This window comes from Veillonella parvula, assembly GCF_032472435.1.
GTDB lineage: Bacteria > Bacillota > Negativicutes > Veillonellales > Veillonellaceae > Veillonella > Veillonella parvula_N.
In genome coordinates, this window is sequence record NZ_JAWEGM010000006.1 from 1 (window position 1) to 115,343 (window position 115,343).

109 protein-coding genes and 11 tRNA genes are annotated in these 115,343 nt (G+C 39.8%); 7 read left to right on the forward strand and 113 right to left on the reverse strand.

All coding sequences use genetic code 11. The annotated features are described in order from the left end of the window. Nucleotides 1–355 precede the first annotated feature (355 nt). From E7A03_RS08085 to E7A03_RS08160, 16 genes are all read right to left on the reverse strand, one after another. Nucleotides 356–431: transfer RNA gene (locus E7A03_RS08085), tRNA-Lys, on the reverse strand. A 4-nt stretch (nucleotides 432–435) separates the two neighbouring features. Next, nucleotides 436–510 (reverse strand) — tRNA-Gln (locus E7A03_RS08090). A gap of 24 nt (nucleotides 511–534) precedes the next feature. Further along, nucleotides 535–610 (reverse strand) — tRNA-His (locus tag E7A03_RS08095). 218 nt (nucleotides 611–828) lie between these two features. Beyond that, nucleotides 829–1,668 carry a polyamine aminopropyltransferase gene (gene speE / locus E7A03_RS08100; RefSeq protein ID WP_004695340.1) on the reverse strand — a complete coding sequence of 280 codons (840 nt, stop codon included), beginning with the start codon at nucleotides 1,666–1,668 and terminating at the stop codon, nucleotides 829–831. Between the two features lie 83 nt (nucleotides 1,669–1,751). Next, entirely contained in the window at nucleotides 1,752–2,381 is a 630-nt protein-coding gene (locus E7A03_RS08105; protein ID WP_004695338.1) for a hypothetical protein, read from the reverse strand. 4 nt (nucleotides 2,382–2,385) lie between these two features. Beyond that, nucleotides 2,386–2,820, reverse strand: coding sequence for a peptidylprolyl isomerase (locus E7A03_RS08110; protein ID WP_004695336.1), 435 nt, complete (start codon nucleotides 2,818–2,820; stop codon nucleotides 2,386–2,388). After that, nucleotides 2,817–3,524, reverse strand: a complete 708-nt coding sequence (locus tag E7A03_RS08115; RefSeq protein ID WP_060919884.1) for a tRNA threonylcarbamoyladenosine dehydratase — start codon at nucleotides 3,522–3,524, stop codon at nucleotides 2,817–2,819. Before E7A03_RS08115 ends, E7A03_RS08110 begins: the two co-directional genes overlap by 4 nt. Then, the gene (locus tag E7A03_RS08120) at nucleotides 3,524–3,898 is read right to left on the reverse strand and encodes a VOC family protein (RefSeq protein WP_004696890.1); all 375 of its coding nucleotides are present in this window, start codon (nucleotides 3,896–3,898) and stop codon (nucleotides 3,524–3,526) included. Before E7A03_RS08120 ends, E7A03_RS08115 begins: the two co-directional genes overlap by 1 nt. A 92-nt stretch (nucleotides 3,899–3,990) precedes the next feature. Next, nucleotides 3,991–7,074 (reverse strand): AAA family ATPase, encoded by a 3,084-nt coding sequence (locus tag E7A03_RS09975; protein WP_156696940.1) that lies wholly within the window; start codon nucleotides 7,072–7,074, stop codon nucleotides 3,991–3,993. Further along, complete coding sequence (locus E7A03_RS08130) at nucleotides 7,075–8,307, reverse strand: exonuclease SbcCD subunit D (RefSeq protein WP_156696939.1); 1,233 nt, start codon at nucleotides 8,305–8,307, stop codon at nucleotides 7,075–7,077. A gap of 265 nt (nucleotides 8,308–8,572) precedes the next feature. Then, a complete protein-coding gene (locus tag E7A03_RS08135; RefSeq protein WP_024061601.1) occupies nucleotides 8,573–9,409 on the reverse strand; it encodes a deoxyribonuclease IV in 837 nt (278 codons plus the stop codon). A 193-nt stretch (nucleotides 9,410–9,602) separates the two neighbouring features. Continuing rightward, on the reverse strand, nucleotides 9,603–10,022 hold the full coding sequence (locus E7A03_RS08140; RefSeq protein WP_004695325.1) for a Fur family transcriptional regulator: 420 nt from the start codon (nucleotides 10,020–10,022) through the stop codon (nucleotides 9,603–9,605). 171 nt (nucleotides 10,023–10,193) lie between these two features. Then, nucleotides 10,194–11,741 carry a DEAD/DEAH box helicase gene (locus E7A03_RS08145; protein ID WP_024061602.1) on the reverse strand — a complete coding sequence of 516 codons (1,548 nt, stop codon included), beginning with the start codon at nucleotides 11,739–11,741 and terminating at the stop codon, nucleotides 10,194–10,196. 97 nt (nucleotides 11,742–11,838) lie between these two features. Then, nucleotides 11,839–12,267, reverse strand: a complete 429-nt coding sequence (locus E7A03_RS08150; protein WP_156696938.1) for a phosphatase — start codon at nucleotides 12,265–12,267, stop codon at nucleotides 11,839–11,841. A gap of 104 nt (nucleotides 12,268–12,371) precedes the next feature. Further along, complete coding sequence (locus tag E7A03_RS08155; protein WP_008715059.1) at nucleotides 12,372–12,764, reverse strand: hypothetical protein; 393 nt, start codon at nucleotides 12,762–12,764, stop codon at nucleotides 12,372–12,374. A gap of 21 nt (nucleotides 12,765–12,785) precedes the next feature. Further along, nucleotides 12,786–13,736, reverse strand: coding sequence for a hypothetical protein (locus tag E7A03_RS08160; protein ID WP_316074002.1), 951 nt, complete (start codon nucleotides 13,734–13,736; stop codon nucleotides 12,786–12,788). 305 nt (nucleotides 13,737–14,041) lie between these two features. On the opposite strand from E7A03_RS08160, the gene E7A03_RS08165 reads away from it, so the two are divergent. After that, nucleotides 14,042–14,617, forward strand: coding sequence for a hypothetical protein (locus tag E7A03_RS08165; RefSeq protein WP_174892355.1), 576 nt, complete (start codon nucleotides 14,042–14,044; stop codon nucleotides 14,615–14,617). Between the two features lie 82 nt (nucleotides 14,618–14,699). On the opposite strand, the gene E7A03_RS08170 is transcribed toward E7A03_RS08165, so the two are convergent. From E7A03_RS08170 to recQ, 7 genes are all read right to left on the reverse strand, one after another. Then, nucleotides 14,700–14,978, reverse strand: coding sequence for a hypothetical protein (locus E7A03_RS08170; RefSeq protein WP_229039600.1), 279 nt, complete (start codon nucleotides 14,976–14,978; stop codon nucleotides 14,700–14,702). Continuing rightward, nucleotides 14,971–15,771 carry a hypothetical protein gene (locus E7A03_RS08175; protein WP_229039601.1) on the reverse strand — a complete coding sequence of 267 codons (801 nt, stop codon included), beginning with the start codon at nucleotides 15,769–15,771 and terminating at the stop codon, nucleotides 14,971–14,973. Before E7A03_RS08175 ends, E7A03_RS08170 begins: the two co-directional genes overlap by 8 nt. A gap of 171 nt (nucleotides 15,772–15,942) precedes the next feature. Further along, nucleotides 15,943–17,427 carry an aldehyde dehydrogenase family protein gene (locus E7A03_RS08180; RefSeq protein WP_004696787.1) on the reverse strand — a complete coding sequence of 495 codons (1,485 nt, stop codon included), beginning with the start codon at nucleotides 17,425–17,427 and terminating at the stop codon, nucleotides 15,943–15,945. A gap of 261 nt (nucleotides 17,428–17,688) precedes the next feature. Further along, nucleotides 17,689–20,001, reverse strand: a complete 2,313-nt coding sequence (locus tag E7A03_RS08185; RefSeq protein ID WP_316074004.1) for a Tex family protein — start codon at nucleotides 19,999–20,001, stop codon at nucleotides 17,689–17,691. Next, nucleotides 19,998–20,492, reverse strand: coding sequence for a dihydrofolate reductase (locus E7A03_RS08190; protein WP_008715045.1), 495 nt, complete (start codon nucleotides 20,490–20,492; stop codon nucleotides 19,998–20,000). Before E7A03_RS08190 ends, E7A03_RS08185 begins: the two co-directional genes overlap by 4 nt. A gap of 131 nt (nucleotides 20,493–20,623) precedes the next feature. Beyond that, complete coding sequence (locus tag E7A03_RS08195) at nucleotides 20,624–21,415, reverse strand: thymidylate synthase (protein ID WP_316074005.1); 792 nt, start codon at nucleotides 21,413–21,415, stop codon at nucleotides 20,624–20,626. A gap of 125 nt (nucleotides 21,416–21,540) precedes the next feature. Next, nucleotides 21,541–23,409, reverse strand: a complete 1,869-nt coding sequence (gene recQ, locus E7A03_RS08200; protein WP_278470433.1) for a DNA helicase RecQ — start codon at nucleotides 23,407–23,409, stop codon at nucleotides 21,541–21,543. Between the two features lie 317 nt (nucleotides 23,410–23,726). On the opposite strand from recQ, the gene putP reads away from it, so the two are divergent. Further along, a complete protein-coding gene (gene putP, locus E7A03_RS08205) occupies nucleotides 23,727–25,214 on the forward strand; it encodes a sodium/proline symporter PutP (RefSeq protein WP_024061612.1) in 1,488 nt (495 codons plus the stop codon). A gap of 46 nt (nucleotides 25,215–25,260) precedes the next feature. Here putP and E7A03_RS08210 read toward each other — a convergent pair whose 3' ends face one another. The 3 genes from E7A03_RS08210 to nifJ all read right to left on the reverse strand — a co-directional run bounded on the left by E7A03_RS08210 (nucleotide 25,261) and on the right by nifJ (nucleotide 31,999). Further along, the gene (locus E7A03_RS08210; RefSeq protein WP_278617816.1) at nucleotides 25,261–26,289 is read right to left on the reverse strand and encodes a helix-turn-helix transcriptional regulator; all 1,029 of its coding nucleotides are present in this window, start codon (nucleotides 26,287–26,289) and stop codon (nucleotides 25,261–25,263) included. 360 nt (nucleotides 26,290–26,649) lie between these two features. Next, on the reverse strand, nucleotides 26,650–28,266 hold the full coding sequence (locus tag E7A03_RS08215) for a class I SAM-dependent methyltransferase (protein ID WP_316074006.1): 1,617 nt from the start codon (nucleotides 28,264–28,266) through the stop codon (nucleotides 26,650–26,652). A gap of 196 nt (nucleotides 28,267–28,462) precedes the next feature. After that, on the reverse strand, nucleotides 28,463–31,999 hold the full coding sequence (gene nifJ, locus E7A03_RS08220; RefSeq protein WP_004696929.1) for a pyruvate:ferredoxin (flavodoxin) oxidoreductase: 3,537 nt from the start codon (nucleotides 31,997–31,999) through the stop codon (nucleotides 28,463–28,465). A gap of 386 nt (nucleotides 32,000–32,385) precedes the next feature. Here nifJ and E7A03_RS08225 point away from each other — a divergent pair, with 386 nt between their 5' ends. Then, nucleotides 32,386–33,309: a LysR family transcriptional regulator gene (locus E7A03_RS08225; RefSeq protein ID WP_008602616.1), complete on the forward strand. Its 924-nt coding sequence runs from the start codon at nucleotides 32,386–32,388 to the stop codon at nucleotides 33,307–33,309. Continuing rightward, nucleotides 33,309–33,728, forward strand: coding sequence for a hypothetical protein (locus E7A03_RS08230; protein ID WP_012864710.1), 420 nt, complete (start codon nucleotides 33,309–33,311; stop codon nucleotides 33,726–33,728). Before E7A03_RS08225 ends, E7A03_RS08230 begins: the two co-directional genes overlap by 1 nt. Nucleotides 33,729–33,886: 158 nt before the next feature. Here E7A03_RS08230 and E7A03_RS08235 read toward each other — a convergent pair whose 3' ends face one another. From E7A03_RS08235 to E7A03_RS08495, 53 genes are all read right to left on the reverse strand, one after another. Next, on the reverse strand, nucleotides 33,887–34,504 hold the full coding sequence (locus E7A03_RS08235; protein WP_012864711.1) for an SAP domain-containing protein: 618 nt from the start codon (nucleotides 34,502–34,504) through the stop codon (nucleotides 33,887–33,889). A gap of 131 nt (nucleotides 34,505–34,635) precedes the next feature. Beyond that, entirely contained in the window at nucleotides 34,636–35,949 is a 1,314-nt protein-coding gene (locus E7A03_RS08240) for an MFS transporter (protein WP_012864712.1), read from the reverse strand. 242 nt (nucleotides 35,950–36,191) lie between these two features. Beyond that, entirely contained in the window at nucleotides 36,192–36,548 is a 357-nt protein-coding gene (locus tag E7A03_RS08245; RefSeq protein WP_012864713.1) for a cupin domain-containing protein, read from the reverse strand. 28 nt (nucleotides 36,549–36,576) lie between these two features. Continuing rightward, nucleotides 36,577–37,452: a DUF4261 domain-containing protein gene (locus E7A03_RS08250; RefSeq protein ID WP_024061617.1), complete on the reverse strand. Its 876-nt coding sequence runs from the start codon at nucleotides 37,450–37,452 to the stop codon at nucleotides 36,577–36,579. A 24-nt stretch (nucleotides 37,453–37,476) separates the two neighbouring features. Beyond that, nucleotides 37,477–38,475, reverse strand: coding sequence for a hypothetical protein (locus tag E7A03_RS08255; RefSeq protein WP_012864715.1), 999 nt, complete (start codon nucleotides 38,473–38,475; stop codon nucleotides 37,477–37,479). A 32-nt stretch (nucleotides 38,476–38,507) separates the two neighbouring features. Continuing rightward, complete coding sequence (locus E7A03_RS08260) at nucleotides 38,508–39,008, reverse strand: hypothetical protein (RefSeq protein ID WP_008602610.1); 501 nt, start codon at nucleotides 39,006–39,008, stop codon at nucleotides 38,508–38,510. A 225-nt stretch (nucleotides 39,009–39,233) separates the two neighbouring features. Beyond that, nucleotides 39,234–40,781, reverse strand: a complete 1,548-nt coding sequence (gene citF / locus E7A03_RS08265) for a citrate lyase subunit alpha (RefSeq protein WP_024061618.1) — start codon at nucleotides 40,779–40,781, stop codon at nucleotides 39,234–39,236. After that, the gene (locus E7A03_RS08270) at nucleotides 40,771–41,736 is read right to left on the reverse strand and encodes an HpcH/HpaI aldolase/citrate lyase family protein (protein WP_024061619.1); all 966 of its coding nucleotides are present in this window, start codon (nucleotides 41,734–41,736) and stop codon (nucleotides 40,771–40,773) included. Before E7A03_RS08270 ends, citF begins: the two co-directional genes overlap by 11 nt. Next, nucleotides 41,736–42,005 carry a citrate lyase acyl carrier protein gene (gene citD, locus E7A03_RS08275; protein WP_024061620.1) on the reverse strand — a complete coding sequence of 90 codons (270 nt, stop codon included), beginning with the start codon at nucleotides 42,003–42,005 and terminating at the stop codon, nucleotides 41,736–41,738. The genes E7A03_RS08270 and citD overlap by 1 nt, the downstream gene beginning before the upstream one ends. A gap of 122 nt (nucleotides 42,006–42,127) precedes the next feature. Beyond that, entirely contained in the window at nucleotides 42,128–43,531 is a 1,404-nt protein-coding gene (locus E7A03_RS08280; RefSeq protein ID WP_024061621.1) for an anion permease, read from the reverse strand. Between the two features lie 393 nt (nucleotides 43,532–43,924). Further along, nucleotides 43,925–44,836, reverse strand: coding sequence for a LysR family transcriptional regulator (locus E7A03_RS08285; RefSeq protein WP_278457999.1), 912 nt, complete (start codon nucleotides 44,834–44,836; stop codon nucleotides 43,925–43,927). Between the two features lie 13 nt (nucleotides 44,837–44,849). After that, nucleotides 44,850–45,593, reverse strand: coding sequence for a Bax inhibitor-1/YccA family protein (locus E7A03_RS08290; protein WP_316074008.1), 744 nt, complete (start codon nucleotides 45,591–45,593; stop codon nucleotides 44,850–44,852). Between the two features lie 35 nt (nucleotides 45,594–45,628). Further along, a complete protein-coding gene (pyk, locus tag E7A03_RS08295) occupies nucleotides 45,629–47,377 on the reverse strand; it encodes a pyruvate kinase (RefSeq protein WP_278458001.1) in 1,749 nt (582 codons plus the stop codon). Between the two features lie 93 nt (nucleotides 47,378–47,470). After that, nucleotides 47,471–50,878: a DNA polymerase III subunit alpha gene (locus tag E7A03_RS08300; protein ID WP_316074009.1), complete on the reverse strand. Its 3,408-nt coding sequence runs from the start codon at nucleotides 50,876–50,878 to the stop codon at nucleotides 47,471–47,473. Nucleotides 50,879–50,890: 12 nt separating this feature from the next. Beyond that, nucleotides 50,891–51,658 (reverse strand): M48 family metallopeptidase, encoded by a 768-nt coding sequence (locus E7A03_RS08305; protein ID WP_316074010.1) that lies wholly within the window; start codon nucleotides 51,656–51,658, stop codon nucleotides 50,891–50,893. A 245-nt stretch (nucleotides 51,659–51,903) separates the two neighbouring features. Then, complete coding sequence (locus E7A03_RS08310; RefSeq protein ID WP_039965274.1) at nucleotides 51,904–52,668, reverse strand: DUF3969 family protein; 765 nt, start codon at nucleotides 52,666–52,668, stop codon at nucleotides 51,904–51,906. A gap of 22 nt (nucleotides 52,669–52,690) precedes the next feature. Next, entirely contained in the window at nucleotides 52,691–58,402 is a 5,712-nt protein-coding gene (locus E7A03_RS08315) for a hemagglutinin repeat-containing protein (RefSeq protein ID WP_316074012.1), read from the reverse strand. A 77-nt stretch (nucleotides 58,403–58,479) separates the two neighbouring features. Beyond that, nucleotides 58,480–59,166 carry a filamentous hemagglutinin N-terminal domain-containing protein gene (locus tag E7A03_RS08320; RefSeq protein ID WP_316074013.1) on the reverse strand — a complete coding sequence of 229 codons (687 nt, stop codon included), beginning with the start codon at nucleotides 59,164–59,166 and terminating at the stop codon, nucleotides 58,480–58,482. Nucleotides 59,167–59,210: 44 nt separating this feature from the next. Then, nucleotides 59,211–60,908 (reverse strand): ShlB/FhaC/HecB family hemolysin secretion/activation protein, encoded by a 1,698-nt coding sequence (locus E7A03_RS08325; protein WP_316074015.1) that lies wholly within the window; start codon nucleotides 60,906–60,908, stop codon nucleotides 59,211–59,213. Nucleotides 60,909–61,110: 202 nt separating this feature from the next. Beyond that, on the reverse strand, nucleotides 61,111–61,500 hold the full coding sequence (locus tag E7A03_RS08330) for a hypothetical protein (RefSeq protein WP_278622303.1): 390 nt from the start codon (nucleotides 61,498–61,500) through the stop codon (nucleotides 61,111–61,113). Between the two features lie 23 nt (nucleotides 61,501–61,523). Then, complete coding sequence (locus E7A03_RS08335; protein ID WP_123138534.1) at nucleotides 61,524–61,955, reverse strand: hypothetical protein; 432 nt, start codon at nucleotides 61,953–61,955, stop codon at nucleotides 61,524–61,526. Between the two features lie 156 nt (nucleotides 61,956–62,111). Then, nucleotides 62,112–63,002 carry an immunity protein YezG family protein gene (locus E7A03_RS08340; protein WP_316074016.1) on the reverse strand — a complete coding sequence of 297 codons (891 nt, stop codon included), beginning with the start codon at nucleotides 63,000–63,002 and terminating at the stop codon, nucleotides 62,112–62,114. A 45-nt stretch (nucleotides 63,003–63,047) separates the two neighbouring features. Then, nucleotides 63,048–63,428, reverse strand: a complete 381-nt coding sequence (locus E7A03_RS08345; RefSeq protein WP_316074018.1) for a hypothetical protein — start codon at nucleotides 63,426–63,428, stop codon at nucleotides 63,048–63,050. A gap of 223 nt (nucleotides 63,429–63,651) precedes the next feature. Continuing rightward, nucleotides 63,652–64,113 carry a helix-turn-helix domain-containing protein gene (locus E7A03_RS08350; protein WP_316074020.1) on the reverse strand — a complete coding sequence of 154 codons (462 nt, stop codon included), beginning with the start codon at nucleotides 64,111–64,113 and terminating at the stop codon, nucleotides 63,652–63,654. 46 nt (nucleotides 64,114–64,159) lie between these two features. Next, nucleotides 64,160–65,464, reverse strand: coding sequence for a glutamate-1-semialdehyde 2,1-aminomutase (hemL, locus tag E7A03_RS08355; RefSeq protein WP_060919681.1), 1,305 nt, complete (start codon nucleotides 65,462–65,464; stop codon nucleotides 64,160–64,162). 9 nt (nucleotides 65,465–65,473) lie between these two features. Then, a complete protein-coding gene (hemB, locus tag E7A03_RS08360) occupies nucleotides 65,474–66,448 on the reverse strand; it encodes a porphobilinogen synthase (protein WP_008602583.1) in 975 nt (324 codons plus the stop codon). Between the two features lie 9 nt (nucleotides 66,449–66,457). After that, complete coding sequence (gene cobA, locus E7A03_RS08365; protein WP_004696820.1) at nucleotides 66,458–67,966, reverse strand: uroporphyrinogen-III C-methyltransferase; 1,509 nt, start codon at nucleotides 67,964–67,966, stop codon at nucleotides 66,458–66,460. After that, the gene (gene hemC, locus E7A03_RS08370) at nucleotides 67,963–68,901 is read right to left on the reverse strand and encodes a hydroxymethylbilane synthase (RefSeq protein ID WP_039965270.1); all 939 of its coding nucleotides are present in this window, start codon (nucleotides 68,899–68,901) and stop codon (nucleotides 67,963–67,965) included. The genes cobA and hemC overlap by 4 nt, the downstream gene beginning before the upstream one ends. Before the next feature lie 4 nt (nucleotides 68,902–68,905). After that, a complete protein-coding gene (gene hemA / locus E7A03_RS08375; RefSeq protein WP_004696829.1) occupies nucleotides 68,906–70,177 on the reverse strand; it encodes a glutamyl-tRNA reductase in 1,272 nt (423 codons plus the stop codon). Next, nucleotides 70,146–70,793: a precorrin-2 dehydrogenase/sirohydrochlorin ferrochelatase family protein gene (locus E7A03_RS08380; protein WP_008602580.1), complete on the reverse strand. Its 648-nt coding sequence runs from the start codon at nucleotides 70,791–70,793 to the stop codon at nucleotides 70,146–70,148. The genes hemA and E7A03_RS08380 overlap by 32 nt, the downstream gene beginning before the upstream one ends. Nucleotides 70,794–70,850: 57 nt before the next feature. Beyond that, entirely contained in the window at nucleotides 70,851–71,636 is a 786-nt protein-coding gene (locus E7A03_RS08385) for a YlmH family RNA-binding protein (RefSeq protein ID WP_316074021.1), read from the reverse strand. Between the two features lie 2 nt (nucleotides 71,637–71,638). Beyond that, the gene (gene proC, locus E7A03_RS08390) at nucleotides 71,639–72,433 is read right to left on the reverse strand and encodes a pyrroline-5-carboxylate reductase (RefSeq protein WP_004696927.1); all 795 of its coding nucleotides are present in this window, start codon (nucleotides 72,431–72,433) and stop codon (nucleotides 71,639–71,641) included. Nucleotides 72,434–72,459: 26 nt separating this feature from the next. Continuing rightward, nucleotides 72,460–72,957 carry a cell division protein SepF gene (locus E7A03_RS08395; protein WP_004695224.1) on the reverse strand — a complete coding sequence of 166 codons (498 nt, stop codon included), beginning with the start codon at nucleotides 72,955–72,957 and terminating at the stop codon, nucleotides 72,460–72,462. Nucleotides 72,958–73,010: 53 nt separating this feature from the next. Then, the gene (locus E7A03_RS08400; RefSeq protein ID WP_004695221.1) at nucleotides 73,011–73,697 is read right to left on the reverse strand and encodes a YggS family pyridoxal phosphate-dependent enzyme; all 687 of its coding nucleotides are present in this window, start codon (nucleotides 73,695–73,697) and stop codon (nucleotides 73,011–73,013) included. 175 nt (nucleotides 73,698–73,872) lie between these two features. After that, complete coding sequence (locus tag E7A03_RS08405) at nucleotides 73,873–74,727, reverse strand: purine nucleoside phosphorylase YfiH/LACC1 family protein (protein ID WP_316074022.1); 855 nt, start codon at nucleotides 74,725–74,727, stop codon at nucleotides 73,873–73,875. A 9-nt stretch (nucleotides 74,728–74,736) separates the two neighbouring features. Further along, nucleotides 74,737–76,464, reverse strand: a complete 1,728-nt coding sequence (locus E7A03_RS08410; RefSeq protein WP_278458029.1) for a TIGR03960 family B12-binding radical SAM protein — start codon at nucleotides 76,462–76,464, stop codon at nucleotides 74,737–74,739. Nucleotides 76,465–76,584: 120 nt separating this feature from the next. Beyond that, the gene (locus E7A03_RS08415) at nucleotides 76,585–77,304 is read right to left on the reverse strand and encodes a DUF421 domain-containing protein (RefSeq protein WP_038125705.1); all 720 of its coding nucleotides are present in this window, start codon (nucleotides 77,302–77,304) and stop codon (nucleotides 76,585–76,587) included. Nucleotides 77,305–77,316: 12 nt separating this feature from the next. Continuing rightward, on the reverse strand, nucleotides 77,317–77,778 hold the full coding sequence (locus E7A03_RS08420; RefSeq protein ID WP_316074023.1) for a DUF3290 family protein: 462 nt from the start codon (nucleotides 77,776–77,778) through the stop codon (nucleotides 77,317–77,319). 173 nt (nucleotides 77,779–77,951) lie between these two features. Continuing rightward, the gene (gene ilvC, locus E7A03_RS08425; protein WP_004695212.1) at nucleotides 77,952–78,959 is read right to left on the reverse strand and encodes a ketol-acid reductoisomerase; all 1,008 of its coding nucleotides are present in this window, start codon (nucleotides 78,957–78,959) and stop codon (nucleotides 77,952–77,954) included. Between the two features lie 141 nt (nucleotides 78,960–79,100). Next, nucleotides 79,101–79,886, reverse strand: a complete 786-nt coding sequence (locus E7A03_RS08430; protein WP_316069347.1) for an ABC transporter ATP-binding protein — start codon at nucleotides 79,884–79,886, stop codon at nucleotides 79,101–79,103. A gap of 11 nt (nucleotides 79,887–79,897) precedes the next feature. Further along, nucleotides 79,898–80,386 (reverse strand): acetolactate synthase small subunit, encoded by a 489-nt coding sequence (ilvN, locus tag E7A03_RS08435; RefSeq protein WP_004695208.1) that lies wholly within the window; start codon nucleotides 80,384–80,386, stop codon nucleotides 79,898–79,900. Beyond that, entirely contained in the window at nucleotides 80,386–82,095 is a 1,710-nt protein-coding gene (gene ilvB, locus E7A03_RS08440) for a biosynthetic-type acetolactate synthase large subunit (RefSeq protein WP_012864743.1), read from the reverse strand. The genes ilvN and ilvB overlap by 1 nt, the downstream gene beginning before the upstream one ends. 18 nt (nucleotides 82,096–82,113) lie before the next feature. Further along, nucleotides 82,114–83,337 (reverse strand): threonine ammonia-lyase, encoded by a 1,224-nt coding sequence (gene ilvA / locus E7A03_RS08445; protein WP_227037385.1) that lies wholly within the window; start codon nucleotides 83,335–83,337, stop codon nucleotides 82,114–82,116. 42 nt (nucleotides 83,338–83,379) lie between these two features. Then, on the reverse strand, nucleotides 83,380–85,050 hold the full coding sequence (ilvD, locus tag E7A03_RS08450) for a dihydroxy-acid dehydratase (RefSeq protein ID WP_316074024.1): 1,671 nt from the start codon (nucleotides 85,048–85,050) through the stop codon (nucleotides 83,380–83,382). A gap of 535 nt (nucleotides 85,051–85,585) precedes the next feature. Then, nucleotides 85,586–86,989, reverse strand: coding sequence for a DASS family sodium-coupled anion symporter (locus E7A03_RS08455; RefSeq protein ID WP_058948072.1), 1,404 nt, complete (start codon nucleotides 86,987–86,989; stop codon nucleotides 85,586–85,588). Nucleotides 86,990–87,005: 16 nt separating this feature from the next. Next, nucleotides 87,006–87,449 (reverse strand): cupin domain-containing protein, encoded by a 444-nt coding sequence (locus tag E7A03_RS08460; protein WP_004696849.1) that lies wholly within the window; start codon nucleotides 87,447–87,449, stop codon nucleotides 87,006–87,008. Nucleotides 87,450–87,517: 68 nt separating this feature from the next. Further along, nucleotides 87,518–87,826, reverse strand: a complete 309-nt coding sequence (locus E7A03_RS08465) for a heavy-metal-associated domain-containing protein (protein WP_021148497.1) — start codon at nucleotides 87,824–87,826, stop codon at nucleotides 87,518–87,520. 14 nt (nucleotides 87,827–87,840) lie between these two features. Beyond that, the gene (locus tag E7A03_RS08470) at nucleotides 87,841–88,083 is read right to left on the reverse strand and encodes a Sec-independent protein translocase subunit TatA/TatB (protein WP_316074025.1); all 243 of its coding nucleotides are present in this window, start codon (nucleotides 88,081–88,083) and stop codon (nucleotides 87,841–87,843) included. Between the two features lie 36 nt (nucleotides 88,084–88,119). Beyond that, nucleotides 88,120–88,875, reverse strand: a complete 756-nt coding sequence (gene pgl / locus E7A03_RS08475; RefSeq protein ID WP_195394863.1) for a 6-phosphogluconolactonase — start codon at nucleotides 88,873–88,875, stop codon at nucleotides 88,120–88,122. 170 nt (nucleotides 88,876–89,045) lie between these two features. Beyond that, nucleotides 89,046–89,837 (reverse strand): trans-2-decenoyl-ACP isomerase, encoded by a 792-nt coding sequence (gene fabM / locus E7A03_RS08480; RefSeq protein ID WP_004695189.1) that lies wholly within the window; start codon nucleotides 89,835–89,837, stop codon nucleotides 89,046–89,048. Nucleotides 89,838–90,024: 187 nt separating this feature from the next. Beyond that, nucleotides 90,025–90,417 (reverse strand): 30S ribosomal protein S9, encoded by a 393-nt coding sequence (gene rpsI, locus E7A03_RS08485; protein ID WP_004695188.1) that lies wholly within the window; start codon nucleotides 90,415–90,417, stop codon nucleotides 90,025–90,027. Between the two features lie 20 nt (nucleotides 90,418–90,437). After that, nucleotides 90,438–90,878 carry a 50S ribosomal protein L13 gene (gene rplM, locus E7A03_RS08490; RefSeq protein ID WP_004695186.1) on the reverse strand — a complete coding sequence of 147 codons (441 nt, stop codon included), beginning with the start codon at nucleotides 90,876–90,878 and terminating at the stop codon, nucleotides 90,438–90,440. 157 nt (nucleotides 90,879–91,035) lie between these two features. After that, nucleotides 91,036–91,413: a WapI family immunity protein gene (locus E7A03_RS08495; RefSeq protein ID WP_195394864.1), complete on the reverse strand. Its 378-nt coding sequence runs from the start codon at nucleotides 91,411–91,413 to the stop codon at nucleotides 91,036–91,038. Between the two features lie 216 nt (nucleotides 91,414–91,629). On the opposite strand from E7A03_RS08495, the gene E7A03_RS08500 reads away from it, so the two are divergent. Next, nucleotides 91,630–92,862, forward strand: a complete 1,233-nt coding sequence (locus E7A03_RS08500) for an MFS transporter (RefSeq protein ID WP_195394865.1) — start codon at nucleotides 91,630–91,632, stop codon at nucleotides 92,860–92,862. A 59-nt stretch (nucleotides 92,863–92,921) separates the two neighbouring features. Here E7A03_RS08500 and rpsD read toward each other — a convergent pair whose 3' ends face one another. Beyond that, entirely contained in the window at nucleotides 92,922–93,509 is a 588-nt protein-coding gene (gene rpsD, locus E7A03_RS08505) for a 30S ribosomal protein S4 (protein ID WP_004695181.1), read from the reverse strand. A gap of 297 nt (nucleotides 93,510–93,806) precedes the next feature. Here rpsD and E7A03_RS08510 point away from each other — a divergent pair, with 297 nt between their 5' ends. Further along, entirely contained in the window at nucleotides 93,807–94,706 is a 900-nt protein-coding gene (locus tag E7A03_RS08510) for a LysR family transcriptional regulator (RefSeq protein WP_012864752.1), read from the forward strand. A gap of 153 nt (nucleotides 94,707–94,859) precedes the next feature. After that, nucleotides 94,860–95,183: a YnfA family protein gene (locus E7A03_RS08515; RefSeq protein WP_316074027.1), complete on the forward strand. Its 324-nt coding sequence runs from the start codon at nucleotides 94,860–94,862 to the stop codon at nucleotides 95,181–95,183. Nucleotides 95,184–95,436: 253 nt separating this feature from the next. Here E7A03_RS08515 and E7A03_RS08520 read toward each other — a convergent pair. From E7A03_RS08520 to rpsH, 33 genes are all read right to left on the reverse strand, one after another. Then, nucleotides 95,437–95,512 (reverse strand) — tRNA-Val (locus E7A03_RS08520). A gap of 3 nt (nucleotides 95,513–95,515) precedes the next feature. After that, nucleotides 95,516–95,590 (reverse strand) — tRNA-Glu (locus E7A03_RS08525). Between the two features lie 16 nt (nucleotides 95,591–95,606). Then, a tRNA-Gly gene (locus E7A03_RS08530) sits at nucleotides 95,607–95,676 on the reverse strand. Nucleotides 95,677–95,681: 5 nt separating this feature from the next. Next, nucleotides 95,682–95,757: transfer RNA gene (locus E7A03_RS08535), tRNA-Val, on the reverse strand. A 5-nt stretch (nucleotides 95,758–95,762) separates the two neighbouring features. Then, nucleotides 95,763–95,837, reverse strand: a tRNA-Glu gene (locus E7A03_RS08540). Between the two features lie 5 nt (nucleotides 95,838–95,842). After that, nucleotides 95,843–95,918, reverse strand: a tRNA-Lys gene (locus tag E7A03_RS08545). 3 nt (nucleotides 95,919–95,921) lie between these two features. After that, nucleotides 95,922–95,997: transfer RNA gene (locus tag E7A03_RS08550), tRNA-Asn, on the reverse strand. Nucleotides 95,998–96,002: 5 nt separating this feature from the next. Further along, nucleotides 96,003–96,077: transfer RNA gene (locus E7A03_RS08555), tRNA-Gly, on the reverse strand. A gap of 200 nt (nucleotides 96,078–96,277) precedes the next feature. Further along, nucleotides 96,278–97,396: a nicotinate-nucleotide--dimethylbenzimidazole phosphoribosyltransferase gene (locus E7A03_RS08560; protein ID WP_215676340.1), complete on the reverse strand. Its 1,119-nt coding sequence runs from the start codon at nucleotides 97,394–97,396 to the stop codon at nucleotides 96,278–96,280. Beyond that, the gene (gene cobT, locus E7A03_RS08565; RefSeq protein ID WP_316074029.1) at nucleotides 97,393–98,430 is read right to left on the reverse strand and encodes a nicotinate-nucleotide--dimethylbenzimidazole phosphoribosyltransferase; all 1,038 of its coding nucleotides are present in this window, start codon (nucleotides 98,428–98,430) and stop codon (nucleotides 97,393–97,395) included. The genes E7A03_RS08560 and cobT overlap by 4 nt, the downstream gene beginning before the upstream one ends. Before the next feature lie 50 nt (nucleotides 98,431–98,480). Further along, nucleotides 98,481–99,368: a prephenate dehydrogenase gene (locus tag E7A03_RS08570; RefSeq protein WP_316074030.1), complete on the reverse strand. Its 888-nt coding sequence runs from the start codon at nucleotides 99,366–99,368 to the stop codon at nucleotides 98,481–98,483. Between the two features lie 107 nt (nucleotides 99,369–99,475). Next, nucleotides 99,476–100,822 (reverse strand): MATE family efflux transporter, encoded by a 1,347-nt coding sequence (locus E7A03_RS08575; protein WP_227037364.1) that lies wholly within the window; start codon nucleotides 100,820–100,822, stop codon nucleotides 99,476–99,478. Nucleotides 100,823–101,027: 205 nt separating this feature from the next. Beyond that, nucleotides 101,028–101,900, reverse strand: a complete 873-nt coding sequence (locus E7A03_RS08580) for a 2-oxoacid:ferredoxin oxidoreductase subunit beta (RefSeq protein ID WP_008602530.1) — start codon at nucleotides 101,898–101,900, stop codon at nucleotides 101,028–101,030. A gap of 1 nt (nucleotide 101,901) precedes the next feature. Next, nucleotides 101,902–103,653 (reverse strand): 2-oxoacid:acceptor oxidoreductase subunit alpha, encoded by a 1,752-nt coding sequence (locus E7A03_RS08585; protein ID WP_004698101.1) that lies wholly within the window; start codon nucleotides 103,651–103,653, stop codon nucleotides 101,902–101,904. Between the two features lie 296 nt (nucleotides 103,654–103,949). Next, the gene (gene truA / locus E7A03_RS08590) at nucleotides 103,950–104,735 is read right to left on the reverse strand and encodes a tRNA pseudouridine(38-40) synthase TruA (RefSeq protein ID WP_227037362.1); all 786 of its coding nucleotides are present in this window, start codon (nucleotides 104,733–104,735) and stop codon (nucleotides 103,950–103,952) included. Continuing rightward, nucleotides 104,732–105,535 (reverse strand): energy-coupling factor transporter transmembrane component T family protein, encoded by an 804-nt coding sequence (locus tag E7A03_RS08595; RefSeq protein WP_227037360.1) that lies wholly within the window; start codon nucleotides 105,533–105,535, stop codon nucleotides 104,732–104,734. The genes truA and E7A03_RS08595 overlap by 4 nt, the downstream gene beginning before the upstream one ends. Beyond that, complete coding sequence (locus E7A03_RS08600) at nucleotides 105,525–106,385, reverse strand: energy-coupling factor transporter ATPase (RefSeq protein WP_058948083.1); 861 nt, start codon at nucleotides 106,383–106,385, stop codon at nucleotides 105,525–105,527. Before E7A03_RS08600 ends, E7A03_RS08595 begins: the two co-directional genes overlap by 11 nt. Then, entirely contained in the window at nucleotides 106,385–107,293 is a 909-nt protein-coding gene (locus E7A03_RS08605; RefSeq protein ID WP_118091679.1) for an energy-coupling factor transporter ATPase, read from the reverse strand. The genes E7A03_RS08600 and E7A03_RS08605 overlap by 1 nt, the downstream gene beginning before the upstream one ends. Before the next feature lie 284 nt (nucleotides 107,294–107,577). Beyond that, the gene (rplQ, locus tag E7A03_RS08610; RefSeq protein ID WP_004695155.1) at nucleotides 107,578–107,913 is read right to left on the reverse strand and encodes a 50S ribosomal protein L17; all 336 of its coding nucleotides are present in this window, start codon (nucleotides 107,911–107,913) and stop codon (nucleotides 107,578–107,580) included. 12 nt (nucleotides 107,914–107,925) lie between these two features. Continuing rightward, nucleotides 107,926–108,930: a DNA-directed RNA polymerase subunit alpha gene (locus tag E7A03_RS08615; protein ID WP_004695153.1), complete on the reverse strand. Its 1,005-nt coding sequence runs from the start codon at nucleotides 108,928–108,930 to the stop codon at nucleotides 107,926–107,928. Nucleotides 108,931–109,000: 70 nt separating this feature from the next. Beyond that, nucleotides 109,001–109,390, reverse strand: coding sequence for a 30S ribosomal protein S11 (gene rpsK / locus E7A03_RS08620; protein WP_004695151.1), 390 nt, complete (start codon nucleotides 109,388–109,390; stop codon nucleotides 109,001–109,003). A 19-nt stretch (nucleotides 109,391–109,409) separates the two neighbouring features. Next, complete coding sequence (gene rpsM / locus E7A03_RS08625) at nucleotides 109,410–109,778, reverse strand: 30S ribosomal protein S13 (protein ID WP_004695149.1); 369 nt, start codon at nucleotides 109,776–109,778, stop codon at nucleotides 109,410–109,412. A gap of 23 nt (nucleotides 109,779–109,801) precedes the next feature. Beyond that, a complete protein-coding gene (gene rpmJ / locus E7A03_RS08630; protein ID WP_004695148.1) occupies nucleotides 109,802–109,915 on the reverse strand; it encodes a 50S ribosomal protein L36 in 114 nt (37 codons plus the stop codon). 26 nt (nucleotides 109,916–109,941) lie between these two features. Further along, entirely contained in the window at nucleotides 109,942–110,160 is a 219-nt protein-coding gene (infA, locus tag E7A03_RS08635; RefSeq protein ID WP_004695147.1) for a translation initiation factor IF-1, read from the reverse strand. Between the two features lie 22 nt (nucleotides 110,161–110,182). Beyond that, entirely contained in the window at nucleotides 110,183–110,953 is a 771-nt protein-coding gene (map, locus tag E7A03_RS08640; protein ID WP_156697250.1) for a type I methionyl aminopeptidase, read from the reverse strand. Between the two features lie 3 nt (nucleotides 110,954–110,956). After that, nucleotides 110,957–111,520, reverse strand: a complete 564-nt coding sequence (locus tag E7A03_RS08645) for an adenylate kinase (protein WP_004695145.1) — start codon at nucleotides 111,518–111,520, stop codon at nucleotides 110,957–110,959. Nucleotides 111,521–111,532: 12 nt separating this feature from the next. Then, complete coding sequence (secY, locus tag E7A03_RS08650; protein ID WP_012864761.1) at nucleotides 111,533–112,795, reverse strand: preprotein translocase subunit SecY; 1,263 nt, start codon at nucleotides 112,793–112,795, stop codon at nucleotides 111,533–111,535. 1 nt (nucleotide 112,796) lies between these two features. After that, nucleotides 112,797–113,243, reverse strand: coding sequence for a 50S ribosomal protein L15 (gene rplO, locus E7A03_RS08655; RefSeq protein WP_004695141.1), 447 nt, complete (start codon nucleotides 113,241–113,243; stop codon nucleotides 112,797–112,799). A gap of 22 nt (nucleotides 113,244–113,265) precedes the next feature. Then, entirely contained in the window at nucleotides 113,266–113,445 is a 180-nt protein-coding gene (rpmD, locus tag E7A03_RS08660) for a 50S ribosomal protein L30 (RefSeq protein WP_004695138.1), read from the reverse strand. Between the two features lie 14 nt (nucleotides 113,446–113,459). Continuing rightward, nucleotides 113,460–113,963 carry a 30S ribosomal protein S5 gene (gene rpsE, locus E7A03_RS08665; RefSeq protein ID WP_004695136.1) on the reverse strand — a complete coding sequence of 168 codons (504 nt, stop codon included), beginning with the start codon at nucleotides 113,961–113,963 and terminating at the stop codon, nucleotides 113,460–113,462. 18 nt (nucleotides 113,964–113,981) lie between these two features. Continuing rightward, nucleotides 113,982–114,362: a 50S ribosomal protein L18 gene (gene rplR / locus E7A03_RS08670; RefSeq protein ID WP_005385510.1), complete on the reverse strand. Its 381-nt coding sequence runs from the start codon at nucleotides 114,360–114,362 to the stop codon at nucleotides 113,982–113,984. Between the two features lie 17 nt (nucleotides 114,363–114,379). Beyond that, nucleotides 114,380–114,925, reverse strand: a complete 546-nt coding sequence (gene rplF / locus E7A03_RS08675; protein ID WP_004695131.1) for a 50S ribosomal protein L6 — start codon at nucleotides 114,923–114,925, stop codon at nucleotides 114,380–114,382. Between the two features lie 24 nt (nucleotides 114,926–114,949). After that, nucleotides 114,950–115,336 (reverse strand): 30S ribosomal protein S8, encoded by a 387-nt coding sequence (gene rpsH / locus E7A03_RS08680; protein ID WP_004695128.1) that lies wholly within the window; start codon nucleotides 115,334–115,336, stop codon nucleotides 114,950–114,952. Nucleotides 115,337–115,343 lie beyond the last annotated feature (7 nt).

The following is a 115,343-nucleotide window of genomic DNA, read 5'->3' on the forward strand; positions in this document are numbered from 1 at the left end:
CCAGGATCAAACTCTCCAAGATATCTTGAAGCTATTTGAATAGCTCATTATTTGTTGTCGTTACATTGAAGTAACTTTGAATTATGGTTGGTTTTGACTTTGTCAAAACCCGCACTCTGGCATATGTTCAATCGTTTTGATTGATTACCTATCATTGTTCAGTTTTCAAAGATCTGTTACGTTAGTTCTGCGCCCTAACGACTTGTATAGTATATCAATCTAACCTTAAATCGTCAACCTCTTTTCCAAAGATTTTTTCAACCGATTTTTGATTAAATTTATACTCACAATCATAACCAAAATCTCTAAAAATAGAGATAGAAAACTCACAAACCGAAGTTTGTGAGTTTTAATTTGGTGACTCACCCGCGACTCGAACGCGGGACACCCTGATTAAAAGTCAGGTGCTCTGCCAACTGAGCTAGTGAGTCATGTTGGCAGGGGTGGCTGGGATCGAACCAGCGCATAACGGAGTCAAAGTCCGTTGCCTTACCACTTGGCGACACCCCTACAGTGATTACGATGTGTAGGTTATGGGGTGAGTAGTGGGGATCGAACCCACGCGTAACGGAGCCACAATCCGCCGTGTTAACCGCTTCACCATACCCACCACCTTGTAGGTATCGAAGACATTGTCTTCGTAACAAAGAGAATTATATCTTTTCTAGAGATTTGTGTCAACACCTTTTTCTCAATTTCATTAATTTTTACAAACGAAACTTTTAATTGTGTTATCTCTAATATAAGCCCTTTAATCCCCATATAAATAAGGAAGCACTATCGGAAACTTTCGTTTCACAAATGGTGCTTCCCCATTATACATATTATTTACTTAGTTGGCAAATAATTTTTTACAAAATTTGGCAATGCAAATGCAGCTTTTTGAATATCTGCATTATAATACTTAGTTTCAAAGTTTTGTTCACGGTTTGGAGTCCATGTTAGAGGATCAAATGTTTTGGAACCCAATGTAAAACAATGCATTCCTGCAGGATAGATTGGAATAAAAGCTGTATATAAGCGAGCAATTGGGAAATGGCTATTAACGTAACCAAAAACTTTTTCCACTAATGGTTGATGTAACATCGGAGATTCTGTTTGTTGTACAAACAAGCCATCAGCTTTCAAAGCTTTTAATGTATTCTTATAGAATTCTTCTGTAAATAAGCCTTCACCAGGACCGATTGGATCGGAACAATCCACGATAATTACATCATAGTAATCTTCTGCTTCTGCCATGAAACCAATACCATCACCAATTTTTACAGTCAATTTAGGGTGGTTTTCAATCATAGCTTTAGCAATAGTTGGTAGATATTGTTTTGCCAACTCTACAACCTTACCATCGATTTCAACCATTGTTACTTCTTTTACACAATCATGACGTACACATTCTCTAGCTACGCCACCATCACCACCACCGATAATCAAAACGCGCTCAGGATTAGGATGTAAGAACAAAGGGATATGGCTCATCATTTCATGATAGATAAACTCTTCACGCTCAGATGTTTGGAACACGCCATCTAAAGCGAGCATCATACCATACTCTTTTGATTTAAAAACCTCAATTTTCTGGAACTCAGATTCCCCAGAGTAAAGCACTTCTTCCGCTTCAGCGCTTAGACGTAAGTGAGGTGTTTGTTCCTCAGTAATCCATTGACTCATGTAGTACCTCCTACTATTTATACTACAATACGCATCGCAAATCACTGCGATGCGTATGTATATTACTTTAATTGCTCTATTACTTACTCTTTGCGACTAATGTAACAGAATCCACCACCTAAAATAGTGTCTTTCATCCAATTCGCCAAAGAGAAATCACGAATTTCACCTTCATCAAAGATGCCACAGCGGATATCATCGCCGTCCATAAACATCTTGTGAATCGGAACCCAATGCCAGGTATAGAGAGCCTTCTCTTTTCCTTTATGACGATTTAAAAATGCTACAGGCACATCCTGTGCCAATGCATCATGTATAAACTGAGCTGCAGCCTCCACCTCTACGCGTGATGCACAGAACGGAGATACATTCAACATATGTACATCATAAGATAGGCTTTTATCCTCGAGTAAGCGAGTAAGACCACGTTCCATCCATTGAGTTTTATAAACACCACCACCAAAACGTGGCTTTACATATTTCCAAACTAAGTTCATCCGTTCTAAAGCAAGCGTTTGGTCGGATGTGGTTTCTAGATCTAATAAGCCATCCCTAAATAGCGAATAGCCCAATACTTGTGATGCCGATGTAGGCCCACAACCAGACAAGCGTTGCCACTCATCAGTGAACCACTCTTGGTCATACCCATATGATGTTTTACCATTTACATCGATATATAGCCATTCTGGATGTTTAATAGATACTTCATTCATGAGATTAACCTTCGATTACTTCTACAGTTTCCATGATAGCACCTTGTTGGATACCATCAACTACATCCATACCTTCAATGACTTTACCAAATACAGTATGTACACCATCTAAATGAGGTTGTGGCTCATATACAATAAAGAACTGACTACCACCAGTATTAGGGCCACGGTGAGCCATAGATAAAGCACCGCGCTCATGTTTATGCGGATTGCCAACTAATTCATCTTTAATTGTATAGCCAGGACCACCTGTACCGTTGCCATTAGGACAACCACCTTGTGCTACGAAACCAGGAATTACACGGTGAAAACGAAGGCCATTGTAGAAGCCTTTGTTAATCAAGTCGATAAAGTTTTGTACTGTGCCAGGCGCTTCTTTTTCAAATAATTCAATTACGATATCGCCGCCGTCAGCCATATGGATTTTCGCTTTTTTCATTGTTCAGGTACCTCCAAAATTGTACGCAACACATGTGCTGCTAATATAAAACCTGCCACTGGTGGCACAAAACTACATGTCCCAGGACTTGTGGCATCACCACGGAACTGTGGTTTTGTCGGTTTTTCAGTAGAAAATAAAACTAATTGTTTTTTTATACCCCGTTTTTTGAGTTCCCGACGCATAACGCGTGCCAAAGGACATGTATGAGACTTATTGATATCTGCAATCATAAGTTTTTCTGGGTAAAAGCGATTACCTCCGCCCATACAAGAAATAACAGGGATGCTTTCACGTTGACAAACCTCAATGATATTAAGTTTCGCCGTTACCATATCGATGGCGTCAATAACATAATCAACGTTCAAGCTTTGAATAAATCCAGGATAGATTTCCTCAGTATACATAATATCATGGGTTTCTATCACCACATCAGGATTAATGGAAAGAGCTCGCGCCTTTGCCACCTCTACCTTACGTGCCCCAATCGTATCATGAGTCGTAATCATTTGGCGGTTCAAATTGCTAGGCGCTACGGAGTCACCATCAATAATGACGATGCGCCCCACACCAGCTCGCACTAACGCCTCAAGGGCACCACCACCTACGCCACCGACACCAAAGAGTGCAATAGACGTGTCCTTTAATGTTTGGATTTTATTGGGACCAACCAACCACTCTAAACGAGTTAACATATATTCCATTAATATTTCCCCGTCGGAATGATTTCGGTCCAATATCCATCTGGATCCGCTATGAAATAAATGCCCATATCAGCATTTTCATAAGCAACAACGCCCATTTCTTTATGCTTTTTAAGAGCCGCTTCATAGTCATCTACATAGAATGCTAAGTGGAATTCATTATCCCCTAAATTATAAGGGCGATCCCAGTCACGCAACCATGTAAGTTCTAATTCATGTGCTGTATAAGGACTTTTTAAATACACGAGAGTGAAAGCACCGCTTGGGTCTTCCAAACGACGAGACTCCTCGAGCAATAACGCCTCTTTATAGAATGCTAGACTTTTATCAAGGTCTTTAACATTTATATTATTATGAGCAAACGAAAACTTCATAGAACCCCCTTCGTAAATACAGGATGTTTTTGTAGGAATTCTCCTCTTTTTATAGTAACACATTTGGCAAATCTATATCTAGTTAATGATATCTAGTTAATAACAAATTTTGCCGTACTACCATCGTCACCGCGAATAACTTCTAAATGAGCAGGTATGCGCGATTTTAACTCAGGTACATGGGAAATCATACCGATAAGGCGCCCAGAAGATTGCAATTGTACCAATGTTTCCATAGCTAGTTCCAATGTATCTGGGTCAAGCGTGCCAAAGCCTTCATCGATGAACATCGTATCCATATGGATACCACCAGCATAGCTTTGAATAACATCCGCTAATCCCAAGGCAAGCGCCATAGAGGCCAAGAATGTTTCGCCACCCGACAAGGTATTTGCCGGTCTAGATTGCCCCGTGAAAGCATCCATAACTGCCAAATCAAGGCCTTGCTTGCCACGACCACCACCTGTATAGTCAGATCTTTCCAAGGAATATCTGTTGCGACTCATCTTCTGAAGTCGTAAATTGGCTGCATATACGACCTCATCTAAGATAGCCCCCAATACATAACGCTCAAAGGTAACATTTTTAAAGCCTTGCTCCCCACCATTAGCGAGATCATTTAATCGGCTTAAGAACTTCACCTTTTCCCGAGCCTCGCCCATAGCAGTTTCAAGTGTTTCTAATGAGGTGAGCGTAGTTTCGATATGCTTTGTTTCTTTATCCCATGCCGCAAGATTACCTACTAGTGTATCTCGATGCGCTACTGCTGTAGCATAGATTTCATCGGAAACAGTCTCACTTGGCTTAACCACAGTTTCTGCTACCTTTAACGCTGCATCATATACAGCTTGTGCTTTATTAAAGGCTTCATCCAAAGCATGCAGCTGTGTTCTATAGGTCTCTATCTCTTTAATATCACGTAAAGCCTCTACAAAATCATCCTCTCCTAAAGAAATGGCTTGTAATGACTTTGTATAGTTCTCATACATCAAATTAAGATTTTTTGTTTCTTCTTTTACTTGAGAGGACAAAGTTTCTAAGCGTCCGCGTTTGGCATTCAACTGTTCTCGAGCAGCATCTAAATTAGTTTTACCAACTTTCACCTGCTCATCGTAAACCGTAATCTCACTATCTAACGACTCTAGCTGTTTTTGCCACGCAGCTATATCCGTGGTTGGTAAAGTTTTAGATAGAGCATCAATGTTAGCCTGTACTGAGCTAATCCGAATCTCTAGATCGTGTAGATTTTTAAGTAATTCATTATGGGCAAGCTCTAAAGTTGCTAACTTATCTCTAGCTACTTTTAACTTATGCTCCTTGTCAGCTATAGTTTTACTTAACAATTCAGTCTCACCACGTAAAGCTGTGAGTTGATCCATTTTAGCCAACAAATCCTGTTGAACAGATGCAAAGTTTTTCTCAGAAAAACCGTCCATAGATAACTTTAGCGTAGAAACTTGTGCCTCTACTTGCTTAGTTAACTCATCAAGACGAGTAACTAAGGTTTTCTGTTGTCCCACTTCGCTAGCTTGCTTTTGTAGTGCTACGTCACGGGCTTTACGAGCCTCTTCAATTTCATCCTTAGTCGGATAAATCTCTGGCTTCGCCGCTAACTGTGGATGATCTGTAGAGCCACAGACCGGACAAGGCTCATTAGCTACAACTAGATGAACTAGCTCAAAGGCACGCCCTTCTTGCATTAGATGCTCTAATCGTTCAAGATGTACCTTTACAACCTGCACTGTTTCACCTAAAGACGCTAACGTTTGACCTTTATCATCGATTTCTTTTTGTACCTTACTAATTTCCTCTATTAATTCAGAATATCTATGTAAATCATTTAGTTGCCCTTGAATAACAGTAATATTCTCTAAGGATTTGTTATTATCTTGTAACTGTTTACGCAAACTTCCTAAGTCGTTTTCTAAAGTTTTTACAAGCTCCCGTTGTTTAGCTAAGGCATCTTCGCTTTTTTTACTATCTAATTCTTCTAAACTACTATGCAGTGTAGAGAATTTCTTTTTCAATACATCTAACTCGTCAAACTTCTCTGCTTGTTGTTGAAATTGAGCTAAGGTAGTTCTCTTAGCTTGTATACTTTCAGATTGACCTTCTAAGCCACTGTAAACCTCTAAACATTTAGCCTCATGTTGAGTTGCTAGTTCCACATGTTTTTTCGCATCTGAAAGGGCCTGTTCTAAAGTTTTTAATATAGCTTGTTTCTCAATATATTGTTTATATAATTCATGAGTTGGTGCCAAAGAGTTAAGGAACTGAACCTTTTCGCTTAGATTTACACGCTCAGTTTCCCTTGCTTTCATGAGTTCAAGTTTCGAAGTAGCCTCAGCAAGAGATTGTTGAGCCTGATTATATAACGACCATTGATTTCGGAGCACATTAAACTGTTCTACCACGGTTACTGCCTCATCTCGATCTATAGCAAGAGCTTCTCGATGTGGGCCCCGATTTGCTAGTAACTCACGCACATGCTCAATGGTTACCATTGGAGTTGCTCCATCATGAGGGATGGACTGTATGAAGGCAGTTTGCTTTGTTAGATTTTCTTCAATACCTGCCTTTGCTTCATCATAGGCAGTCTTGAGTGCTTCTTGTAATTTCCTATATAGTTCCGTTCTAAAGAGTGTATGTAGTAATTCCTCACGTTCACTCGTAGAGGCCACTAGTAACTTTCGGAATTCCCCTTGAGGTAATAGCACAACTTGTAAGAACTGATCCTTGCGAAAGCCTATAATTTGCTGAATGGTATCGCGAATGGCGGCAGCCGAGGTGGCAATAACCTTCCACTCACCATCTTTCTTTTCATATACAGTAGCGCTAGCATTCTGCTCACGCATCCCTGTACCACGTTTCTTTGCTACCATCTGTTTCGGTAACCGTTCAACACGATATTGTGCATCGCCAATAGCAAAGGAGAAATCAACACGAGTCATTCGATGAGGTTCTGCAAAGTCACTGCGAATAGCATCTATTTTACGTACTTCCCCACTCGGCTCACCATACAAGGCATACACCATGGCATCTAAGATTGATGTTTTCCCTGCCCCTGTAGGGCCAGCGATGAGAAACATGGAATGGTCTTGGAGCTCGTTAAAGTCCAATGTGACCGAATCACGATACGGACCAAAGGCTTCTATAGTTAATGATATAGGCTTCATTTAGTCCTCCTTAAGAATTCGGTCCCATACAGAGTTGATATATTGCTGTTCTTGCTCTGTTAAAGGTTCCTTCCACACAGTTTCTGCAAATTGATTAAATAGATCCCGTTCATTTAATTCTTTGAAAATTGCCTCACCCATATCTGCTATAGGCCCTGCCATGCGACCAACTAGATCAATGGTCATACAACGATGATATACCTGGCGCAGTTTAGCCATTCCATCCATAATCGGCATCGTATCAAGTAAACGAGCTTGCACATAATCATCCCTATGTTTAGCCTGTAATACTTTATCATTTAACAGGTCTTCAAAATATCCTTCCAAAATGACTACATCTCGCTTCACCTCTACAGGAATTGTACTAATATCTACGGTCCCCTTTGTATCCATATCAATGATGGTGAAAGACTTCTTTTGCATATGTTCATCAAAGGAATACTTTAATGGAGAGCCACTATAGCGAATACAATCTGCACCCATTCGTTGAGACCCATGCAAATGTCCCAAGGCAGTATAGTGAAAATCTTTAAAGGCTTGAGGATTTACCTGTTCACTGCCACCTACAGACAAGGTACGCTCTGAGCCCCCTACTTCACCGCCCATAACAAAGGCATGGCTAATGGCGATACTGCGCATCCCCTTAGGCACTTGTTTATACAAGTAATTACTCCAAGCCTGATACATTTGGTCATAATTGTGCAGATTCAAAGCGCTTTCGCAATTTTGTTCATAACACGGTGTTACTATGTCAGCAATTTCAATATTGGCAGTTTCTGTATTAGTAGACTCTACATCAGCAAATAAAGCCTCCCCTATGCGCCGGGGTTCACTAAAAGGCATAGGACAAATTGCCACCTTGCCATCTGTCCCTTCAAATTCAAAAGGCTTCAACGCGTGATGAGGAGAGCCCCAAATATGGATACCCGATTGGCCCAACATAGAGCGCCCCACTTCAAGACGTTCTGCCCCATCGTGATTACCGCTCACCACAAAGAGAGGCACCTTGTAGTCCATAGCTAGACGAGTGATGATGGAGTCCCACAATTCGATAGCTTCAATGGGTGGCACCGCTCTATCAAAAATATCCCCTGCAAGCAATATGCCATCGATGTTTTCATCTTTCAAAATATTAAAAAACTGATGTTCCAACACATGAGCTTGGTCCCCTGTTAAGTACTGGCCATAAAAAATACGCCCTAAATGCCAATCGGCAGTATGTAAAAAACGCATTTTGTCCCCCTTTCCAGTTCTCCCTATACCTTACACAATGTATGTATTCAAATGCCAAAACGATCTCTTAGTCCCATAAGTTTATGGAAATTCAATAACTTTATATAACTTTATATAGCTTTATATAACTTTATATAGCTTTATATAGCTTTAATAGCTTTAACAGCTTTAATAGTTTTAATAACTTTATGAGTTTGCAATAACTAGTATAGCATCAGGTATTCTACATATTTATTATATAACTAAATTAACATCTGTATTTTAATTATTTATTTTCTACGATAGAGCGTAGCATAGCAATTTCCTTTGCGTAACCGTCCAATTCATTTGGTGTTTCCAAGTAGAATGGCAAGTTCGTCAATTTAGGATGTGTTACAACGCGAGCAATAGCATCGATACCAATATGTCCTTCCCCAATTTTTTCATGACGATCTTTATGGGCCCCCATAGGATTTTTAGAGTCATTCAAATGAATGGCTTTCAAACGATCAAGACCTACAATTCGATCGAACTCGTCAATAACGCCATCGAGATTATTTACGATATCATAACCCCCTTCGTGAATATGGCAAGTATCAACGCACACACCCATGTACTCTTTTAGTTTTACGCCATCGATGATGCGTGCAATTTCTTCAAAACGAGAGCCAATTTCTGTACCCTTACCAGCCATTACTTCCAAGAGGACTGTTGTCTTCATACCTGGAAATAAGATTTCATTCAAACACTCTACAATGTATTCAATACCTTGATCTACGCCTTGCTTCACATGGCTACCAGGGTGAAAGTTATACATTTGACCTGGCAAATATTCCATACGCTCTAAATCTTCCATCATAGATTGCTTCGCAAAAGCGCGTAAATCCTCTTTGGCGGCACATGGGTTATAAGTATACGGTGCATGGGCCAACAAGGTACCAAAGTTGTGTTCTTTCATATATACACTAAGGTTATTCATATCCTCAACATCGAGAGCTCGCATGCTACCACCGCGAGGGTTGCGCGTAAAGTATTGGAACGTATTTCCCCCAATTTTAGTCGCTTCCTTGCCCATATGTAAATAACCTTTGCTAATTGATAAGTGACTGCCTATTACAAACATAATACTCCTCTATATATGACTATACGATTTCTACAATTTTATAATTATAAAACGCCTAACTCTAATATCTATTGTATTATGCTTATAGCTATTTTTGTTACTATAGCTATTCTATAACACTAATAGATAAAGATATATGATAACTAATATAACCCCTGCCGTGAAGGAGCCCTTCAACAACAGGGGTTATCTATTAATGACTTTCTTTTTTTGCACACTCAGGGCAAACACCTTCAAAGGTAATATGTTGACCTGTGATTTGATATTCACTACCTTGATCAGCAATCGTTTTGATAGCTTTCAAATCAATGCCCATCATATCCTCTACCTTATTACAACGAATGCAACGGATATGGGAATGAGCTTGTGTGTCCCAGTCGTAATGAGCGCGCTCATCACCAACTTCTAGAATTTTAACAAGACCGATTTTTTCAAAAATCTCCATCGTCTTGTACACTGTAGCCAAGCTCATGCTTGGATGTTCTGGGCGCAACGTATGATACAACATCTCTGCTGTTGGATGATCATGATGACCACGCAAAGCATCATAAATCGCAATACGTTGTGGGGTTACTTTAAACCCCTGACTACGCAAAATTTGTGCGATATCCATAATAATCTACCTTTCTCCACTTGGAAATCTATAAGGCATAGGCCATTATCGACCGTTTACAAGAAATAATTATTATTTATTATATCAAAATTCTCAACACTTATCAAGATAAATAGTATTAACTATTAAGTAATAAAAAATGTGGATTGCCCAGAAGCAATCCACATCCTATTAGTCTTTAAAGTAAGGCTTAAAACCTTCACTTTGATGGCGAGTTTTTTTCTCTCCACGCGGACGATCAGATTTACGATCATCTCTGCGACGGTCACCTTTACGGTCATTGCGACGATCACTTCTACGATCATCGCGACTGCGACGTGGGCGGTCATCTCGACGACGATCACCATCACGACGGCGACGATCACTACGACCACTTTCACGACGACGGCGTACACGCAATGGTTTTTCTTCTGTAATATTTACAGGAGTAGTATCTGGTTCTTTTGTTAACAATTTAAGAGCTGCCGCCAAAAGTGTTACGGAATCTGTATCATTCAACAATTCCTCAGCACTAGATTTGAAAGGCGCCAAGGCTTCTAGATTATCTGTCATTTCAACGAGGCTTTCAATTGCCAAACGTTGTTGACCTTCAAGAACTTCACCTAATGAAGGTGCACGACGACGTGCAATTTTACGTTTTGTTAAACGCTCGATAGCATGTAAATGCTCCATTTCACGAGGGATAACGAACGTGAAAGCTTGACCTGCTTTACCGGCACGACCTGTACGACCTACGCGGTGTGTGTAGCTTTCAGGATCTTGAGGCATATCATAATTATATACGTGAGATACGCCAGAAATATCAAGACCACGAGCTGCCACATCTGTAGCCACGAGAATATCAATGGTACCTTCGCGGAATTGGCGAATTACGCTGTCCCGTTTTTGTTGAGACAAATCGCCATGGATGCCTTCCGCCATGTAACCACGTTTCTTAAGACCTTCTGTCACTTCATCAACACGACGTTTCGTACGCGTGAAAATAATAGCAAGTTCAGGTGTTTGGATATCAAACAAACGACAAAGAACATCGAATTTTTGACGGTCTTGCACTTCGATATAGTATTGTTCGATCAAGTCCATCGTAACTTGAGTCGGTTTCATGCGAATCAATGTTGGCTCTGTCAAATATGTTTCAGCTAATTGTTGGATAGCTTTAGGCATCGTAGCAGAGAACAACAATGTTTGATGGTCTTCTGGGATAGCACCCAAGATTTTATTGATATCATCAACAAAGCCCATATTTAACATTTCGTCGGCTTCGTCCAATACCACAACTTTCACATGGTCAAATTTAATAGAACCACGATCCATATGATCCATCAATCGGCCAGGAGTGGCAACGATGATTTGAGGGTTCTTTTTCAAGGCACGGAACTGACGATTAATATCTTGACCACCGTAGATTGGTAGTGCTGTGATATTCGTGTACTGAGCCATTTTGTTAAGCTCTTCAGCTACTTGAATAGCTAATTCTCGTGTAGGGGATAAAATAACTACTTGAACGTGACGCTCATTCCCGTCTACGCGTTCCAATACAGGCAAGCCAAATGCTGCTGTCTTACCAGTACCTGTTTGAGCTTGACCGATCATGTCCTTACCGCTCATGGCAACTGGGATAGCTTCCTGTTGAATTGGCGTAGGCTCTTCAAAGCCCATATCGTTTAACGCTCTTAGAACAGGTTCGCTAATCATTAATTGTTCAAATTTTTCTAACATCTAAATGTGTTTCCTCCTATCGCGCACGAACTATGCGCATTTAAGTAGTATATCATATTTCGAGGGCGAGCGCTATAAAAGTAATTCTGAATCTAAGCTAAATAGGATTTCTTTTCCCCTTAAAATGTTCAATCAACACAATTCCACCTGATACACATAACAAAACAAGATATGACAAATAAATAGGCATATACAAGCATTCAACAAGAACAACCCATATAATTAATAATAATTTAGAAATCCATTTTGTTGTTATTCTATCCGCTATCATAAATATAGATAAATTGATAATTACTTTAATAATTATCGCAGAGATAATAACTACTGACGTAAATTCTTCTCTATAATCTGTCAGTTCATATAAGGGATATAATAAATAACTTAATAAAACGCTAAGTATTATTAAAAACCAAATATTGAGTCCCTTTAAAAGTTTAGATTTACTATAGTAAAATACGCCAACCAAAAGAAAAAGCAAAACACTAAGCAATATTCCTATAATTAATAGATAATCTAATTGAATCATGAATTATACTGTCCTTTAATCATTTTTTATTTCTAAAAATCATTCCATAAGTGCCCATACAAAACAATACTATATTGATAAAATCTGAATTGATATATTTACTACTAAAAGAACATATTCTTTAATGCATAACCTAAACCAGCAATACCAAATAATATAGAAAAAATAGCAAAAAGACCACGTTTATAATACAAACTATTCCGCTTTTGATAAAAACCTGTGCATATAATAAAAAGTACGTAAACTCCCCAAACAACACCATATTGGGCAATAAATAAATAATCTTTATCAATTAAAAATTTACAATTTAATAGGACTACACTTACAATTGCAATTATTGTTAAATACTTGGTTAAATTACCAAAAGCTCTATGCTTTTTAATATATTCATATTCTTCATCAATGACACGTTTACTAAGCTCAAGTTTATATAACCCTATAGATAATGACATAGATATAAAAATCCAAAAATATCCTAATATTTCAAATTTGTTCATTTTACACCATCCACTATATGGTTACTTACTCAAATACTGCTGCAGGGTTTGATTTTCTAACGGCCCTAATTGTAAAGCCTTCCGATTTTTAATTGCATCAATGGTTAATGCTTCAAAGGTAACTTTATCAAAATCAGAAAACTCGTTAAAGGAATTAAACACTATGAATCGTTGATTTAGTAAATTAGGTAATACCTCTATGTCTTTCGTTCTTACTTTATTTAACTCATTTCGTGCATAAGATTCATATCTCTCATCACCTGCATTATTCTTGCTAAACCGACCTATATCAAGATTATTAGAATAATAGCTATATATAGCTTTCTGAGAGAAATCAAGCTTAGTCAATTTTCCAAATTTAAAGTTATAATAAGCATTATTTCTTAAAATATGCTCACTTCCATACTCACCAATAATAGTCCCTGTAGAAAGATCTACTATATCATTATGCTTAATCGAGTCTTCCTTTCTATACGATACATAGAAAGGTAACTTTATAGTATATCCAGCGTTTGGACCTGTATATCGTTTCTCACTATCATAAAAGATCTCATGCCATATATCTCTATCACTTTCATCAAGACTAGAAATATTAGGGTATAACTCATCAAGACTTACATTAAATTGTGTTTCTTTAGAATCTATCCGAGGAATGAAAGTATTATATTTATTAAGATTTTTATTCCAAGCATCTAGTAAACTTACATTTTCATCAAAAATACCAATACCGTCTAACGTTATGTAATAAAGTTTATTATCCACCTCATGAACAGCAACTACATTATCAGCAATCTTACGGTTTTCATTGCCATAATATAATCCACTCTCTTTAAGATCACTTAAATAAATCAAACTATTTTTAAAGTCACCACTTGCCAAGAAATATATCAATACTCCCAATATGAGTATATAAAGCACTACTATTATGCCAACAATATATCCAATCCATTTAATTACTCTCTTCAAATTCATAATAGCCCTCTATAAATAACACGATTTTATATGGCTACAATTATAACATACCCTATACTTTTACATATAATAGACTATTGTTAAGTACAAAAAAGACACCTCTTTCGGGCTACTTCTTTATTATGATTTATTGAGAGGTGTGTGGTATTAAATCAGCTATATGAGTAAACATTTAATTAAGATATAATATAATTAAAATAATGTACTCCAAAATGTACTCCAAAATTCCGCCAATAAATTAAACAATACCTGTTAAGCAATTACGATTTACTAAACTTCCTAAAGTAGTATAAAAGGAATATACAATGAAACCTTTTACCCTAAAACGATTTATATTATTACCACTGATTATACTATCCCTCATACTAACAACGGGTTGTCATCTTCTCTCACATTATAGTGAAGATGAGGTACAACAATATATAAATGAGGATTATCCTAATCTAACATATCACTTAGAGTCTCATAGGAACAATAGATGGCAAGTCACCTTTGACAAATATCCACAAATGCCCATTGAAATATCTGAAGTCTTGCACACCTCTGCACCTGTTGTACCACAAGTTGATCGAATGTTGATAACCAACATTCCGCTGATAACTGCATTCCCATTAATGAAAAACTATCTAACATCAGAGGAGTTATCCTATGGAACATATGATACATCTTCTTTGTATATTGAAATGCCTATCCCCTATTCGGCTATACAAAATCAAGATGTAATAAACTTTTACAATCGTATGGATCAATTCTGCAAAGAATATGCTGCAACATATCCAGATTTCAAAGAAAAAATATATATTAGAGTCATCATAAAACCTTCTGATGGTTCTGATGCACCGCAAGAGTATAGAAAAATATTCCGTTTATCCCAATATTAATAAAAGAGGTACCATCTAGGGTACCTCTTTTACGTATGAGACGACGTTATCATTTGAAATGTTAGAATTATTATATGTAACATCATTTCATATTGTCATTAATTCTTATAACGCGTCTAAAGAAATCATATCCTCCATTTATATTATTGCCAATTACCATTTCACTATCTTGAAAGTATGGTGAAACAGGTAAATAGCCCCAAATAACGCCTAAGCCGCCACATATATTGCGGCCACCGTCTCCACCTTTATAGGAAAATTCACCTTCGTCATAGACGATTTCTCTACAATACGGATCATCACCTATAATCAAGCCAAAAAAGTTTTCCTTTTCTAATGTATACTCTCCATCATTATCCATCCATCCATTCCATATGTTTTAAGTTCATAGAAAAATCTATATTGTTCCCCCATGGAAAAATGGTCCTACACCCCTTGCCAGATAAATACTCCCACTCTCTTCGTGTCGGTAAAGAGTACCCATGATTTTTTATGTTCTGTAACAATTTCTTAAATGTAGTTTCTTCATAAAGTTTACCATACCAATGGTTATCGTCTGTTTGATATAAACAAATGATATTATGAATCATTATTTCAGAAAGCCCCTTGCTTTCGGCTTTTTCTATCATCTGTTGCCACTCTTTATTTTGTCTGAGTTCCTCATCTGAAATAGGTGTCCAACAAGTTTCACTATACTCTTTTTGTACCAATAATGGATGGATTACAAACTCATCTTCTTGAGTAAAATTATGTTTAAAATACGTTTCTATGTTGGATAGTACCTCTTCATCTTCTAGTGTTTCGCGAATCTTAGTTTGAACATCGTCTTCACTAAAGATTTCATCTTCATAGCCCTCCACAAATGGATAGGCAAGCTCCGCCAAATTTTCATCATTAAAAATATCCTGCAATGGTTTATTTTTAAAATCAAACCCTAACGTAACAGTATCGCCAGGAACAAATACAAAGTCTATACCATCATGTGAACGATATACTGCTGTATATGTGGATTGTCTAAATGCAGCAAAGTCTTTAAAGGATATTAATTCTAGATTATATATTTCTCCAATTTGATATAACAATTCCTCCTTATCACTAATAGATAAGAGATCATATTGGGGATTATATAATTTTTTGATGGGAATAGACCTCATTATTTCACCTCTCCTTATTTTTACACATATACGTACACAACAATTATTCGAATCCTCTTTATCGTAAAAGTGTATTTTATTTATAATAATATTATAATGAATAACACAAAAGGCACCAATAATTAAATTGGTGCCTCTTTTATGTAATTATAGGTAGAGTCTATTCAATTATTAATCTAAATCGTAGAAACCAGATGGTTTATCGCTCAAGTTTACGATGATGTTTTTCATTTGAGTGTAGTGCTCAAGGATAACTTTATGAGTTTCACGACCGATACCGGATTGTTTATAGCCGCCAAATGGAGCGCCTGCAGGGATTGAGTTGTATGTATTTACCCACATACGCCCTGTTTCGATACCGCGAGCTACGCGGATAGCACGGTTGATGTTTTGAGTAAATACGCCACCGCCAAGGCCGTATAAGCTGTCATTTGCTTGTTCAATAACTTCTTCTTCGCTGTGGAATTTGATGACAACAGCTACAGGGCCGAAGATTTCTTCGCGAGCTACACGCATATCATTTGTAGCATCTACAATAAGTGTAGGTCTTACAAAGCAACCTTTACCAAGTTCGCCATCAGTAACACGTACACCACCGGCTACAATGCGAGCTCCTTCTTCTTTTGCAAGGTCTACATAACTCAATACTTTATTAACTTGGTCTTCGTAAATCAAGGAGCCAAGTTGAGTAGATGAATCCCAAGGCAAACCAACTTTCACCTTATCGAATAGTGCAGCAAGTTCAGCTACGAATTTATCGTAAATTGTATCTTGTACGAAGATACGGGAACCAGCGCAGCATACTTGACCTTGGTTAAAAAGAATACCGAGCATTGCCCCGTCAAGAGCTTGTTTCCAGTTCGCATCTTCAAAGAAGATATTCGCAGATTTACCACCTAATTCCAATGTGGCAGGAATCAAGCGTTCAGATGCTGCTTTATATACATCTAGACCTACCTCTGTAGAGCCTGTGAAAGCAAGTTTGCTAAAACCAGGATGATCAAGGATATATTGACCGGATTTAGAACCTTTACCAGTTACGATGTTTACAACACCTGGTGGCAAGATTTCTTTCAAAATATCGCCAAGTTCTAATAAGCTAAGAGATGTGTGGCTAGAAGGTTTGATAACAACTGTACAGCCTGCTGCAAGAGCTGGAGCCAATTTCCAAGCGGCCATTAGGAATGGGAAGTTCCAAGGCACAACTTGACCTACAACGCCAATCGGTTCACGAACGATGAGACTCAATGTATTTTCGTCAAATACTTGTGCAGAGCCTTCTTCGGAACGAAGCACGCCTGCAAAGTAACGGAAATGGTCCGCCCCAAGTGGAATATCCACGTTCAATGTTTCACGGATTGGCTTACCATTGTCGTATGTTTCAACTTGTGCCAAATGTTCTTTGTGAGTATCGATAGCATCCGCAATTTTCAATAAATAATCAGCACGTTCTACTTGAGAAACGTTTTTCCACGTTTTGAAAGCTTCTGTTGCAGCCTCTACAGCTTTATCAACATCGCCATATGTAGCCTCTGCACAGATAGCGAGTTGTTCGCCATTAGCAGGGTTATATACTTTAAATTCAGCACCGTCAGATGCCTTTACCCATTCATTATTAATTAAAAGTCCATATCTTTCTTTAAGGTTCAAGCTCATTGCATTACCTCCTCTTTAGGAATATGATTTAGGAATTTCCCCTCTATGGTTTCATCATACTCCCTATATCTAATTTTTTCAATTAGATATATCATTTTCGATATATCTGTTCTGCATTAATATACATAGTTTTTAGCTATATAGAAAAACCACACCCTCTAAAACCATAGAGGGTGCGGTTTTTGGTATAATGACTTTTAGTCAAGAATGCCTATCATTTAAAATCTATTAATGTAGATTAACTAGTCTTCTAAGAAATTATCAGTTTCGACGATCCCCATTATTAAGAGAACCATTATGGCGATTATCATTTTGACGTCCGCCATTATTACGGTTGTTGTTTCGGTTATCATTATTTCTACGTTGGCCATTATTATTTCTATTATGGTTATTATCGTTATTCTTTGGTTTTTCTGGTTGTAATGCTTTTACAGACAGACCGATGCGATTGCGCTTTACGTCAACAGAAATGATTTGAGCTTCGATAATATCACCTACAGCAAGCACATCAGATGGATGTTGACGGCTATTGCAAAGCTCGCTGCGATGTAATAGACCATTCGTTTTAAGCCCAAAGTCTACAAAAGCTCCGAAATCAACTACGTTATGAACAGTACCTTTTACAACGGTACCGACCTTGATATCTTCAAGGCTCACTACGTGTTTTCTGGTCAATGGAGCCGGTAAATCTTCCCGAGGGTCGCGACCTGGTTTAGCAAGAGCCGCCAAGATATCCCGAACAGTCGGCACGCCCGCATCAAGCTTGGCAGCCATTTTATCGGCATCCACAAGAGGTAATTTTACTTGCAATGCTTCTAATTGAGATTTATCTTGTAAGTCTTTTAAGGTAAAGCCTAATTCACCAATGATGCGCTCTGCCAATTCATAAGACTCTGGATGAACGGATGTATTATCCAGTGGATTTTTACCGTGTTGTAAGCGCAAGAAACCAGCACATTGTGTAAAGGCTGCAGGGCCTAAACGAGGTACTTTTAGCAATTCCTTACGGCTTTTAAACACACCATTCTCTTGACGGTATGCAACAATATTTTTAGCCACCGCACTAGAAATGCCTGCAACATGTTGCAAGATAGCTGGAGATGCAGTATTTAGCTCTACCCCAACGTGGTTTACTACAGTTTCAACTACTTGGTCTAAGGTATGTGTCAATTGTTTTTGATTTACATCATGTTGATATTGACCTACGCCGATAGATTTAGGATCGATTTTAACAGATTCAGCCAATGGATCTTGTACACGGCGTGCAATCGATACAGCACCGCGAATGGTAACGTCTAAATCTGGTAACTCATCGATAGCCAATTTAGATGCTGAGTACACAGATGCGCCCGCTTCATTAGTAATGATATAGTGGCAATCTAATTTTTCCTCTTCAATCATAGTAGATGCAAATTGCTCTGTTTCGTAAGATGCAGTACCATTACCAATGGACAAGAGCGTCACCTTAAATCTACGAATCTTATCAGCCAATACCTTTTGAGCTTCCTTGCGAAGCTTTTCACTATTTGTTAAGTAGTAAGCACCGTAATCGAGCACATTGCCTTGTTGATCAATGATAGCCATCTTACAGCCGGTGCGGTAACCAGGGTCGAGACCCATGATGACGTGCCCTGCTAGTGGCGGTTGTAACAATAGATTTTTAAGATTCACACCGAATACCTTGATAGCTTGCTCGTCCGCATTTTCCGTCAATTCATTGCGGATTTCACGCTCTAAAGCTGGGAAAATAAGGCGTTTGTACGCATCGGCTACGGCGGCTGCTTTATAGTCTGCAAAGATCAACTTCGGATTTTTCTCTAACTTTTGAACCATATAAGCGACATAGGTGTCACCTGGTACAGTTAGAGCTAGTTTTAAAGCACCTAATTTTTCACCGCGATTTACCGCCAAAATACGGTGCGACGGCATTTGACGAACTGGCTCAGCATATTCAGCGTATTGCAAGAATTGTTGTTGTTCTTCCTCTTCACCGCTCAATTCAGCTTGAATAAAGCCTTCATTCCACATCTTCTTACGCAAGTACGCCCGGAAGTCTGCACTATCGCTGACGATTTCCGCTACGATATCAGAAGCACCTTGTATGGCATCCTCTGGTGTAGGAACCTCTTCTGTTATGTATTCTTTTGCGATCTCTAGCGGATCACCAGAGATAACTGTATCGTTAAGGATCATTTCCGCTAACGGCTCCAAGCCACGTTCACGGGCAATCATGGCGCGCGTACGTTTCTTAGGACGGTACGGTAAATATAAATCCTCTAACTCTTGAAGCTTTGTTGCTGCCTCTAAGGATTTCATCAACTCGTCTGTCATCTTTTCTTGCTCTGTAATAGAAGCAATGATTTCTTGGCGACGTGTTTCTAAATTGCGCAAGTATTTAATGCGTTCTTCAATGGTGCGCAATTGCTCATCTTGCAATTCGCCCGTTACCTCTTTACGATACCGCGCAATAAACGGCACCGTATTGCCTTCGTCCAGCAATTCTACTGCAGCTTGCACCTGCTTTGGCTTAACATTTAATTCACTGCCGATAAGGGCAAACATTCTTTCACTCATTTAGCTGCCTTTCTGCGATAGGTTACAAAACGATGAGGATATTGATTCTTTTCATCCACAATGCCGTCTACAACGGATTCGATAGTGAAAGCATCCTCTGAGAATTCAGGGAAAAATGCATCCCCATCAAATTCGTGGTCCACTTCAGTGATATACATAGTATCTACATAAGGTAGAAAAGCTTCGTATACTTGAGCGCCACCAATAACGTAGGCCGCATCAAGAGCACGTGCTGCTTCAGCAGCCGCCTCAGGGTTATGGAAAATCTTAACACCTTCTGGTGCATCAAAGCCTTTATCACGAGTAATTACCCAATGCTCACGATTTGGCAACAAGAACGGTAAGCTTTCAAAGGTCTTACGGCCCATGATAATAACATGTCCTGTTGTTTTTTCCTTAAAGAATTTCAAATCATTTGGCAAATGCCAAATCAAAGTATTATCTTTACCGATTACACGATTATGTGCTACGGCTACGATTAATGCTAACATACTGCCCTCTTTCAGTTAATACTATATGGCAACAGTCATAAATTATACTATTTAGCAATGGCTATAAACATAATACTATATAGCAATAGCCATACATATTATGCTATTTAACAATTGTCATGAATACAATGCTATACAGCAACAGTCATGGATAATTTACCTAAATGTTCATATCCATCTAAGGTAATGTCCTCTGGTGTGAAGTCATAGAAGTCTTTTACCTCAGGATTCACGATAATTTTTGGAGCAGGCAACGCTTGATTGCGACGTGCTAATTGCTCACGCAATGCATCTACGTGATTTTCATAGATATGGGCATTGTTGATAACATGTGTAAATTTACCTGGTTTTAAACCTGTTACTTGACCGATCATACATTGTAATGCCGCATATTGAGCCGTGTTAAACGGAACGCCAAGCCCCATGTCGCCACTGCGTTGGATGAGCATGCAGTTCAAGTAACCATCCCCTACATCCCATAAGGTTTCATACGCACATGGTTGCAACGCCATATCATCTAAATCTTCAATATTCCAAAGGGTTACAATCATTCGGCGGCTATCAGGATCTTCTTTAATCGTTTTGATAAGCTTATCTAGTTGTTTGTACTTCGCAATTTGGTAGCCGTATGCTTTACCAATAGTACCATCTTCACGCATCCATTCATCCCATACGTGCACATTCATTTCTTGCAATTTGCGCACGTCATTGGACTGCATTTGCCAAATCCACAATAATTCTTTCACAGCTGTTTTAAAAGCTACAAATTTAGTGGTTAAAATTGGAAATTCCTCTTGCAAGTCAAATTGCATGATTTGTTGAGGCAATTTGTACGTTGCAATGCCTGTGCGATTTTGACCATAAATGCCATGATCTAAAATATTTTCAATAATACCGAGGTATTGTGTATCTGCTAAGCTCATTTATCCCCCTAGATCTATATATAATAAGCAAAAAATACTAACGTATATCTTGCTAGTCTTACTAAAATATATAGTACTATCATACTAAAAAATATACAGTACTACCATATATACAGTAAAATTTATTATCCCTTATATTCTGCAATGGCCTGTAAAAAGGTAAGTCCATATTTTTTTAATTTTGCTTCCCCTACGCCTTTAACATTGCCAAACTCACCTAATGTTGTAGGTCGTAAATTTGCCAAATCTATGAGTACTGTGTCAGGAAAGATAAGATACGGTCTAAGACCCGCTTTTTCTGCCAAGTATTTGCGATGTTGACGTAAATGTTCAAATAAGCCGCCCGATGTAGAGCTGGACTTTCCTCGCACCACTGAGGCAGCAGACTTACTAGTGCGAGAAGGCACAGACACATGTTGTCTAATTTCCTCTACCTCTTTACGACCTGCTAATACTTCCTCTGCACCAGCCGTTAAGGATAATATAGGGTATTTTCCAGTCGAACTGCGCAAGTAGCCAGATGCTACAAACTGTTGGATAAGTCCTTTAATAGATTTTTCATCTACATTGCTCAGTAAGCCAAAGACAGGCAATGCATCATGTCCAGCACGCATAATACGATCCGTTCGCTCCCCGCGGACGATAGAGGTTATCATTGATGCCCCATATCGCTCATCGGTGCCCATGATGGCACGAAAAATAGCTTTTGCTTCCTTCGTAACATTGACCTTATCAGCAGAACCCTTACAAGAGCTACAATTATCACAAGTAGTCCAAACGGTGCTTTCACCAAAGTAATTAAGCATATATTTACGCAAGCAATTACTACAGAAACAGTAATCAATCATGGACTGCAATTTGCGTAACTCCACATCTTGTCGTTCCGGCGTTTCGATAGATTGTTCAATTAAATACTTATGAACCTGTACATCCTGCCCACTATAAAGCAAGATACATTCAGCAGGTGCCCCATCACGGCCAGCTCGTCCTGCCTCCTGATAATAGGACTCCATATTACGCGGCATTTGATAATGTAGCACATAGCGTACATTGCTTTTATCAATGCCCATACCAAAGGCATTCGTCGCCACCATAACCTGTAATTTATCGTCTGCATAGGCATTCTGCATTTCATGGCGCACCTCGTCGTTGAGTCCTCCGTGGTAATGGCCAGCTTTGATGCCCGCACGGGTTAAATTTTCATAAACCCGATCTACATCCTTGCGCGTTGCACAATAGATAATACCATTTTCATTGGCGTGCTCTCGCACATAATGGACAACGTAATCCATCCGCTTCGGTGTGCGGATAACAGAGAACGATAAATTAGGCCGATCAAAACCCGTCACGTATACATTAGCCGTATCTAGACCTAATAATTTTTTTATATCATTTTCTACATATTTCGTCGCCGTCGCCGTAAAAGCCCCCACGATAGGTCTCTTTGGCAATGAATTGAGCCACTCTCCGATAAGTCGATAAGACGGTCTAAAATCATGGCCCCACTCAGAGATACAGTGAGCCTCATCCACGATAACTTGAGCAATCGGTAACGCTCGCAGTACATTACAGAAAAAATTAGAGCTCAACCGCTCTGGCGCAATATATAAGAGTTTAATTTTGCCACTGCGTACTTCGTACATGGTTTTATTAAACTCTGCTTGGGTAAGCGTACTATTGATAAGTGACGCTGGTATATTCTGTACTAAAAGACCATCCACTTGGTCTTTCATAAGAGAAATAAGCGGAGAAAACACAATAGTCAAGCCCGGCTTACAAAGCGCAGGAATCTGGAAACAGATAGACTTCCCTGCCCCTGTCGGCATGATTCCAATTACATCTTCATTCCGCAACAAGGATGCAATAGGAGCCTCTTGAGCCGGTCTAAAGGAGGTATACCCAAAGTAGGTCTCTAACATACGCAACGCTTGTTGTTTCGTCACAACTTGATACGGTTTAGGTACTTCATGCTTAGTGCCTACTTGTTGTTCCATAAGGTCCTCCTTTCACGTTCCAGAAATGTAAATATTAATCTCGATGACTACTGACCAATATTTCGTATACCCAATACGAAATATCGTTTTTACATTCTTTTATTTTATCATATTTCGTTCGGTATGGGACTCATTAGTATATGATTTCATAAGCAACAATCTAATGCGTATCTCTAAAGTATATGGGCTAAATTGGTATAGGAATCTTATTAATATCACCAATTTTTTTACCCTCTAAAGTACTAATATGTGGTACAATAAAAATTATTTACTATACTATAGAATATAACTAGAACCTAAGGAGGTCTTATATAGGCATGACACAAGACAACTTAATGATTATTATCGCCTTTGCCTTATACCTAGGACTCATGATGTATATCGGGGTCTACTACTATCGCAAATCAAACAGCATTGGTGATTACATCCTCGGTGGCCGACAACTAGGACCATGGATCACAGCACTCAGTGCAGAGGCATCAGATATGAGTGGTTGGATGCTCATGGGTGTGCCTGGTCTAGCGTATACTACGGGGATTTCTGGTGTATGGATTGCCGTAGGCCTCACATTAGGTACATGGGCGAACTGGAAATTCGTTTCTAGACGCTTACGTAACCATACTGAGGTAGCCAGTGATAGCTTAACATTACCGGATTATTTGAAGAATCGTTTTCATGATCAATCCCATTCGGTAGCTGTCATTTCCGCCTTATTTATCTTGATTTTCTTCTTGATTTATACATCATCAGGATTCGTGGCAGGGGGCAAATTGTTCAATACCATCTTTGGTCTTGATTACACCGTATCCCTCTTTATCACCGCTGGCATCGTCGTATTTTATACCTTCCTTGGCGGATTCCTTGCCGTATCTTGGACAGACTGTATTCAAGGCGCATTAATGTTCTTTGCCATCTTGGCAGTACCAATTACAGCAGCCATGTACATGGGTGGCCCTATTGAAACATTCCAACTCATCCAACATGAGTTTCCACAAGGACTTAGCTTGTTTGGTAATCCATCTGATTGGTTTACTTGGGCTATCGGCCTAATTTCTTCTCTTGGTTGGGGTCTTGGCTACTTCGGTCAACCTCACATCCTAGTGCGCTTTATGGCTATCTCTGATGCGAAAGAGCTTAAGAAATCTACGAATATCGCCATGGTATGGGTTATCTTATCCCTTATGGCAGCTATTGCAGTAGGTCTCATCGGTCATGTTTACATGCTGCCAGATAAATTAGTAGGCACTGATGCGGAAACAATATTCCTCATCATGACTGAACGGCTCTTTACTCCATTTGTAGCAGGCCTTATCTGGTCCGCTGTATTGGCCGCTATTATGAGTACCGCATCTGCTCAATTATTAGTAACAGCCTCTGCTATTTCTAATGACTTCTATGCTAATATCATCCATCCAAAAGCAAGCGATAAAGAGCTTGTATTAGTAAGCCGTATCGTAGTACTTCTAGTGGCATTGATTGCCATCTATATGGCTATGGATCCAGACAGCTATATCTTGACGATGGTAGCCTATGCATGGGCAGGCTTCGGTGCAGCCTTCGGTCCAGCAATCTTGTTCTCCTTGTTCTGGAAGCGCATGACGCGTCACGGCTGTATCGCTGGTATTGTTGTAGGTGGTTTAACAGTACTCATTTGGAAACAATTTGGATTCTTTGGCCTATATGAAATTGTGCCAGGCTTCATCTTCTCTTCTATCGCAATCTATATTGTAAGCCTCATGGGTAAATTGCCTCCACGTCCGGTTCTAAAAGACTATAGAGAAGCAGAAAAAATGCACGTTCTATAAGAAAACATAAAAAAGCTAGTTGATTCACCGATCAACTAGCTTTTATTTATGAGTATTGGTGTAAACCTTCCTCAATTGCGGCTTTTACCTCTGTCACTAAAGAAGCTGGAGTAAGCACTTTTACACTTTGCATATATTGGAGCGCCCAATATTTAAAGGCGTCATGATTAACACGTACACGACATACAACATTATCAGCTGTTATATTTGTAAACTCTACATTGCCATCGAACCAATCTAAAATTTGATTTACGATGGAACGTCTAGCTTTAAACGTAACAGTAATAGATTCACCACCGAACATATAAATATGTTCCTTTACGTATTGTGACACATTAAAGGTGCGTTGTTGTTGATATCCCTTTATCTCCCGCAAAGGTTTTCTACGTTCATTTAGCACCGTAATATGTGCAATTCGATCAACGCGTAATGTAGACATGTCATCATAATTTTCGTGATTTCCTACCATGTAATAATGTCCTCGATTCATTACTAGTTGGAATGGATTAAATACATACTTCCGTTCCTTATGATCTGGGCCAAGATTAATATGTAATCGCTTATCCACATCTGGTTGGCAATAGGCCAATGAAATTTTTCTACCCTTTTGTATTGCTTCTTCTATGAGATCAATATTAAGAAATAAATCTTGGCTTCTATGAAGGTACCCCGTATTACTTTCAATATCAATACCATGAGGCTTAAAATAGGAGCTACCCAATTTTGCAACACGCCCGATTAAATCTTTACGTTGAGATGCAGTAATATGGCGAGATGCCAATATACCATCAATCAATAATCGCAATTCAGAATCTTCAAAGGTATGAATCATATAGAAATCAGTACGTCGAATTGTGCCATCTGCTCCCACAGCAGACTCTTCACATTGAATACTAAAATCTCCAGATTCATATAAATCATTTAAATGACGGCCTAAGGTTTTCCGATCGACGGATACCTCGTACCGTTCGGCTAATATACTGCGAATCTCCTCTTGAGATAACGTATGATTAGCATCTGTTTCGTCTTTCAGGATTTCTAGTATATATACTAGAACTGCCTTCTTAGATGCCATAAAAGACTCCTTTTACAAATAATACAATTAATACAACTTTATCAACTAATACAATTTATAGAATCATCCACAACACATCGGATGATATTTACAAAATACCCATACACATTATACCATATTTTCATGAACGGCTCATTTTTTCCTCATTAAAATTATCGATTTACTATACTTTTTCAGCAATATAAAATAACTAAAAGTAATAAATATAAAATAAAAGTAAATTTAATTATATAAAACAAAACCCGTTAACACTTAGTACATAAATATGTTATAAGTGTAACGGGTTTATATTTTAGCTATAAAATCAGCAGAATATAATACAGACTCATAGCAACAGGATCAAATAAAGGGAGCTATCACTTAGGAAATACTACCTGTTTTCTTACTTCTAACAAAGCCCAAATGTTCCATACGCGTTGTTAATTCATTATAAAAAGCTTCAGCCATGGCATTTTGATGCTTTGTAGTTTGAGACTGATCTGCACTAAAGAGAGCCTCTTTAATCTTTTTAATTACCGTAGATTTCGCTTTTGGTTTGTTCAACAACTCCATAAATAATAAATCCTCTTCAGAAATATCACCAATAGCATCATTGAACATATCTGCTCCATACATATATTCACTGCCACCATGAACAATAGCTTTTACAAAGTTTGTAAAACGGGCAGGAATATAAGATAAGCCCTCCATATACTCTTCTTTTACAGGGAATGTTTTATAGAAGCGAATACCACCACGTACCATATGCTCTACTACAGCACGATACAAGCTACATACAGCAGGTTCTAATTCATCATCAGATGCATGAGCTGCCTCATGGGCTGCTTTCAAAATAGCTAGGGCCTCAATCATATTGAACGTACCACCATCTTTAATAAGCGCTTGGAAGGTATCTCTTACGAGTACATTTTCAAACATTTCCAGTGCTTCCTCATCAAAGAGAATTTGGAAAACAAAGCTATTTACAATAGTGCGAACAGGAATTGTATTCACTTCAGCCGGATTTGCAACAGCAAAATTGATATCTTTTGCAACGCTAGCTTTACAAATAATCGACTTGCGGAATGTCGTATCTAGTATAAAATCTAAATATTGTTCTTGATCCGCTTGGCTATTAGGCGCCAGTTGCTCAAGTTTAGCTGCTATACTTTCATCATAGGTACGAACCATAGATAGTGTAAGGTCTGCATCGCATACATAAGCAAGATTATGCGCTTTCAAATGATCATTGAATTGATAGAAATAGCACGGATCATTATGCGGCTCTAGATGGTCATGACCTACATAATAGTCATCCTTTTGCATTACAGAGCGCAATGCACCAAGGAATTTACTATTTCGTTCTTTAAGGTTATCATAGTTAAGAATCTGAGCACCCACAAGACTGCCTACGGTCTTACCGCGCAACACCTTTTCCTTATGGGTCAACTTATCTTGGCCACGATTAGCAAACAGCATGAGCTGACGTACTTCTTCCATGGTATGCCAACCTGGATACGTATTGTAAGACACATAGGCAATACCATTATCCGCCAAATGATTAGAAATAATATTGAGCAGCTTATCCTTCATTTCATCATTGATCCAAGAGTAGAATCCATGTGCAATAATATAATCGAAAGTCCCCATAGATTCGTCAAAATTCAAAATATCTCCTTGCACCAAGGATACATTCTCTAATTTTGCATCACAAATAATTTGATTGCCCTTCTCTACTTGGTCTTGTGAAAGTTCAATGCCTACAAAGGTCGCCTCTGGGTTAAATACAGCTTGAGAAATAATATTACCGCCATAAGTAGCGCCTAGTTCAAGAACACGAGCTGTCTTCGCAGGTGGAGTATTTAGCCCTACAAGAGCACCATATGCTTCTAAATAGGCCGGCGTTATAAAAGGAAATGGATAGGATTTATAGCCTAACTCTTTATATATCGTTTGTTGCATGTCTTCCATTGCTATTTGTGAATTATCCTTAGCCATATGTACCTCTATGTTTAACTTTATGAAATATACATTGTTATTTATCATTATACCAAATTACTAGTATATTACCTACGTTTAAAGCAGTTATTACCTAAATAATATGATATTAACACATTTAGCTATATAGTATTACATACAAAAGAGGCACCCTTGAAAGGGTGCCTCATATAGTTCTCAGTCGTTAAATAACGAATTATTTTACGTCTTCAAAACCTTTTTGCAAGCGAACATAGCTTAAGCGACGTTCTTTAGCGTCTTTTTCAGTTTTAGCGAATAATTCTTCTGCAACGTCTGGAGCTGCTTTAGCCAAGGAAGCGTAACGTACTTCACCTTTAAGGAAGTCTTGGAAGCTTTCAGTTGGTTCTTTGGAATCCAAGGAGAATGGATTTTTACCTTCTTCTTTAAGTTGAGGGTTGTATCTGTAAAGATCCCAGTAACCAGCTGCAACTGCTTTACGTTGTTCTTCTTGAGCTTTACCCATACCAGCTTTGATACCATGGTTGATACATGGGCTGTAAGCGATGATCAAGGATGGACCTGGATATGCTTCAGCTTCTGTAACAGCTTTCATCAATTGGTTTTTGTCTGCACCCATAGCTACTTGTGCTACGTATACATAACCATAAGACATAGCCATCATGCCAAGGTCTTTCTTCTTAGTACGTTTACCAGAAGCTGCGAATTGAGCAACTGCTGCTACGTTAGTGGATTTAGATGCTTGACCACCAGTGTTGGAGTATACTTCAGTATCGAATACGAAGATGTTTACGTCTTCGCCAGAAGCTAATACATGGTCAACACCGCCGAAGCCGATGTCGTATGCCCAGCCGTCACCACCGAAGATCCAGTGAGAACGTTTGATCAAGAATTGTTTTTTCTCAAGAATTTCTTTCAATTCAGGAGTTGTAGCGCCTTCAGCTTCGATAGCTGCTACTAAACGTTCGGAACGTTGACGAGTAGCTGCACCAAGGTTAGCAAATTCAATCCATTGTTCTAAAGCGTCTTTCAATTCGCCAGTAGCAGTTTCAACTGCTTTAGCAGCCAATTCTACTAATTGTTGGCGGATTTTCTTAACGCCGATGTACATACCATAACCATACTCAGCATTATCTTCGAACAAGGAGTTTGCCCAAGAAGGACCATGACCTTGTTGGTTAGTTGTGTATGGAGATGCAGGCATGGAAGCACCCCAGATGGAGGAACAACCAGTTGCATTGGCAATCATCATACGGTCACCGAACAATTGAGTTAACAATTTAGCATAAGGAGTTTCACCACAACCTGCGCAAGCACCGGAGAATTCGAACAATGGTTGTTCAAATTGGGAACCTTTAACAGTTTCCTTCTTCATAGGATTTTCTTTTACAGGAAGGTTAACACCATAGTTCCAAGCTTCAGCTTGTTCGATTTCAGTATCGATGGATGTCATCACGATAGCTTTGCCCTTAGGAGCTGGACAGATATCAACACAGTTACCGCAACCCAAGCAATCTAATGGGGATACAGCGATACGGAATTGAAGATCTTTAGCACCCAATGCAGGGATTGTATCGAAATGTTCTGGAGCTGCAGCCACTTCTGCTTCAGTTGCCAAAATTGGACGAATTGTAGCATGTGGACATACGAAGGAACATTGGTTACATTGAATACAGTTTTCAGGCAACCATTTTGGAACGAACAATGCAGGACCGCGTTTTTCGAATTTAGCAGTACCAGCAGGTAATGTACCATCTTCATAGCCAGAGAATTTGGATACAGGAAGATCATAACCAGCTTGTGCATTGATTGGTTGTGCAATATTTTGAACGAAGGATGGGCAAGATTCGCAACCAGGTTTAACTGCATGATTGCCATCATCTACTGCGTCTTTCCAGCTAGCAGGAACATCTACTTTTACCAAAGCGTTAACACCTTGATCGATAGCAGCATTGTTCATGTCAACGATATTTTGACCTTTTTTACCGTAAGAAGTTACTACGGATTCTTTAAGGTATTTAACAGCATCATCTACAGGGATGATTTCAGTCAATTTGAAGAATGCAGCTTGCGTTACCATGTTGATACGACCGCCCAAACCGATTTCGGAAGCGATTTTCGCAGCATTGATGATGTAGAAGTTCAATTCTTTTTCTGCGATTTGACGACGTAATTTAGCAGGTAAATGTTCATCCAATTCTTCAGGAGACCAAGTACAGTTCAATAAGAATGTACCGCCTTTTTTGATGCCGCGAATCAAGTCGTATTCATGTACATAAGATTGACGGTGACATGCTACGAATTGAGGTTCAGTAATCAAGTAAGGCAAGTTGATTGGATTTTTACCAAAACGAAGGTGAGACATTGTTACGCCACCAGATTTTTTGGAGTCGTAGTCAAAGTATGCTTGAGCATACATATCAGTGTGGTCACCGATGATTTTGATAGCGGATTTATTCGCACCTACAGTACCGTCAGAACCGAAGCCCCAGAATTTACATTCAGTCAAACCAGGAGTTTCAACTTCTACGCCTTCAGCACGATCTAAGGACAAGAATGTAACATCATCATTGATACCCAATGTGAAGAATTTCTTACCATTTTCAGCAGCTAAATTATCGAATACAGCAACGATGTCTGCAGGGATAACGTCTTTGGAGCTCAAACCATAACGACCAGCGATAACTTTTACATTACGGCCACCGTCAACTACAGCTGCTTGTACGTCTAAGAACAATGGTTCAGCCAAAGCACCTGGTTCTTTAGTACGGTCAAGAACTGCAATGCGTTCTACAGTTTTAGGAAGAGCTTTCAACAAACGATCTGTTGCGAATGGGCGGAACAAATGAACGTTGATAAAACCAACTTTGCGGCCCAATTTGTTGAGGTAATCCACGGTGGATTCTACAACTTGAGCGGAAGAACCCATAGTTACAACAACGTCAGTAGCATCAGGAGCACCATGATAGTTAAACAATTGGTAGTTAGTACCTGCCAATTTGTTAACTTCGTTCATGTAGTGTTCTACAACGTCAGGAACGTTCAAGTAGAATTTGTTGGATGCTTCACGATGTTGGAAGTAAACGTCAGGGTTTTCTGCAGTACCACGAGTTACAGGAGCATCTGGATTTAAAGCATTTTTACGGAACGCTTTAACAGCATCCATGTCAACCAATGGTTTTAAATCTTCATAGTCCCAGATTTGAATTTTTTGAATTTCGTGGGATGTACGGAAACCGTCAAAGAAGTTGATGAAAGGTACGCGAGTTTTAATAGCTGTCAAGTGAGCTACAGCGGACAAGTCCATTACTTCTTGTACAGAGGATTCAGCTAACATAGCACAGCCAGCTGCACGAGCAGCCATTACGTCTTGGTGGTCACCAAAGATAGCCAAAGCATGTGCAGCCAATGCACGAGCAGCTACTTGGAATACACCTGGAAGTAATTCACCTGCTACTTTATATAAGTTAGGAAGCATCAATAACAAACCTTGGGAAGATGTGAAAGTTGTTGTTAATGCACCAGCTTGTAAAGAACCGTGGGTTGCAGCAGCAGCACCTGCTTCAGATTGCATTTCTACAACTTGAACAGTGTTGCCGAAGATGTTTTTTCGACCAGATGCAGCCCATTCATCAATGTGTTCTGGCATTGGAGAAGATGGAGTGATTGGATAAATCGCAGCAACTTCTGTAAAACCATAAGAAACGTGAGCAGCCGCTTGGTTGCCGTCCATAGTTTTAAATTTACGACTCATGTGATTATTGCCTCCTTAAGCATTTAGCAAAAATAGAACACTTGCTTAATCTATCATTATGTTTAGGAATAACAACCATTACAAACTTGCGCACATGAAAAAATAATGCAATAATATATATGTTATATATAATATGGCATTATGTGTGAGCATACTTTTTTGTGATGGGCACAACCATAATTCCTAATATCATAACTTGATATAGCCCTATATGCTAATTATAACGTGCTGGGCCCTATCAACGCAACACATACAGTGACTGTCGCTTTGCCAATATTGCTATCCATGCTTTACATAAAGTAATAGCTAATTGCATTACAGTAATAACTATTCTCATTTAGTTAGGTCACGTCCTATAACCAAGTTTTATTTTTAGGGGGTTAATTATGGATTTTCATCATTTGAAATACTTCGTTGAAGTAGCTGATCAAAAAAGCTTTAGTAAGGCTGCAAGGAATTTACACATCTCCCAATCTGCAATCAGCCGTACAATTAAAGCTTTAGAAGACGAACTTGGTGTTGTTCTCTTCATGCGTAATGCTAAATCTGTAGAACTTACTGATGGGGGTACCATCTTCTTAACCCACGCTAAACGCGTTGTGTTTATGTTTGAACATCTAAAAACTGATTTTGAAAACGAGTTTCGTTTGGAGCAAGGTTCCATCAGAATTGGTATTCCACCAATTACTGATGCTCCCATTTTTGCCCAGTTATTAGGTGAATTTAAAAAAGTATATCCACAAATCGAATTGGAACTCTACGAACAAGGTTCTAAAAAGGTTGAGATCAGCGTTCAGGAAGGTTTAATTGATATTGGCATCATCTGTACTAAACCAAACCCTAAAGAATTTGAATCTTTCTACCTTACGAGTGACCCACTGTCCGTTATCATTCCAAAATCTAGCCCTTTAGCAAAAGAAAAAGAAATTCGCCTAGAAATGCTAGCTGATGAATCCTTTGTATTGCATAAAGACGATTTCAACTTACATGATGAAATCATCAAAGCTTGTAAACACACCGGCTTCCAACCGCATATCGTGTTTGAAACGAGCCAACGTGATCTCATGTTACAAACAGTTAGTGCAAACCTTGCTATTGCATTATTACCATCTCGCCTCTGCCCTGAGGTAGGTGAAAATACGGAGGTTGGTTCTAAGGTTGTCGTAAGACCTCTCGTACCTGAAATTATTCATACCCTTTATGTAATTTGGAAAAAGGGTCATTACCTCTCCCACGCTTCTCGCTTGTGGTTAGACTTCGTAAACTCCAAATTACCATTACCTGGATTACAACTCGAGGATCGTCAATAATGAACAAACCATCTGGGCTCGCATGTAAATTGCGAGCCCTTTTGAAAGCTAAAGAAGCGCCCATGTGGGGCGTTATCATTGTGCTGGTTATCGTTATCATATTCCAGCAAATACAAATCTCTGAATTACAATGGCGTGTCGATGAAGACCACGATGGCTCTACCATCGACAGTGTAGCAGGTCGTCTTTACATTCTTGAAGGGATGGCTAATAAACATAGCGACCAACTAGACGAAATCCTAAAAGATATTCGTCAGCTACAAAATGACGGTGCCAAGTACGACTGGGAACTAAAACAATTACAATGGTTGCATCCAGAACTCAAAGTACAACCACCAGAGGCAAACCCACACCCATTCAAATCCACAGATCTAAACCTCGATATGAATCCTGGGAAAGTGCCTGATGTAACAAAATAAAATCAATAAAGAAATCAGGAATAAATAAAAGCACCTTATATACCTACAAAAGTCATCACAAATGACTCTTCTCATAGGATATAAGGTGCTTTTATCATTATTCTATTATAAATTTAATTGCTAGTTTTCCCATACGTCTCTGCAATGACAAGTTACTTCTACTTGCGATACGCTTCTAATTTATATGCATATTCACTTAAAAGATCCTTTGAATAGATTTTTTCATTTTTTGAATCTCTAACTTCTTTCCAAATAATAGATGCTACTTTTAATTTATTCGAATAATTGCCACTACATTCGTCTGCACAAAAATCCTTAAAAAATTGATTCCATTGACAAGCCGAATTGTCATACTTTGCATAATCTGATTCACCATAATATACTTTCAGCAAATCTCCAATGGTAAAGCTAATATTTTTTTCACTTTTTACTTTTCTCCAAGCAGTAGCCATATCAGCATTAAATTTAAATCGTGAAACACCTATTAAATCAGAAAAATATTCTCTAAACTTCGTATTAAAAGAAAAATTACATTCAAGTAATGGTGTATCTAAAGTAATATTTTCCACTTGTTTTTTTCTATTTTTTATTGATGATTTTTTAATTAAATTGCCTTTAAAGTACTGCTCAATAATATGATTGAGTTCTTGTTTTATTCCCCTATATTCTAATCCTAATGATTTACATATTTGTGAAAGTTCATCACGATACCAATAATATTTTTTAAATTCATCAAATGATGTAATTTCATCAAACTTAGGTCTACACTCTTTCAATATTCTGTCTCCTCAAGTTTAAATAATACTATTTTGTAAATTGTAACATAAAATTGAATAGTACCCAAAATCACACCATTGAAGCATTCGTTAAATATTTTCCTATGAAGTTATCTATAATATAACTCTACTTAATCCTCTTTATGCTCCATAGATTTTGGAAGTGTCAAAATTAATAGACCAGCAAGGAACATACAAGCCCCCATTACATAGTAGCCATAAGCAAAGCTACCTGTGTGACCATTGATGAATCCAAGCATATAAGGACCTACCCAGCCCCCCATGTTACCTGAAGAGTTAATGAGTCCCATCGCCCCCGCTGCAGCAGCGCCAGATAAGAAGGTTGTTGGCATGGTCCACCATACACCCATACCACCGTAAACACCTACTGCAGTTAAGCATATAAAGAATAAGCTAACTTCTGGAGACAGACTGTGTGGTGTTGCTAAGAAACCAATAGTACCAATGAACAATGTAGTAGCAACGTGCCAACGTTTTTCATTGCGCTTTTCAGAAGAGTAACCACAGTATATTTGTACAAGTAAGGCTGCTGTCATTGGAATAGCAATAGACCACGCTACCACACTTGGTGGCCATCCAGATAAGCTTTTAAGAACTTGAGGCATCCAAAAACTAAAGCCCCAGAAACCAATAACCCACAAGAAATAGATTAACGCTAGGCGCAATACTTTTGGGTCTTTCAACGCTTGCCAAGTAGTATATTTCTTTACCGCTTGCTTTTGTTGCTCTTCTTTTTCAAGCTCGGCTTTAATATATACCTTTTCTACATCAGTTACCCAAGATGCATGTTCAGGACGCTCTTTCATCCAGAATGCGAAAATGAACGCAAAGATCACAGCAGGAATAGCTTCAACGATAAAGAGTGTACGCCAACCATGTAGACCAAAGAACGTTGTATCCAATAAAATACCTGCCAATGGCCCACCAATGATGTTAGAGAACAATAAAGACGTCAACATCAAAGAGATCGCCTTCGCACGCTCCTTTGGCAAGAACCAATTTGGAATAAGTAATGAATAAATTACAGGATATAAAGAAGCCTCACATAGACCAAGTAAAAATCGATAAACATAAAATTCCAACTCAGTGGTCATCGTCGTCATAAGAATACATACGAGACCCCAACTAAACATGATACGCGCCACCCAATGCATAGCATTACAACGAGCTGCAATTAAAGATGCAGGCACTTCAAACAAAACATAACCAATAAAGAAAATGCCTGCCCCCATACCAAATACTTCTGGCGTCAACCACGGTAAATTCTCCTTCATAGTCAAGCCTGCATAAGCAATATTAACACGATCTAAGAAGGCAATAATAGAAACAATAAACAATGGTAAGACTACGTGAAGCATACGACGTTTCGTAAAATCTTTGAAATTGATGTCCCCACTTTGAGGCTCTAGTGTAGATGAGTTCATATAATTCCTTTCTGCTTATTAAAATATTACATACTTTACCATCTTAAAAGAACAAACGTCCTCTGTCAATGGAACTATATAAAATATAGAAATATCAAATAGGAATAGTGAAATCAAAATAATAGCATATAAAAATAGAAAAGGTATATTCGCTAGAAATGACTATATAAAATAAAAAAGCACTTTATAGTATAAATCTGTCTCTATTATAAGATAACAAAATACTATAAAGTGCTTTCATATTAATTAGTACTAACAGGATCATAATCAGCAGGCACAGGAGCGACGATACTCACAAAGATGACATCTTCTGTTCCAGTATTTTTTGCACCATGACATTCACCCTTTTTAGATACTATAACTTGCCCCTTTGTAAAAGGCACCTCCGTATCCGGCGTTGGATAAAATACCCCCTTGCCTTGCAATATAACCCATATATCATCAGAGTTATGATGGTAATGCTTTGGTAAGGTTTGACCAGCTTTAATAACCCATATTGAGCCACCTGTGGAATCAGTTTGATAAAATGGTGTCTTAACAGCTTTCTCCAAACTTTCAACTTTCACGAGTTCCATATCAAAAACACGTTGATCACTCATAATGCTCACACCTTTCATTGATTAACAACTAGCGAGTGCCCGATGCATATTCTCGCATATTAATATCTAGAACCTCTCGAACCGGGTGACTTAGAGAATCCTCATATTGTACTTTCCACTGAATATCCTGATTCATCTCGCCATTTTGTAACCCCGCAATGGTTCCCCCATCACCTATTAGATTATCATGTTCGAAAATATAATTCAACACATTATAAGCATGAAATACTACATGATTAGGATCTACACCGTGAAAGTGATACTGTAAATCAGGTAAAAATAATGTACTCATACCCACAGAATCTACCATCATATCATTGGTACCTTGAATACTAAAATAACGTACATTTACAGCATAATAAATAAAACGAGTTACCGCTTTATCTGAATGATTTTCAATCGATTCACGACTTAAGAACTTACGAGATGGACCAAATACAACAGCTTTACAAGATGGATATAGCTCCAACAGTGCATCTACATATTTCACTAGCATATCGGCCCGTTCTTTAGCCTCTAAACCAGAGGCTAACATATCCGTAGCAAACACCCTGTATTGACACTCTGTCAACAACTCATCCACATTGGGACAATCCCACACCTGACTACGTTCAAAATCATCTAATACAGGCTTATCGATTTTCTCACAATCCGTCACCATTAACGTCGGTGAAATATCTGCATCAGTATCCTCGTAATGCACCTTATAATTCTGAGGAGCAAAACCAGCAGACTCACGACGGTGATCAAAACAATCAACAGGTCCTAGATGCTTCGTAAATATCTCTATCATTGTATCCCGATCAGGCATATCACACTGCTTCGGCATTAATAACTCAACGAAAAAAATACCACCTGGTCGGACTGAAGTATCTGTTAAATCTTGTTTAAAAACTTGGCTCATATGCGCTCTCCTAATTTTTAACTATTATTCTGATGAGTGTATTAATTTATACCATTTTACAATACCTTCAGGAATTAAATAATTTTCACTTTCCATCTTAGCCTTTACCCATCGGTATAAGTCATTTGGAGTAATAATATGAATCAAATCACTTTGAACGTTTGATTTATTTACTATACCTTCTGATGTAAATAGATATACTTCTTTTTTTCGCTTTTGGTCATCTACCAAATCAACATAATTATTAAAATCTAAGGGAACACTCCCTTTTTTTACCTGAGGATATGCAAGCATCCCATTTTCTGGATTTACTAATACACATTCATATAGCTCAGTTGCAATTTTATTCGTAGATGGGATTGTCACATAACCTTTACGATCATATAAATATAGACAAACTAAATCTTCACAATCATTTGGTGATAAACAATCATAAAACAATTGTTGTAAAAATTCTTCATTTGACTTCTCTAATACCAAAGGTTTTCCCCAAAATGCATATTCAGCATATTCAAACATATAGTCTTTATTTATGCGTTGTATAGTTCGACCGCGAATAAAAGCTGTTGCTACTGCTCCTGGCACCTGACTTTCATCACCAATCCGTTCCCACTTAATTCCTGTAATTTGATTAGCTGCATCAAAATCTAATGCATCCTTGTCACAATTATAAGTAAAATTAGAATCTTCGTTCACACGTCCTAGATAATAAATACCATTATCGCGCATCCAAATATAGTCACCCTTTTCGACTTCACTCAACATATCAACAGCGACTAAACGTTTTTTTTGATTCATCCCATATAAACCATACGTTCTAATAACATCATAATACTGATCTATATTTTCTATTTGATTACGTTTTTCTTGTATTTCAATTATAGCCTCAGGATTATAGTGCTTTATATGGTCATCCTTAATACTCCATCCTAAAGCGGCAACATCATTATCTAAACAATACTTTGAAATTTTTTCTCCACTACTACTATCTGTTCTTGTTTGTAATCTCCATACAGACCCCATTGTGTCAACCTCCAAATTAAATAATACAAACTTCATACAATAAATACATTACCTTTTAATTTATAGTATACAGGATGATATTCAGTACTACAAATCGCCATCCATCGTTCTACAAACTTCTCAAAATCAATGTTAAAATTACAATTTAATAGAATTTGCATAGAGTTTTGCAATAGATATACTCGTTCAATTTCTAATCTATCTATTAAAGAATTTCTTATAAGTTCACCCTTAACAACTTGTTTAAATCTTGCATATAAATAATCAATACACTGATTTTTATATCCAAGTTTATAATTGCTAGCCACAAATAAACTACGATATGATAATTCACTCGGGAGAAAAGATTCCCATTCTAGTATTTCATGTCCATCTTCAACCATTCTAATATACATATCATTAATATCAATATAATCTCGAATCCAACATTCAACCATTAAGTAAATATTTAATTCTTGCTCCATTAAGTCATCTATATAAAAGTCCTTTAATCCATCTATATCAAATTCTACATTAGCTCTATATTGATACATAGATATCCCCCTAATATATAATCACATTCTTTTATATAGATATTATAACTTTATGAATGCCCAAATTTTCACCCATAGCATCATATTTAATATATAAAAATCTCACATTATCCCCTCCCTACGGCCCTACAATTCATAAAAATACAAAAAGGCCCTCTCCGTGGTCCGTAGACGAACTTCAGTCATGTGTGAGTTCGAGGACCATAGAGAGGGTCTTTGTTTTAATTATAGAGGTTTACGAACCACGTCAAGGATAGAACCATCGCGGTATTCTACGATTGCCACGATGTCTTCATCTTTGTCGGATACAGGGATATCTTGTGGTTTACCTACTAAGTCAAATGCTAATTGTTGTAATTCTTCAATTGTGTAGATAGGCAAGTTGCTATCTTTGAAGCGTTCAATCAAATCAGTACGAGCTGGGTTGATGGCGATACCATATTCAGTAACGAGAACGTCAACGGAGGAGCCTGGTGTAATTACAGTTGCTACCTTGTCACGAATCATTGGCAAACGGCCACGGATCAATGGGCAAGTAATAACTGTGCATTTAGCACCTGCTGCTGTGTCGGAGTGACCGCCGGAAGCGCCCATCAATACACCGTTGGAGTCAGTCATTACGTTTACATTGAAATCAAGGTCGATTTCAGTAGCACCAAGGAATACTACGTCTAAGTAGTTTGTAGTGCAGTCTGTCCATGGGTTAGCGTACATGGAAGCGGACATTTCAATGTGAGCAGGGTTTTTATCCAAGGATGCAGCTGCAGTAGTATCGAATGTTTGAGTATCATAAATAGCACGAATCAAGCCTTCTTCAAGCATACCAGTCAAGATACCAGTAGCGCCACCGATAGCGAAGCCACCTACTTCACCGCGTTTACGAAGTTTTTCAGCAATGAATTTTGCTACAGTCAATGGAGCACCACCAGCGCCCAATTGGAATACGAAACCGTCTTTGATAATGCCAGCTTGGTCAAGGAATTCACCAGCTAGTTCAGCAATTTTGATTTGAATAGGGTTTTTAGTGAAACCTACTGCACCAGAAGCGATACCTTCTGGATCACCAATGCTTTCAACCTCAACAACATAATCAACATCAGTTTGAGGGATTGCATAGTTGTGTACATAATCAACCAAATTATCTGTGATAATAACAGTTGTATCTGCATAGTGGGAGTCAACTTTAGCATAGCCAAGAGCACCACATGCGGATTTGCCCATGCGACCAGTAGCATTACCGCGTGGGTCAGCTGTAGGAGCACCCATGAAAGCTACATCGATATGAACTTCGCCAGATTCGATAGCACGAGCACGACCACCGTGAGAACGAATCACTACAGGGCGTTTCAATACGCCAGGGTTTTGTGTTAAGAATTTACCAAGACGATCGCGCAAGCCAGATGTTTCAATAGCTGTTACAGTGCCGTCTTGAATCATTTCTACCAAGAATTCATGGCATGGGGACAAGGAAGAAGACGCGATAGTAATATCTTTAATACCTTTTGCTTGTACGCGTTCCATAACCATTTTCATTACATAGTCACCGTTGCGCAAGTGATGATGGAAGGACAAAGTCATGCCATCTTTTACGCCAGCCTTTTCGATTGCTTCATCGATGGAAGCAAGTACTTTATTAGTGCCAACACGGCTCATGTGTACAGGTTTACCTGCACGATGAACTTTAGGTTCAATGGCGAATTCACCTTGATATACTTCACGGCCTTCTAGTGCTGGGATATTTGTTGGGATATCGCGACCTACTTTATTTAACATCGTATTCTGCTCCTTCCTCTAATTCAACTTTAATGCCTGCTGCACGTGCTTTATCAACTACGCGTTGTGCACGAACTACGATAGGACCATCGATCATTTTACCATCTACGGAGATTACGCCTTTATTGTTGCGCAATGCATCTGCATAGCTGTTCAATACCTTAACGGAATGAGCGATTTCTTTTTCGTCAGGAGTGAATACTTCGTGGATAATTTTGATTTGGCTTGGGTGGATACAAGATTTGCCATCATAACCCAAAGCTTTAATGAATTCAACTTCTTCGCGGAAACCTTGAGGATCTTTCACATCGGAGAATACAGTATCGATTACTCGGATACCTGCTTCGCGTGCTGCATGAAGGATTGTTTGACGAGCGAACAACAATTCAACAGCTGGTTTATGTTTACCTGTGCGAAGGTCTGCACGATAGTCTTCAGCGCCAAGAGCGATAGCAACTACGCGAGGGCCGTGGCAGATTTCACGAACATTGTATAAGCCACGAACGGATTCGATAGCTACGATAATATTGATTGTACCTTCTGGCCAGCCGTTAGCTTTTTCTACTTCTTCGATTTTCTTCGCTACGATTTCAACTTCAGAAACATCTTCAGTTTTAGGTAAACGAATCATATCAGGTTTAGCTGGAACGATAACATCAAGATCGTCATAGCCATAAGGAGTTTGTGTAGGATGGTTGATACGAACAACTGTTTCTGCACGGAATTTACGGGATTTCAATGCTTCTGCAGTTAAAAGACGAGCTATGTCTTTTTCTGTAATTGGCACGGAATCTTCGATATCGATCATGATGGAGTCAGCACCGTGAATATCTGCACTGTTAATCATTTTAGGTGTATTACCTGGTACGAACATCATGGAACGAGACAAACGTTTTTTAGCAGCCTCTGTTAATGGGTTTGTTTTAACTTCTGGGAATGTTTTATCGTTAGCCATTATGCTTTGCTCCCCCTTTCCAATGCACCTAATACGCGAGCTTTAATTGTGTAATCCCAAGCATTTTTATCTTGTACGATTACTTTTACGCCATCATAACCAGCTTCTTTCACTGTGTTCAAGATAACGGATTTAATTTGATCGCCATATTGACGCATAACTTTGGATGTTAATTCGATTTCGATACCGCTAGCAATCGGTTCAACCGTTACTAATGCATCATTTTTTTCGTCGAAGCCAGCTTGTGCAGCTTTTACTAATTGTGCCATGTTGCATCCTTTCCTTGTGAAACATTTATAAAACCCAAATTTGTACAGACTCGTCGCGAGAGCCTATACAGATATTGAATACTAACAATTAAAATCTAACACTCCATAGTGAAAGTTTCTGATTACATGAAACCAGCGATTTTCCACCAAGGGATACCGATTACGTAGTTCAAAACTAAACATACAACGGCGGAGATAAGACCAACTGTCCACCAGTCTTTTACATTGTTGTAACCAGCGGAGAAGATGATTGGACCAGGAGCCGCACCGTAGTGAGTTACGGAACCACCATAGGAGTTTGTCCCAATTAAGATGAAAGCTAGTAATGTAGGATCGATACCTGCGTTGATACCTACAATCAAGAATACTGGTAACATTGCAGAAATATATGCAGTACCAGATGCAAAGAAGTAACGAACAGCAACAGAGATTACAGAAATAAGGATAAGCATCATGAATGGATCTAAGCCAAAGTTCATATGAGCCTCTAAGTATTTAGCCAACCATTCGAAGAATTTACCTTTAGTCAATGCAGAGGATAAGCCCAAGATACCACCGAACCAAATCAATGTGTTCCAAGCTGCTTTAGTTTTGAGCAAGTCATCCCAATTAATAATGCCACATACAAATGTAGCAAGCATAGCTACGATAGCCACTGCAGTAGCATTAATATTAATATCAAAAGTAGGAAGAACCCAGCCTACGATTGCAAGAAGTGCAATGGCAATAAGGCCTTTTTCAGACGCTTTCATAGGTCCTAATTCTGCTAACCCATCCTCAGCAATTTTCTTATTGTCGATTTCTTTTACAGAAGGACGTTCATACATATAACCGATGAATGGGATACACATTAACATAATGAAACCAGGTACGAACATAGCCAACGCCCATTGCGCCCAGTTCAAGGATACCCCTGTCAATTTAGTGATGAAATCTAATGCTAATAAGTTTGGCGCCATTGCAGTAGCAAAGAAGAAGGATGTGACCTTTGTTGCGAAGTAACCATTTTGCAAGAGGTAAGCACCGGCTTTTTTAGCAGTTTCACCAGGATAGGAACCAACAGCTTCAGCGATGGACAAATTGATAGGATATACGATACCTGCCGCGCGAGCTGTGTTGGATGGAGTTGCTGGAGATAAGATCATATCAAGGAATGCAGTTACATAGCCAAGACGAAGCGTAGTGCTACCAAAGGCGCGAACCAAGTGGTACGCAATGCGGTGGCCAAGACCAGTTTTACCAAACGCAACGGATAATGCGAAGGCTGCGAAGATTAACCATAATGCTGTGTTACTGTAGCCAGTTAATACATCTTTTGTGTTATTCAATAAAATAGAAGATGTAGCAACACCTAATAATACTGTAATAGGAACAGGGAATGGTTTTAATACCAAGCCCACGATAGTTGCTAAATAAATACCAAATAATTGCCATACTTGTGGTTTGAGCCCTTCTGGGGTGCCACCAAACCATGCGATTGCGACGATGGCAGCCATAACGGCAACGCGCCATAATTTGTCTTTCATGTGTGTCTTTCCCTTTCTGAATTAACTTAGGCATACATAAAATCATCTAGTCTTCAACAACATAACCGTTCGCGACGTCGATTACATTGATTAAGTCTATACTCATTATAAATGTTTAAAAGAAATATGAATAATAGATTACCTTTATAGGGGTTATAAAAACTTTTATATCTGTCAATCATACTTTTTATGCATTTTAAGCATAGTTTTACAGTCCCAAATGAAAAAAATGCATGTATACGTCCCCAAAGGGGTGTATACATGCACTTACATGGTACTGCCTTTCTCTTTCGAGACACTTTTATTATTATCTATTATATCGAAAAAGTCCAATACTGAAACAGCATGGATAAACAGTTAGAAAACCTCATAGATATGCTCTATTGATAATTCCTAAGACTTATATTCTCTAAATATACTATTATCTACAACGGTGTGTTCCTTGTAATAGTTACGGACATATTCAATAAAGGTATTAACAACGATTAAATTTTCCGAATCTTTTGTGTACACCATATTGGTATCACGGGTGATATATTCACCATTTTTACTGCGTAATGGACTCACATAAATATCTTTATCCTTACAGGATCCAAGTCCCATATAGGTCAAGATAGACCAACCAAGACCAGCACGAACAAAGTGACGACACGTACTCATAGAATTTACGTCCATCGCCACACTTGGGGGCTCGTCAAAATGTTCTGCACACCAAGTTTCGATAATATTTGCTACCGATGCATCTGTTTGGTATTTAATGAACGGTACCTTTACTAAGGATTCAGGCGGCACTAATTCTTTATATACAAGACAATAGGGCTCTGCTAGTAACAGTTCAGACTTACCAGACACGTCATAGCCACCACGAGCAAAGGCGACCATACAGTCACCAGTATTAAACATTTTTACCACTTGATGGCTGAAAGCAGTCTTCACTTGAATATGAACATCAGGATATTGTTCGCGGAAAGCTCTCAATAAAGCAGGTAGTTCATAATCTGCAAAGTTGATAGATGATGCGATTTTCAAGGTCCCTTGAATCTTGCCAGAAGCGGAGTTCATAGCGTGCTCCAAAGCCTCTTCTTCTTGCATCATTCGCTTACAGTAATCATAGAAAATTTCGCCTTGTGCCGTGAGGGCAATCCCCTCAGCAGTCCGCAACAACAGAGAATGGCCCAAGGCTTTTTCCATATGGCGCAACCGATAACTCAACGCTGGTTGCGATAAAAATAATTTTTCTGCAGCCCTTGTAATATTGCCTTCATCGACAACAGTAACAAAGGTTTGCCATTCTCTATCGTCCATACAAACTCCTTTATTATCGCTTATTACCAAAGATGCGTAATAAGGATAAGAATAAGTTAATGAAATCTAGGTATAGGCTCAAAGCGCCTGTGATTTCAATGCGGTCTAAAATTATTTCATCCTCCATGAGCGCCACTTGTGTCACATTATTCTTAATGCGGTTCACATCGATAGCTGTAAAGATAGAGAATACTACAACACCTACATAACCTAGAACTAAACTAACAGTATCACTAAAGCCACTGAGTACAGTCCAGTTAAAGAAGCGGGCCCCCATCATCACCAAGGATACGATGATCATGCCGAACAATGCCGCCATCACATATGGTGTAAGGGATGATAAATTACGTTTAGTTGTAGCCCCTACCACTGCAAAGCCAATGAAGAAAGCAAGCGTACCTATTAACGCCGGAATAACAACATCAAACACATTGTATCGCAATGATACCAAAGTCAATGTGAGACCATTCAAAGCACTATAGAGGAAGAACATACCTCGTAACGTCATTACATTAGCAGAATATGCACGAGCACTAAAAAGGAATACCACACCTAGCTCTACTAATAAGATAATATTAAAATTTTGGTACGCAAAGCGTAACCAATTTGGATTCACTAATGCAGCAAAGCCAACACCAATAGTTGTAAGTAAGCCTACAACCATCCATAAAAAAGAGCCTTTTAATCGTTGGGATACGATACTTTCAACCTGTGCAACCTCAGCTGCAGTAGGTCCTGTTACATTATATGGATTCATACTATCCCTCCTTATTTAATTATCACTTATAGAGATTATCGAGCATTGGCAATGCCCGCAAACACCTTACCACGTTCGCCATCGATAGTCACTTCTTGACCTTCGAGGAGCACTTCATGAGCATTTTTAGCGCCTAAGATAACAGGAATACCATAGGTAATGCCCGCAATAGCGCTGTCCGATGTATAACCATCTTCTACGGCAATAATGCCACCTGCTCGTTTTGCAATAGCCATCAATTCAGGCTCAATTGTGCCTACCACAAGGATATCACCATCTTTGAAACTTTCATAATTACCCTTATGATTAGCCGCAATGTATACATTACCTGTAACGGATTTACGTAAAATACCATTGCCAGACAAGAGTACTCGACCTGCAATGTGAACGCGAATCATGTTTGTAGTACCGGTTGCACCGGATGGCACACCAGCGGTAACAACTACAAGGTCACCAGACTCGATAGCCCCAGTACCAAGCGCACCAGTAATGGCTTGTTTTACCATTTCATCGGAGTTGATAATTTCATGTCCCTTAATAGCCTCTACGCCCCAGCATAATTGCATGCGACGAATAGTTTCCTCATGAGGTGTGACAGCGATGATTTTACAATCTGGACGATGACGCGCCACGCTAAGTGCGGTGTGGCCAGATTCAGTACATGTCAAAATAGCAGCGGCCCCGAGATTTTGAGCTACGCGCACACTAGCCAAGCATACGGCGCTTGTAGTAGTCATTTCTTCATCCTCACGAGCGCGGCTATAGCTATCGTAAATAGCAGCCTTTTCCGTTACCTCTGCAATGCGAGTCATGGTCGCAACAGCTTCTACAGGATAGGAACCATTGGCTGTTTCACCAGATAACATAATCGCATCGGTACCATCCAAAATGGCGTTAGCTACGTCACTTGCTTCCGCACGTGTTGGACGTGGATTTTGAATCATAGACTCAAGCATTTGTGTCGCCGTAATAACGGGTTTACCCAAGTTATTGCATTTTTCAATCATCATCTTTTGAAGTACTGGCACTTCTTCTGCAGGGATTTCTACACCGAGATCGCCACGCGCAACCATGAGGCCATCAGCTACTTCCAAGATTTCATCGATATTTTTAACGCCTTCTGCATTTTCGATTTTCGCGATAATCTTGATATCTTTTTTCTCAGACTCAAGAATGCGGCGAATAGCCACAATGTCTTTACCCCGTTGCATGAAGGATGCGGCCACAAAGTCTACCCCTTGTTGACAGCCAAAGCGCAAGTCCGCTTCATCCTGTTCAGATACAGGTGGCAAGCTTAGTGCTACACCTGGTACGGCTACACGCTTGCGGTTGCCGATTTCCCCGCTATTTTGAACAGTTGTAATGATATTATTGCCTTCGATAGCATCGATGGTAAGTGTTACAAGCCCATCAGCCAATAGAATTTTATCCCCTACGGACACATCACCTGTAAGACCTTTGTGGTTCACGGAGCTAAGCTCTTTTGTGCCTTCCACATCATCTGTAGTCAACGTAAATGGTTGACCAGCTTCGAGGAATACCTTGCCCTCTTTAAATAGACCGAGACGCACCTCAGGGCCTTTTGTGTCGAGCAATAATGCGATTGGTTTATTCACAATCATCGCTGCATCGCGCACCATTTGCATGCGTTCTGCCTGCTCTTCATGGGATCCGTGAGAGAAGTTAAAACGAGCTACGTTCATGCCCGCCCGCATCATATCTTCTAAGATACCAAATTTATCCGTTCCCGGACCTACAGTACATACGATCTTTGTACGTTTCATCTTTCCTCCTATGAAAGCACCTCCAAGATTGGATCTTTCATTTCTTATTATATCAATGTTGGTGAAAGCTATCTGTGCTCCACGCAACATATGTTATTGCACCTCTACGGAGCCCTCGCCTAGAATAGATTCAATAGCGCTAATGGATTCATCACTAGGGTCAAAGCACATATTTGGTGGCAGATTAATCCGTTTTCGTTGACGGTGTAAATATAATGACGTTGGCACGGAGCCAGCAGTGCTAGTCAACACGCGTTTTAAGGCTTCGCTATTTTCTGGTGTATCATATTGGCTATAAATGTGGATTGCCACCTGTTTTGCCTGCCCATAGTTTACCTTTAATGGCGTAATACGGTCTGCAATGATTTGCACACCTTTTTCATCCGCATCAACCCGGCCTTTTACCTTAACAATCATATCGACCGCAAGGAATTGCTGACTTTGACTAAAGACCTTAGGGAATGCAACTACATTAGCCGCACCAGAATAATCTTCGATGCGAAGAATGGACATAACCTCATTGCGCTTTGTCATGCGATCCGATTTATTTTCGATGAGGCCACCAAAGGTAATGGTTTGACCATCGTATTGCTCTGGATTTTCTACGAGAGCGCCCAGTTCAAAGAGCCCTTCCAGCTCCTTCGCATATCCTTGCAATGGATGCCCCGTAATATAAAAGCCGGTATATTCCTTTTCATCCTTTAATTTATCGTCCTCCGATAAATCCTCCACATTGGGAACAGGAATGAAATCGACAGCTTCTTCCATATCGCCAAAGAGATTCATGGTACCCATAGCGGCATCTTTTTGCTCTTTAGCACCAACGGCTTGTGCGCTTTCATACATATGCAACAATTGGTTACGATTTTCCTTGAAACCATCCATGGCGCCGCAGCGAATGAGACTTTCAAGAAGTCGTTTATTAACGACCTTGTTGTCCACCCGTTTGCAAAAGTCCACGATATCCGTATAAAGACCATGCTCATTGCGCTCAGTAATCAAGCGATCAATGGCATTGTCCCCTACGTTCTTGATACCGCCAAGGCCGAAACGAATAGCATCGTCTTGTACGGCGAAGCTGCGCTCAGAATAGTTAATATCTGGGCCTAGTACCTTAACATTGTGCTTCTTGCAGGCATTAATGTAGTAAGTCAATTTCTGCATGTTCTGCATGAAGCTCGTCATGGTTGCAGCCATAAATTCTGGGAAGTAGTGGGCTTTCAAATACGCCGTTTGGTACGCAATATACGCATACGCCGCACTATGTGATTTATTAAAGCCATAGCCCGCAAAGTATACAAGCAAGTCAAATACTTCGTTCGCCACGGATTCATCGATACCGTTTTTAACAGAGCCCTGAATAAAGGACTCGCGCTGTGCTTTTAGAACAGATTCCTTTTTCTTGCCCATGGCACGGCGCATCAAATCCGCTTGACCAAGGGAGAATCCCCCCATGGCGGAGGCAATCTGCATAACCTGTTCTTGGTATAGGATTACACCAAAGGTATCTTTTAAAATCGGTTCTAAAATTGGATGTAAATAGGTAACCTCTTTTTTACCGTGACGGCGGTCAATAAAGTCCGCCACCATCCCAGAGCCTAGTGGCCCTGGACGGTACAAGGCTACCAACGGAATCAAGTCCTCAAAATGCTCAGGCTTAAGGTCCATAACGAGCTTAGTAATACCTTCCGACTCGAGTTGGAATACACCAGATGTGTCACCCTTGGTGAGAATGTCACAGGCCGCCGCATCATCGAGCGGAATGGCATCTAAGTCTAGGTCAATACCACGGTTCGCCTTGATGAGCTTTAAGGCATCCCCCATAACTGTCAAGGTACGGAGGCCCAAGAAGTCCATCTTTAAGAGGCCTAACTCCTCGATATTGTCCTTATCGTACTGCGTTACAAAGCCTTCATCGTTGGCATTTTGTACCGGTACATGGTCATCTAAAGGATCTGCAGAAATTACAACGCCCGCCGCATGAGTGGACGAATTTCGCGCTATGCCTTCTAGCTTTTTACCAAAATCAAATAACTCTTTAACATTTGGATCGGCTTCGTATAAAGCTTTTAACTCTTTGCCTTGTAACGCCTTATCTAAGGTAATACCCAATTCGTTAGGAATCATCTTAGCAATACGGTTTACCTCCGCCAGAGGTAAGTCGAGCACACGACCTACGTCACGGATAACGGCACGAGCCGCCTCAGTACCAAAGGTAATAATCTGAGACACACGAGCTTGACCGTATTTTCTTGTCACATATTCGATGGCTTGACCACGCTTTTCATAGCAAAAGTCAATATCAATATCGGGCATGCTTACCCGCTCTGGATTTAAGAACCGTTCAAAGAGCAAGTCGTATTTCAATGGATCAAGGCCTGTAATACCTAATAGATAGGCTACTACAGAACCGGCCGCAGAACCACGTCCAGGACCTACTAAGATATCGTGCTCACGAGCATAGCGCACATAATCCCATACGATGAGGAAGTAGTCCTCAAAGCCCATGGTTCCAATAACATCTAACTCGTAGTCGAGACGTTTTTGTAACTCTTCAGAGGTCTCTCCATATAGGCGAGGAATTTCTCGTTCACAAACCTTACGTAAATAGGTCTTAGACGTTTCCCCTTCTGGCACATCAAAGTGTGGCAAATGATGTTCGTCGAAATTAAACTCTACATTGCAACGGTCTGCAATTTTTAAGGTGTTTTCGATAGCCCCTGGGATATGTCCAAATAACTCCGCCATCTCATCCCCAGACTTGAGATAAAACTCATCATTCGGGAATTTTAAGCGGTCTACCTCAGCACGGCGACGACCTGTAGATATACAAACCTTAATATCCTGCGCGTCTGCATCCTCTTTTAAAACATAGTGGAAATCATTAGACGCTACAATGCCAAGACCATATTCCTTGCTGAGCTTAATGAGTTCCTCTTGAGCCTTTGCCTCCTCTGGCAAACCATGATTTTGAATTTCTAAGAAAAAATTATCCTTGCCGTACGTCTCGATATGCCATTCGATGGAACGCTTGGCGCCTTCCATATTGTCTTGCAAAATATACTGAGGAATTTCTCCTTGAATACACGCACTAAGGGCAATAATCCCTTTGCTGTATTGGCGCAATAAATCTCGGTCTGCACGAGGACGATATAACATACCTTCCGTAGATGCTTTAGACACGATTTTAACAAGATTACGATACCCTTCCATAGTCTCCGCCAATAGGATGAGATGTTTTAATCTTTCACGGCTGCGACCTTCGGGACGATCAAATCGGTTGTTTTCCGTTACATATACTTCACAACCGATGATAGGCTTAACGCCTTGGGCTATACACTCTTTATAGAAATAAATGGCTGCGTACATATTGCCATGGTCCGTGATGGCAAGGGCGGGCTGATTTAACTCCTTCGCACGACGTACCATGTCAGGCAAACGACTTATGCCGTCTAGCAAACTAAACTCTGTATGACTATGTAAATGTACAAATGGCTGCATGGTACACCTCCTTTAAGGGCGATGAGCAAAATACACGTTCAATGACTTCTTACGAGCCTTCCAATCTGGCAAAAACTGTGCCACGAGATTGTGAAAGTTCTTGGAATGGTCTAAATATTTAAAATGAGCAAACTCATGAACCATAACGTACTCAATATACGCCTGTGGTCCCTCTAACAAACGGGTGTTCATCTTGACGAGCTGCTTTGCAGGCGTACAAGAACCCCAACGACTCTTCATTCGCTGCTGTTTTATGATTGGCATAGGCACATCAATACCTTGCTTGTGAAAGCGCTGATACACGACCTTTGCCCAGTGGACAAAGACCTTCTCCCCTAAATTACGCCAGTAACTCTGCATTAATTTATGCTTTGCTTCAAAGGTCGTACCCTGAGGTACAACCATGGTAAGAATGGCTTTCCCGTCAAAGCCTATGTGAGGCTTTCCATCCTGCTCAACTAAGCGCAACGTAACTGGAATGCCGAGGATGGATAAACTTTCACCATTCACATACTGCAACGCATCGACGCGCTTGGCATTCAATGCATCAATCTTGTAACGAGCCCGCTCAATGAAGGACATATTCTCGATGACAAACTTGTCCACCCTATAATCCGGCACATACCCATTCGCCGACACATGGATCACACCATCCTTTGTAATGCGCATGTTCATGTTCTTCACACGCTTGATGGTTAACTCATATTCAATTATGTTGCCATTATAGGTAATAGGCCTAGTTGTTGAAGTATTCATACCTTTTATTTTATCATAAAACACTCATAAAATCGTAAAAATCTGGTAATTTTAATAGAACTACTTAGATTTTAATCAATACTGATTTTTATTAGTTTTCAATATAAAAATGACACCTATACCAGTCCCTTATGAAAGGTATAGATGTCATTAAAATAAGCTTATAACATTTAACACTAAATATTATTTAAGGATAGAAGTTAATAAAGGTTAATCCCAAAATTAAAAGTAATCATAAGTATAGAACCAACTTAATAATCTTTTAGAATCTATAATCCCAAGTCTATAAACTTCCCTAAAACTTTAATTTGCCAGAACATCCCTCTAGTAGCTTTTAAATCAATGTCTGTTTTTAACTTATCAAAACTCACATCATAAAATGGTAATAATACCTGTAATGATGCTAATTTTGCTTTCATAGTAATTAATTCTTTACTTAATTGCCCGGATATATTAGTATCAACTATCTCCTGTAAATTAGAAATACATGCTTGAAAATCTTCATTCTGAATACGTTCACACGTATATATTTCAGACAAATAGGTCTGTTTAATACAACTTAAGATTGATTCAGAAATGAATTCAGGTTTTTGTAAGACTTCATACAATCCTAACAAAAACAACGCCCAAAATATCTCCTCTACATAATCGGTAAAGAAATAGATACCGAACTTCTTTTCATCATGTGTAGAAATCTTTAACGCTTCAGATAAAGTATTACCCTCTAACTCCCGTTCTATTAAAGCAATCCAACTACTGCATTCAATATCATCTAACATATCATTTAATGGTGGTATAGGAATCCTACGAGCCATCCACTCATCAACATCCTCTAAACTCATCCCATCTCCAATAATATTTAACAATTTATCGGACAGATGTGCTTTTCTACACATTAATCGAATTAACATACTAAATATGTAATATTCTAGAATGGTCAAATCAATATAATTTCGTCTATATGCCTTAACAGCGCCCAATATAAAGACCATTAAAAATGTATCTAAACTTTTTTTATTTTTAAAATAGATCATATTTATACCTCTGTCCACTAATTTATTTTAGCTTTCGATTTACCGGTTCATCATTAATTCTTTTTATCTTTGGATTAAATATTTGTCCATTTCTATTTTGGAAATAATGGATTTCTATATCATTTCCATTAATATCTTTCCCATGGTCATATATTTTTTTCCAATCGCCCCCTACATCTTCTTTTAATTGTTTACCGAGACCATCCTCATTTTTTATATTTAATTTATCTTTTTGGTAACTCTTAAACCCTTTAGGTAATGACTTTAACTCCTTCAAGGAGTTATAAACCTTCTTAATTCGATCATTTACAGAATATAATCCACTAGATAAATTAGTATTAGACTTATTATCATTCTTATTTTTATTATTAGAGTTTCTATTAAGATTATCTAAATTTTTCTTAGAATTTTCTTCCGATATAGATTTAGCCTTACTCTTATCCGGATATTTATTTGCAAAATGAATCCCATCAGGTAATGGACTCCCTGCTCTAATTTCATCTATTGTAAATGACGATTCCGGACTCAATCGTTCGTCTGCATAGTGTAGTGCAACTGTTGTAGAAATCGTTTTCCCAGTTAACGTTGATTGAAAAGAATTAGTATGAGTATTAAATACCAAATTATCATTTGGATTATCTACAAATATTGCATCACCTTCAGTATGTGTTGAATGTACAACCTGGCCTGTTGATATGTTTTGCAATCTAGAAAATGGAGAATTGCCATCAGAACCAATATCTACCCAATTATCTGTACCATCAGGACCAATAACACGTCCTGTGAATATAGTTGCCCCCGATGTGCTTATGCCTCTAAAATATCGGCGACCAAGACTATCATATTCACCGGTGTCTTTATATGTATTTCCATCTGCTGCATGATATACATTAATAGGCTGAAACCCAGTATCTAAATTATAATTTTCTTGAACCCGTAATGAAGTGCCAGGATAAGATACGGTTATAGCCCATGGACCACTATAAACTGGAGCCGCTCCAGTTTCAATAGAGCTATCATCAACACGCTCCATCAATGTTCCACCTGATTCAACACCAGAAGTTATTTTGCCTCTATAAAATGCACTGCCAGGAATATTAGCCATTGTACTTTCATCAAAAGTAGTAGGCTCGCCCGAACCAGTTACGAGTGGAGTACTTACTAAATTCCCAGCAATTAAAGCTGGTGATGCATTCTTTGCTAGGCCATAAACACCTTTACCAACTGAAGCTAAAGAGGCTATAGTATTTGAGACTCCTGGATTCCAAACAAGATCCTCATTCCATTTTGTAGCATAAGATGCTGATGCCGCACCACTATTACTTGATTCACCACTTACTTTATTAACAACCCCGCCTACGGCAGCACTCAACCATTGTGCTACAGCTGGATCATGTTTAGCTACTTTCTTTATTTCACCAATTAGCAACTCATTAGTCATAGTAGCTTTAAACCCGCTACCCGGTGCATTACCAGCCATACGTGCTGCTACTTCACCTATGATGCCATGTGCAATAGATTTAGCGATTTTGCCATCTTTCGTTGTTGGTTGCCAGTTATGTAGTTGTTCAAATGCATTTTTAGAGAATAGACGTGCTAATTCTTGACGCTCTTCAATTTTCTTTTTATCAAAAATCTTATCTAATTGATGTAATGTATTTTCTGTGTTTGTGTTAATGGTTTTAGTATCAATTTCTTTACCATCTACAGTTAGTATACCATCAGAGATTGCAGATTGAGTAGTAGATCTTGCTTTACCTTTAGATCCTACGCCTAAGTTTGGAACTAGACCGATATTGTTATAAATCTTATCATAGCCTTTTTTATCGTTAGTCTTCATCTCTTCGAGTTTCTTTTTACTGCCATAGTAGTTATAGCCAATACCGTTGTTGCTATATGTATATTCGGCTTCGTTCTTGATATCTTTCATCTCTAGAGATTTTGTAGTCAGTTTATTCTTAGTTTTTGGAGCGTTACTTTTAATTAGAGCACCTTCTAATGTAGTACTGTTACCTACATTAATGTCATAGCCTTCTTCTCCTGCATAAATGCCAGCTTGTTCTGTTACACTCTTCCATTTGCTATCAATTCGTCCTACACTAGCATTGATACTACCAGTTGGATTTTTGAAGTTAGGTTTAGAGGAAACAGAGAATCCCGCAGACTTACTATGTTCTTTAAAATTATCTACATCTTGTAAGCTTTGAATATGTAAATTACGACCTGTATCTACTTCTACCTTTTTACCAGATACGGTAGAACCAATAATATTTGTATCTCGTTTTGCTTTAAGCTGTGCTAATTGGGCAGCTTTAATCTTAGTAGGTACATAACTTTCTTGATGAGTTTCTCCATTTTGACGAGCCATATGAGCACTCGCATTAATATCGAGAAGGCCACCACCAGTTAAACTGATACTCGCTCCTGCACTCCAGCCAGAACTCTTATAATCATTTTTCACATCTACTGTATTCTTACCAGCCTTTATATTAATATCGCTAGCGCTAGCCAGACTAATGGATTCAGCAGATACGCTTTCACCAGTAAGAGTAATACCATTTTTCTTAGCATCACGAGCCGTTAGATGAACATCACCGTCACTAATAATAGTACCACCTTTATAAGTTGCAGTATCTACTGTTTGACCTTGTTTCTGTGATGTACTACCAATTGATACAGATAAATTAACAGCATCATCAATATTTTTAGGACCTCGTTTAGCTTTACCATTTACTTTTTCAACTTTACCAGTCACTGCATCTCGTATTTTAACTCCATGTAAAGCACTATCTACAGCTTCATATCCGTCTTGTAACTGTTTACGAGCTTCATTAAGTTCAAGTGCTGTCAAACGTTTATCATCACGGCCTCCAGCTTGTTTAATAGTTCGCGTTGCATTCGTTACACTATCAGCTAATGCACCACCTAATGCCACCGTTAAGCCGGACTTTTTATAGCGATCATCATGTGTCATATGTTGCGTATCAGTATTACCATCAAGGGTCACTGCAGCGCCCTCAATTGTAGTAACGGTTTTACTTACTACATCGGCACTAGTAAGATGTACCGTATCATTTGCCGTAATGTTTACATTGCCCTTCGTACTAGCAATAGTATTACGTACGGTTTCCTCTTCACGATTGGTATCATCTATATTTCGTTTTTCTGTACCAATAGTAAATCCGATACCACTTCCCATTAAACCTGAAGTTTTATGACGATATGTACTCGTTTCTTTCGTTACATTCTTATCTGCACCGAGTTCAACCTTGCCAGCTGCTGACACTTGAACGCCTTGTTCCCCCATCAGTTTAACGGATTGTCCCGTCACATCATGACCAGATTTAATCGTAACGTCTTTACCACTCACAACAGAACCTGTTACAGCAGTCACTTGTGCCACACTGGTTGCATCTGTACGTTCCCGTTTAACTAAACTTTTCTTCTTGTCCTTATACACATGGTCAACAGTACTTGTAGCCGCTGCAGTATCAAGTTTTACATTCTTACCTTTCACCTGTGCCTTATCAACAGCCAGAATTTCACTACCACTAAGTGCTACATCAGCATTAGCATCCACAGTTACATTGTTACCTTCCACACTGCTGCCTACAGAGGTTGCTTCATTCACTAAATCATGTGTTTCTGTAGTCTGAGAATGACCGCCACCGGATTTACCTTTGTCATATCGATGTTCCTCTAACTCATGATTCTCTGTCATGGCCTTCATCGTGACCTGGCGTCCAGCTGCCACGGTAGCATCCTTACCCGACGTCACCGTACCGGCCTGCATAGCGACATCACGACCGGCCGTCACCATAGCATCGCCTTTCGCCGCAATTTGACCTCGATCTACAGCGGTTATCGTTTCACGGCGGCTATTGGCACTATTCCATACAACCTTACTATTGCTGGCTTCATACTTGACGCCGTTATTGATAACATCACGATCTGCCGCTACGACAAGCTTTCCTTTTTCATTGGTTTGCTTAATCGTACCGCCCTCATTTATCACATCATACTTAGCATACACAGTTGTACGGTCACGGCCTTCTATCGTGCCTTGTGTATTACGAACATCGGTATCCGCCACCACTGTTGTTGTGCGACCTTTAATCAGTCCGTTATCATTGTGTATCGTATTACCATGTACAGTTATCGCATCATCCGCCACTATGCTACCGCGATTATGCATCGTACCTACTTGCAAATTAATCGATTGAGCCTGCATATTCGCAGCCCCCTCAACACGTTGTGTGGTCGGCGCCAAATATAATGTTGGTACGAGTAAGGTTTCAGTCTTACCGTTCGGCAATACTACCGGTTGACTGACAAGCATTACCACATCTTCCGTCAATTGCTGTTGCTCCGACTCAGTTAATCCTTGTCCGAGCATCATCGATTTAGACTTCATCACGGTAAGACCTGCATCCATTAATTTACGGTACTGCTCTTCTTCCGTAAGTCCTGCCTGTAGTCTACTTTTACCTGTTTGACGTAAAATAGCCTGCATTACCAATTGTTGTTCGTAGTAACCATCACCTAATCGTTTTTGTGTACGCATAGGATTGAGTTGTAAACGATTGATAACATAATCAGAGGATAAGAAGCTTCTTCGATTGGTAAAATTTGGGTCAGTTTCCATCGCATACGTTGTATTCGGATTAGTGGATAACTGACTCATAGACGTCAATACCGACGTATCTACCGTAGCACCTGTTGTGCTGTTCGCTATATTGCTTCCATAAACAGCTACCGGTATATCTATCGGTTGTACTACATCATTATGATACTCCGCCTCACGAATATTTGTGGAATCCCATCCATGATGTTTATGGCGACTATAACCAGTAGCAGTTCCATTCTCACTAATATATTCATTTCCTTTCGGATTAAGCGCTTCATAATGGCCGATTTTACCAGCCAAAGTACCTGCTGCACTGATTTGGCTAGCATCATTAGTAACAACGTCTGCTTCAATCTGTAAGTTACCACCCGAAATAATACGCCCTGGCTTGGACGTATCCACTACTTCTTTTACTCGTGTACGATCATATTCATATTTCGTCCAGCTATCATGATGCTCTCCATTAATAGACAATTGTAAATTTTCAGAAGAGTGAACTACAACCTTATCTTGTGGAATTGGATCATCATGATCATAAATACGTTCCTCAGATAGCTGATATCGTTTGATACTGCCTGCCGGTGCCACTTCATTTTTAACATGCTCCGTAGTTCCTGTAGTAGCCCGTTTCAACGTAACGCCACCATTTTTATTAGCAATGGATTTGGCGAGAATCACGCCCTGCTGACCAGCCTCAATAGTAGCATCCACATTAGTTAATGTATCCATTTTGCCAGATATAACGCCGTTATAATCCATCGTCTTTCCAAGTTGTAATACGCCTTCAGACTTCAGTACACTACCATTCGTATTTTTTATTGTATTAGTAGCTACTGCTAAATTATTACGCGCGATGAGTACTGGTGCATCTTTCGTAACAGCATTACCGGTTTGTGTGAAAGTATCTGCTGAAATACGTGCCGAATCAGCATATAATTTAGCTTTACCGGCTTGTATAAAACCTTTTGCTTTTATACTCATATCCGGCGACACCACAGTGCCGCTATTTTGCACCTTACCATTACTATCAACAGTGATACTATTTTGCGCCGAAAGTATCCCTTTATTATTTACACCAAAGCCATCATTAGTACCTACTAAGTACATACTATTCGCATACATACCACCGATTTGAGATACATCCAGACCTACTTGCTCTGAGTTATCGGTCTTCGTAACATTAGTTACCTTACCACTACCATCGACAGATACTGTGTTTTACCAGTTACAACATGGCTTTCATCAGCCCATACCTTTCCGTTGAGCTGTACTGCTTCCGCCAAAATATCTGTACGTGATGTACGCGATGTATCGAGCCCTTGTCCCGATACCGTCACAGTACCTTGTTTCACATCATATCCAGAAATTTTTCCATCAGTAATAATAGGATTACCTGTTGTTAATGTAGCTGCACTGGTATTAATAAATGTCCCATTATTAACAGCAATCCCATTGGGGTTAGCAATGATAACATGTGCCTTACGACCTGCTACCTCTAAGGCACCATTCATAGCAGTCGCACCCGTTCCAGTTACTTCATTTAAAATCGTCTTAGCTGCAGCACCTCTCAAGTTAGGATTACCCATCACATAGCCAGCTAATTCTGTAGATATAGGTCTCCTTGAGTTATTTAGAATAACCCCTTTATCATCTACATTAAACATATCATATTGATTGTGAGATAACCCATTAGCATTCGGTTTATTAATATTGACAATGGGCGTCCCATTAGGGGCTTCATCCATAGTTGGACCCATTTTTCCTTGATTCGGTACAATAGATTGTGCCACTGCTAGCGGAATCCACGGTCCAGAATTTGTAACTAATAAGGCTGCACACAATGCGGTTGCTGTATACTGTTTAATTTTCATTATTCTTTCCTTATACTCTCTCATTTAATAACACACATTTTTAATTAAAACTGATAACTGGATCTGAAAGCCCATACACTTGTATCAGTAGTAAAACCGTCCGGCTTTTTAAGTGGAGTGCCTAATGACACATCATAGCGAAATGCATCACCGATATTCCCACGAACACCGATAACCCCACCTACTAAGGTATTACCAATTTGTGTCGCTGTGGACGGCCCCCATACATGACCTATATCTATACCTATATACGGAGTTATTCGTTGTCGTCTAAATGGTAAGGCCCATTCATTTTGAATGTAGTAACCGGAGTCACCACGTAATGTTTCTTCCCCACTGAAGCCACGTACGGAATAGCGTCCACCGATACTAAATTGATCAGTTCCAAACAATCGTTGATTTGTAAACTGACTTCTAAAACGCATCGTATACACACCTTGTTTATGACCTATTCGTACACCGCTTTGAATTTCACCTTCAAGTCCCGCCATTTTATATAACGTAGTCGGATTATCTGCCAATCCTTCCCAACTATGTACTGTAGCACCTAGACCTCGTATGCCTTGACGATAAAAGAGATATATATCAGACATGGTATTCCCACTATACTGACGATGGGATAATCCTAGTTCCAATGCTGTGGTATGTTGCTCTTGTACACCGATTTCTATATCATCAATGTAACTATGGCGTGTTTTATGAATCACCTTAGCGACAGCAGCGGTCTTGGAGCGACTCGTCCGATTCAAAACCTGCTCTACAGAAAACTCAATCCCCCTGGTATTTCCAGAAGAACGGAATGCTTCTGGCATAAATACCAATTGATGATAGCTATATTGATACGTCGACAGTCGATACGTCCGATTTCCATCAGGTACGGCATAATTTACGGCATACTGCTTTGATCCATGCCCATCACCATGATGACCAATATCCTTCGTTATACTAGCCGATAAGGTATCATTAAGCCCTGCCAACTGACTAAATGATACATACATAGTGCCTTGGTATTTCCCTGTCGATTCGTAACCTGCATTGTCTAAAATCAACGACCCATGCACAAAGCCTTTTTGTTCTACCGTTAGTTTCACAATAGAGTGAAGTGGCTTTGTACCCGGCTCGATGCTAAGCTTTACATCTTGTCCCGGTACATTTCGCATCTGGTCTATGCCTTGCTCTAATGCTTGTCGACGCAGTACATATCCGGGACGAACAGGAAAAGCACTTCGCCAATTCGTGCGAGCTTTCGGATTTGTAAGAACAATATCTTCCACATAACCTGGTAAAATCTCAAAAGTAAGTGTACCCGATTGTAAATCCTGATTCGGAACTACCACTTGACTCGTTACATATCCATCGGCAAGAATTTGCTCTTGTAATTGCTTTTGCAGTACAGCAATCCCCTCTGCCCCAATGTTGTTATGATTATATATTTTCAGTCGATTTCTATACTTCTTAAAAACTGGTTCTGATGACGTAATCACAATCTGCTCAATTGGAAATGACACTGCTTCTTGTGGCAATGCATCCATAGGTGCGCCATTTAAATTGTCATAACTTGATTCTGAACGCGACAAAGCGGCCCTTGCCATCGGTGCCTCCGCGCGTTGACGCAAAGAAGCATCGGCTCGAGCCGCTTCTTGTTGAATAAATGAGGAAGGTACATCCGCTGCCAAAGTTGTCGTTGCACACATAACGCCAACTAAGCCCACACAACTGGCAGCGATTGATACTACTTTCATAATTCTCTCTCCTATATATTACTTTCAAATAATTATTAACTTATTAGTCTGATTATATCTCTCAGAAAACATAAAATCAACATTTTATGTATATATATGTTTTATATCATAAACAGAGAGTTACTTCATATAACTCTCTTTCACTAATCAATCAAAATATACTTAATTTTAGTTATATTCAGTTTCATATTGCAATTTAAGATTATTTAAAATTATCAGTTATCACATTAAAAAGAATCATAAGCATAAAAATAACTATTATAGGTATTACAGAATAAAAATCTTTTTTTGCTTTTTTCAATAGAATAGGCATTTTCTCTAAAGTAAGTGAAGAGTCAGCCTTAACGGCCAAAATTCTCAACCACAATTCTAATACCCAACTCAATATGCCTATAACAGCTAAAAGATGAATTAAATTAGCACCATCATAAGGAATATTAATGAGTATAAAAACCAGACAACCTATTCCTATTTCCGTATATAACATAGATTTAGAACGTTTAACTTGTTCCTTGTCTAATACAAAATAAGGATTCCTAATAAAATATAGACAATATATACATAATAAAAATAATGAAAGACCAATCTTCATATATAGCTCCATTTAAAATAAAATTATAAATGCAATCTTTCTAACCAATTATTACGGGCTAACACTACAATATATCCATCATTTACCGGATCCTTTGTTACATATACTCTATATGATTGATTTTCATATACATAACGAGACTCAGTTTGGTCAACTAAGGTCCAATTCCCACTCAAGGGCTTTATTGATTTTATATCTCTATGTAGTAAATCTTTCTTTATGTTTATTGATACTCCTCTAGATAATAGATTTTTTCTGTTCGAATCATATACATCTCCAGCGATCATATAGTGTTCTCGTGGAAAAGTTGCATTTAAAGCTTGCGTCAATTCCATTCTAGACTGCTCAACATTATCATTAAACAAAAACTTATAACCTAATCCACAAATTAGCCATAAGCTAAAACAGCCTATAAACATATACCAAACAACAGAATAAATTGTTTTAAAATTCATCCCTAATTTTCCCTCTTACCTCATCAATATCACTGATATCAGAGTCAATTCTATTAGTTAACTCTTTGTAGTATAGTTTGCCACCCATCGATTCCGAACACCTAATGAACAGATGCATAAAAGCTTATCCAATCAATTCCATCAACGAACTTAAAATCATTTATCTCCATAAGTTAGCTCTAAAGATACCTCACCATTAGATGTTAATGTATATACTAAACCAGAGAATGGGTTTTGATTATAGAATTTAAAAGTCTCAATCATCTCTAAAACCTCATTCTTTAAATTATACATAACCTCCGAAATAATAGCCGGCTCTTCATCATTATTTTCTACATACTTTGTAATATATGAATCATCCTCAGTTTTATAAACCAGAAGCTCTACAGAGGGATTATTAACATTCATATCAAAGTGTAATTTAGCACGATGCCAATTTAGAGGCGTTAATTTAAATATATGTTTTGCCACTTTATTATAATGTTTCTCAAGTTCCGATTCTAAGCTTTTATGCTTTAACTTAAATGCCTTATCAATGGCAGTATAATTTTTTGCTAATACACGAGATTCCATATCCTCCAATAATAAAACACCTCGAGGACCTTTTAGCATTTCTTTATATACATCCGGCTCAAATTCATCTTCTCTAGCTAGAACACCAAAATTCTGATATCTCCACTTATTTCTATTTTGAAGCCAATAATCTTCACTTACTATATCATTATGAAATTCACAATGTGGCTCATAATCATCACGCGAAACATACATTGTCCCCCACGTCCATGGTTCTTCAGATACATTATGCAATAAACGTACATTTGCTAAAATTTTATTAATACCATCATTTATAGAATTTACTTTTTCAGTACTGCAATTATATAATAAATCTCCATAATTAATGATTGATCCCGCCGGAGTCTTTACATAGTAATATGCTGAGGTCATTGATCCAGTTTCTGTACTAGCAAAATATAAATAAGCTTTATACCAATGTTCAGGCATACAATCAATAAGTAAATCTCTTATTTTATTAATATATGTATTCATAGTTGTTCCTATTAATCTTCACTTTTCCAATTAAATTAAATCTATTTAAATCTTGATGAAATTAAATACAAACATACATGTTAATAAAAATAACATTGGCAATGTAGAATAAAAATCTTTTTTAGCTTTTTTATTGAGCATTGCTTTCACGTCAGGTGATAAACTACAATCCAATTCAATAGCAGGAACTCTTAACCACATTTCTAATAAAAACAGAATTACAGATATCAATTCTAATAAAAACCGCACTAGTCTAGAATATCCTGCAAAAATAATATATAAGAAAATTATCACACCTAAAAGCAGCTCTGAAATTAACAAAGATTTTGAGCGTTTAATTTTAATATGCTGTAATGTGAAGTATGGATTTTTAATAAAATACAGACAAAATAAAAATACTAAAAATCCTGCAAATACTACTATCATAACTTTCTCCTATAAGACTAGTAAATAGTTATTCCTCTTCTTTAATTCAATTATATGTTAAACTAGCATATACCACCAACGAATATTCTGTTATATATGGCAAAAAAAGCACCATCTATCGAGGGACGACTTATGTGTCGGTTAGCTCCCCAAATAGATGGTGCTTTTGTTTTAAATTGTGCAAGTTAAGGAATGCCCTCAATCTACAAGGTAGTATATTAAACTACTTTATATTCCGTCTTGCCACTAAGCTACCAGCACTGCTAGCTAGTCCAGCCCGATTGATATGTGGGTTCCCATGTTTGTACGTCTTTGGCTTGCTGTCTTTATCTTCTACTTTTGATTTCTCAAATTTAGTAAATAGATTGTCTAGCTCACGCAAGAGCGCACGTTTTTGTGAGTCTTTCAACTCGAATACTTCACCTTTATAGGCGATGTATTTATTTTTTAATACAGGACTGAGATCATAGATGGGCTCGTGTTGTTCTCCATTTACATCCAACAGCTCATCCAAGGTCAATCCATAATAGCGAGACAGAGCACAGAGTGTATCTAAATCTGGTTCGCGATACCCTGTTTCGTAATTTGAAAGCGCCGCATTACTGATACCTACGGCCTTTGCTACTTCGATTTGGCTTTTGCCCATGCGCACGCGAGCACGCTTTAAGTTCTTGTAAAACTGCATGTTCATCACCTGTATCGATACATAAACAACTACAAACTATATACTTTTATAATAATGTATCACTGATTTTTTTGAAAGCTTCATCAGCAACGGCTAATGTGCGTTCCACTTCACTGCTCTTGTGGCAGATAGATACGAAATTACTTTCATAAGGACTTGGCGCATAGTAAATACCATGGCTCAAGTTATGGTGGAAGAACATTTTGAATTGTTCTTCGTTGCAAGCTGCCGCATCATCAAAGTTCTTAACTGGTTTGTCAGTGAAGAAGATGGTGAACATAGAGCCTACACGCTGTACTACAACAGGCACATTGTATTGTGCCGCCAATCTTTCAAAGCCTTCGCAAAGGGCAATCGTCGTATCTTCTACTTGTTTAAATACCGTTGAATCACGTTGCAGAATGGAAAGCGTTGCCAAACCAGAGGTAACAGCAATAGGGTTACCACTCAATGTACCAGCTTGGTAGATAGGACCAGCTGGTGCAATTTGGTTCATAATCTCACGAGATCCACCGAATACAGCGAGTGGCATGCCACCGCCAACGATTTTTCCAAGGCATGTGAGGTCTGGTTTAATCTTGTAACGTTTTTGAGCACCGCCGCTGCTAGCACGAAAACCGCACATAACTTCGTCGAAGATCAATGCAGCGCCGTGAGCTTTAGTCACTTCGCGCAAGGTTTCGAGGAAACCTGGTACTGGAGGCACACAGCCCATATTACCTGCTACAGGTTCCACGATGATAGCCGCAATGGTATCGCCCATATCGTCGAATAATTTACGAACCGCTTCAGAATCATTGTACGGCAATGTTATGGTATTCTCTGCTACGCCTTGAGGAACGCCAGGGCTATCCGGTACACCAAAGGTAGCAAGGCCAGAGCCAGCTTTCACCAGGAGCGCATCACTATGACCATGGTAACAGCCTACAAATTTTACGATACGATCGCGACCAGTATAGCCACGAGCTACGCGCAATGCACTCATGGTAGCCTCTGTACCAGAGTTTACGAGGCGGATAACCTCCATAGATGGCATGAAGGCTTGTATCTTTTTAGCCAATTCTGTTTCTAATAGTGTAGGTGCACCGTAGCTAGTACCGCGAGGAATAGCCTCTTGCAGGCTCGCGATGACTTCAGGGTTCGCATGGCCCAAGATCATAGGTCCCCAGCTCAACACATAGTCGATATATTCGTTGTTATCGATATCATAAATACGGCTGCCGCTGGCACTGCTGATAAACGGAGGGTTAGATCCTACGCTGCGATAGGAGCGAACAGGGCTATTTACGCCGCCTGGCATATAACGTTTAGCCTCGTTAAAGGCCTTTTCAGATTTACCGAGTTGGAACATAGTTCCTCCTTATTGTTGTAACCATTTAGCAATATCTAAGGCATGGTACGTAATGATGATTTTAGCACCAGCACGCTTCATGGAAAGCATTGTTTCCATAACGAGGCGTTCTTCATCGATGAGACCAGCCGCAGCAGCAGATTTAACCATCGCATATTCACCGGATACATTGTATACTGCAACTGGCAATTCATAGCGGTCACGCGTTTCACGAACGATGTCCAAGTAGGACAAGGCCGGTTTAATCATGATAATATCTGCACCTTCAGCGATGTCGAGTTCGATTTCTCTGAAAGCTTCTAAACGATTAGCCGGGTCCATTTGATAAGATTTGCGGTCACCAAATTTTGGCGCAGAATTAACAGCTCCGCGGAACGGACCATAGTAAGCAGATGCGTATTTTGCCGCATAGCTCATGATAGATACATTGGTATAACCTGCCGCATCAAGGGCTTCACGAATAGCACCTACGCGACCGTCCATCATATCGGATGGAGCCACCATATGTGCACCAGCTTCTGCTTGGCTTACCGCAACTTTACAAAGCAATGGTAATGTTTCGTCGTTCAAAATTTCATGGTCATCGATCATGCCACAGTGACCGGTAGAGGTATATTGGCACAAGCATACGTCAGAAATAACCAAAAGATTTGGTACGGCTTCGCGGATGGCTTTGATGGCTTGTTGTACTGGTTGGGACATATCCCAAGCAGAGGAACCTTGCTCATCTTTATATGTAGGAATACCAAAGATTTCTACACCACGCACACCAAGATCATAAGCCTCTTGAGCTACTTTCACAGCCTCGTCAACAGACAAGTGATATTGACCTGGCAATGTGTCGATTTCTTTTTTAATACCTTCACCAGGCACGATAAATAATGGATAAATCAAATCAGTTACGTCGAGTGTCGTTTCGCGTACCAAATCACGCATTTCTGGATTGATACGCAAGCGGCGAGGACGGTATGTTAAATCGTACATGTAATCCTCCTAAATATCCTTTATAATAGCATTTACTAAGCCATCTGTTGTATATACATCGCTGATGATAGCCGGTTTAAGACCTGCACTCATAGCCGTAGCAGCCGTAATTGGACCGATGCAAGCCACTTTAGTTTTGCCTAATAGCTCTAGTGCATTGTCGCCCAATAATTGGATTGTATTTGTTACAGTAGAGGAGCTTGTGAAGGTAATATAATCTACATTGCCTTCTGTTAACGCTGTTACTAATGCTTCTTGTTGAGATGTATCTTGTGTCGTTTCATACAAACGCAAGATATCTACATTCATATCGCGGTGACGCAAGCAACGTGGAATCACATCGCGTGCTACCTTTGGTTGAATCAACAGTACAGAATCCCCTGCATTGAGTTCTTCTTCAAGAGCCTCTACAGCAGATTCAGCCTTGTAGTCTACAGGAATGATATCCGGTACGATGCCGTATTTTTGAAGTTCACGAGCCGTAGCACAGCCGATAGCCGCCACTTTAGAATTACCTAAAGCACGTGTATCTTTGCCTTCTTTATATAGAGCATCGAAGAAGTAGCGAACGCCTTCACCAGATGTGAATACGATACATTGGTATTCTTTTGTATTGTTGATGATGCGTTTATCTTCTTCAAATAATTCCAATGGAGATGTTTTTATGGCTGCTGCTTCCACTACATTAGCACCTTGAGCCGCTAATTTTTCGCGGAATGCACTTGCTTGGGAGCGAGCGCGTGTGACTACGACAGTTTTACCGAATAAAGGTTTATTATCGAACCATTGTAATTTTTCACGAAGGTTGACAACATCACCTACTACGATGATAGCTGGCGCTTTCAATTGAGCCTTTGCTACATCTTCAACGACATGTTCAAGGGTAGAAACTAATACCTCTTGTACTGTTTTTGTTCCCCACCGAACAAGCGCTACTGGTGTAGATGGTGCTCGCCCATGAGCCATCAATTTTTCCGCAATGACAGGCAAGTTACCAACACCCATTACAAAGCAAAGTGTATCTACCGCCGTAGCAAGGCCTTCCCAATGAATACCGGATACCGCTTTTGTAGGATCTTCATGACCTGTTACCACCGCAAAGGATGTAGCCATAGCGCGTTGTGTTACAGGGATACCCGCATAAGCAGGCGCTGCGATAGGAGATGTTACACCTGGCACGAACTCAAATGGCACACCGGCTTCGCCAAGAGCCATCGCTTCTTCACCACCACGACCGAATACGAGCGGATCACCGCCTTTTAATCGCGCTACAATTTTGCCTTCTTTACCTTTTTGGACTAATAGCTCATTGATTTCCCATTGATGCATTGTGTGATCTTTACACTGCTTACCAGCGTAAATCAACTCTGCGTCTGGGCGCGCCCATTCTAACAAATGAGCATCCGCTAAATAATCATATACAATTACATCTGCCTTTTCGATGCATTCACGACCTTTTACAGTGATGAGTTTAACATCGCCAGGGCCCGCACCAATTAGATATACCATACCTGTCATTTTATGATTCCTTCCTCTATGAGAGCATCCACAATACGTTTGCCCCCTTCTTCGTATAAAGCTTTTGCAAGGTTTTTCCCAAGAATTTCACCTTTTTTAGCAGGGCCAGAGATTTCCCCTTCGTACACAGTTTTTCCATCGAGGGATGCAATCATGGCTTTCAAGGTTAATTGTCCTTTATTTATGGTACCATGCACCCCCATTGGCACTTGGCAACCTCCATTTAGTTGACGCAAGAAACTGCGTTCCCCTTCAACGGCATAGCGCGTTGCTTCATCGTTGATAGGAGCCAACATATCAAGCATTTCCGCATCGTCGGCGCGGCACTCAATAGCGAGAGCCCCTTGACCTACGGCAGGAATCATTTCATCAGCCTTGAAGACTTGTGTGATTTGGTCTTCTAAACCTAATCGTTTAAGCCCTGCTTGAGCCAAGATAACACCATCTAACTTTTCCGTTTCGATCTTGCTCAAACGAGTCTGTACATTACCGCGAATAACCTCTACCTTTAGGTCAGGTCGAGCATGCAGTAACTGCGCTTGCCGGCGTAAACTGCTGGTACCAACGCGAGCTCCTTGTGGCAATTTGTCTAGTGTTTTATACACGGGACTCACCAGCGCATCATAAGGCACTTCACGAGCAGAAATAGCCCCAAGAGTGAGGCCTTCTGGCAACTCTGTAGGCATATCCTTTAAGCTATGTACGGCGATATCGATATCGCCTTTATGCATAGCCTCTTCTAGCTCAGCAGTAAATAAACCTTTACCACCAACTTGAGCCAGTGGTTTCTCTAGGATACGGTCACCCTTTGTATTAAAGTGAACTAGCTCTACCGTAATATTGGGGTACAGACGTTGTAATTCTGCACTAATATGTTCAGCCTGCCATAGGGCAAGGGCACTTTTTCGCGTGCCGATTCGAATATGATCTCTCATGGCATTAGCCTTCTTTCTCAAGATTAAACATATCTTTGAATAAGTCCCAGTACAGACCTTCTTCCTCCGTACCAGCAATTTCGTTGAAGTGAATCATCGGTTCACGCAACATTTTGCGAATGATCATGCGACTCATCGAGTCCATAACACGGCGCTCTTTATCGGAAATATCTGGTAATTTAGCTAATGCGCGATGTAATTCACGACGGCGAATACGCTCCGCTTTTTCTGTAAGCAATGCCATCATCGGACGCACTGTTAAATAGCTTAATTTATCCAATAGCTCTTCAATAGCATCGTGAATAATAGGTTCTGCCCGACGAGCTTCCTCTTCGCGCTGCGCCTTATTTTCTTCTACTACACTTTCAAGAGAATCAATATTAAATAGATAAATACCGTCCAAGTCTGCCACCGCAGGGTCGATATCGCGAGGCACCGCTATATCGATCATAACGATAGGTTCACCTTTACGAAGAGTCGTAATTTTCTTGGCTTCTCGTTCCGTAATAATATAATGTGGTGCCCCTGTAGATGTGATAAGAATATCCGCATCTTTAGCATAGTCTACAAAGTTATCGAGCTTAACAGCTTTACCATTAAAGCGTTCCGCTAACATTTCAGCCTTAGCAAAGGTTCTATTAGATACGAAAATCGTTTTTACACCCTTCGCTTGTAAATGTGTAGCCGTCAACTCGCTCATAGTACCTGCCCCTAAAATGAGTACCGTAGCTTCAGATAATGGCTTATCTAAGCTATCCTCAGCTAGGTTAACAGCGGTGTAACTAACGGATACAGGCGTATTTGCAATGCCCGTATTGGTACGCACCTTTTTACCAACCCCAATAGCACGTTGGAATAAAATATTAAATATTGTGCCCGTACAGCCTGCGCTATAAGCTTGAATATAGGCTCCTTTTAATTGGCTCAAGATTTGACCTTCCCCCAACACAAGGGAATCAAGGCTAGCAGACACACGGAATAGATGTTCAATACAGTCCCGTTCTTCGTAGAAGAAGAATGCATCTGCATCAATATAATCTGCCCCTTTTAAATCTTTTAACACTGCCAACATGTAATCCTTTGGAAATTCTACGCCTTCTAAAGCAGCATAAATTTCCGTTCTATTACAGGTGGATAATATAACGCATTCTGAGATACAGTCAAATTCATAGAGGCGGTTTAGTGCGGCAACTACCTCGTCTTTATCAAACGAGAAACGTTCACGCACCTCTACAGCGGCACTTCTATGATTTAGACCTAATACCACTAATTGCATGGTTAAGTTTCTCCTCTATAATCGTCCACTCTCCCTTGAGAATGGCTTCAAATGTTTCTACCGTCAGATTGTCTCGCCAAAATTTCTGTCGAGCCTCTGGAGTAGGAAGCAGTAACTTTACTTCTTCTCTAAATATTTTAAGTCTAGGCATAGCCTTTTGCAACTGACCATAACGATTCATCATATCTTGTCGTACGAGACGATTAATACGAGGGCCCACATTATTGGCGCTAATAGCAATATGAAGATCGCCTAGCTCAAGTGATGAAGGTATGGTAAACCTACACGCCCCAGGGTCATCACTGCGGTTGGTCCACACGTGATGCTTTTTGCCAAGTGCATGCAACGAATCGTTCAATTTATGATTATCTGTGCAGATAAAGAACAAACTGCTCGTGATGATGAATTGTTCATCATCACTGGTGAAAGCACGGTCCCACCAAATGATGCGCTTTTCTTTTGCCCATTGGCCAATCCTATCCGTCACAACAGGAGCGATAACAACAATGTTACAAGGCTCCTCAATAAAGAGCCGTATCCGTCGTTCCGCTACTTCTCCGCCGCCTACGAATAGGATTCTATCTTCAGTTGTAGGTTGAAATGTTATGGATACCATGGCTGTCCTACCATATATAAAAAAATCGGCTTGATGGTCAAGCCGATTTTCAACTGCCTACATAAATCGTTTCAGGTATACACCGATACGCCCTTTACGAGAGGTACCTGTAATAGCTTCTACCTTAATTCGGCCACGACCACGCATGGATATAACATCCCCTTCTTTAACTTCTTGGGATGCCCCCTTAGCTGGTTGCCAGTTTACTTGTAATAAGCCCGCATTGATAGCACTCACTAGTTTAGTGCGCGATACACTAAAGCCTGAGCTTGCTACCGCATCTAAGCGCAAGGAAGCGACTGTAGTACGGACTTCTTTAATTTTTTCTTCTTTTGGTGCAATATCTGATAACTCAATAGCCTCTACAGATACGGAAACCATAGCAATTTTCGTAAAGTTTTGAATTACAAAATCAGCCACGCTTTCATCCACCATAATCTGAGCGCCCCCTTGTTGGACGATAACGTCCCCAAATTTGGAGCGATCAATGCCTAGGCCCATTAAGGAGCCAAGCACATCGCGATGAGTGAGCAATCGGAACCGAGGGTCCCAATTCACCTTGAGGGCGCGAATCCCCATATCCACAGTACCGTTAAAGTCGCTGTCTACGAAAGCGATACGAATGCGTTCCGCCCCTTCATAGCCACCATCAGCTTTAACTGTTAACTGTGGGTAATTAGCCTTGATAGCATCTGCAATAACAAGGCCTGCAGGACTCGTAAAGTCCGCCACACGATAGGGACGACCTTTTACAACCTGCTCAGCCAAATCTAGCATGCGACGAGCTTCCTCGCCACTGCCACTAGCCTCGAAATATCGTATTAATTTACTAGTATCTGCCAAAATTATTTCCCCAACTCATTCGACCGAGCAAGACATGCTACTACGCCATCTTGGAGAGCACTGCGAAGTCCGCCTTTTTCCATAGCACCAATACCAGCAATGGTAGTGCCACCAGGGCTTGTCACCTGATCTCGTAGTACCGCTGGATGATTGCCACTTTCAAGAGCCATCTTACCAGCGCCGTACATCGTTTGAGCCGCTGCTTTTATAGCCAACTGACGTGGCAAACCAATGCGAACACCCGCATCAGCTAAGGCATCAAGAATGACAAACATATAGCCAGGGCCCGCACCAGATAGTGCACCTAAGCGATCTAAATCGGCTTCGCTCACCACTGCTACTTCGCCTACAGCCTCAAATAAGGATTGTACAGCACGACCTAGGTCCGTATTCACATCATCCCCGGCGAGTGCCGTCATGCCAGCACCGATAGAAGCCGGTGTATTTGGCATAGCTCTAAACCAGTTAGCTTGTGGAATCGCCGCATCAAGAGTATCTAAGGTTATACCTGCGGCAACGGAAATCATAACAGTCCCATAAGGCACTTCTTTCAACGACTCTAATACAGATGGTAACACTTGTGGTTTTACAGCCAATAGAATAGTGTTGTACTCGTTTACATTAGGCAATGTAGTAAAACCTACTACACCAAGCTCCTCTGTAAGAGCCTTACATTGTTCTTCGCGACGCACTAGAATGTGTGTATCACATGCTTTCAAAACACCATGCTGTAATGCACCGCGCAATAGAGCGCCCCCCATTGAGCCAACGCCTATACATAGGGTTTTACCTAACATAGTTATCACCACCATTTATAGAGAGATTATTTATTTTCCCAAGAATATTCGTTTTGCTCAGTTGTATTGCTTTCATTGTCATTATAATCAATGGAAATATTTACAGGTACACACATGAAAATGTCTTTACCTACTTTTTCCAATTTGCCATCCAATGCATAGGTCGCACCAGATACGAAATCTACAATACGAGCCGCTTCATGAGGGTCTGTATTTTCAAAATTAATCAATACAGGACGCATGTCGCGCAATTGATGTGTAATATTTTCAGAATCTTCAAATACTTTTGGTTCAATTACAACTACTTTCATAGCTGTTGGACGTTGTGTCATCGTAGATTGACCTCCTACCTTGCGTGGATGAAATTCAGATGCGCCGGACACGGGAGCCGCTGTTGCTACTGGGGTAGGTTCAGCTTCGTATTCCTCTTCATCTTCGTATTCGTAATCATCATATTCATAGTCATCATCAGTTCTGCCTAAGAATAAGTTTTTTGCTTTGTCTAAATAATCTCCCAATGCCATTTGGATTTCCTCCTAATACAATTAACGCTTCCGATTATCAGGTAACCCGAACCTTAATAATATACACGTTCCCCAAAAATTGCTGTACCTACACGAACGATGTTAGCCCCTTCTTCCAAAGCGACCTCAAAGTCGTGAGTCATCCCCATAGATAAATATTGAATCTGACCTTCTTCAAAGTAGCGCTTCATATCCTCAAACAAGGCATTCGCTACGCGAAAGATTGGACGAGCTTCCTGTGGATCATCGAAAAATGGTGCCATACACATCAAGCCCCGTACGCGTACATGAGGCAATGTTTTTGCATAGTCTCGTATTTCTGGAAACTCTTCAACGGTCATTCCCGTTTTAGAAGCTTCGCGGGCCACATTGACTTGCAGTAATACATCTTGTATCTTGTCGTGCTTTGCAGCAACCTTTTCGATTTCATCTAATAATTTACGGCTATCTACAGAATGAATTAAATCAAACATAGGAACCGCTTGACGCACCTTATTGACCTGTAAATGACCAATCAAATGCCATGTTAATTGTGGCCCCTTATAGGTTAGCTGTTTTTCTTTGGCCTCTTGTACTCGATTTTCCCCTACATGAGTAACACCGAGCCGTGCGACCTCTTCTACAGCCGACACAGGGTGGTTCTTTGTAACCGCCACTAATAATGCTGTATCTACGCGACCAACACGCGCCATAGCATCGGCCATGCGCTGCTGTATAGCGTGTAGGGATTCTTCAATCACGTGAATGCCCCCTTCAATCTATATATCAGAATCATCAAATATATTTGTATAGACTATTCTATTATATAGTATTTAGGCTCAAATGTACATGATTTAAGGCTATCCCCTACACAAATCCAAGCACGTATATACTTAAAATATCATACTTTATTATGATTCCTGTGAAAGTCAAAATTTATCGGTCTTGTAACATCGCAAATAAGGCCATACGACCTGTTAGGCCTGCCTCTCGACGATAGGAATAACAGTCTACTTCCGTTACACTATCGGTACCACCAATCGTGATATTCTCTGGAAGAACGCCATTTACAACGAGATCCTCACCAATAAAGTTCCATAAATTGATATAAGCCTTGTCCAATGTATCACCAGAATAATTGACAACATCAGATACATCTCGGTCTGTCATATCTCTCCAAGCTAATTCAAAGCGTTTACCTAGTTCTACATCTACTTCAAAGGACTCTGGTCCAATACTAGGCCCAAGATATATATAGCAATCTTTGAACTCAGTCCCATACGCCTCTTTCATGGCCTCAATGGTAAGGATTGGTAAACGGCCAATGGCACCACGCCAGCCTGCATGCACCGTTGCAATCGCATGATGTTTGGCATCGTAAATACCTACGCCAACGCAATCTGCTGTGAACAGAAATAATGGCACATGTGGTAGATTTGTAAATACCGCATCACAATCATCGATAGCCGTATCTTCTCCAAAAGCACCTGCCCCAACAAGGTCTTCTGTGATTTCTACAGCCTTTAAACCATGGACTTGATTGCCACAAGAAATACGGTTTGGTTCAACACCTAAATATTTCGCAATAATAGCTCGATTTTCTCGTACGCTTTGAGCTTCATCCCCTACATGAAACGCTAGGTTTAATGATTCATAAGGGGCTTTAGATACGCCACCATGACGATAAGTATCGCCCATTACAATAGGAAATCGATCAATCCAGCTTGGCGACTCATAAGACCATGTTCCATAAGGCCCTTTCACATCTATACGTTTTACAGATTGACTCATCTGTTCCTCCTATTTACAAACGCCACAGCGTTTACAACCTTTTGCACATGGAGGGGTATAGGCTTCATCGATAGATCGTTTCCATTCCATTTCAAGATAGCCCTCCTGCATGCCCATGTCTAAATGGCTCCACGGCAAGAATTCATCAAAACTGCGTTCACGATAATTCATATTATCCATATCCAGGCCAGCAGCCTTCATTTCGGACTTAAAAGATTTACTGCCTCGATCGGCTGCACATGCTGCAATAACAGCGCCTAAGCGGCGATCCCCACGAGCAAGAACGCCTTGAATATACGCCTCTTTAGGCGACTCTACGAGAACCTCGATGCGGCGATTCTTTTGCAATGCTTTCTTTATGTATTGTAACTTTTTCTCCACCACTTTTTGGTTATCCATGGCCATCCATTGGAACGGTGTAAAAGGTTTAGGAATAAACGGATTAATACTGAGCGTTAAACGACCTTTACAGCCTACTTTTTCCATATGAGCCTGTGTTCTTTCCGCAAGTCCTACAATAGCCTCAATGTCCTCATCGGTTTCCGTTGGCAACCCAATCATAATATACAAGCGCATATGCTGAATACCTGACTTCGCAGATAAGGTGGCTGCATTTTGTAAATGCTCTTCACTGATTCCCTTGTTAATGACCCGACGCAAACGTTCACTGCCCGTTTCTGGCGCAATGGTAATCGTCTTTTGTCCACTATCCGCTAGTCCATCCACCACGGCTTGTGTTAACGAGTCAGCACGCAAGGATGCACAAGAGTAACGCATATCTTTAGAGCGAATATAATTAACGAGTTCGTCTACCTCAGGATAATCCGAGATAGCAGCGCCCATGAGGCCTACCTTTTTACCTAGCTTTTCTGCGCGTTCTACGCCTTCTTTCAAAATGTCTAAAGGACGTACACGAGGTACGCGGAAGCAATACCCAGCCATACAGAAGCGACAATGACGACCGCACCCACGGGCTACTTCAATGATATACATAGCACCAAATTCAGTATAGTTCGTAGCCACTACCGTTTCACCACCGCTAGTGAGCATTTCAAAGTGCCGTTTAATCGTTTTAGGCACGCCCTCTGCAATATCATAGCCTTTAAATTCACCGTCTTCACTGTAAATCGGCACATATAAGGATGGTACATACACGCCCGATATATCCGCTAATTGACGTAAAATAGTATGGCGATCCAAGCCTTCCATTTTTCCATCTCGAATGATATCTAGTACACGACTTACGATGCCTTCCCCTTCACCGATGATGAAAGCATCAATAAAATCAGCAAAAGGCTCAGGGTTGAAGGTCGCACAAGGGCCCCCTGCAATAACGATAGGATCAAACTCGGTACGGTCTTTTCCCATGATAGGGACTCGGCCATGACGCAACATCAAAGGAATATGGAAATAGTCCATTTCAAAGGTAACATCAAAAGCGACTACATCAAATTGATGCATAGGCCGTTGTGTTTCAACGCTCATAAGGGGAGTCTTAGTCTTATCGTAAGCTTCTAATTCCTTTTTCTCAGGCAAGAAAATCCGTTCGCAAACGCTATCATTTCGCAAATTGATTTCCTCATAAATGATATGAAGTCCAAGATTACTCATGCCCACGAAGTATGTATTTGGATAGACGATGGCCACCTTTTGCCCTGCATGAGGATTTACTGTTACCCGACTATCTTCATCTTTATATAATTCTTGTAATCGATCTATTAAATCTTTACGATTCACTAATTTCCTTTCTATATAAGCCCACTACGAATAGTGGGCTTAATAACATTATATATATTATTTATATATTTATAAGACTACGAAATACGTATCTCGCCTATACTATAAGAGCAATAGATATTATAATTTAGATTTCAATTTATCTTTAGTATAATTGGTCTTACTTTTAAGAGTGCTTACAATTTGTGGACGATGTTTTCTTTCGTAAGGATATACAACAACTTTTCCATCTTTATATTCTGCAATATATATATCCTTAACAGAGTATCCTTGAGCTTGGATTTCTTGTTCAAGCCACTCTCTATCTTTTTCAATTACATCGAGGGTAAACTGATTAATTTGACCATCATCGATAAGATCAAATCGGATATTATCTTCACCGAATTGAACCACGTTGAGCTGACCGTTTTGCTCCAATACGGCACGCTTAACATCCGTAACATATTGAACACCGGCAGCACGAAGTTTTAATTTAAGTTCAGCCGCTTGTATACCATAACGCATACATTCTTCTGTTAGAATATGACCTTTTTCGATTACTATAACTGGATGACCATCAAGAATTGCTTTAAAAATACGAAGATTCCCTTTTAAAAACTTAAGAGTCATTACGAGGATAGTCCATAAAATAAGGACTAACATAAATTGTAAAATACCAATTTGATCATTGTAAATAATGGCACCGATAATACCACCAAGTACGTAGTTTTGCAGTTGATCTAAGGCAGAGGTTGGGGCTAAATTGCCCTTACCCATTAAATTGATTTGTAAAATAATCGCCAAGAGACCGATGGCGAGTTTTGCAAAGACCATCCCATAGACGGCCATAGCTTCTGTCATATGTGGTCCTCCTTATTGTAATGCATCCTCTTTATCGTGAATTCGATCTATAGGGCTTACCTTATAAACACGTGTAATAGTATAGGTTGAAAATTCTGGATTAAATTGAACCTCATAGTAAGCATCACTTACTTTTAAAATCATACCATTACGAATCTTTAAGGAGTTAACCGCCAATTGGTCGCTCGGTACGGAACGATCTGAACTAAAAGAATGTAAAAATTGAGCCATACGAGAGGAGTCCTCAGAATAGGTTTTCATCCGATTATACTCTTGGTATTCAAGCCCTAAGAAGAACACTACGATTAAAGACAATATAATCATCAAGTCACGATAGCGACTAGTAAAACCATTTCGCAATACTTGTACTCCCAAAATGAGCAATGCTAATAGAACAGCTACAATTATAACAAAGCCCCAAGTTTGACCTATTACAGCCTGACTTTCAACATAGGCTAATGTGTAAAAATCCATGCCACACTCCTTTCAAATATTACTTTTTATTATACCATATTTGATTCCAATATTTTCGATGTAATCGTCAAGATGGCCCAAAATAATGTAAGAAAAGATAAAAAATAGCGACCCCTTACGGGGTCGCTTTTAATAAGCATATAATCTCACAAAAGATTACCTAAGTAATACTCTTATTTTAACCAGCTCATCAAGTTGCGAAGTTCTGCGCCAACTGGTTCAATTGGATGATTAGCAGCTGCTTCGCGATGTTCTTTAAGGAATTTTTGACCATTTTTGGAATCTGCTAAGAATTCATCAGCAAATTTACCAGATTGAATATCCGCCAAGATTTGTTCCATAGCTTTTTTAGTATCTGCAGTGATTACGCGAGGACCTGCATGGTAATCGCCGTATTCAGCAGTGTTGGAGATGGAGTGGCGCATTTTTTGGAAACCGCCTTCGTAGATAAGATCTACGATCAATTTCATTTCATGCAAGCATTCGAAGTAAGCGTTAACAGGTTCATAACCAGCTTCAGTTAATACTTCAAAGCCAGTTTTAATCAACTCAGTAACACCACCGCACAATACAGCTTGTTCACCAAAGAGGTCAGTTTCAGTTTCGGATTTGAAGTTAGTTTCCAAAATACCAGAACGGCCACCACCGATACCAGAAGCCCATGCTAATGCCACTTCTTCAGTATCGCCAGATGGGTCTTTTTCTACAGCGTACAAGCAAGGAACGCCGGAACCTTCTTGGTATGTACGACGAACTAAATGACCAGGACCTTTAGGAGCTACCATGAATACATTGATATCTTCACGAGGTACGATTTTACCAAAGTGAATGTTAAAGCCATGAGCGAATGCCAAGTACGCACCTTGTTTCAAGTTTGGAGCAATATCTTGTGCATATACGTCTGCTTGCAATTCGTCTGGAATCAATACCATAACGATATCAGCGCCTTTAACGGCTTCTGCAGTTTCTTTTACTGTAAGACCTGCTTCTTCAGCAGCTTTCCAGCTAGAAGAACCACCGCGAAGACCAATTGTTACGTCCATACCATTTTCTTTCAAGTTCAATGCATGAGCATGACCTTGGGAACCGTAACCTAACACTGTAATTTTTTTGCCTTCCAATTTGCTTAAATTACAATCTGCATCATAATAAACTGTAGTACCTAAAATTTTACCTGCCATATTAGACAACCTCCAAACATATTCAATAGAATATAGATTATATATACTGTACACAATCTAACAAATTTTTGCAAGATGTGGCGTACATTAATTTATTATCAGTAAGCCAAGTTTTAAGCCTCTGATAAAAAAATTTGATAACTACCGAACCATCACCCATGGACGATCATCTTTCCATACAACTTGTACGGAAAGTCCAAAGACATCAGATAAAATATCATCAGTTAGTACCTTGTATTTAGGACCTGCATGAATCATCTTACCCTCTCGCAAGATAGCTACATGAGTAATAAACGGTAGTATCTCTTCAATTTGATGTGACACATAGATAATCGGTGTCTGCTGCTCAGCTACCAAAGTGGATAAGGTGCGTAAAAACTGCTCCCTCGCTGGTAAGTCCAAACCAGAGCAAGGCTCATCCAAAATCAATAATTCTGGATTTGCCATAATAGACCTCGCTAACAATACCCGGCGCTGTTCGCCAGCAGATAAGGTGCGAAAACGATGACCTTCCAAATAGTCTAGTCCAAATTCAGATAATAATTGCATACCTCGTTGGCGCACCTCAGGTGCTACCTCTTGGTATATACCAATGCTACTAAATGCACCAGAAATAACGATATCTTCAACGACTTGTTTATCCAAGGTTGACTGAAATTGTCCAAGCGCAGAGCTAACAAATCCTAGTCTAGCCTTGATTTTGGGCCACGCATATTTACCAAATTCCTTGCCAAACACACGTAAAGTACCCGTTGTGGGAATTTGATAAGCAGGTATCATGCTGAGTAGCGTTGATTTACCAGCCCCATTAAGCCCTAATAAGGCCCAATGTTCACCATCCTCTATATGCCAATTTACATTATCTAAAATAGGTCTACCATCACGGCGAAAGCAGACATTTTCATAATGGAGTAATTCACGCCCCACGTTATCAGCTCCTACATTTTTTCTCCGCGACTCATAGCGGTGATACCTGTTTTGGCAATTTCAAGAATACCATAAGTTTCCATAATTTGAATGAAGCCACGTAATTTTTCTACACTGCCAATGACTTCAATGATCATAGATGTAGGAGAAATATCTAACACATTACCACGATATACATCGGCAATCTGTACAATTTGTGATCTTGTAGAAGCAGATGCTTTTACCTTGATAAGCATTAACTCACGGCATACCACATCATGATCTTCAAACACTTTAACCTTAACAACATCGATAAGCTTGTAGATTTGTTTTTGCACTTGATCGAGAATTCGGTCATCGGCCTCTACAGTAATAGTAATACGTGCATAACCTGGCTGATTTGTAATGCCAGATGTCATTTTTGTAACGTTAAAGCCACGACGGTTAAAGAGTGCCAAAATACGTGTACCAATACCTGGTGCATTTTTTGCAATGATTAAGACTTGATGTTCTTTCGCCATTATAGCACCCCTTTCTTACCCATCATACCGCTTATCGTGCCGCCTGCTGGAATCATTGGTAATACATTATCCTCTCGTTCAACGCGACAATCCAAGACAATGCTTTCATCCGATGTAATGTATGATTTAAATTCTTTGTTGAAAGTTTCAACATTATCTAGACGCGCTGCTTTCAAGTCAAATGCATCTGCGAGTTTCACGAAGTTCGGACTCACTTCCAAATCTACATAGGAGTAGCGTCTATCATTGAAGATTTCTTGCCATTGACGAACCATACCAAGATAGCCGTTGTTAATAATAACAATCTTGATTGGCAAATTATATTGGCGAACCATCATGAGCTCTTCACAAGTCATTTGGAACCCGCCATCACCGACAACAAGGATAACTTGCTTCTTAGGCGCCCCTACTTGAGCCCCAATAGCCGCCGGCAAACCATACCCCATGGTACCCGCACCGCCAGAGGTAACGATAGTATGAGGTTTTTTATGAGTTAAGAATTGAGCCGCCCACATTTGATGTTGGCCTACATCACTTACGATTATGGCATCATCCTTGGCAATTTTGTTAAGTTCAGATAACACATATTGTGCATGCAATACACCATTTTTAGACTCAGGAATTACCATAGGGTATTCCGCTTGCCATTCTCGGATTTGCTCAAGCCACGCTTCATGCGTTGTAGGTTCTACAAGAGCATTAAGCTCCGTTAATACCTGTTTTAAATCCCCTACGATAGGCACATTGATTGTAACATTCTTATCAATTTCAGCTGGGTCGATATCAATATGGATGATTTTAGCTTTTTTACAGAAGAAATCTGGATGGCCTGTGATGCGGTCATGGAAACGAATCCCTGCAGCAATCACGAGATCTGCCTCATCTGTACTATTATTAGCTGCAACAGAACCGTGCATACCAACCATACCAAGAGCCAATTCGTGATCTCCTGGGAAACCACCAAGACCAACTAATGTATTCGTCACCGGAATTTGAGCCTTTTCAGCTAATTCTTTAAGCTCATCCATAGCACCAGACTTTAATACGCCTGCCCCAGCAATGATAAGTGGACGCTTTGCATTTTTGATGAGAGTAGCTGCTTTTTTGATTTGACCTTGATGACCTTTATAGGTTGGATCATAGCCTTCAAGATGAATAGGTACTTCGTACAATTTGTTGTATTCCGCCATGGATATTTTCTCGGTTTGAATATCCTTCGGAATATCGATAAGTACAGGGCCTGGGCGACCTGTGCCAGCAATAAAGTACGCCTCTTTAATGATGCGAGGCAAATCATGAATATCTTGAACAAGATAGTTATGCTTGGTTATAGGCATCGTAATACCTTGGATATCCGCCTCTTGAAAAGAGTCCTTACCGATAAAGGGCCGGCCAACCTGACCTGTAATGGCCACCATAGGTACGGAATCCATGTACGCAGTCATAATACCTGTTACAAGATTCGTTGCACCAGGACCAGACGTAGCAAGACATACACCTACGCGACCAGATACGCGAGCATAACCATCTGCTGCATGTGCAGCACCTTGTTCATGACGAACAAAGTAATGTTTAATTTCAGGGAAGCTATATATTTCATCATAAATTGGAATTACCGCGCCACCTGGATAGCCGAACATATCGGTTACACCAAGGCGATGCAATGTTTCAAGGACAATGCGTGCCCCATTGATTGTTTCTGCGCTCATAGGAACCCTTTCACCCAGCTATTCAGACAATATCTCGCTGGAATTTAAACGTTTAATAATGTAGCCATTATGTTTGAAAGTATCAATAATGTGTTGGATGTGCTCTTCACCATTTGTTTCTACCGTTACTTGCAATTCCACTTCATGGAAACGGTCAAGGTTTTTGAACTGATTATGGTCAAGTTTAATAACATTCGCATCTGCATCGGCTAACATTTGAGATACAGCCACTAACTGGCCTGGTTTATCAGGAAGGTTAACGGAGAAAGTAAAGATACGACCACGTACGACAAGACCTTTATTAATCATAGAGGAAATGGTAAGTACGTCGATATTACCTCCACTGACAATGGCTACAACCTTTTTACCTGTGCAGTTCAATTTTCTAAGACCTGCCAATGGTAAAATACCGGAATTTTCTGCTACTAATTTATGTTTTTCAACAAGCAACAGGAATGCTTCCATCAATTCGTAGTCTGAAACAGTAATAATGTCATCTACATATTGCTTGATATATTCTAATGTAGTTTCCCCAATTTGGCGTACTGCCGTACCATCTGCAATCGTCGCTACTTCATCGAGTGGTACCGGATGATCAGCCTTTAATGCAGCGATTGCACTTGCGGCACCTTCAGGCTCTACACCGATAATCTTAACGCGCGGATTTTTTAACTTTGCCGCTGCCGCAATACCAGATACGATACCACCGCCCCCAACAGGAACAAGCAATACATCTGCATCAGGAAGTTCATCGAGAACCTCGAGAGCAATTGTCCCTTGCCCTTCAATTACATCTTCATCATCGAAGGGATGGACGAACACATAACCATGTTCTTGTTGGAGTTCCATCGCTTTTTGGCAAGCTTCATCATAGATTTCACCATGTAATACGACATCTGCGCCGTACTGTTTTGTTGCATTAACCTTTATAAGAGGCGTGTGTTTCGGCATAACAATAGTCGCTTTAATGCCAAGGCGTTTCGCAGCAAGGGCCACGCCTTGTGCATGATTACCAGCAGACGCAGCGATAACACCGCGCGCCTTTTCCTCTTCTGTCAGCTTTGCAATTTTATTATAAGCTCCACGAACCTTAAAAGAGCCTGTTATTTGCAAGTTTTCTGGCTTGATATATACATCATTTTCGCACTCGTCAGAAAACACATCGCTGTGAAGCAATTTCGTTTTCACCGTGATTGTGCTTAATCGCTCTCGAGCCTCCATAAAATCATATAATTTGTGCATGTACACTATCTCCTCTAGTTAGTATTAAATGAAAGTCTAGTATTAGTCTTCAAATACTTCGATAGCACCTTGTGCAGCAGAGGATACGTGAAGAGCGTATTTTTTAAGATATCCAGTTACATTGGATTTGAACGGTTTCAATGCAGCTTTACGACGAGTGATTTCATCATCAGATACAGCTAGTTCCAATTTACCGTTTGGAATATCGATGTTGATAATATCACCATTTTCAACGATAGCAATGGTACCGCCTGCAGCTGCTTCTGGAGATACATGTCCGATGGATGCACCACGAGTAGCACCGGAGAAGCGTCCATCTGTCAACAATGCTACATCTTTATCTAGACCCATACCGGCAATCATAGATGTTGGAGTCAACATTTCACGCATACCAGGACCGCCTTTAGGGCCTTCGTAACGGATAACTACAACATCACCTTTCACGATTTTACCGCCTGTAATAGCTTCAACCGCTTCTTCTTCACTGTTGAATACCTTTGCTGGACCAGAGTGAACAAGCATATCTGCATCTACGGCACCGGCTTTTACAACGGAACCATCTACAGCAAGGTTACCTTTAAGAACCGCGATACCACCAGTTTCATGTACTGGATTATCCCATGGGTGAATAACATCTTCATCCACAACATGAGCTGCCGCTGCAATTTCACCTTGTGTTTTAAGAGCAACAGTTTTGCAATCTGTATGAAGGCGACCATTTTCTGCTAAACGTTTCAACACGGCAGATACACCACCTGCAGCGTACAAGTCTTCAATGAAGTATACGCCAGATGGAGATAATTTAGATAATTGAGGTGTATTTTGAGCGATGCGATCAAAATCGTCTAAGGATAATGGTACACCTGCTTCGTGAGCAATAGCCGGTAAATGAAGCGCCGTGTTAGAGGAGCCACCCAAAGCCATATCAAGAGCTACCGCATTTTCAAAGGCTTCACGAGTCATAATATCTTTAGGGCGAAGGTTTGCTTTTAATACCTCTACCGCTTGCATACCCGCTAATTTTGCTAAACGCAAACGTTCAGAATATACCGCTGGGATTGTACCATTGCCAGGAAGGCCCATACCGAGAGCTTCTGTTAAACAGTTCATTGTATTTGCTGTATACATACCAGAGCAAGAGCCACATGTAGGACATGCCGTATTTTCGATATCGGCTAACTCAGCATCACCCATTTCACCAGTTTGATGTTTGCCTACGGCCTCGAATACATCGGACAAACCAATCTTTTTACCTTTATGTACACCAGCGAGCATAGCCCCACCAGACACGAATACAGATGGGATATTAAGGCGCGCAGCTGCAATCAACATGCCTGGCACTACCTTATCACAGTTTGGAATGAATACCATCGCATCGAATGGTGTAGCCATAGCAGTAGCTTCGATGGAATCTGCAATGATATTACGTGTAACTAAGGAGTATTTCATGCCGATATGGTTCATTGCCAAACCATCGCAAATACCGATAGTATTGAACTCGATTGGCACACCACCTGCGTTGCGGATACCGTCTTTTACGGCTTGTACAATATTTTTCAGGCCTACGTGACCAGGGATGATTTCATTGAAAGAATTCGCAATACCGATGACGGGTCTACCCATTTCTTCATCAACAAAACCTAGAGCTTTTAGTAAAGATCTGTGTGGTGCACGTGCTACGCCTGTTTTCAAATTGTCACTTCTACAACTCATGTTAATCTCCTCACTTTTGAAAGCATCCACTTGGACAGCTTTCACGACGCATAAAAAAAGACGATTCCAATGAATCGTCTTAAAAGTTTACAAATGATATTCCTTTTGTTTACAGAATTCCTATATACATAAATAATCCTATGTACCCCTTGGAAAATATACACATAAGAAACAAACCATATAGTCAAATCTTATTGATTGTATATTAAACCATTCGCGGAACTTCTAAGACAAAAACGTGTTAAGTTGTTGTTCATAATTCGAATGTCATTAATAATCACGACTAGCGCAATAATCAATAAGCTAATGACTAAACCTAACATGTTTCCTCCTAAAATATTCTGTAATATTAATCACGGAATAATAATAACACGTTATATTATCCCGCGCAAGATAATTCACAATAAATTCTATAGATTCATCATAGTTTTTTTATGAAGTTCACCATACCCAAAAACTATAGCAAACCTAGTAAGGTATAAAAAATATAGATATAACAAGAAAAATCCCTCACCGTAGTGAGGGATTAAATATATTATAGGATACCAAAGAGCCACATACCAAAGGTGCCGCCCCAGAAATGAATGAGGAAGCTCACCACAGAGATAGCAAGGCCTACGCGCCACCACGTACCTTGTGGCACATAGCCAGCACCGAAGAAGATCGGTGTTACACCCGAACTATAGTGAGTCAATGTACAACCAGGACTGTTCATCAAACCAAAGAGCAATATCGTAAACGGAATAGGAGCCCCCATCGCCACTAAAATGGCTGCAAAGGCGGAGAACAAAGCTGTAATACGCGCCGTGCCACTGGCAAAGAAATACTGAGAGTACACAAAGGTAGCGGAAATGATAAAGGACGCCCAGAACCAATCGAAGCCAGCTAAATGTTGACTTACAAAATCTGCAAAGACAGCTACTACACCGAGTTTGCCAAGCAGCCCAGCCATGCCTACAAGCGTACCCATCCAGATGAGGATATCCCAACCGGTGCGTTCACCCAAAATATCCTCCCACGTAAGAGAGCCAGTCACAACACACGCCAGAACCCCCATCATCGCTACTACTGTAGGATGAAGCTTAGTCCAAATTGCTGTAGCCCAAAGTAAGATACAAAGAACAAAAATAATGGCAACAGAAATTTCGGCCTTCGTAATAGGTCCAAGAGCATCTAGTTCTTTTTGAGCCATTGCTGCAGCCTCTGGTGTTTCCTTGATTTCTGGTGGATAGATTTTATAGATAAACCAAGGCATCAAAATCATACAAATCACACCAGGAATCACACCGGCTTGGAACCATTCCCACCAAGATATATCATAGCCAAACAGTTTAGCACCTAAGGACGTAATAAGCAAGTTACCACTACATGCAGTCAAGAAGATCGTTACTGTAATGGTGTTAATAGTATGTGCCGTCGTCATCAAGTACGCCCCAATGCGGCGAGCCGTATTACCATATGGTTCAGAGTCAAATGCTAAGGAAATATTTTGTACGATGGGGAATACGATACCACCACCACGCGCCGTATTAGATGGTGTAGCTGGAGAAATAATCAAATCCGTACAAGCCAAAGCATAAGCAAGCTTTAAAGAGCTTGTGCCAAAGGAGCGAATCAAGGTGTACGCAATACGCTTACCAAGGCCAGAATTAATAATACCTCGTGAAAAGAATACGGCTGCTACGATAAGCCACACATTCGCCTCTGCATAGCCACCTAGTGCCTGAACCATAGTAATGGAGTTAGTGGCTACGGCTACAACAATACCAAAAAGAGCCATAATGCCCGTTGGCCAAGGTCGCAAGATAAAGCCCACAATAGTAGCCGTAAAGATAGCTAATAAATGCCAACCTTCAGGCTTGATTGCCTCTGTATGAGGTAAAAACCAAATGACGAGGCCCACTAAAACGGTAAGGGCCGCTCGTGTAAAAGTATTCATAGAACCTCCACCAGACTCAACAACTTTCCAAGAATTCTTTGATTTTAGGATTTGCTCGTAACATTTCCATCTCTTCAGGGGATAATAATTTCACCTTATCCCGGTCTTGATTTACCAAGCAAAGAAAACCAATATAATCGCCCTTATTAGCACGGAACTGATGAATTGTTTTGCCTGGAATTTCGATAAAATCACCAGCTTCTACATCGTGGATTTCATCGCCCAATAAGACTTGCCCCTTGCCGCGAAATATCATAACCATATGCGTATGATCGTGATACTCCAAGGTAGAATATCCCCCTGGCAAACATTCAAAATAGCGGAATTGACACGGAATATCATAAGCACCATCGTATAATACTTGACGTGTTACATCTTTAAAAGGACTACCATCTTGCTTATATACCAAGGTTTCGATACCGTCCCACTTAAAATTTTTAGCATCAAACTTACGTATCATCATATTACCTCTTTAAACAAAAAAGGGCTGCATCGAAACAAGGTTTCAATACAGCTCCATCGGTTCGATTATTTGAAGAGACGTTTCAAAGTGCCTAGTAATCCATGACTATGTTTTTGTACACCGTCTGCAACGCCTGCCACTTCAAAGCCAGTTCGTTCAATGGCTTTTGTAATAACTTCTACAGATGCTTTTGTTGGATCAAAAGAAACGGTAGCTGTCTTTTCTGGCAAATCTACTTCTGCACTTAATACGCCAGGCAAACCTAGAGATGCACCTTCAACTGTTTCTTTACAGTTGTTGCACATCATCCCCGGTACAGTAAATACCTTTGTTACAACGCCATTATCTTCGCCACAACCACAATCTTTGCACATAGTGTTACCTCCTATTAATCCTTAGCTTCTTTATGTTTATCGTCGTTCTTAGCCCCTACTGTCACATCGATAGTAGTCGCTTTCTTAACGGCTTCTTTCGTTTCATCAACAGCCTTTTTAGGCCCCGAAATAGCATCTTTAAACTCATTGATGCCTTTACCAATAGCTTTACCGACTTCAGGTAATTTACCAGGTCCGAAGATAACTAGAGCAATCACTAATATAACTATTAATTCAGGTGTTCCTATAGACCCCATATGTATCTCCTTTATCTTTACTACTACTTATACTCTTTAGTGTACATCATCATAGGCTGCCTTGTCCACATACCAGGTCATAGCTTCTTGTGAAAGCACCGCTCCAGGCAATACACGACCAATGCGTTTTTCCCAAGGTAAATCCTCGTAATCTTCGCGTTGATACAATACCTTTGTCAAAGCAGTTCGCTTACTTTCACCAGTTACGGTAAACCAAACCGCATCAGATTTTGCTAAGAACGAAAAGGTCATAGAAATACGTTCCCACACCTTTCCATCCTCAACGGCTACCACGTCTTGATCTGTGACACGCAATGCATGAGAGCCTGCAAATAGACCGGCTGTATGACCATCTTCACCAAGATCGAGTAATGCCAAATCTAGTCCACTTTTTTTACAAGCCTTGAGAACATTCTTAACCTCTTTCTCGTATTCCGCTGCCGCTTCTATTACAGTTTTAGAATCTGTATTGATTGGCAAGAAATGAGCCGCCCCTTTCGCCTTGCACAACAAGTACTGTTTCACGCGATTGAAGTAATTATCCTCATGAGATTGCGGCAAGAATCGCTCATCAGTCCACACAAAAAATATGCGTTCCCAATTGAGGCGTTCAATATATTCTGGGGAATTAAGCAATTCTAATAAACCATTAATAACAGTCCCGCCCGTAATACCAACAACACACGTTTCAGTGCGATTGATTTCCTCGTTGGTGAAAGCAATAAAATCCTCTGCCAATGCTTGAACTACATCGCTAGGGCTGTCATAACATTTAATTGTATCTTGAGCCATGTAATAATGACCTCCTAAAACTATTTCAATAGTTCTATTATATACACTTTTTCTGTGTAATGAAAGCAAAACCGATGTAACTCAATAGTTGGAGCCACATCGGTTCTAATTATATTTGTATTTACCTATGAATTACAGGAAATTCCATTCCGTATATTCATAAATTAATATTATTGTTGACCAAATTTAGGACGGCGACGCTCTGTGAAAGCACGGACTCCTTCTTTGAAGTCCTCTGAAAGACCTAATGCACATTGGTTTTCTACTTCAAACTTCTTGTACTCTTCCCAACCTGCTAAGAAGCTATTCCACATCATTTCCTTCATAACGCGGTAAGATTGTGCAGGTCCTTTTGCCAATTTTTCAACAAGGCGTCTTGTAGCGGTCTCTAAATCTTCTAATTCACAAACCTTATACACAAAGCCAAGTTCCTTACCCTTTTCAGCAGATACGGCTTCCCCAGTCATAACAATATGCATAGCACGGTTCATACCAATGGAGCGAGTCAATAAGAATAAACCACCCGCATCAGGAGCAAGACCTACATTTACGAAGGCTTGAATAAAGCGTACGTTGTTAGCAGCCACAACAAAGTCCGCTGCCAAAGCCATATTGAAGGCAGCGCCTGCTGCAGCACCTTGAAGGCTCATGATAACAGGTTTTGGTAACTTCTTCATGGCCATAGAAATCTCAGCGACTAGCTCAACAATTTCAAATAAAGACTCAGTATCCCCTTCGTTTACAGCGCGCTCCATTTCTGTTAAATCGCCACCCGCAGAGAACACCTTTCCCTCTGCATTGATGAGCAACGCACGAACGCTTTCATCATTATGAGCCTTATCTAAGACCTCAAGGATCTCCTTGCACATCTCGATATTAAAACCATTGGCTACGGTTGGACGATTAAAGGTCAACGTACCAATGCCGTTGTCCACTACGTACTGAATTGTATTATAAATCATATGATTTCTCCTATATGAAAATCTATTTTCGAAAAAATTCGATTATTATACTTCTATTATAGGAAAATTAAATATAGATGTAAATGAAAGAATGAAAATTAAACTGACTTGAGTATTAAAAATTATCTAATAATGCAAAAACACCTGCAGACATTGTCTGCAGGTGTAATAACCTGTATTCCAAATATTAACGTTTGGAGAATTGGCTTGCTTTGCGGGCTTTTTTAAGACCGTATTTTTTACGTTCTTTCATACGTGGGTCACGAGTCAAGAAGCCAGCTTTTTTCAAAGATTGACGAAGTTCGCCATCTACGTCCAATAACGCACGGGAGATACCGTGACGAATTGCACCAGCTTGACCGGAAGGACCACCACCAGCTACAGTTGCGATAACATCGTATTGTTCAACTGTGTTAGTCAAGTTCAAAGGTTGTTTTACGATCAATTCCAAAGTTTGGCGACCGAAATAATCATTAAGTTCACGTTTGTTAACAGTGATTTTACCTGTGCCCGGTACCAGACGAACTCTAGCAACGGAAGATTTTCTACGACCAGTGCCGTAATATTGTGCTACTGCCATTATATATTCCTCCCTCTAGATTATCGTACGGAAATTTCTAACACTTCTGGTTTTTGAGCTGCATGTGGATGCTCAGGACCAGCGTATACGTTTAATTTGCGGTATTGTTGTGCACCCAATTTATTTTTTGGAAGCATACCACGAACTGCCATTTCAACAACACGTTCAGGTTGTTTTTCAAGCATCATGGACAATTTAGTGAAACGGGAACCACCTGGGTAACCAGAGTGACGGAAGTATTCCTTTTGTTCCAATTTTTTACCAGTTACGCGAATTTTTTCTGCGTTTACAACGATCACATGGTCACCAGTGTCTACGTGTGGTGTGAAAGTTGGTTTATTTTTGCCCCGAAGAACTTTTGCAACTTCGGCAGCAAGGCGTCCTAAAGTTTTACCTTCAGCGTCAACAACATACCATTTCCGTTCGATTGTGTTCGGATTGGCCATATATGTAGTTTTCATGCTGCATATCCTCCTAATAACGTCATAATTCTACCAAAATCAGCTTGTCCTTTGCTTCCGGGGCTAATGGAAACACGACTAAAGCTTACTCAAAATAGTATACAGATTTTATGGGTTTGTGTCAATTAAAATTTAGCAGTTATATGCTGTCATCAAATTATTTTTTTAGTATAGAATTACATTGCTGTATTACCTCATTCAATACGGTCTGATCAGTATTAAGAACAAGTTTAACCCAATTATCACACCAACTGCCTCCCAATTGAGCGTCTACTTTTATATGCCCATATGATTTGCATATAATATGGACATAATCATCCGAATCATCATAAGCAATACGAACCTCTCCATCTAATGTAATATATATTAATTTGAGTTGACTGATTAATTGTCTAAATTGATTTACAGTATAAACAAATGTGCCTCGTCCGGAAAAATCACCACTTTTAATGTACACACTAAAAGCAATACACTCCTCTCGAGACTCAACATCAGCGATATATTTTTCTTCTAACTCAACACGTATAAAATCCATTAATCTCCTCTAAATAATAAAAATAAATAGTCCCCTTTATTATCTTGCATTAACAAAAACCTACTTATATTACATATTACTTTATATTGTGCAGGAAATTTATATATTTATATAGAATTATGAATATATAATATCAGAAATTGATAAAAGTTTAATTTAGATTTTGTAAAACAATACATATTATATCTGTACTTCTATAATCTAGGAGATGATAATATGAATCTAGAAAATAAAAACTCATTTCTCTTAAATAGTGCTCTATTTTTTTCAACAATGGGAAGCACAGCAACAACACTAGGCTTTATAACATATATATTTAATACCACCCACAGTCCCTTTAATACAGGGGCAATTACGATAGCAACATTATTAGTTGGAATGTTATTAGGCCCATTTTTAGGGATACTTGTAAAAGAAAAAGGTTTAATGTGGTCTATGGTAGTTCCTGAAATAGTTTCGGGTTTTATATTATTAATTTTTATTTTCATAGATAACCTTTATCTAGTATATATCATAGCTTTTCTTATAGGTTTTAATAATAAAATTTTAGGAATCGCTAGACTTTCTTTTATACCTAATATTACAAATGATCTAGTCAAATTTAATGCACTGCTCCGATCTATTAATCGTTTTGCATTGATAAGTGGTTCCTTATTATTTAGCGTTATAATTAATTACTCTTTAACGATGGTATTCATTATTGATGCAATTACTTATATTATTTCAGCCTACCTACTTTATCGATTAAATAGAAATGTGAGAATACAATCATACTCAACTATCTCCCAAAAAACTATTAAACAAAGCATATATGAGCGAATTCAACTTTTAATAAAGGGATATAAATTATTATTCCTAAATAAAAAAATTAATTTTATAGTTTATTTGGGTATATTAGCCAGAATATTTTATATGTGTATTCCGATTCTACTATTAATATTTATTAAAGATATCTTACATTTAACTGATAGTCAGTATGGATATACGCAAACAATCTCTAGGCTGGCATCATTCATTGCTTTTGGAATTCTTGCTAAATATTTCACCATTAACTTAGCAACGAGTTTTAAAAAGATTCTGTTTCCTCTTTTTATACTATTTGGGGGAAGTATTTTTTGCATAGGTTATATAAAAACAATAGAAGAACTTTATATTCTATATAGCATATCTGAAATATTATTATTTACAGCCGTTGTTTTAGTTCATGCATATATACAATCTATTTTTTCACAGGAAGAGTTAACATTGGCTAGCGGTTCTGTAAGTACAGGATTCTCTATTGGATCAATATTATCAATAACCATATTTACAAGCTTAGCAAATGTATTACCTTTACATGATATATTTTTTATATGTGGATTTGGAATAATCATAAGCACTGCTATTATAATAGGTTATACTCGATTAAACTCTAAAATTTATTTTTTTATGATAGCTCTACTTTTATAAACAATACCCACAACATACAAAAACCCGCAGTGCATAGCACTGCGGGCAATAGCGCCAAATTATTTGGAGTACAATTCGACGATAAGTGTTTCGTTAACTTCGATAGGAAGTTCTTCACGTTGAGGAAGACGAGTGAAAGTAGCTTTGAAGCCTTCCAAGTCTTTTTCAATGTAAGGAAGTTCGAAAGAACGAAGTTCTTGGAAGTTAGTTTTGAACATTTCGTTATCACGAGATGCTTCGCGCAATTCGATTACATCGCCTGGTTTGCAGGAGAAGGAAGGAATATCTACACGACGACCGTTTACCAAGATGTGGCCATGGTTTACCATTTGACGAGCTTGACGAATGGAGTTACCGAAACCGATGCGATATACAAGGTTGTCAAGACGTTGTTCCAAAAGAATCAACATGTTTTGACCTGTAACACCTTGCATTTTTTTCGCTTTATCATAATAGCGTACGAACTGGCGTTCTAGCAAGTTGTAGTAAGCTTTAACTTTTTGTTTTTCTAATAATTGTGTGCCATACTCAGACATTTTCTTCTGACGTTGGTCTTTTTTGACGCGATTCAAGGCTTTTGCGTGACCGAATACGTTCACACCAAAGCGACGACAAAGTTTGAATCGAGCCTCTCTTCTCGTTGCCATGTGATTATCACCTCATAAGATTAAAATAAACTTGTACCTACACATAATGGTACCCAAGTATAATATCATTTTCATCTAGTTATGTCAATTATCGATACCTATGAAAGTCATTGAAATAAGTGCATAATCACAATTTTTAATTACACTTTTTTACGATAATACTACTCACTATATCGATTGTGCATGTTTCATCATATTTTATAGATTTAGATGAAAAATCAATTATAGTATGCTACAATATGAATAAGTAAGGTAATAGGTATCATTGGAGTCTTATGTCTAAGTTGGGGGAATAACATGAAAGAGTTACCTACAATGCAAGAGCTACAAAGTTTTATTACCTATAATAAAACAGGAAGCTTTACATTAGCTGCACAATCTATGAATATTACACAATCAGCTTTCAGCGCTCAAATGAAAAAATTAGAGCGTTTAGTTGGTGTGAAATTAATCTCCCGTTCTACAAGAGGTAGCCGTTTAACACCAGAAGGTGAGTTATTCCTACCAGAAGCAGAACAAGTTCTCGACACATTGGAACGAGCTATCCAATCCATTCGTTTGGCTAGCAAGGTTGAACGCCCAATTCTAAACATTGGCGTATTACGTAGTCTTGGGGATATCCGTCTAAACGGTTACGTTTCCCATTTCTTCCAAAATCATCCTGAATTCTCTGTCAGCATTTACGATATGGAAGAAGAAGAATTGATGCTCGACTTGCGTGAAAACCGCATCGATATTGCATTACTCTATTTACCAAATAATAAGGATATGTCCGCATATGAATCCACCGCTCTTAGAGAAGACGAATTTGTATACTATGCACCAAACTTAGTGAACGGTATGGAAACAGCCAGTTTAAAAGCTATCCAGCAACAACCACTGCTCATGTATCCACCTAAATACTTTATGTATCGCACATTAAAAAACTATGTTGGTAACGGTCAACAAAACCTACATATCCGCGGTAGCCGTCTATCCAATCCATATACAATGATCGACTACTGTCAAAAGAATAAATCTGGTTGCATCGTAGCACGCCAAATTTTAAGTTCTTTAAACATCAATGATGGCTTTGTACCTTTAGAAAAACCATTCAAACTACAAGTGTGCTTCGCATTTAAGAAGAATAATTCTAAAACAGAAACTATGCATACCTTCATGGATTATGTGCACAGCGAATCACCACCACGTTTATAATAACTAATAGAACCCCGTATACCTTTTGGTGTACGGGGTTTTACTATAAACAACAAATGCCCTAACTATACAAAACAATTGCCCTCTCTTGTCCTAAGTTGTAAAATAGAGAATAGATTTCAATTAATATAGTAAGAATACAGTGAGGTTACTATGCTCTTATCTATTCTATTCTTTATACTAGCAGGACTTGCGGAAATCGGCGGCGGCTATCTTGTATGGCTCTATATGCGTGACGACAAAGGACCTATTTATCTAATCGCAGGTGCTTTTATTTTATTCTTATACGGCATCATCCCCACCTTCCAGCCAGAAACAAGCTTCGGCAAAGTATACGCAGCATACGGCGGCGTATTTATTGCCCTCTCTATTCTATGGGGCTGGCTTGTGGACGGCTTACGACCAGATATGTACGATATCATCGGCGGCCTTGTCTGTCTTGTAGGCGTTTATATCATCATGTATGCACCACGTTAAATATGTAGTTTACAGATATAACTATAATAAAATTTATATTTTTTAGATATAACAATAACTAACTATATATTTTGAAAGTACAACCACAGCAACTATATATTTTTTACATAAAACTATATAAGTATTACAACAAAAGGAGTACAACTATAACAGTTGTACTCCTTTATTTATCTACATGACCATATGTATTTTTTATATCCATATGTACTTTTTACATACTAAAAAACGGCTATCCGAAGATAACCGTTTGCTTTGGTGGACGATGACAGGATCGAACTGCCGACATCCTGCTTGTAAGGCAGGCGCTCTCCCAGCTGAGCTAATCGTCCATGTGGTGACCCGTCCGGGAATCGAACCCGGGATACCGCCGTGAAAGGGCGGTGTCTTAACCGCTTGACCAACGGGCCAAAATGGCTCCTCGAGTAGGACTAACGAGATTCGAACTCGCGACCCCCGCCTTGGCAAGGCGGTGCTCTACCGCTGAGCTATTCCCGCAAATGGTGGACGATGACAGGATCGAACTGCCGACATCCTGCTTGTAAGGCAGGCGCTCTCCCAGCTGAGCTAATCGTCCATATATGGTGACCCGTCCGGGAATCGAACCCGGGATACCGCCGTGAAAGGGCGGTGTCTTAACCGCTTGACCAACGGGCCAGAATTGGTGACTCACCCGCGACTCGAACGCGGGACACCCTGATTAAAAGTCAGGTGCTCTGCCAACTGAGCTAGTGAGTCAAATGGCTCCTCGAGTAGGACTCGAACCTACGACCGATCGGTTAACAGCCGATTGCTCTACCGACTGAGCTATCGAGGAATGTATGGAGCGGGAAACGAGATTCGAACTCGCGACCCCCGCCTTGGCAAGGCGGTGCTCTACCGCTGAGCTATTCCCGCATACAGAACCGATAATTACTATAACATAATTATCAATCTGTCGTCAAGGATGAATTAAGTCCGTCCTGACTGCCATATAATAATATCAATTTACACATATAGTGTCAATGGTTTTTCCATAAAATGCTAGTAAATATTGGTTTAAAGACCATCGCCCACACAAGAAAAAGGGAGATGGTACAATCCCCCTTTAAAACGGGTTATTCTTTATCCTTTTGTCTACCTTTACCTGCTCCATCTTCAGCTACGCTAACTTCGGCTTCGATGAACGTTTTCATGTCATTCAGCATATGCATCGATGCATCGATAATGGATAGTCCCATAGTTGAACCTAAGGCTTCATCGATTAGCAGTTTATAGTCTAAATAAGGCTTTACCCCTAAGAAGCGACATTGTTCCTTATGTATGGGCTCATCATGTATAGGCTCATCATAGGCAGCCGACGGGAACACATAGTCCTTAACTAGCGGTTCAATGGTAACCGCCGCTAAAACAGCTGCACCAGTTACTATATTATCAAAAACTACAGCCATGCGATGGCTAGCAGCTCCTAAGATAAAGGCCGTTAAAAATACAATATCTAAACCACCTGCTACGTGAAGCAAGTGCAATACCGCATCACGGCGCTCGCTTTCACTCAAAGTAGACCAATCCTCCACAGAAATATTAAATCGATCTACAAAAGAATGAATATGAGCAGCACGTTGCTCTACCGTAGGTCCATATTCATTATGAACGAGAATATCCTCATACGCACAACCTGTGATCGTCGCCGTCGTTACGAGAGAATCTAAGAAAGCTCTCTCCCCTACGTTACCAATCGCCACCACTTGTAGTCCATCTGCATGTAATTTGTCTGCATAGGTAAAACCTAGCTCAAGAGCACGCTCTAAGTCATCTCGAGAAATAACAGGTTCTACACCAAAGAAATGAGACCCTTTTCGAATCACCTGTTGCTCAATATTTGCTAAATCAGAAGTGTCTTGTTCTAGACCTACATTCACCACATGTACCGTAGCATTTAATTTAGCTGCAGCCCCTTGTGTAGCTGTTCTTCCCTCATTAAAGCGTTTTATAGCAGCATAACTTTCACTACCATGTTGATCATTTTGCGGCCCATCTACCAAGTGATCAGCTGCCACAACGAGCACACCTTGACGCAAATGATTTGGTTTAGGGTCTCCTAAAATTCCTGCAAAACGCTCCGCTATAGTTTCTAACGTAGCCAGGCTATAGATAGGCTTTGTCAAATTATCAATACGGAATCGACATGTTTCCATTGCTTGTGTATCTAACGGCTCAACTTTGAAAGTTCTCATTTATTACCTCCTGTAATGGCCATATACATATGCACCGCAAGATCTAGCATCCCCATTTGTATGGATCCACCAGAAGCCTCACCTAAACAAAGGCCTAAATCTACATAGGCTTCAAGCCCTAAATTTTCTAAGGAAGATTTGGCCGCTTTTTCAGCAGATAAATGTGAAGCCATCACATAATCCATCGCTTTTGGAGCCAATGTTTTAGCCACCAATGCACAAGCCGATGTATTAAATCCATCGATAATAACTAACCCATGATTTGCTGCAGCGCCTAAGATAACACCCACAATACAAGCAAATTCAAAGCCACCTACAGACGATAAAATTCCAATGGCATCGTCTTTAGGAATATCCTTATATTTCTCCAGTACATCATGAACAATGCGTTGCTTTAGTTTAAGTCGTTCATCGGAAATATTCGTTCCTCGTCCTGTCGCCTCTTCCGCTGTAAGTCCTGCAAACTTAGCGGTCATAAGGGCACTAGCTGTCGTATTTGATATGCCCATTTCACCTACCAAAAATACGTTAAAGCCTTCATCGATTTTTTCTTTTACTAGACGAATCCCTGTTTCGATGCCCTCCACGGCTTGTTCGCGCGTCATGGCGGGCTCTTCTACAAAGTTTTTTGTACCCATCCCCAGTTTATGACTTCGAAGGCCTGGAACCCAACTCATATCCGCATCGATCCCCATGTCGATAACTTCCATTTGAGCTCCACAGTAATTCGCTAGAGAATTAGCGCCAGCCCCCTTAGGAATCAGGTAATTCTGAGTCATCCCAACGGTCGTTTCTTTTGGATACGCACTGACACCCATATCAGCTACGCCATGATCTGCAGAAGCAATAATCATACATGGTTTTGGCACGGTTACCTGCTCTTGATTTGTAGCCGCCCCATATTGAGCCACAACATCTACAAGACGACCATATAGTTCCACCGGCGATTCTGCATTCCAACTATTAAATATATGTTGTTCAATCTCTAGGCTGCGACCTGTAATAGCGCCACAAGTTTCTTGTAACAAACTCATAAAAGCTCCCTTAATCAAATAATATAATTATATTTTAGATATTCTTTCTTTTAGTTATTCTTAATTTGTCCCGTTAAATATGGCAATTTATTCCGAATCTCTCGACTTCGTTCAAGATAGCTTTCTAATGCTTGTCCTTCGTCATCTTGTGAAAGTATCGCTTTAACATGTTCAATTTCTGATTCAATTTGTGTAAGGCCTTCAATAACATTATGACGATTACCGTAGATAATTTCGCGCCACATAGATGGTAGCCCACCAGCCACACGTGTGCAATCGCGGAATCCCCCTGCCGATAGTTTCATGCGCAATTCGCCCAATTCATCGCCACCCGAAACTTGTGTTAGAATAGAGGCCAATAAGTGAGGCATATGACTAACCATTGCCAGATATGCATCGTGAGCATAAATATCGACAAACTCGATGCGAGACCCTAAGGCACGACCCATGTCAGCTAATTCTTGAGCTACTTCTTCACTATATACATCAGATGCCTTATCTTCTAACACAATCCAGCCCATACCTTTGAATAGGTTTTTATGAGATACTTCATACCCGCCCTTTTCGGATCCTGCCATAGGATGGACAGATACGAAAACGGTCCCCTTAGGAATCGATTCATAAACGGCTCGTACAAAATTTTCCTTCGCACTAGATACATCGGTTACAACTTGTCCCGATCTAAATAGATGAGCCGTTTCAGTAAAAAGTCGTGCATTTGTATCAGGTGGCAAGGAGAACACAACGATATCTGAGTTCTTAATCAATGGCTCAACTTCAGTCCACGCAGCTTTTACCACACCATCTTGAATGGCCGCATCACAGACCTCTTGACGACGTGCATAGCCTACTACCTCATAATCTGTATATTCCTTTAAGGCCTTTGCCAAGGATCCACCTAATAGGCCTAAGCCAATAATGCCTACTGTCTTACTCATATAAACCTACTTTCAAGTAAAACTAGCAATGTCTATTCTCCAATATAATGCTAGTTATATTACATTATTATTTAGCTAATTGTAAATCAAAATTAGGGAGAATGAAATTAAGCTTCGATAAGATGCTTGTTTCTCCATTTACCGCTATACCAACGATATATAAACAATAAACCTCGCAAGATTTCATCAGCGGCCATGGCAATCCATATACCAACAAGGCCCCAACCCCAGTAAATACCAAATAGATACGATAATGGCACGGCGCATAACCACATGCCAAAGATTCCCACTAGCATAGGCGTACGAATATCACCGGCAGCCTGCAAACAACCAACCATAACGATATTTACTGCACGTCCTAACTCAAGAAAGATCTCAACCAGTAATACATTATGTGCTAACTCTAGGATTTCCGGATCCGAAGTAAACACAGAGACAACAAAATCACTAGTCACATAGAAGAATGTAGCAAGACCTACGTTAATAGCAATCGCTAAATACATGGACTTCCATACACGACTAGTAACCTCCTCTTGGCGTTTAGCGCCCATTAGGAAACCTACGATAACTTGTGAAGCATTAGATAGCGCTATAGTGTATACATAACAAAGCATGGCGATAACAGATACATAAACTTTAGTATTAATAACTGCTAAGCCTAACATGTTGACCATTTTCATGATCGTAGTTTGAGATAATTGATAGCTCAATGTTTCTCCACCAGAAGGAACACTAATATGCAATAAAGATTTAACCGTATGCCACGGAAATGGTTTTAAGAATTTAAAGTTTACCTCTAAGGTTAATAATTTCTTAAAAGTATATCCAATAATCACGAGCCCTACCACTTTAGATAGCCATGTTGAAATAGAAACACCTAATACACCAAGGCTTGGTATTGGACCATGTCCAAAGATTAATACATAGTTTGTTAGAATATGAATGATATTCATCACAAGGGCAATATACATGGTAACGCGTGTTAATGAGTGACCTCTAAATACGGCTACTAATGCATAATACATCGCTTGTATCGGTAGCCCTGCAGCAACGATAGTAGTATATATCGACGTATCACTCATCGTTTCTGGTGGTATACCTAGCCATGTAAAGATCCATTCATGGCAAGTAATAAAGAATACTGCCGCTATAGATGAAAAGAGAAAATTCATCATTAAGCTGACCGTACATACCTCTGATAGCTTGGACTGGTTTCTCGCTCCTAAATATTGGGCAATCAAAATCGTCGTAGCTGTACTCATGACGATGATGAGCATAATAAAGATATTTAAAATTTGATTGGCATTAGCTACCGCTGCTACCGCTTGAGGTGAGTAGTGACTCATCATCAATTGGTCTATATTACCTACTAGCATCTGTAGGAACACTTCAATAAATATAGGCCAACTCAAAGTCCAGATAGATAGACTAATCCCCTTTTCGTATGCTTTCATAAAAACCTCTGCAATGAATACGATACAATTGCAATGAATATCATACAATGTCCTTATTATATCACGTTATATAACCACATGGGACAAATCGCAGAAAGCAATATACTAAATAGTTTTTCATAAAATAGTACATACAAAAAACGTGCCACCCGAAGGTGACACGTTTCTTTAATCAGCATCCTACCTAATGGGTACGATACTAATATTATTTAAATTGATTGCAAAGACTATCAAATAATGCTTGGTCAGGTTTTACAACATCTTCAGTCAATGGACGAGGATGTGGTCCGCCATTTGCTGCAGCCATTGCTTTTTCAAAGGAAGGTTTAGATGTATTTTGATAGATAAGGCCTGTAACCAAACCATCAGTATCACCCAAAGTTTTAAGCGCTGTTGCACGATCTGTTGGGTCATAACCTTCAGGCAATGCTACTAAATGTTCTTTGAACCAATCATAACTATTGCGTTTATTATATGTAACACATGGGCTAAATACATTGATGAAGGAGAATCCCTCATGATCCATAGCTTGTTGAATCAAATCAACGAGCTCTTTACGATTCACCATATAGCTTTGTGCTACAAATGTAGCACCTGCTGCAATCGCAGTTTCACAAACGGACAATGGAGACTCAAACGCACCATGAGGAGTTGTTTTTGTAACAAAACCGATGTCAGAACGAGGGGATGCTTGACCTTTAGTCAAACCATATACATGGTTATCCATTACTACGTATGTCATGTTTACATTACGTTTAAAAGCATGAATGGTGTGACCCATACCAATAGCAAAGGCATCACCGTCACCGGAAAATGCAATAACTTCTAGGTCTTGGTTAGCAAGCTTAACGCCTTGCGCATAAGGAAGCGCACGGCCATGAGTTGTATGCGCACCATAAGCGTAGAAATAGCCACCGATACGGCTAGAACAACCAATACCGGAAATTACGGCTAATTTTTCTGGTGGAATATTTTTCGCTACTACGGCATCAGTAATCGCCGCTTGAACCCCATAATGGCCACAGCCTGGACACCAGTTAGGACGAATATCATTTCTGTAATCTTTAGCTGTTGTCATATTATAGGACCTCCTTAATCGCATTTTTCACATAACTTTTTGTGAATGGATTACCATCGTATTTCAAGCAGCTAGAAATCTTATGTTTCTTATGCATGTTGATTTTAAATAAGTTAGCCAATTGACCAGTTTTATTGTGTTCTACAATAACTACTTTTTTCGCCGCATCAAAGAACGGTTGTAATTGCTTTGCTGGGAATGGTTTAATTAAGCGCAATTGTAAATGGTTAACTTTAACACCTTCTTGATCGAATTCAGCAACAGCTTCTTCGATAGCACCACGACTAGAAGCCATACCTACAACGAGTACATCTGCTTCATCGTATTTAGCATTGTTCAAGAATGGTTCATAATTGTCAGCTACAGTTTCCAATTTACGGAAGCGTTTATCAGTTTGCGCTACGTGCATTGTAGGCGCTTCTGCTGGTTTACCTTCTTCATTATGCTCTAAACCTGTGGAAAGGAATAGACCATTTTTCATACCTGGAATTGTACGAGGGGAAATGCCATCTTCAGTCAATTCAAAGCGTTTGAAATAGTTAGGTTGTACCAATTCAGGAAGCTCAGCTTCTTTCATCATTTTACCTCGATTAATAGGTACGCGGTTCAAATCAAAAGAAGGAACGGATTGTTTATTCAAACCTTGTTGTAAGTCAGGCATAAAGATAACTGGACATTGGTACATTTCTGCCAAGTTGAAAGCTTTTTGAATTTCATAGAAACATTCTTCAATAGATGTTGGAGAAATTACGATACCAGAGTAGTCACCATGTGCATTGTAGCAAGCTGCATCAATATCGGATTGTTCAACTTTTGTAGCCATACCAGTGGATGGGCCAGAGCGTTGAACGTCAATAACAACCATTGGCAATTCAGCCATGGAAGCCATAGACAAGGATTCTGCCATCAAGGAAAGGCCTGGACCAGAAGTACATGTAAAGCCACGAACACCTGCGTATACACCACCCATAGCTGTCATACATGCTGCGATTTCGTCTTCTGTTTGAACAACAGTTGAGCCCAACTTATCCATAGTTTTAATCATGTATTCCATAACTTCAGATGCTGGCGTAATAGGATAAGACGCCATAAAGCGGGAGCCTGCTGCAATAGCACCAAGAGCACATGCTTCGTTACCTAATAAGAACATTTGATCTTTCTTACCAGGCGCTGGCAATGTATCGATTTCAACATCGCCTAATTTTTCCATTACAAGGCTATGACCATCATCAAAAGCAGCCAAGTTTTTATCAATAATCTCTTGGGATTTCTTTGCAAATTTCTCAGTAATAGCATCTTTAAACATCTTAGTATCAAAACCAAGAAGCGCTACGGACATCCCAAGTGCTACGATATTACGCATCAACAAAGAGCCTTGTTTCATTGCTGTTTCAGAGATAGGCAAAGATAAGCAATTAATCTTTGTACCTTCAAATTTAGAAAAGTCTGGATTAACTTTGCTATCACAGATGATATATCCACCATCACGTACTTCGGAACCGTGCATATCAACGGTTTCTTGATCAAGGGAAAGCAAGAAGTCTACCCCTTCACCAATGGACATAATTTGTTCCAATGCTACGCGCAATGCGAATGTAGTATGACCACCTTTGATGCGAGATGCAAATAAACGTTGGCTATACAAAGAGTAGCCTTCTTTAGCAAGGATTGTGGCCATAATTTCGCCGCAACTCTCGATACCTTCACCTTGTTGGCCGCCCATTTTCCAGATAAAATCTTTACGTTTTTGCAAGAGATTCACCCTCCTTAGGATAAAAATTACACTGCTGACAAGAGTCTACCTTACTATGTTAATGTTTTATAGTACGAACCTGTCTTATATCGTCATTGTATCATGTATATTTTAGGTTTACAATGTATCATTTCACATAATAATAGGTATAAATTAAGGTATTATAACTAAAAATTATAAGAGAAAAAGGATACCACTTTTTAAGTAGTATCCTTTTAGTATTTATGCTTATCGTTTTATATTCAGACGGCAAAAAAAGAGTCTATATAAAATTATATAGAATATTTATTCTCGAATCATCTAAAATATTTATTTCGTAACACCTCTTGTTGTCGCTCCTCAGTGAAGAATATTTCTTCTAAACATAAGCCTTGAGCAGGTGCAGTTTTCCCTATAGCACGCCGGTCTTTAGCGGCTAAATATCCTTTAATATCCTCAACCTTGCGACGACCAAGACCTATATCTACAAGTAAGCCTGCAATATTACGGACCATATGATATAAAAAGCCATCACCGATCACAGAAATCGTCACCTGTGAACCTCGGGACTCAACACGAATTCCCATGATTGTCTTTACAGGATCCGCAGGAGTTGAGTTCGTTCCCTTTAAGGTTGTAAAGTCATGCGTACCTAATAGTTCATTACCTGCAGCCTGCATCCGATCAATATCTAAGGGCTTTTTCACATGCCAATGATACCGCTTCGTCAAAGGATCTGCAATGAGCTGATTATGAATCGTATATACATACTCTTTACCGTATATATTCCACCGTGGCTTCCAATCTAGCGGAATTTCTACCGCTTCTAGAACGACTATATCCTTAGGAATATGAGCTATCATAGCACGAGGAATATTTTCTACTGGTATAGTGCCCGACGTTTGAAATGTACAAACTTGAAATTTAGCATGCACCCCCGCATCAGTACGAGAGGCACCATAAATTTGAATGGGTTCATTACAAATACGTGATAAACCATATTCCAAACAACCTTGTACCGTTAACCCCTTATCATTAGGTTGCTTTTGATAACCTGCTAAATCTGTACCATCATAAGCCACTATGATCCGTATATTTCTCATAGATCTAACCACCACAATGCGACAAGTACAATAGTTACCAAAACAACAGCGCCAACACCAATATAATCGACATAAGTAACTTGTAATTCCTTCATACGCGTACGGTTGACACCACCTCTATAGCAACGCGCTTCCATAGCGATAGCTAATTCATCGGCCCGTCGAAACGCACTGATAAATAATGGCACTAAAAGTGGCACCATGTTTTTCGCTCGTTGAATAATAGAGCCTGTCACAAAGTCTGCACCACGAGCAGATTGTGCTTTCATAATACGATCTGTCTCATCCAATAAGGTAGGGATGAAACGCAGCGCAATAGTCATCATCATGGCGAGCTCATGAGCAGGAACACCTATGCGACGGAACGGATTGAGCAAGTGCTCGATGCCATCAGTTAAGCGAATTGGTGATGTGGTATAGGTCAACAAAGAAGAAAACAAGATTAAGAAGATTAATCGTGCCGCCATTTGAAGGCCCATTGCCAGCCCATGATCCGTAATATTAATAATTCCCCATTGGAAAATTGGATTACCAGGCGTCGTAAAAATATGAATACCCATGGTAAATACGATGATAATCCAAAGCGGTTTAATAGCAGACCACATCAGGCGTAATGGCAAACGCGATAATAGCATTGCAAAGATGGTGAAACCACCTACTATGCCATAGGCTAGTGGAGAATTTGCCAAGAAGATAGCCACTACGAAGATGGTAGTAGCAATAATCTTTGCTCGCGGATCCATGCGATGCAAGAAGGAATTCCCTGGGAAGTATTGACCAATAGTAATGTTATTTAACATGGCTACCTCCCTCTAGAATTGCTTGTACCGCATCATCTACAGACAGTACGCGATTAGACACATCAAGGCCTTGTTCACGCAAATATTCCATAGTAACGGACACTGGCGGTACATCTACACCGACAGCCTGTAATTCATCACGATGATTATTAAAGATGTCCATCGGTTCACCATCGAGAACGATACGCCCTTTATCGAGTACTACAAGACGAGAGGCCATGCGAGAAATATCTTCCATATTGTGAGATACAAGAATTACAGTTATTCCCTTTTCTTTATGTAGTCGAATGATTTCTTCAAAGATTTCTTCCCGTCCAAATGGATCAAGACCAGCAGATGGTTCATCGAGCACGAGAAAATCTGGGTCCATAGCCACTACGCCAGCAATAGCCACGCGACGCATTTGACCACCAGATAAATGGAATGGAGAACGTTCTGCATACGTGTCGTAATCGAGCCCTACGAACTTCATCGCATCTCGCACACGCTCATCTACATCATCAGCACTAAGACCTAAATTTTTAGGACCAAAGGCGATATCTTGCGCGATGGTTTCTTCAAACAATTGATGCTCTGGATACTGGAATACCATTCCCACCTTATGACGCATTTTTTTTGCTTCCTCTGTGGAGGCGCTAATATCTACACCATTGACCGTAACTGTACCAGTTGTAGGATGTAATAACCCATTTAGATGTTGTACAAAGGTAGATTTACCGGAACCAGTATGACCGATAACACCTAGAAACTCCCCATTTTCAATGGTAAGAGATACACCACGAAGTGCAGTCTTTTCAAAAGGGGTGCCCACGCCGTAGGTATATGTAATATTATCTAATACAATTGCCATTAGTGGGTTGCCTCCCCTCTTGGAGCATCTGTTGAGTGTATAGCGGATAATTGCTTGCCTAACTTTGAGCCTTTAAGGCCCTTTGCTAACTCTTCATTATTAATGATACTCTTACCCACTTCATAACCTTTAGCATTCAATTTGAAAGCAATCTCAGAGGCTACCGGTACATCGAGGCCCAGCCCTTTTAAAGTATCTACATGGCTAAAAATTTCACGAGGCGTACCATCATGTAATTTCACACCATTTTTCATCACCACAACTCGGTCTGCCGTAACAGCTTCCTCCATGAAGTGCGTAATATATACAATCGTAATGCCCTCTTCCTTATTGAGCTTGTGAACCGTTTCAAGCACTTCGCGGCGACCTTTTGGATCGAGCATCGCTGTTGGTTCATCAAGAACGATACAATCAGGCTTCATCGCTAATACACCTGCGATAGCAATACGTTGTTTTTGTCCGCCCGATAATAAATGGGGACCATGTTCTCTATATTCAGTCATATTAACAGCAGCTAACGCTGCATCAACACGTTGTCTAATTTCTGCACTAGGAATACCTAAGTTTTCTGGACCAAAGGCAACGTCCTCCTCTACAACGGCCGCTACGATTTGGTTATCAGGATTTTGGAATACCATTCCTACATGTTGGCGAATATTCCAAATATGCGCTTCATCCCGCGTATCAAAGCCACATACATTGATATGACCTTCACTAGGTTGTAATAACACATTAAAATGCTTGGCAAGCGTACTTTTACCACTGCCATTAGTTCCAATGATACAAACAAATTCACCACGCTTAATGGATAGATTCACATCATCCAAGGCACGTACATCATTGCCGTTTTCATCAGTATAAATATGACTCATATGATTGACCTCAATCATAATGTCTTGTTCATTCATGGATAACCTCATATCTTTCTAGTCAATTTCGTTTCTATGAAAGTAGAACCATTTGCATCATCTATCATACTCATGTGGTGCATAATCCCCATGTTTCAATTTATCCTATTTAATAGAACTTGAATTTAATAATCTCTTAGATATTATGCAAAAGGTTGACAATACATATTCATCCTTTACGATAACTGCTAACATATTACGATATTATACTAGTCGATTGTACCATAAAATTGACAATAAAAAAACGGTGCTGCAACATAAGTTACAACACCGTATGAGTTTGATTAAACTAACTCGATAATAGCCAAAGGTGCAGCGTCACCTTTGCGAAGACCAGTTTTGATTACACGAGTGTAACCACCTTGGCGGTCTGCATATTTTGGAGCAATTGTATCAAACAATTTTTTTACTACACTTTCATCCATGAGGTATGCAAGAACTTGGCGACGTGCATGAAGATCACCACGTTTAGCCAAAGTTACCATTTGATCAGCTAAAGAACGAAGTTCTTTCGCTTTAGCTTCAGTCGTTTCAATACGCTCATATTGGAAGAAAGATGTTAACATGCTACGGAACAACGCTTTACGAGCGGAGCTGTCGCGGCCTAATTTTCTGTACATTCGTCTTCCTCCTTATTCGCCTTTTTGTTTAAGTTGAAAACCACCTGGATGATTATTGAGTTTTTCCTCAATTTCATCGATAGATTTTTTACCTAAGTTGCGAACTTTTCCTAAGTCATCAATGGTTTTGTCTAGCAAGTCTGCAATTGTATTAATGCCAGCACGTTTCAAGCAGTTATACGCACGAACAGAGAGTTCCAACTCGTCGATGGAAATCTTTGCTGGGCCGTCATCTACAGCTGGTTCTTCATTATCGGAACCTACTGGATCTATAACGATACCGCCTTCACCAGTGTTTACATCTACAACATCTGCAGAATGCGCTAATTTAGTGAAGTTCCCTAAATAACCAATCATAATGGCAGCAGATTTTGCCACTGCATCAGCAGCAGTAATGGAGCCATCAGTCCAAACTTCTAATGTAAGTTTGTCGAAGTCCATTTCATTGCCTACACGAACATCACTCACTTCGTATTTAGCACGAAGAATTGGAGAGAAGATGGAATCGATTGGAATACAACCAATAACATCAGTATCTTTTTTATTCTTCGTTGAAGGAACATAGCCTTTACCTCGTTCGATTACTACGTCCATTACGAGATGAGCTGTCTCATCCATTGTCGCAATCACGAGTTCAGGATTCAATACTTCTACCTCTGGTGGGAATTGTTCAGCCAAATCAGCAGCTGTCAATATTCCATCCTTTTGGAAGTCGAAATGAACTTCCAAAGGTAATTGTGCTTCTTCTTCAACTTTGATGCACAATTGCTTTAAGTTAAGGATGATATCCGTAACGTCTTCGCGAATACCAGGAATAGTAGAGAATTCATGAAGAACTCCATCAATTTTGATAGAGGTTATAGCTGCCCCATCCAAGGATGAAAGCAAAATTCTGCGTAAGCTATTACCGAGAGTGATCCCATAACCACGATCTAATGGTTCACATACGAACTTACCATAACGACCGCCATCGGCGATGTCCACTTTCTCGATTTTAAGTTTCTTTTCTTCGCTCATCAGGAACATCCTCCTATATAACACACGTTCATAGTTAATTATAGCACCGTATCATATCGGTCGCTATAAATTATACACGACGGCGTTTTGGAGGGCGACAACCATTGTGAGGAATTGGAGTTACGTCTTTAATGGAAGTAACTTCAAGACCTGCAGCTTGTAAAGCACGGATTGCAGCTTCACGGCCGGATCCAGGACCTTTTACGAATACTTCAACAGTGCGAAGACCATGTTCCATTGCAGCTTTAGCAGCTTGTTCAGCAGCCATTTGAGCAGCAAATGGAGTGGATTTACGAGAACCACGGAAGCCCAAGCCACCAGCGGAAGCCCAAGACAACGCATTACCGTTTGTATCTGTCAAAGTTACGATAGTGTTATTGAATGTAGAACGAATATGAGCCGCACCGGATTCAATATGTTTCTTTTCTTTTCTTTTAGTTCTAACAACTTTTTTAGCCACGCTTTATCCCTCCTTTATCTTATTTCTTTTTACCAGCAATTGCTTTTCTAGGACCTTTGCGAGTACGTGCATTCGTTTTAGTACGTTGACCACGAAGTGGTAAACCCATACGATGACGTTTGCCTCGATAGGAGTTGATTTCAATTAAGCGTTTAATGTTAAGAGCTTCTTCACGACGAAGGTCACCTTCTACTTTGTAATCAGCATCTAACAATTCACGGATTTTCGCTACTTCATCTTCAGAAAGATCGCGAACGCGTGTGTCAGGATTGATACCAGTTTTAGCAATAATTTCAGATGCTAAAGTCGGACCAATACCATAAATATAAGTTAAACCAATTTCCACTCGTTTATCACGAGGTAAATCTACACCGGCGATACGTGCCATCTAATCATCCACCTCCTATCAGATTATCCTTGTTTTTGTTTATGTTTTGGATTTTCGCAAATAACCATTACACGGCCTTTGCGTTTAATGATTTTACATTTTTCGCATATCTTTTTAACTGATGGTTGAACCTTCATTAGTACCTCCTTTGTGGACCCTATGCTTATTTAAAGCGATAGGTGATGCGACCACGATTTAAGTCATACGGTGTCAGTTCCATAGTAACTTTATCACCAGGAAGAATACGGATAAAATTCATACGCATTTTACCTGACACATGAGCCAATACGATATGACCATTTTCCAATTCAACTTGGAACATGGCATTCGGTAATGCCTCAACGACCGTACCTTCCACCTCAATAACGTCTTCTTTTGACATATCTTTTCCTCCGGTTACCTGTTTATTTAATTAACCGCGGTTCTTCCCGCATAGTTAATATTTCAGGGCCGTTTTCTGTAACAACCACTGTATGTTCGAAATGAGCAGCAGGTTTACCATCTACTGTAACTGCTGTCCAGTCATCCCCTAATACACGAACACGGTGAGTACCTAATGTAATCATCGGTTCAATACACAATACCATACCTGGTTTCATAAGAGGTCCTTGATCAAGACTACCATAGTTTGGTATTTGCGGATCTTCATGCATTTCGCGGCCTAAACCATGACCTACGAAGTCGCGTACGACACCGTAACCATGTTTCTCACAATACGTTTGAACAGCGTGACCGATAGCACCAATACGGTTACCGACTTTCACTTGTTCAATTCCCTTGAACAGACTTTCCTCTGTAACTTTTAACAATTTCATCACATCGGGTTTGACGTGACCGATAGGAATCGTCACAGCCGAATCGCCGTGATATCCATCAATAGATGATACGAGATCAATACTGAGGACATCGCCGTTTTTAAGCTTACGCTTAGCGCTCGGAATACCATGAACGACTTCTTCGTTAATAGAAGCACAGATTGTAGCGGGGAATCCATAGTACCCTTTACAACTTGGTATACCACCGTGGCTGCGAATATATTCTTCGGCAATTGTATCTAACTCAAGCGTCGTGATGCCAGGTTTAGCCTTTTTTACTAACAAGGACAACGTGTCTGCTGTAAGCTTACTTGCCTTGCGGATACATTCAATCTCATGGGGCGATTTCAAAATAATCATAGATTATTTCTCCAACGCCTTAATGATGTCAGCAAATACTGCGTCTACATCTTGTAAACCATTAATTTCTTGATATAATCCGCTATTGCGATAGTAATCAATTAATGGTTTAGTAGATTCTTCGTACACAGCTAGACGTTTCTGTACTGTTTCAGGGTTATCATCAGCACGATTTTCTAGAACAGCTCGTTCGCTAATACGTTTAACCAATTCCTCGGAAGGAACGTTTAAATTAAGTACAGCGTCCAAAGAAATTCCTAATTCTTTAAGGATTGCATCCAAGGATACAGCTTGCGCTGTAGTTCTTGGAAATCCATCAAGAATAAATCCAGATTTGCAGTCATCTTTCACCAAGCGATCACGTACGATACCAACAGTTACACTGTCTGGTACCAATTGACCAGCATCGATGTATTTCTTAGCCTCAACTCCAAGAGGTGTTTCGTTCTTAATCGCAGCGCGGAACATATCACCTGTTGAAATTTGGGGAATACCGTATTTTTCAATAAGTCGAGCTGCCTGAGTGCCTTTACCAGCACCAGGAGGTCCCATTAATAAAATATACATATCGTTTCCCTCCTATTTCACAAAGCCTTTATAGTGGCGTGTTACCATGAGCGACTCAATTTGTTGCATTGTATCAAGTGCTACACCTACAACGATAAGAAGAGCCGTACCACCAAAGTATACGCCTTGGACGCCGGTTATACTACCGAGGAAATTCGGTATAATAGCAACGACAGCTAAGAATACAGCGCCAGCCAAAGTGATCTTGGTCATCACGTTATCCACATAATCAGCAGTTGGTTTACCCGCACGAATACCTGGGATAAAACCACCGTATTTTTTCATATTATCTGCCATATCTGTAATGTTGATAGAGATTGCAGTATAGAAATACGTAAAGATAAAGATCAATATCGCATACAATGCCGTTTGTAACGGCGTCCCCCATGTAAATAAATCAGCAACTTTATGAACAAATTCATTGTCAATAAATTGTGCAATTGTTACAGGGAACATCAACACAGATGACGCAAAGATAATTGGGATTACACCTGCCTGATTGACTTTCAACGGCAAGAATGTAGAGTGACCACCGTACATTTTACGCCCTACTACGCGTTTTGCGTATTGGATAGGAATGCGACGTTGGCCTTGTGTAACTGCCACTACGACAGCGATCATCGCAAGTGCAATTACAGCAAATAAGAATGCTTGGAACATGTTAATGGTTCCGTTTTGGATATATTGATAAATAGTTTCGAGACCATCTGGCAATCGAGCTACGATACCAGCAAAGATGATCAAGGAAATACCATTACCTATACCATATGCTGTGATTTGCTCACCAATCCACATCAACAAACATGTGCCTGCTGTGAGGATGATGGCCACAACGAATACGCTAAGGAAATCATTATTTACCAAAGCGTTGTTTGCTCTAAGAGCAAATGCCATACCAGCGGCTTGTACAAAGCCAAGGACTACGGTGCCATAACGAGTTACCTTCGCTATTTTCTTACGCCCGTCTTCACCATCTTTACTCCATGCTTCAAACTGAGGAACTACAGACTGAAGCAGTTGCATGATGATGGAAGCATTAATGTAAGGGGTAATACTCATCGCAAAGATAGAGAACTTACTTAGCGCACCACCAGCAAACAAGTCTAATAGACCAAATAGGTTACCGGATGTAAACAAGGATTCGATAACAGATGCATCTACACCTGGTACTGGGATGTGAATGCCGGCTCTAAACACAGCAAACATCATCAATGTGTACAAGATCTTGTTACGTAACTCAGTAATCTTAAAGATGTTCGAGAGGCTATCTAGCACCCTAGATCACCTCAACTTTTCCGCCTGCTGCTGTGATTTTTTCTTCAGCAGCTTTAGTGAAGCCATTAGCGATAACAGTCAAGTTTTTAGTTTCCAATGTACCGTTACCTAAAATACGAATACCATCGCGTACATTTTTCAAAATGCCAGCTTCAATAAGAGCTACTGGATCAACTGTTGCACCATCTTCAAAGCGATTTAATTGTGCTACGTTAACTTCAGCATATTGTTTAGCAAAAACGCTGTTGTTGAAACCGCGTTTTGGTAAACGACGATAAAGAGGCATTTGGCCGCCTTCAAAACCGGAGCGAACGCCACCGCCAGAACGGGAGTTTTGACCTTTTTGACCACGACCAGATGTTTTACCCAAGCCAGAACCTAAACCACGGCCTACACGAGTACGAGTTTTTTTAGAACCAGCTGCTGGTTGTAATTCATGAAGTTTCATTCAGTGCACCTCCTTATCAGTATTAAACTTCTTCAACTTTTACTAAATGTCTAACTTTATGAAGCATACCTTCGATTTGAGGTGTTACTTCTTTTACGACTTGAGAATTAGTTTTTTTCAAGCCCAAAGCTTTAACTGTCGCGCGTTGATCTTCAGGACGACCGATTAAGCTTCTTGTTAATGTTACTTTAACTTGTGCCATTTCTTGTCTCCTTATTACGCGTTATAGATTTCTTCAACGGTTTTACCACGAAGCTCAGCAACTTCGCTAGCGCGTTTCAAATCTTTCAAACCTTCGATTGTAGCGCGAACCATATTGTTAGGGTTAGAAGAACCCAAAGATTTAGTCAAGATGTTACGAACACCTACTAATTCCAATACGGCACGAACAGGGCCACCAGCGATAACGCCAGTACCTTCAGCAGCTGGTTTCAAGAATACGCGGCCTGCACCGAATACGCCTGTTACGCTGTGAGGGATTGTACCATTTTTAATAGCTACGTTTACAATATTTTTCTTAGCATCATCGATACCTTTGCGAATTGCTTCTGGTACTTCCGCTGCTTTACCTAAGCCAACGCCTACATAACCGTTGCCATCACCAACAACTACAAGAGCGCTGAAGGAAAAACGACGACCACCTTTAACTACTTTGGCTACGCGGTTGATGAATACTACTCTTTCTTTAAGATCAAGACTGGTGTAGTCAATTCTCGCCATGTCTATAGTTCCTCCTTCTTAGAATTTTAAGCCTGCTTCACGAGCACCTTCTGCAAGGGCTGCTACGCGGCCGTGGTAAATGTAACCACCACGGTCAAACACTACAGTGTCAATGCCTTTAGCGATAGCTTTTTTAGCAACTGCTTCACCAACAGCTTTAGCAGCAGCTACGTTACCACCATAGGATAAGTTCAAATCTTTATCTAAAGAGCTAGCAGCAACCAAAGTTGTACCTGCTACGTCATCGATTACTTGTGCGTAAATGTTGCTCAAAGAACGGTAAACGTTCAAACGTGGGCAAGTTGCCGTACCAGAGATGTGACGGCGAATACGAAGATGACGTTTTGCTCGAGCGATATTTCTACTAGATTTACGAGGCAAGATATTCACTCCTTTCATTCATATAGATGATATTACTATTTACCTTTTGCACCAGCTTTACCAGCTTTGCGACGAACAACTTCGCCTTCATAGCGGATACCTTTACCTTTGTAAGGTTCAGGTTTTCTCCATTTACGGATATCAGCTGCTACTGCACCTACAACTTCTTTGTCTGCACCAGACACAACGATTTTGTTAGGAGCTGGAACGTCGATTGTAATACCAGCTGGAGCTTCCATTTCTACTGGATGAGAGAAGCCAAGTGTAAGAGCTAATTTATTGCCTTGTTTAGCCGCTCTGTAACCAACACCGTTGATTTCAAGAGTTTTTGTAAATCCTTCAGATACGCCTGTTACCATATTAGCAACAAGAGCGCGAGTCAAACCGTGAAGGGAACGATGATTTTTATCGTCGGAAGGACGAGTTACTGTGATTGTGTTACCTTCTACAGTGATATTCATATCTGGATGCAAATCGCGAGATAATTCACCTTTAGGGCCTTTTACGTTCATATGATGGTTATCATATGTAACAGTAACGCCTGCAGGGATCTCGATAGGCATTCTACCGATACGTGACATTATTTCTACCTCCTATTGCTACTATTACCAAACGTATGCGATTACTTCGCCACCAAGACCTTCTTTACGAGCTTGTTTGTCGCTCATAACGCCTTTGGACGTAGAAATAACTGCGATACCCAAACCACCAAGTACACGAGGAAGTTCTTCCTTTTTCGCGTAAACACGTAAACCTGGTTTGGAAATACGTTTAATTCCTGTAATAACTTTCTCGTTATTGGAACCATATTTCAAAGTTACTTTTAAAGTGTTTTCTTCTTTTTCAACGTTCTTTACAAAGCCTTCTTGTAAAAGGATGTCAAGAACGGCTGCTTTCATTCTAGATGCAGGAATGTTTACCGTTTCATGAAGTGCAGCGTTTGCATTACGGATGCGCGTAAGCATATCCGCGATAGGATCGGTCATTACCATAATCTAA

Coding starts and splice junctions, on each gene's coding strand:
- speE (WP_004695340.1), bottom strand. CDS start 1,668: ATGAGTCAATGGATTACTGAGGAACAAACACCTCACTTACGTCTAAGC.
- E7A03_RS08105 (WP_004695338.1), bottom strand. CDS start 2,381: ATGAATGAAGTATCTATTAAACATCCAGAATGGCTATATATCGATGTA.
- E7A03_RS08110 (WP_004695336.1), bottom strand. CDS start 2,820: ATGAAAAAAGCGAAAATCCATATGGCTGACGGCGGCGATATCGTAATT.
- E7A03_RS08115 (WP_060919884.1), bottom strand. CDS start 3,524: ATGGAATATATGTTAACTCGTTTAGAGTGGTTGGTTGGTCCCAATAAA.
- E7A03_RS08120 (WP_004696890.1), bottom strand. CDS start 3,898: ATGAAGTTTTCGTTTGCTCATAATAATATAAATGTTAAAGACCTTGAT.
- E7A03_RS09975 (WP_156696940.1), bottom strand. CDS start 7,074: ATGAAGCCTATATCATTAACTATAGAAGCCTTTGGTCCGTATCGTGAT.
- E7A03_RS08130 (WP_156696939.1), bottom strand. CDS start 8,307: ATGCGTTTTTTACATACTGCCGATTGGCATTTAGGGCGTATTTTTTAT.
- E7A03_RS08135 (WP_024061601.1), bottom strand. CDS start 9,409: ATGTTTGTAATAGGCAGTCACTTATCAATTAGCAAAGGTTATTTACAT.
- E7A03_RS08140 (WP_004695325.1), bottom strand. CDS start 10,022: ATGGATATCGCACAAATTTTGCGTAGTCAGGGGTTTAAAGTAACCCCA.
- E7A03_RS08145 (WP_024061602.1), bottom strand. CDS start 11,741: ATGTTAGAAAAATTTGAACAATTAATGATTAGCGAACCTGTTCTAAGA.
- E7A03_RS08150 (WP_156696938.1), bottom strand. CDS start 12,267: ATGATTCAATTAGATTATCTATTAATTATAGGAATATTGCTTAGTGTT.
- E7A03_RS08155 (WP_008715059.1), bottom strand. CDS start 12,764: ATGAACAAATTTGAAATATTAGGATATTTTTGGATTTTTATATCTATG.
- E7A03_RS08160 (WP_316074002.1), bottom strand. CDS start 13,736: ATGAATTTGAAGAGAGTAATTAAATGGATTGGATATATTGTTGGCATA.
- E7A03_RS08165 (WP_174892355.1), top strand. CDS start 14,042: ATGAAACCTTTTACCCTAAAACGATTTATATTATTACCACTGATTATA.
- E7A03_RS08170 (WP_229039600.1), bottom strand. CDS start 14,978: ATGGATAATGATGGAGAGTATACATTAGAAAAGGAAAACTTTTTTGGC.
- E7A03_RS08175 (WP_229039601.1), bottom strand. CDS start 15,771: ATGAGGTCTATTCCCATCAAAAAATTATATAATCCCCAATATGATCTC.
- E7A03_RS08180 (WP_004696787.1), bottom strand. CDS start 17,427: ATGAGCTTGAACCTTAAAGAAAGATATGGACTTTTAATTAATAATGAA.
- E7A03_RS08185 (WP_316074004.1), bottom strand. CDS start 20,001: ATGAGTGAAAGAATGTTTGCCCTTATCGGCAGTGAATTAAATGTTAAG.
- E7A03_RS08190 (WP_008715045.1), bottom strand. CDS start 20,492: ATGTTAGCATTAATCGTAGCCGTAGCACATAATCGTGTAATCGGTAAA.
- E7A03_RS08195 (WP_316074005.1), bottom strand. CDS start 21,415: ATGAGCTTAGCAGATACACAATACCTCGGTATTATTGAAAATATTTTA.
- recQ (WP_278470433.1), bottom strand. CDS start 23,409: ATGGAACAACAAGTAGGCACTAAGCATGAAGTACCTAAACCGTATCAA.
- putP (WP_024061612.1), top strand. CDS start 23,727: ATGACACAAGACAACTTAATGATTATTATCGCCTTTGCCTTATACCTA.
- E7A03_RS08210 (WP_278617816.1), bottom strand. CDS start 26,289: ATGGCATCTAAGAAGGCAGTTCTAGTATATATACTAGAAATCCTGAAA.
- E7A03_RS08215 (WP_316074006.1), bottom strand. CDS start 28,266: ATGGCTAAGGATAATTCACAAATAGCAATGGAAGACATGCAACAAACG.
- nifJ (WP_004696929.1), bottom strand. CDS start 31,999: ATGAGTCGTAAATTTAAAACTATGGACGGCAACCAAGCGGCTGCTCAC.
- E7A03_RS08225 (WP_008602616.1), top strand. CDS start 32,386: ATGGATTTTCATCATTTGAAATACTTCGTTGAAGTAGCTGATCAAAAA.
- E7A03_RS08230 (WP_012864710.1), top strand. CDS start 33,309: ATGAACAAACCATCTGGGCTCGCATGTAAATTGCGAGCCCTTTTGAAA.
- E7A03_RS08240 (WP_012864712.1), bottom strand. CDS start 35,949: ATGAACTCATCTACACTAGAGCCTCAAAGTGGGGACATCAATTTCAAA.
- E7A03_RS08245 (WP_012864713.1), bottom strand. CDS start 36,548: ATGAGTGATCAACGTGTTTTTGATATGGAACTCGTGAAAGTTGAAAGT.
- E7A03_RS08250 (WP_024061617.1), bottom strand. CDS start 37,452: ATGAGCCAAGTTTTTAAACAAGATTTAACAGATACTTCAGTCCGACCA.
- E7A03_RS08255 (WP_012864715.1), bottom strand. CDS start 38,475: ATGGGGTCTGTATGGAGATTACAAACAAGAACAGATAGTAGTAGTGGA.
- E7A03_RS08260 (WP_008602610.1), bottom strand. CDS start 39,008: ATGTATCAATATAGAGCTAATGTAGAATTTGATATAGATGGATTAAAG.
- citF (WP_024061618.1), bottom strand. CDS start 40,781: ATGTTAAATAAAGTAGGTCGCGATATCCCAACAAATATCCCAGCACTA.
- E7A03_RS08270 (WP_024061619.1), bottom strand. CDS start 41,736: ATGGCTAACGATAAAACATTCCCAGAAGTTAAAACAAACCCATTAACA.
- citD (WP_024061620.1), bottom strand. CDS start 42,005: ATGGCACAATTAGTAAAAGCTGCACAAGCTGGCTTCGACGAAAAAAAT.
- E7A03_RS08280 (WP_024061621.1), bottom strand. CDS start 43,531: ATGAAAGACAAATTATGGCGCGTTGCCGTTATGGCTGCCATCGTCGCA.
- E7A03_RS08285 (WP_278457999.1), bottom strand. CDS start 44,836: ATGGACGATAGAGAATGGCAAACCTTTGTTACTGTTGTCGATGAAGGC.
- E7A03_RS08290 (WP_316074008.1), bottom strand. CDS start 45,593: ATGAATCCATATAATGTAACAGGACCTACTGCAGCTGAGGTTGCACAG.
- pyk (WP_278458001.1), bottom strand. CDS start 47,377: ATGAAACGTACAAAGATCGTATGTACTGTAGGTCCGGGAACGGATAAA.
- E7A03_RS08300 (WP_316074009.1), bottom strand. CDS start 50,878: ATGCAGCCATTTGTACATTTACATAGTCATACAGAGTTTAGTTTGCTA.
- E7A03_RS08310 (WP_039965274.1), bottom strand. CDS start 52,668: ATGATCTATTTTAAAAATAAAAAAAGTTTAGATACATTTTTAATGGTC.
- E7A03_RS08315 (WP_316074012.1), bottom strand. CDS start 58,402: ATGTACTTAGTAGGTACTAATGATGGCTTTGGTGTAAATAATAAAGGG.
- E7A03_RS08320 (WP_316074013.1), bottom strand. CDS start 59,166: ATGAAAATTAAACAGTATACAGCAACCGCATTGTGTGCAGCCTTATTA.
- E7A03_RS08325 (WP_316074015.1), bottom strand. CDS start 60,908: ATGAAAGTAGTATCAATCGCTGCCAGTTGTGTGGGCTTAGTTGGCGTT.
- E7A03_RS08330 (WP_278622303.1), bottom strand. CDS start 61,500: ATGAAGATTGGTCTTTCATTATTTTTATTATGTATATATTGTCTATAT.
- E7A03_RS08335 (WP_123138534.1), bottom strand. CDS start 61,955: ATGAATTTTAAAACAATTTATTCTGTTGTTTGGTATATGTTTATAGGC.
- E7A03_RS08340 (WP_316074016.1), bottom strand. CDS start 63,002: ATGAATACATATATTAATAAAATAAGAGATTTACTTATTGATTGTATG.
- E7A03_RS08345 (WP_316074018.1), bottom strand. CDS start 63,428: ATGATAGTAGTATTTGCAGGATTTTTAGTATTTTTATTTTGTCTGTAT.
- E7A03_RS08350 (WP_316074020.1), bottom strand. CDS start 64,113: ATGCAGTTTTACAAGAACTTAAAGCGTGCTCGCGTGCGCATGGGCAAA.
- hemL (WP_060919681.1), bottom strand. CDS start 65,464: ATGTTCCAACTCGGTAAATCTGAAAAGGCCTTTAACGAGGCTAAACGT.
- hemB (WP_008602583.1), bottom strand. CDS start 66,448: ATGTACGATTTAACATACCGTCCTCGCCGCTTGCGTATCAATCCAGAA.
- cobA (WP_004696820.1), bottom strand. CDS start 67,966: ATGACAGGTATGGTATATCTAATTGGTGCGGGCCCTGGCGATGTTAAA.
- hemC (WP_039965270.1), bottom strand. CDS start 68,901: ATGAGAGATCATATTCGAATCGGCACGCGAAAAAGTGCCCTTGCCCTA.
- hemA (WP_004696829.1), bottom strand. CDS start 70,177: ATGCAATTAGTGGTATTAGGTCTAAATCATAGAAGTGCCGCTGTAGAG.
- E7A03_RS08380 (WP_008602580.1), bottom strand. CDS start 70,793: ATGGTATCCATAACATTTCAACCTACAACTGAAGATAGAATCCTATTC.
- proC (WP_004696927.1), bottom strand. CDS start 72,433: ATGTTAGGTAAAACCCTATGTATAGGCGTTGGCTCAATGGGGGGCGCT.
- E7A03_RS08395 (WP_004695224.1), bottom strand. CDS start 72,957: ATGGCATTGGGAGATTATTTAGACAAAGCAAAAAACTTATTCTTAGGC.
- E7A03_RS08405 (WP_316074022.1), bottom strand. CDS start 74,727: ATGAGTCAATCTGTAAAACGTATAGATGTGAAAGGGCCTTATGGAACA.
- E7A03_RS08415 (WP_038125705.1), bottom strand. CDS start 77,304: ATGACAGAAGCTATGGCCGTCTATGGGATGGTCTTTGCAAAACTCGCC.
- E7A03_RS08420 (WP_316074023.1), bottom strand. CDS start 77,778: ATGGATTTTTACACATTAGCCTATGTTGAAAGTCAGGCTGTAATAGGT.
- ilvC (WP_004695212.1), bottom strand. CDS start 78,959: ATGGCAGGTAAAATTTTAGGTACTACAGTTTATTATGATGCAGATTGT.
- ilvN (WP_004695208.1), bottom strand. CDS start 80,386: ATGGCGAAAGAACATCAAGTCTTAATCATTGCAAAAAATGCACCAGGT.
- ilvB (WP_012864743.1), bottom strand. CDS start 82,095: ATGAGCGCAGAAACAATCAATGGGGCACGCATTGTCCTTGAAACATTG.
- ilvA (WP_227037385.1), bottom strand. CDS start 83,337: ATGCACAAATTATATGATTTTATGGAGGCTCGAGAGCGATTAAGCACA.
- ilvD (WP_316074024.1), bottom strand. CDS start 85,050: ATGAGTTGTAGAAGTGACAATTTGAAAACAGGCGTAGCACGTGCACCA.
- E7A03_RS08455 (WP_058948072.1), bottom strand. CDS start 86,989: ATGAATACTTTTACACGAGCGGCCCTTACCGTTTTAGTGGGCCTCGTC.
- E7A03_RS08460 (WP_004696849.1), bottom strand. CDS start 87,449: ATGATACGTAAGTTTGATGCTAAAAATTTTAAGTGGGACGGTATCGAA.
- E7A03_RS08465 (WP_021148497.1), bottom strand. CDS start 87,826: ATGTGCAAAGATTGTGGTTGTGGCGAAGATAATGGCGTTGTAACAAAG.
- E7A03_RS08470 (WP_316074025.1), bottom strand. CDS start 88,083: ATGGGGTCTATAGGAACACCTGAATTAATAGTTATATTAGTGATTGCT.
- pgl (WP_195394863.1), bottom strand. CDS start 88,875: ATGGCTCAAGATACAATTAAATGTTATGACAGCCCTAGCGATGTAGTT.
- fabM (WP_004695189.1), bottom strand. CDS start 89,837: ATGATTTATAATACAATTCAGTACGTAGTGGACAACGGCATTGGTACG.
- rpsI (WP_004695188.1), bottom strand. CDS start 90,417: ATGGCAGTAGCACAATATTACGGCACTGGTCGTAGAAAATCTTCCGTT.
- rplM (WP_004695186.1), bottom strand. CDS start 90,878: ATGAAAACTACATATATGGCCAATCCGAACACAATCGAACGGAAATGG.
- E7A03_RS08495 (WP_195394864.1), bottom strand. CDS start 91,413: ATGGATTTTATACGTGTTGAGTTAGAAGAAAAATATATCGCTGATGTT.
- E7A03_RS08500 (WP_195394865.1), top strand. CDS start 91,630: ATGAATCTAGAAAATAAAAACTCATTTCTCTTAAATAGTGCTCTATTT.
- rpsD (WP_004695181.1), bottom strand. CDS start 93,509: ATGGCAACGAGAAGAGAGGCTCGATTCAAACTTTGTCGTCGCTTTGGT.
- E7A03_RS08510 (WP_012864752.1), top strand. CDS start 93,807: ATGAAAGAGTTACCTACAATGCAAGAGCTACAAAGTTTTATTACCTAT.
- E7A03_RS08515 (WP_316074027.1), top strand. CDS start 94,860: ATGCTCTTATCTATTCTATTCTTTATACTAGCAGGACTTGCGGAAATC.
- E7A03_RS08560 (WP_215676340.1), bottom strand. CDS start 97,396: ATGAGAACTTTCAAAGTTGAGCCGTTAGATACACAAGCAATGGAAACA.
- cobT (WP_316074029.1), bottom strand. CDS start 98,430: ATGAGTTTGTTACAAGAAACTTGTGGCGCTATTACAGGTCGCAGCCTA.
- E7A03_RS08570 (WP_316074030.1), bottom strand. CDS start 99,368: ATGAGTAAGACAGTAGGCATTATTGGCTTAGGCCTATTAGGTGGATCC.
- E7A03_RS08575 (WP_227037364.1), bottom strand. CDS start 100,822: ATGAAAGCATACGAAAAGGGGATTAGTCTATCTATCTGGACTTTGAGT.
- E7A03_RS08580 (WP_008602530.1), bottom strand. CDS start 101,900: ATGACAACAGCTAAAGATTACAGAAATGATATTCGTCCTAACTGGTGT.
- truA (WP_227037362.1), bottom strand. CDS start 104,735: ATGAGAAATATACGGATCATAGTGGCTTATGATGGTACAGATTTAGCA.
- E7A03_RS08595 (WP_227037360.1), bottom strand. CDS start 105,535: ATGTTAAATAACATTACTATTGGTCAATACTTCCCAGGGAATTCCTTC.
- E7A03_RS08600 (WP_058948083.1), bottom strand. CDS start 106,385: ATGGCAATTGTATTAGATAATATTACATATACCTACGGCGTGGGCACC.
- E7A03_RS08605 (WP_118091679.1), bottom strand. CDS start 107,293: ATGAATGAACAAGACATTATGATTGAGGTCAATCATATGAGTCATATT.
- rplQ (WP_004695155.1), bottom strand. CDS start 107,913: ATGTACAGAAAATTAGGCCGCGACAGCTCCGCTCGTAAAGCGTTGTTC.
- E7A03_RS08615 (WP_004695153.1), bottom strand. CDS start 108,930: ATGAGCGAAGAAAAGAAACTTAAAATCGAGAAAGTGGACATCGCCGAT.
- rpsM (WP_004695149.1), bottom strand. CDS start 109,778: ATGGCACGTATCGCCGGTGTAGATTTACCTCGTGATAAACGAGTGGAA.
- rpmJ (WP_004695148.1), bottom strand. CDS start 109,915: ATGAAGGTTCAACCATCAGTTAAAAAGATATGCGAAAAATGTAAAATC.
- infA (WP_004695147.1), bottom strand. CDS start 110,160: ATGTCAAAAGAAGACGTTATTGAGGTGGAAGGTACGGTCGTTGAGGCA.
- map (WP_156697250.1), bottom strand. CDS start 110,953: ATGATTATTTTGAAATCGCCCCATGAGATTGAATGTATCCGCAAGGCA.
- E7A03_RS08645 (WP_004695145.1), bottom strand. CDS start 111,520: ATGTATATTTTATTAATGGGACCTCCTGGTGCTGGTAAAGGCACTCAG.
- rplO (WP_004695141.1), bottom strand. CDS start 113,243: ATGAAACTTCATGAATTACAACCAGCAGCTGGTTCTAAAAAAACTCGT.
- rpmD (WP_004695138.1), bottom strand. CDS start 113,445: ATGGCACAAGTTAAAGTAACATTAACAAGAAGCTTAATCGGTCGTCCT.
- rpsE (WP_004695136.1), bottom strand. CDS start 113,963: ATGGCGAGAATTGACTACACCAGTCTTGATCTTAAAGAAAGAGTAGTA.
- rplR (WP_005385510.1), bottom strand. CDS start 114,362: ATGAAAGGAGTGAATATCTTGCCTCGTAAATCTAGTAGAAATATCGCT.
- rplF (WP_004695131.1), bottom strand. CDS start 114,925: ATGTCACGTATCGGTAGAATGCCTATCGAGATCCCTGCAGGCGTTACT.
- rpsH (WP_004695128.1), bottom strand. CDS start 115,336: ATGGTAATGACCGATCCTATCGCGGATATGCTTACGCGCATCCGTAAT.